Below are 114,542 nucleotides of genomic sequence, written 5' to 3'. Positions count from 1 at the left end.
TGCCGTCCTGCGTGCGTCCCGCCTCCGCCCCCATGCCCAGCATGGGCGTGCCCCGCGCCACCATCAGCGTGGCGATCAGGGCCCGCATGTCACGGCGGCGGGCGGCGGTCACGGCCGGATCGTCGCTGGGCCCCTCCACCCCATGGTTCCAGCTGGCGTTGTCGTCCGTGCCGTCGCGGTTGTGCTCACCATTCGCCTCATTGTGCTTGCCTTGGTAGCTCACCAAATCGGCCAGGCTGAAGCCGTCATGGGCGACGATGAAGTTGACGCTGCGCGAGGGGCGGCGCTTGGCCCCGAACAGGTCGGCGGACCCCGCCAGCCGCGTGGCCAGTGCCCCCAGCTTGTGGCCGTCGCCCCGCCAGAAGTGGCGCATGTCGTCGCGGAAGCGGTCGTTCCATTCGCCCCAGCCGGCGGGGAAGCCGCCGGGATGGTAGCCGCCGGGGCCGATGTCCCACGGCTCCGCGATCAGCTTCAGGTCGCGTAGCAGCGGATCCTGGGACAGGGCGGATAGGAAGGCGCCATCGGGGTCGAATCCGCTGTCGGTCCGCCCCAGGGTGGCGGCCAGGTCGAAGCGGAAGCCGTCCAGCCCAGCGCGGGTCGCCCAGGTGCGCAGCGCGTCCAGCGCCAGGCGCATCAGGACCGGCCGCTCGACGGGCAGGGTGTTGCCGCAGCCGGTGTCGTTCACGTAATAGCGGCGATCATCGGGGCGCAGGCGATAGTAGCTGGCGTTGTCCAGGCCGCGCAGGCTGAGGGTGGGACCCAGTTCGTCGGATTCGGCGGAGTGGTTCAGCACCACGTCCAGGATGACCTCGATGCCGGCTGCATGCAATGCTGCCACGGCGGCGCGCACCTCCGCCCAGCCGCCCGGCGCCAGGCGGGGATCGGGGGCACAAAAGGCGATGGGGTTGTAGCCCCAGGCGTTGCGGAGACCCAGGGGCGCCAGGTGGCGCTCATCCGCCCAGGCCATGGCCGGCAGGATTTCCAGCGTGGTGACGCCCAGCCGCTTCAGGTAATCGACCGCCGCCGGATGGCCCAGCCCGGCGAAGGTGCCGCGCAGTTCCTCCGGCACCTCGGGGTGCAGGGCGGTGTAGCCCTTCAGGTGGCATTCGTAGATCACGGTGCGGCCCCAGGGCACGCGGGGGCGCGTCACCGGGCCGGGATCGAACGGCCCCTCCACCACCGCCTTGGGCACGAAGGGGGCGCTGTCCACCGTGTCGGCGGCCAAGTCGGCGTCCGGCTCCCCCGGCTTGTGGCCGAACTGGGCGGGGTGGGGCAGGAAAGGCCCGTCCAGCCGGGTGGCGTGCGGGTCCAGCAGCAGCTTGGCCGGGTTGAAGCGGTGGCCGGCGCGCGGATCGAAGGGGCCATGGGCCCGCAGGCCATAGCGCTGCCCCGCGCGGACGCCGCGCACGAAGCCGTGGAAGACGTCGCCGGTCCGCTCCATCAGGGCGACGCGGACGGACTCGGTCGGCGCCTCGCCTGCGGTCCCCGCGTCGAACAGGCACAGCTCGATGGCGGTGGCGTGGGCGGAATGGACGGCGACATTGATGCCATGCGCCGTCAGGGTGACGCCCAGCGGTTCGGGGGTGCCGGGGCCATCGGCGAGGCGGCGGACGCTCACGGTGTGCGATTCCCCACCAGATCGCGATACAGGGCGGCGTAGCGGCGGGCCGGGTTGGTCCAGGACACGTCGGTGGCCATGGCGTTGCGGCGCAGGCGCTTCCACACAGTCTGGTCGGCATGCAGGGCGGCCGCGCGCTGGATGGCCCCCTCCAGCGCCAGGGTGGTGGTCGGCTGGAAGCGCAGGCCCGTGCCCACGCCGCTGGCGAGCGCCATCTCGTTGGCATCGATGACGGTGTCGGCCAGGCCGCCGACGCTGGAGACGACGGGGATGGCGCCATAACGCAGGGCGTACAACTGGGTCAGGCCGCAGGGCTCGAACCGCGAGGGCACGATCAGCGCCTCCGCCCCCGCCTGGATCAGATGGGCCAGCGGCTCGTCATAACCGATGACGCAGCCGATGCGGCCGGGGTGGGCCGCGGCGGCGTTGCGGTAGCCGCGCTCCAGCGCCGCTTCTCCGGCGCCCAGCAGCACCAGCTGGCCGCCGGCGGCGATCAGGGTGGGGATGGCCTCCAGCAGCAGATCCAGGCCCTTCTGCCAGGACAGGCGGCTGACCACGCCGAACAGCAGGGCGTTGGGGTTGGTGGCGAGGCCGAACCGTTCCTGCAGGGCCGCCTTGGCGGTGGCACGGCCCTTCATCTGCCTGGGCGAGAAGGGGGCGGGCAGGAAGGGGTCGGCGGCCGGGTCCCAGATGGCGGTATCGACGCCGTTGATGATGCCGCTCAATTGCCCCGCCCGGGCGCGCAGCAGGCCGTCCAGCCCCATGCCGGCGTCGGGGCCGCGGATCTCCTGGGCGTAGGTGGGGGACACGGTGGTGATGCGGTCGGCCAGCTGCAGCCCAGCCTTCAAATAGCCCACCGCGCCGTAATACTCGACGCCCTCCATATTGAAGGCATGCGCCGGCAGGCCCAGGCGGGGCAGCAGCGTCGCCTCGAACTGGCCCTGGAAGGCCAAGTTGTGCACCGTCATCACCGTGGCCGGCCGCTGCCAGCCGTCATAGACCAGGTAGGCTGGGGTCAGGCCGGCCTGCCAGTCATGGGCGTGGACGACGTCGGGCTGGGGCACGCCGCCCCGGCCCAGGCCGACCTCCGCCGCGGCGCGGGCCAGTGCCGCGAAGCGCAGGGGGTTGTCCTGCCAATCGCGCCCGTCCGGGCCGATGTAGGGGTTGCCCGACCGGGCATACAGGTGCGGAGCGTCCACCACGATCAGGTCCAGGCCGTGGGCCGTGCCGGCCACCAGCCGTGCCGGCCCGCCGAACAGCTCGGCGAAGGCATGCACCTCCCGCCCGTCCTGCAAGGCCTCGGTCACGGCGGGGTAGCCCGGCACCAGGGTGGTGACGGCCACGTCCTCGGCCGCCAGCGCCCCGGGCAAGGCCCCCACCACATCCGCCAGCCCCCCGGTCTTGATCAGGGGAAACACCTCCGAGGCGACCGAGAGCACGGAAATCGGCATGGGGCATCAGTCCTTCAGGCGTTCAGGGCAGGCGTTCAGGGCAGGCGATCAGGGCAGCGATAAGGGCAGGCAAATCAGGCCAGGCGGTCGATCATGGCTTGGGTGATGAGGCAGGTGCCGCTGGCGCTGCGCCGGAAGCGGCGCGCGTCTTCCTCCGGATCCTCGCCCACCACCAGGCCGGTGGGGATGTGGACGCCGCGGTCGACGACGACATTGGTCAGCCGGGCCGACCGGGCGACATCGACATAGGGCAGCAGCACGGCGTTTTCCACGGAGGAGAAGGAATTGATGCGCACCCCGGTGAACAGCAGCGCCCGCTTCAGCGACGCGCCGGAGACGATGCAGCCACCCGACACCAGGGAGGAGATGGCTTGGCCGCGCCGGCCCTCCTCGTCATGGACGAACTTGGCGGGTGGCGTGATCTCGCTGTAGGTCCAGATGGGCCAGTCCTGGTCGTAGAGATCGAGGCCCGGCACCAGGTCGGTCAGGTCCAGATTGGCCTCGGCATAGGCATCCACCGTGCCGACGTCACGCCAGTAGGGCTGGGCCTCGGAGCTGGAGCGCACGCAGGAGCGGGAGAAGTGGTGGGCCACCGCCTTCCCGTGCTTCACGATGTAGGGAATGATGTCCTTGCCGAAATCGCGGCTGGATCCCGGCGTGGCGGCGTCGCGGCGCAACTGGTCGAACAGGAACTCGGTGTTGAAGACATAGATGCCCATGGAGGCCAGGCAGCGGTCCGTGGACCCCGGCATGGTGGGCGGATCCTTGGGCTTCTCCACGAAGGAGATGATGCGGTCTTCCGCATCCACATGCATGACGCCGAAGCCCTTGGCCTCTTCCTTGCTGACCTCAAGGCAGCCCACGGTGACGTCGGCGCCGGAGTCGACGTGCTGCTGCAGCATCAACTCGTAGTCCATCTTATAGATGTGGTCGCCGGCCAGGATGACCATGTAGCGGGGCTCATAGTCCTGGATGATGTCCAGGTTTTGGTAGACGGCGTCGGCCGTGCCCTCATACCAGTGCTCTTCCGACACGCGCTGGGACGCGGGCAAAATGTCGAAGCTCTCGTTCCGTTCCGGGCGGAAGAAGTTCCAGCCGTGCTGCAGATGCCGGATCAGGCTGTGCGCCTTGTACTGCGTGGCGACGCCGATGCGGCGGATGCCGGAGTTCAGGGCGTTGGACAGGGCGAAGTCGATGATGCGCGACTTGCCGCCGAAATAGACCGCCGGCTTGGCCCGTCGGTCGGTCAATTCCATCAGGCGCGACCCGCGCCCGCCCGCCAGCACATAGGCCATGGCGTGTCGGGCGAGGGGACCGCGGCCGGCGTGACGATCGCTGGTTGCCCTATTGAAACGCTTCGCGGGTCCTGTCACGTTCTTCCTCCCTGGGGCGGCTGTTCGCGCCGCCTGAAATTATCAAGTATTGCCCGTCACTTAGCTTTGATGCTCGTCAAGGGCCAGCCATAGGGTGGTCAAGGGCGGCAAGGTCACCACCGCCGAGGCCGGCAGGCCGTGCGCAGGCTGGTCCGTGGCCGTCACCGCCCCCAGGTTGCCCATCCCGGTGCCGCCATAGCCGCCGGCATCGGTATTGAGGATCTCCAGCCATCGGCCCGCCGCGGGCAGTCCCACCCGGTAGTTCGGCCGCGGCACGGGGGTGAAGTTGCACACCACGGCCACGGGCCGCGCCCCCTCGCCCCCGAGGCGCAGGAAGGCGAACACCGACTGGTCCTTGTCGTCGGCGACGATCCAGCGGAAGCCCTCGGGCACGCAATCGGTCTCATACAGCGCACGTTCGCGGCGGTAGCCGGCGTTCAGGTCGCGCACCAGGCGGCGCAGGCCCTCATGCGCCGGATAGGCGAGCAGGTGCCAGTCCAGGCTCTGCTGGAAATTCCATTCGGCACGCTGGCCGAACTCCTGGCCCATGAACAGCAGCTTCTTGCCAGGATGCCCCCACATGAAGGCGTAGTAAGCGCGGGCGGTGGCGAACTTCTGCCAGTCGTCGCCCGGCATCTTCTCGATGATGGAGCGCTTGCCGTAGACCACCTCGTCATGGCTGAGCGGCAGGACGAAGTTTTCCGAGAAGGCGTAGAGCAGGCCGAAGGTCAGCTTGTCATGGTGCCATTTGCGGTGGACCGGCTCCTTGGACACGTACTCCAGGGTGTCGTGCATCCAGCCCATGTTCCATTTGAAGCCGAAGCCCAGGCCGCCGGCGTAGGTGGGCTGCGACACGCCGGGCCAGGAGGTGGACTCCTCGGCCACGGTCATGGCGCCCGGATGCTCGCCATAGACCAGGGTGTTGACGGCCTGCAGGAAGGCCACCGCCTCCAGATTCTGGTTGCCGCCCTCGCGGTTGGGGATCCACTCCCCGTCCTTGCGGGAATAGTCGAGGTAGAGCATGGAGGCGACGGCGTCGACGCGCAGGCCGTCGACGTGGAAGCGGTCAATCCAGTAGAGTGCGTTGGCCGCCAGGTAATTCACCACCTCATGCCGGCCGAAATTGTAGATGGCGGTTTTCCAGTCGGGATGGAAGCCCTGGCGTGGGTCGGCATGCTCGTACAGCGCGGTGCCGTCGAACCGGGCCAGGCCGTGCACGTCGGTGGGGAAGTGGGCGGGCACCCAGTCCAGCAGCACGCCCAGGCCCGCCCGATGGGCCCGATCCACCAGCCGGGCGAAGCCGTCAGGCGTGCCGAAGCGGGCGGTGGGCGCGAACAGGCCGATGGGCTGGTACCCCCAGGACGGGTCGAAAGGGAATTCCGAGATGGGCAGGAATTCCAGGTGGGTGAAGCCCATGTCGGCGGCATAGGGCACCAGCTGGTCCGCCAGCTCGTCCCAGGTGAGATAGCGGTTGCCGTCGCCCCGCCGCCAGGAACCCAGGTGCACCTCATAGATGCTGACAGGTGAGCGGCGCGCGTCCATGGTCTTCAGGTGCGCCATGTGGGCGTCGTCAGCCCAGGTGAAATTGTCGGTGCGGGTGACGACGGAGGCGGTGGAGGGGCGCAGCTCGCTGGCGAAGCCGAAGGGGTCGGCCTTCAGCGGCAGTACGATGTCATCGGGTCCCACGATCTCGTACTTGTAGACGGCACCCTGGCCCAGGCCGGGGGCGAAGATCTCCCACACCCCGCTGTCCAGCCGCCGTCGCATCTGATGGCGCCGGCCGTCCCAGCCGTTGAAGTCGCCCACCACCGATACCCGGCGGGCGTTGGGGGCCCAGACGGCGAAGTGCACGCCGTCCACGCCCTCGTGGGTCTTGAGATGGGCGCCCAGCTTTTCATACAGCCGCTTGTGCGTGCCCTCGGCGAACAGATAGTCGTCCATGGGGCCCAACAGGGGGCCGAAGCTGTAGGGGTCGTCGAACTCCCAGGCGCCCCCGGCGTTGGCGCAGCGCAGGCGGTAGCGGAAGGGGCGCTTGCGCCGGCCGGCCCGGCCTTCGAAGAGGCCGGCGTCATGCACACGGGTCAGCGGCAGGACCAGGGTGCCGTCGGGGGTCGCCGCCTCCACCGTTTCCGCCCCGGGCACGAAGGCGCGTATGGTGACACCCCGCTCCGACACGTGGGGCCCCAGCACGCCGAAGGGATCGTCGTGCCGGGCGCCCAGCAAGGCGTCCATGTCCTCCTGCCGAGCGGTCCAGGATGCCTCGCCTTTGGTCCGCGCCATCAGGCCTCCCTCAACCCATGCGGGGGGCCGGCAGGCCCCAGATGTCTGTCGCGTATTCGGCGATGGCCCGGTCGGACGAGAAGAAGCCCATGTGCGCCGTGTTGATGATGGCCGAGCGCCACCACGCCGCCGTGTCCTGCCAGCGGGCATCGACGGCCCGCTGGGCGGCGTAATAGGCGTCGAAGTCGGCGGCCACCATGAAATAGTCGTGGTGGCGGACGCTGTTCACCAAGTCGCCGAAGCGGCCCGGCTCACCGGGGGAGTAGACACCCGCGCCGACGGCGTCCAGCACCTCCTCCAGCAGGGGGGAGGCGGCGATGACGTCGCTCATGTCGATGCCTTTGCGCCGGCGTTCCTCCACCTGCTCCGTCGTCAGGCCGAAGATGAAGATGTTGTCGTCGCCGACATGCTCCTTGATCTCGACATTGGCGCCGTCCAGCGTGCCGATGGTCAGCGCGCCGTTCAGCGCCAACTTCATGTTGCCGGTGCCCGACGCCTCCATGCCGGCGGTGGAAATCTGCTCCGACAGGTCGGCGGCGGGGATGATGGCCTCCGCCAGGCTGACGTTGTAGTTGGGCAGGAACACCACCTTCAGCAGGCGGCGCACCACCGGGTCGCGGTTGACCAGCCGGGCCACGTCGTTGGCCAGCTTGATGATCAGCTTGGCCTGGTGATAGCTGGCGGCGGCCTTGCCGGCGAAGATCTTCACCCGCGGCACCCAGTTGCCGCCGGGGTTGGCGCGGATGGCGTCGTACAGCGCCACGATCTCCAGGATGTTCAGCAGCTGGCGCTTGTACTCGTGAATGCGCTTGATCTGTACATCGAACAGGGCGTCGGGGCTGACCGACACGTCCAGCCGCCGGCGGATCAGTCCGGCCAGCTCGGCCTTCTTGGCTCGCCGGATGGCACGGAAGCGGTCCACCACGCCCGCGTCGCCGGCGTATTTCTCGAAGTCGATCAGGGCGGCCGGGTCGTCCATCACCCGCGAGCCGCAGCAATCGACCAGCAGCTCGGTCAGGCCGGGGTTGGCCTCGAACAGCCAGCGGCGGAAGGTGATGCCGTTGGTCTTGTTGACGATGCGGCCCGGATAAAAGCGGTTCAGCTGGTAGAACAGGGTGCGCTGCACCAGGTCGGAATGCAGGGCTGACACGCCGTTGATCTTGTGCGACCCGATGAAGGCCAGGTTGCCCATGCGCACGCGCCGGCCGTGGCTCTCATCGATCAGCGACAGTTCCGACAGCACGCCGCCGTCATGCTCGCCCTTCGACCGCACCAGGTCCAGGTGGCGGGCGTTGATCATGTAGATGATCTGCATGTGCCGGGGCAGCAACCGTTCCATCAGCGGAACGGGCCAGCTTTCCAGCGCCTCCGGCAGCAGGGTATGGTTGGTGTAGGAGAAGACGGCCTTGGTGATCTCCCACGCCTCGTCCCAGCCGAAATCCTCCAGGTCGATCAGCACGCGCATCAGCTCGGCGATGGCGATGGCCGGGTGAGTGTCGTTCAGCTGGATCGCCACCTTCTCGGGCAGCAGTTCCAGCTCGCCATGGTGCTGCTTGTGGCGGCGGATGATGTCCTGCATCGAGGCGGAGACGAAGAAGTACTCCTGCCGCAGGCGCAGCTCCAGGCCGGCCGGGGTGGCGTCGCTGGGGTACAGCACCTTGGAGATGGCCTCCAGCCGCACGCGGGCGGCCAGGGCGCCGACGTGGTCGCCCTGGTTGAAGGCGTCCAGCCGCAGGGCATCCGGCGCGCGGGCCGACCACAGGCGCAGGGTGTTGACGTGGCGCGCGCGCCAACCGGGCACGGGGGTGTCGAAGGCGATGGCGTCCACCGTCTCCTCCGGCCGCCAGTAATGCCGGGTGATCTCCTCGCTGACCTCCACCGTCTCCACGGTGCCGCCGAAGCCCACGGAATAGTCGACCTCGGGCCGTTCGAATTCCCAGGGGTTGCCGAAGGTCAGCCAGTTTTCCGGATATTCGCGCTGCCAGCCGTCCTTGATCACCTGGCGGAACAGGCCGTGGTCGTAGCGGATGCCGTAGCCGTGGGCCGCGATCTGCAGGGTCGCCATGCTTTCCATGAAGCAGGCGGCCAGGCGGCCCAGGCCGCCATTGCCCAAGGCCGCGTCCGGCTCGATCTTGCGCAGCTGATCCAGATCCACGCCCAGGTCGTCCAGCGCCTGGCGCACCGGCTCGGTCAGGCCGGTTTCCATCAGGGCGTCGACCAGCAGGCGGCCGATCAGGAATTCCAGCGACAGGTAATAGACCCGCTTGCGCTTGGATTCGTAGGTCGCGCGGGTGGAGGCCATCCACTGGTCGACGATGCGGTCGCGCACCGCCAGGGTGGTGGCGATGAACCAGTCGCGCTGGCTGGCGACTTCGGGATTCTTGCCGACCGCGTACATCAGCTTGGCGACGATGGCCGCGCGCATCGTGTCACGGTCCACGGGCGCCGGCGGCGGCGCCTCATCAGCTATAGGGACAGGGTCTGCCTGGACGGAGTCTTCTGGGGGGACGGACGGGACAGGCTGGTCGATCACGCTGTCATTCCTTTCGAAGCAAGACATCGCCGCATCAGCTTTGCATGTCTGTTGCACCGCGGCAATATTGACCGACACCATCAGATAGGCCGCCACCCGCCCACGTCACTTCTTTGATATGACAATATTTTGCGGGGACGCGCCGCCATGCGACGCCCTGTTGGAAAATCGGAAAAGGGGCCGCGGGCGGTGGTCTCGGCGGTGGCAACTGCGATCCCCGCCCGCTGGTTCCATCGCGGACACCGGGGGCGGGGCATGAGGCCAGGGACAGCGCGGCCGAATCACGATGGACGGCGCGCCTATGGCCGGGTGGCAAGAGGCATGCCGCTTTGCCGGTCTTCGGCCACCGCCCGATGGAGACGGCGGTAGGCGCTCACCAACTGTTCGACGGTGAAGGCCCGGTTCCGCCCACTGGGATTCGGTAGAACCCACACGATCGCCCCGCCAAAAAGTTGCTCCTGAGGGCCCCACGCGGGGGCGGCCTGGCCGGACAGAGCGGCATAGGCGGCCTTTCCCAGGAAGGCGACAAAGCGTGGCGCATAACGCGTGATCTTTCGTTCGAACCGTGCGCTTGCGGCCACGAACTCTCGCACCGCCACCTGTGCCCCCTGGGCCGTTGGGCGATCAACGACGGCCGTCAGTCCACACCGGTATTGCAAGATCGACCGGTCGTTCTCGGGCCTGATTTCCCCCGGTGTGAAGCCGGCGAGGTGGATCACACGCCAGAAACGGTTTCCCCGGCCGAGGAAATGGTGGCCGGCCGCCGCCGCGGCCAGGCCAGGATTGATGCCGCAGAAGACGACGTCCAGGTCGGGCGCCAGGACGTCCGGCAATGTCGGGGTCACCGTCATCCGCAAATGGCACGGACTGCCTTGCGGGCGAATTCCGCAAGATCGGCGCGAGGGGTGCCGGACCGGGCTCGGATGGCGATGGTGTGCATCACCGCGGTCGCGAGCGTCGCCAGCGTGGCCGGGTCCGCGCCCTCCCGCAGCTCGCGATTGTCCTGCGCCATCCGGAACCGCGCCTCGAAGTCCGCGTCGAATTCCAGGAAGCCCGTCATCAGGCTTTCTCTGATTTCGGCGTCCTCCATCGCTTCCGTGACCGCGGTGCCCACCACGAAACAGCCGCGTGGGCGATCGTCTCCCGAAAAATAGATCGATAGGGCCCCCTCATAGGCCCGCATCAGCGAATCCGCCAAGGGCCTGTCCTGGGCAAGATCGGCGCGCATGGTGCCCAGGGCGACCTGCCAATAATAAGCCAACGCCTTGAGATAGAGCGAGCGCTTGTCGCCGAACGCGGCATAGAGGCTGGGCCGGTTCATGCCTGTCGCGGCGGAAAGGTCATCGAGCGAGGTGCCGGAGTAGCCGCTTTTCCAGAATGCGTCCATCGCCCGCCGAAGGGCCTCCTCCGGGTCATAGGCGCGGGGGCGGCCGCGACGCTTCGCTTCGTCGCCATCTTTTTTTTGTACCATATCGCATAAAATCCTTTGACGCGGGTCTTGGGATGGATATATATACTGAGCAGTACAAAAACAAGGGCAGCGCAGTGCCGCCTTCCTGAAAGAGGTTCCATGATGAACGCGCAACGTGAAGGGCCGCCGACGCGCCATTCGGCGCCTCGGCATTCCGGCTCCAGTCCCCCCGGCTGAGGCGACTGCCCGTCGCCGTCATGGGCGACGCTGAAGATCATCCCACTGAAAATCCGACCCACTCGACCATGGAGTAAAGGCCATGAATACCCGGACTTTGTCTAATTCGATCAAATACATCACTGCCGCCGTGCTGGCGGGGGCGGCGGTTCTGGGCGCTCCGGCTGCCATCGCCGCGGCGGCCACCGCGCCGATGGCGGTTGGGGACGCCGCCGCCGTCCGGCACACCTGCCACCAGACGCTGGGCCTGACGATCAACGACGTGGACTATGCCGCCTGTGTTAGCACGCTGGAACAGGCATTGGCTGTGGCCTTGCCCGCAGAGCGGCATAGCGCACCGGGCGGCAGCTCCGCCTGCGCCGAGGTCGGCCTGCTGCCCGGCAGCGCGGGCTATGCCCGCTGTGCCACCAACCTGGAAGGCGCGCTGATCCAGGCCCGCCTGGCCCCCAATTGACCTGGTTCCGGCCCGCGTCCCCGTGGCAGGGGGCGCGGCTGCCGGATCAACCATCCTCGAACGAGAGGTCCCGCGATGGACGCGCAAATCGAAAGGCCGCTTGATGTTCACCCGCCCACGACGGGGGCGGCGAAGTCGGGGAAGAGCCTCAGGGAACGACTGCGCCTGCCCCTGTTTGTGGCGTTCCCTCTGGTGCTGGCCGCGGCGGGCGCCCGGCTGTACATCGCCGACGAACCCTATGTTTCGACCGACGACGCCTTCGTCCGCATGGCCAAGGAATCGGTCAACGCCCGTGTTGGTGGCCAGGCTGTCGACGTGGCCGTCAGGGACAATCAGCGCGTCCGCAAAGGGCAACTGCTGTTCCAGATCGATCCCCAGCCTTACCGCCTGGTGGTCGACCAAGCGGAGGCGCGGCTCGACACGGCGCGCCTTCAGATCGGCGCGTTGAAGGCGACCTACCGTCAACAGTTGGCGGAGCTGCAGTCTGCCCGGGACTCCGCCGAATTCTATGATCGCGACTATGCCCGTAAGAAGGCGCTCGTCGCGTCGGATTTCGCCTCGCGCGCCGTTTATGAGCGGGCGGAGACGGACCTCAAGGTCGCACGCCGGCGCATCTCATCCCTGGAGCAACAAATGGCGAGCACCGTGGTCGCCCTGGACGGGGATCCGGATGTCGCAATCGACCGCCACCCGTCCGTGCGTGCGGCCAGGGCCGAACTCGACCGGGCCCGGCTCGACCTCTCCTACACGGCCGTGACCGCGCCCGACGACGGCATCGTGACACGGGTCGATGAGCTGCAGGTCGGTGACTTCGTCACCCCCGGCGCGCCCGTGTTCACCCTGTTGTCCAGCCAGCATGTCTGGGTGGAAGCCAATTTCCGGGAAACCGACCTGACCCATATGAAGCCTGGCCAGTCCGCGACCATCCGCATCGATGCCTTTCCCGACAGCCGCTTCCGCGCCCATGTCGTCAGCATGAGCCCGGGCACGGGGTCGGATTTCGCGGTCCTGCCGCCTGAGAACGCGACCGGCAATTGGGTCAAGGTGGTGCAGCGCCTGCCGGTGCGCCTGGAACTTGATGGCCCGACACCAAACGGGTCGCTGTTCTCCGGCATCAGCGTCACGGCCCGGGTCGATACCGCGCACCGGCGTAACTGGTTCGCACCTTTTGAGCCCGCGTCCGGGACGGCGGGGGGCGCCAAATGACCGCTGGCCCCCCATCTGAAGGCCGCCGTGTGCTCACCATCGCGGCCTTCGCGGCGACCTTCATGCAGGGCGTCAACATATCCGTCCCCAATGCCGCCCTGCCGCACATGCAGGGCACACTGTCGATGGCGGATGATCAGATCGGCTGGATATTCACCTCCTATGTCACGGCCGGCATCGTTGTTCTGCCCATGACACGCTGGCTCGCCGGCCGCTTCGGGCGGAAGGCACTCTTCCAGTGGTCGATCGCTGTCTTTGCCGCCGGCCTCGTGTTCGATGTCGTGGCACAGACCTCCACCCAGTTCGTCCTGGCCCGCATCATCCAGGGGGCGGCGAGTGGCCCGCTCGGTCCCCTGGCGCTGGCGATCCTGCTTGATGTGCAGCCACCGGCGCGGCACGCCCAGGTCGGCGTGGCGCACACGGCATGCACGCTGCTCGGCATCAGCAGCGGCCCGCCCCTCGGCGGATGGCTCAGCGACTATCACGGCTGGCACTCCATCTTTTATGTCAGCTTGCCGCTGGCCGGGTTCGTTTTCCTGGCGATGGCGCTCTGGCTGCCGGAGAAGAAAGCCGAGCGGAACCCACACTTTGATTTCTTCGGTTGGGCGGCCTTTTCGCTGGGCATCGTCGGCCTGCAGATGCTTCTCGACCGGGGTGAGCGGCTGGAGTGGTTCGCCGCGCCGGAGATTTGGGTGGAGGCCATCGCCGCCGCGCTCGGTTTCTATCTTTTCGTCATCCATGTCCTGACGGCGCAGGCACACTTTCTGGACAAGGCGCTGTTCAGGGACCGCAATTTCGTCCTGTCGGTCATCATGGTCTTCGCCGCTGGTTTCGTCCTGCTGCCGACCCTGGCCTTGACGTCGCCGATGCTGGAGGAACTTTTCGGATATCCGGTCGACACCACCGGCTATATGGCCATCCCACGCGGCGTCGCGCTGGTGGGGGTGCTGATGCTGGCCGGGCGGCTGCCGGCGCGTGTGGATAACCGCGTCCCCCTCCTGATTGGCATGGCATTGGTGGCGTACGCCAACTGGCGCATGCTGGGCTATTCGCCGGCGATGGATTGGCGGCCGGTTGCCATCGCCGGCCTGCTGCAGGGCCTGGGCCTTGGCATCTTGCTGCCGGCACTGGGACGGGCAGCGTTCAGCACGCTCGATCGCAAGTTTCACCCGGACGGTGCCGCGCTTTTCAACCTGTCGCGCCTGTACGGCAGCACCATCGGCATCGCGGTGGTCCAGATTTTCTTCTACGGCAACACCCAGGCCATGCACCTGGCGCTGGCCAAGGACCTGACGCCTTATCGCGCCGCGGCCCACGGTCTGGCGCAGGCCGCCGGACCGACGCTGGCCCGGTTCAATGAGATGGTCACCGGCCAGGCGGCCACGGTCGCCATCATCGGCCAATTCAAGATCCTGATGCTTGCGGTGCTGGCCGTAAGCCCGCTCGTCGCGCTGCTCCGCGCGCCGCGCTCCGCCAACCGCTAATCCAGGAGGTCCATGAAATGGCGTCCCTTGCATCCCTGCCTGACGGGCGGCTTCCCCGGGCTGCGGTGGCGGCGGCCTTGTCTCTGGTTCTCCTGCCGGCCTGTACCGTCGGTCCCGATTACACGCCGCCGGCGCCGCCGGTATCGACGCATTATGATCGCGAGGCGGAAAGCCGGCTCGCCTCTGGCGGTGATCGGCCGGGCGACCAGCGCATCAAGCTTGGCGAAGCGTTGGACGGGGACTGGTGGACGGTGTTTCACTCGCCGCGGCTCAACCTCACCATGCGCGGGGCGATCGATGGGAATTTCGATCTCAAGATCGCTGACGCGCGGATAGCACAGGCGTCGGAGGCGGTCCGGGCCGCCGGGGGCGATCTCTATCCGCAAGTGGATTGGGGGGCCCAGATCGGCCGGGGCCGGTCGAACGCGCCAACACCGGCGACCGCCAACTTCTATGCCGTCGGCCCGCGGGTGAGCTTCGACCTTGATATTTTCGGCGGGACGAAGCGGCTTGTCGAGCAACAGGGCGCCTTGGCCGACGCGCAGAAACATCGTTTCGAAGCGGCCTATCTGACCTTGACCGGCGATGTCGCGAGCCAAGCCTTTCTGCTGGCATCCGCACGGGCCCAGAGCGCGGCGGTGCGGACCTTGCTGGCCGACGACGAGCGCACGCTGGCCCTTCTGCGCGGGGCGCACATGCAGGGCGGTATCGCCCAGCCCGACGTCGCACTGGCTGAAACGCAGCTGGCGCAGGACCAGACCCTGTTGCCGCCGCTGGCCCAGCAAGGGGACGCGGCGCGCCACGCGCTGGCCGTCCTGGCGGGGCAGGGGCCGGCGGAGGGGGTGGTGCCGGACTTCGACCTGGATGATTTCACCTTGCCGCTGGATCTGCCGCTCAGCCTGCCGTCCGAAATGGCTCACGACCGCCCCGACCTGCTTGAGGCCGAGGCCGACCTGCGGGCCGCCAGCGCGGCCGTGGGCGTGGCCACGGCCGACCTTTACCCCCACCTGACCTTGTCTGGCTCGCTGACCCAGGCCGGTGCCGATCCCGCATCGGTGTTCCAGGCCGGCAATTCGCTTTGGGGTGTCGCCGCCGGCCTGGCCGGCCCCCTTTTCCACGGCGGTGCCTTGGAAGCGAACCGCCGGGCCGCGGTTGACGGCTACATCGCAGCGCGCGCGACTTATCAGCGGACCGTGGTCCGGTCATTGGGACAGGTCGCCGATGTGCTTCAGGCGCTCGGCCACGACGGGGACGAGTATTCGGCCCAGGAGCGGGCTCTGGCCGCCGCGGCGACCAGCTTGCGCTTGAACCGGGACGGCTACCGGGCGGGTGAGACAGGTGTCCTGCAGGTGCTCGATGCCGAACGTGCCTATCAACGGGCGCTGTTGGGCCAGATCCGGGCGAAGACGGCCCGGTATCTGGACACGGTGCAATTCTTCATCGCGCTCGGCGGCAATGCCTCCGGCTCTTACGGGCGTGTGGCCAGCGCAAGCAAGGAACCATGATCATGACCACCAATGAGACGTTTTTCCGTACGACCTTCCCGTCCGACCATGGGGCGGAACAGATCCCGGTCATGGGCTTCGGCACCCTGATCCCCGATGCCGCGGCCACGAAACGGGCGGTCAAGGCCGCCTTGGAGGTGGGGTTCCGGCATTTCGATTGCGCGGAACGCTACCGCAACGAGGCGGCGGTGGGCGAGGCGCTGCAGGAGGCGTTTCGGCCGGGCGGGGTTCAGCGTGAAGATGTCTTCCTGACCACCAAATTATGGAACACGAACCATCGCCCGGAGCGCGTCCGCCCCGCTTTCGAGGCGAGCTGCCGGCGGTTGGGGGTCGATTACATCGACTGCTACATCATCCACACGCCCTTCGCCTTTCGCCCAGGTGAGGAGCAGGATCCGCGGGATGCGCAGGGGCAGGTGATCTATGATCCGGATGTCACGCTGGCGGACACCTGGCGCGCGATGGAAAGCCTGGTGGAGGAGGGACGGTGCCGCTCGATCGGCCTGTCGGACATTACGCTGGAGGCGCTGCAGGACATCGTCGCCATCGCCCGGATCAAGCCCGCCATGGTGCAGGTGGAATCCCATCCCTACCTGCAGGAGTGGGAATTGCTCGATTTCTGCCGGCAGCACGGCATCCTCATGCAGGCATTCGCGCCTTTGGGGCACGCCATGGAACCCCGCGTGCTGGACGACAAGGTGCTGGTCGCCATCGCGGCCCGTCTTGGCCGGATGCCCGCGCAGGTGGCGCTGGCCTGGGCCGTGCAGCGGGGCACCGCGTTTCTGACGACATCGATCAATCCCGACCATATACGGGAAAACTTCGAGATCACGGCACTGCCGGAAGCGGCCATGCAGGAGATCCGCTACGACATCGGGACGAACATCCGGTTCAATACGGTGGTCGAAACCGGGGTGCCCGGCTTCATCCCCCGGACGAGATAGTGCGGTCTTGCCCGTGCCGCCGGCTTCGTTCTGGACGCCGCGCGCCTTGGACTGGCCGGCTGTGCGCCGAATCGCGCAGGACTATGCGCTGTTTCGCGCAACCTTTGGGTCGCTTAGCAAACACTTATATAAAGAAGGAGTTGGAGGCACGGCCGGGAATCGAACCCGGATTCACGGATTTGCAGTCCGTTGCATCACCATTCTGCCACCGCGCCATCCACGAGAACTGACCGGAGGGGCCGTCCAGCGGCGCCTGAGGTCAGGGCAGGGCGCCTCTATAGCGTCGCCCGTCGGGGCGGTCAAGCATGCTGGCGTCGCTTTCTGACGTTTCGGTGACGGCGCGGGGCCAGGGCCGCGCCGAGGGCTTGGCGGGGGCGGCGGATGGACGCCCGGTGCAGGCATCAATTGTCTTCGGGCGGCGGGGGAGATATATACCGATCCTGGTTTTTCAAGCGTGTGCGGACCGAAAGGCCCCGTGGCGCGCATCTTCCTCCGCCTCGTTTCCATCAGATCGGTATATCCCATGGCCGCCGACTACACCGCCGCCCGCGTCAACATGATCGAGGGGCAGATTCGCCCCAACAAGGTCACCGACCCCTTCGTGGTTGAGGCTTTCCTGGCCATCCCGCGTGAGCGGTTCGTGCCCGAGGCGCTGGCCGGCGTCGCCTATGTCGACGAGGACGTGCCCGTGGCCCCCGGCCGCTACCTGATGGAGCCGATGGTCCTGGCCCGCCTGGTGCAGGAACTGTCCCTGACCCGCGCCGACAAGGTGCTGGCCGTGGGCGTGGCCACCGGCTACGCCGCCGCCATCATGGCCGAGATGGCTGGTTCGGTGGTGGCGCTGGAAAGCGACCCCGCCCTGGTCGAGGCCGCGCGCAAGGCGCTGGCCGGTGTCGCCGGCGTCGCCGTGGTACAGGGTGACCTGGCCGCCGGCCACGCCGCCAAGGCGCCCTACGGCGCTATCCTGATCGACGGCTCGGTGCCCGAGGTGCCGGCCAGCCTGCTGGACCAGTTGCCCGAGGGCGGCCGCCTGGTGGCCGTGGTCATCAACGCTGCCGGCCTGGGCGAGGCGCGCTATTACCGCAAGGTGGGTGGCGTGGTGTCGCACCGCATCCTGTTCGACGCCGCCGTCCGGCCCCTGCCGGGCTTCGAGCGCCGCGCCGAATTCGTGTTCTGATCCGAAGCCCTGCGGCCGGGTACCCGCTGTCCGCCGCGGGGCTTCGTTTCACCCTTTCGCGGCCAACCTGGGCCGGGGATGGGCGGATTTGGGGGCGACGGTCCCCCGAAACATGGCCTTAAGTGGACCTTTGCGGTTCCACCGATCATGTTACAGAGTGTTTTTTAAGGGGCGCATTGGCGCCGATGGGGATTCGGGGTGCGGTTCCGCTACGGTCGCGTGCGTCAGGGCGTGCCCCACCTATGATATTTATTTAAGGTGTTTGGGGAAAATGGCGATGCAAGTGAACACCGCTGGATGTGGGGCAGAGGGCATGGGAACCGGACATTGGGTGAAGCGGGCGCGCCGGCTGGCCGCCACCCTGCCGCTGACGGCGCTGGCCCTTACCGTGGCGACCGTGGCCCACGGGCAGTCGCTGGAAGACGCCTTGAGCCAGGCCTACCAGAACAATCCAACGCTGGAAGCCAGCCGCGCCGGCCAGCGGGCCACGGATGAAGGAGTGCCCCAGGCCCGCGCCAGCATGCTGCCCACCGTCACCGCCGACGGCAACCTGGGCAAGGAGCGGCTGAGCCAGGGCAACGCCATCCAGCACATGAACCCGGCGCAGACCGGCGTCACCATCAACCAGGCGATCTACGCCGGCGGCAGCATCCAGGCCGGCATCAGCCAGGCCGAGAACCAGGTGGAGGCCGGCCGGGCCAGCCTGCTGGACACCGAGCAGCAGGTGCTGCTGGCCGCTGCCACCGCCTATCTGGATGTGGTGCGCGACCAGGCCGTCCTGGACCTGAACATCAACAACGAACAGGTGCTGACCCGGCAGCTGGAGGCGTCGCGTGATCGCTTCCGCGTGGGTGAGCTGACCCGCACCGACGTCAGCCAGTCCGAGTCGCGCCTGGCCGGCGCCACGGCCGACCGCATTTCCGCCCAGGGCGCCCTGGCCGCCAGCCGCGCCACCTATGCCAAGCTGATGGGCCAGGTGCCCGGTACGCTGAAACAGCCGAGCCGCCTGGTGCACCTGCCGGTGAATCAGGAAGAGACCATGGCCGCGGCTGAAGTGTCGGCCCCGGTGGTCGTCGCCGCGCGCTACAACCACAAGGCGTCGCAGGACGCGGTCGATGGCGCCTTCGGCCAGATGCTGCCGCAGCTGTCGGCCAGTGCCCAGTACTACCGCAACTGGGACCAGTCGCTTCCGGGCGTGCAGTACGACACGGCCGTCATTTCCGCCCGCGTCACCATTCCGCTGTATGAGGGCGGCGGCACCTCGGCCAAGGTGCGCGGCGCCAAGCAGACGGAACAGCAGCGCCGCACCCAGGTGATGGAAGCCGTGCGTTCGGCCGATGAGACGGCGGTGAAGGCCTGGCAGGCCCTGGTGACGGCCCGCGCCGCCATCGAGGCCTACAAGAGCGCCGTCGCCTCCAACGAGATCGCGCTGGAAGGCGTGCGGCAGGAACAGTCGGTGGGTTCCCGCACCATCCTGGACGTGCTGAACGCCGAGCAGGAATTGGTGAATGCCAAGGTGCAACTGGTTCGCGCCCAACATGACGAGCAGGTGGCGTCCTACGAGGTGCTGTCGGCCGTGGGCGACCTGACCGCCGCGAAGCTGGGCCTGAACGTCCCGCTGTACGACGCCAAGGCCCACTATGAAGAGGTCAAGGACAAGCTCTGGGGTCCTTCGATCGAGAAGTGAGGCCATCGAGAAGTAAGCGGCGATCCGCCTGGTCGCACGCGTCAGACGGGGGCGGTTCCATGGCTTGGGGGCCGCCCTTTTCTTTTGTGGAAAGGCGGCGGCCCACCCTATTCTTGAGGGGAAGCAATAGCGGCGGCGAATAGGGGAGGGCGGGATGACGCAGGCCAGCATTGGCGACCGGCGCGGCCGTGATTAACCCAATGGCATTTTTACTGTTCTTGCCCTAGGCTGCCCCGAATGTCGGTGCCCATACGTCGGTGCGGGGCCGGCGCTTACAGGTCCACGCCGTTACAGGTCAGGTTAGGCAACAATGGCTGACAAGTCACAACAAGAACCTTCGATGGAGGAAATCCTCGCCTCCATCCGGCGGATCATTTCTGAAGACACCGACGCGCCGCCGCCCGAGCCGGAGGCGCCGCCACCGCCCCCGCCGCCGCCTCCCCCTCCGCCCCCGCCGGAGGATGACATTTTCGAGGCGGTGCCCATGCCGCCGCCCCCGCCTCCTCCGCCACCCCCGCCCCCTCCGCCGGAGGATGACGTGCTGGAGTTGACGGACATCATCCCGGACGAGCCCGAGCCTGAGCCCGAGCCCCTGCCGGATCCCTTCGCGTATGAGCCGCCGCCCCCGCCGCCGCGCCGCCCGCCGCCGCCCATGGACGACGATCGGCTGATGTCGCAGTTCACGGAAGACGCCGCCAGCCGCGCCTTCTCCGGACTGTCGGGCTTCCGCCGCGGCGGCCCCAGCCTGACGGGGGAGGGGCCCATTGGCCGCTCGGACGTTACGCTGGAGGAGATCGTGCACGTCCTGGTCCGCCCCATCCTGCGCGAATGGCTGGATGAGAACCTGCCCTCCCTGGTCGAGCGCCTGGTCAAGCGCGAGATCGAGAAGGTGGTACGGCGCGGACTCGACTGAGGCGCGCCGCTTCGATAAACCTTGCCAAGCCCCAGGTAATTTCATAGGGGGCGGCGCTCTACCCCGCGCCGCCCTTTTCTTTTGCCGCTTTAGTGCGATTTCAGGTGCCCGCCATGCTGGACAAGACCTTCTCCCCCGCCGATGTCGAAAGCAGCCGCTATGAGCGCTGGGAGCGCTCGGGCGCTTTCGCCGCCCATGTGGACAGCAACGCCCAGCCCTATACCATCATGATGCCGCCGCCCAACGTGACGGGCAGCCTGCACATGGGCCACGCGCTGACCTTCACGCTGCAGGACCTGCTGATCCGCTATCACCGTATGAGCGGCCGTGACGCCCTGTGGCAGCCCGGCACCGATCATGCCGGCATCGCCACCCAGATGGTGGTGGAGCGCAACCTGGCCAAGGAAGGCAAGACGCGGGCCGAGATGGGGCGCGAGGCCTTCCTGCAGAAGGTCTGGGAGTGGAAGGCCGAGTCCGGCGGCACCATCACCCGCCAGCTGCGCCGCCTGGGCGCCTCCCCCGACTGGTCACGTGAACGCTTCACCATGGATGAGGGCCTGAACGCCGCCGTCCGCAAGGTGTTCGTCGAGCTGTACCGCCAGGGCCTGATCTATCGCGACAAGCGCCTGGTGAACTGGGACCCCAAGCTGCACACCGCCATCTCCGACCTGGAGGTCGAGCAGAAAGAGGTGAAGGGCAGCCTGTGGTACTTCCGCTATCCGGTGGAAGGCATGGCGGACACCTTTATCACCGTTGCCACCACGCGGCCCGAGACCATGCTGGGTGACACCGGCGTCGCCGTGCATCCGGACGATGAGCGCTACAAGGATCTGGTGGGCCGCCATGTCATCCTGCCCATCACCGGCCGCCGCATCCCCATCGTCGCCGACGAGTATGCCGATCCGGAGACCGGCACCGGTGCGGTGAAGATCACCCCCGCCCATGACTTCAATGATTTCGAGGTCGGTAAGCGGCACAACCTGCCCATGATCAACCTGTTCGACCGCGACGCGAAGCTGAACGAGCATGCGCCGGCCGAGTATCAGGGGCTGGATCGCTTCGCCGCCCGCAAGAAGGTGGTGGAGGAGATCGAGGCCCTTGGCCTGCTGGAGAAGATCGACCCGCACACCCTGATGCAGCCGCACGGTGACCGCAGCGGCGTGGTCATTGAGCCCTGGCTGACCGACCAGTGGTATTGCGACGCCGTCACCCTGGCCAAGCCCGCGCTGGAGGCGGTGGAGCAGGGCAAGACCCAGTTCGTGCCCAAGCAGTGGGAAAACACCTATTACGAGTGGATGCGCAACATCCAGCCGTGGTGCATCAGCCGCCAGCTGTGGTGGGGCCACCAGATCCCGGCCTGGTTCGGGCCGGACGGCAAATTCTTCGTCGCTGAGACGGAGGCCGAGGCCCAGGCCGAGGCGGATGCCCATTACGGCGCCGCCACGCCCCTGACCCGCGACGCCGACGTGCTGGATACCTGGTTCTCGTCCGCCCTGTGGCCCTTCTCCACCCTGGGCTGGCCGGAGAAGACGCCGGAGTTGGCGCGCTATTACCCCGGCGATGTGCTGGTCACCGGCTTCGACATCATCTTCTTCTGGGTCGCCCGCATGATGATGATGGGCATCCACTTCATGGGCGACGTGCCCTTCCGCACCATCTACATCCACGCCCTGGTGCGGGATGAGAAGGGGCAGAAGATGTCGAAGTCCAAGGGCAACGTCATCGACCCGCTGGACCTGATCGACCAGTACGGCTGCGACGCCCTGCGCTTCACCCTAACCGCCATGGCAGCCCAGGGCCGCGACATCAAGCTGGCGACCTCGCGCGTCGAGGGCTACCGCAACTTCGCGACCAAGCTGTGGAACGCCGCCCGCTACGCCCAGATGAACCAGGTGGTGCCGGTGCCGGGCTTCGCCCCCACGCGCCTGACCCAGACGGTCAACCGCTGGATCGTGGGCGCGGTGGCCGATTGCGCGGCGCAGGTGACCGAGGCGCTGGAGGGCTATCGCTTCAACGATGCCGCCAACGCCCTGTACCACTTCGCCTGGGGCAGCTTCTGCGACTGGTACCTGGAATTCACCAAGCCCATCCTGCAGGGTGAGGATGAGGCTGCGAAGGCCGAGACTCGTGCCGTCACCGCCTGGGTGCTGGACCAGATCCTGCATCTGCTGCACCCCATCATGCCCTTCCTGACGGAAGAGCTGTGGGAGAAGCTGGGCGAGGGCCAGCAGCGCGGTGACCTGATCACCGCCGCCTGGCCGCAGTACCCGGCGGCCTACAAGGACGCCGGCGCCCAGGCCGAGATGGACTGGGTGGTGCGCTTCATCTCCACCATCCGCACCATCCGGTCGGAAATGAACGTGCCGCCGTCGGCCCAGCTGCCGCTGCTGGTGAAAGGGGCGGGGGCGGAGACGGCTGCGCGCCTGGGCACCCACCGCGACCTGATCCTGAAGCTGGCCCGCCTGTCCGACATCGCCCTGACCGAGGAGGTGCCGGCCACTGGTGCCGTGCAGGCGGTGGTGGATGAGGCAACGCTGGTCCTGCCCCTGGCCGACTTCATCGACATCGCCAAGGAGAAGGCCCGCCTGGCCAAGGAAATCCAGAAGCTTGAGGGTGAAATCGCCAAGGTCGACGCCAAGCTGGGCAATCCCAACTTCGTCGACAAGGCCCCGCCCGAGGTCATCGAGGAACAGCGGGAGCGCCGGGCCGAGGCCGATGGCACCCGCGCCAAGCTGGCCGAGGCGCTGTCCCGCCTGGGCTGATGCCGGGTGGGTTGACACGGGCTCCTCCGGGTCAAGATGACGTGATGCACGGCCGCTCCGGGGAAAAGCCTTTGGGGCGGCCGTTTGTCACATGGATGTATTCATTGGAATAATGCGACCTATGCGGGAGGTGTCGCGCGGGGCGGCATCCTGACTTCCCCCTTGAGGATGCGATGACCGCTGGGCGTTGGATGGTGATGATGGCTGCCGTGGCCCTTGTGGCGGGCTGCGCGGTGCAGCATGTGCAGGTCGTACCCGTCACCATGAACGGCGGCACGGCGCCCCGGCCGGCTGGTACGATCGGCACGCCGGAAAAGGTCATGCTGACCCGCACCGTTCCCGTGGGACAGGAGCGCGAGCTGAATTTCTATCAGGGCCTGCATGAGGATTGCGCCCCGATTTCTGGCATCACGGTGGAAATCCTCACCGCGCCAGCCCACGGCACCGCCAGCTTGCGCGATGGGACGGACTATCCGACCTTCCCTGCCGGCAATCCCCGCGCCGCCTGCAACAAGAAGGCCATGCCCGCCCAACAGCTGTGGTACCAGCCCGCCCCAGGCTATACCGGTGCGGACGTGCTGGAGGTGCAGGTTTTCTACCCCATGGGAACGGCCCAGAAGCAGACCTACACCATCAACGTGCAGGGCAACGCCACCCAGGGCAACGCCACCCGTCCCGCCGCGCCCACTGGCCAGTAACATCCGCATTCCGGCGGTGCGCCCGGTCCGGCCAGGCTGAAGCGGCCCCCGGCTTTTGCCACACCGTGTCCGCCTATGGTCAAGGGGCGGGCGCCTTGATGGCCTCCTCGTCCAGCCAGCGGGTCCGGTTCAACAGCAGGGGGGCGACCGCCAGGAACGGGACCAACTGCAGCAATACCCGGGTTTCCGCCAATTCGGCGGCGATGCAGAGGGCCGCCACCTGTGCCGCGACATAGACGGCAAGCCCGGCGGCCTTCAGGCGATAACGAGCCAGCAAGACCCCGACCACGGCGACGGCGCACAGCAGCAACAGAGGTATTAGAAACGGGAAGCTGTAGTCGAAGGTGATGAACCAATCGATGACGGAGCCCAGGTTGCGAAGCAGCTTGATATGCATGCCCCCGGTGTGGTCGCCGATCTGGCTCGCATCGGCGAACAGTTCTGGTCCGATCTCGCGGTTCAACAGCAGGGTGCGCAGCAGTTCGACCACTTCCAGGCCGACCACACCGCCGACCACACCCCCGCCCAGCAGGCGCCAATCCCACTGCCGCCAGGCCAGCCGCCACCGCATCCAGTTGTCGGCCAAGCCCTGCACCGCCATCCATATGGCGATGAACAGCGCGCTTTCATGGTTCAGGAAGGCCACGGCCATCAGCGCCAGGAAGGCCCACCAGGGGGCCCGCCGAACCACCAGCAATAGGAAGGTCGCGCCGATGACCAGGATGAAGAAGTCCCAGATATAGAGCCAGGGTCGGCTCAAGACCAGTGGGAAGAGGGCGAGTAGTCCCATCATCGCCGCCCAGCCGCCGGCCGGCCCCTCCAGCCGCCGGCCGACGCGGAAGGTGACCACGGCCGCGGCCGTCAGGGCGCCGATGCCGGTAATGAAATAAGCGTTGAGCAGGGATGGCCCCAGCCAGCTGACGGCGGCCATGACCAGGGGACCCAGCACCCGCGACTGGTAGACGCGCCAGTGCGGTAAACCGTCCAAGACGCCCTGCGCCGCCGCAACGTTTTGGACGATGTAATCGAGGAAATAGAAGCTGATCAGGCGGAATTCAGCGATGGCCAGCAGGAAGGCCGTAGCCCCCACGGCGACAATGCCTGAGCGACCCGTCTGGCCGATGGCGGGTACTTCATGCATGTCACCTCCCAGGTTCGTCATTTTATGGCCTGACCGTATGGTGCTTAGGGCCCGATCGTATGGTGCGGTCCCGCCCCATGCGATCAGGCGGCGAAGGGACCGGGATTTTCCGCCGTGGGCTTTTTCAGCCACACGGCGGCCAGGGCCACGAACGGCGCGAGATGCAGCAGCGTGCGTGTTTCGTTGGTCAGGCCCAGGGCCAGCACGGCCAGCACCTGGATCAGGACGAAGGCCGCCAGGGACAGGGCGCGGATACCATGTCGCTTTACCATAACCACCGTCAGTCCCAGTACCGTGGCCAGGTAGACAGGGATCAAGAGATCCAGCGACAGGCCGGGATCGGTGATCCAGTCGTAGAACTGGCCGAAATTCTCCCCCACCTGGATATGGAAATAGGCGTCGAAGGTGGTGGAGGATGACTTCTGGATATCACGGAAGATTTTGTAGCCGACCTCTTCCTTCAGCAGCGTCCGGCGCAGGAACTCGATTACGGCGAAGGCGGCGACGCTGCCCAGCAGGCCCGAGGCCAGCCAGCGCCAGTCCGGCCGGCGCTTTTCCACCCAGGCGTCAATGACGGCCTTGGCCATCATATAACCGCCGATGAACACGGCGGATTCATGATTGAAGCAAGCCACGCCCAGCAGGGCCAGGAAGGACCACCACGGCGCCCGGGTCAGGACCAGCAGGTAGAACACCGCCGTGGTCAGCAGCAGCACAAAATCCCAGATGTACAGCCAGGGCTTGGACATCAGGGCCATGAACAGGACATGCATGGCCAGCAAGGCCGTCCAGGCCTTCTGCCGTCCATCCGTTCCTTGGCCTGCCGCCGCCTGGGCGGCGTAGAACAGGGCCAGGCCGGCGCCGGTCAGGCCGAAGATGGCGACGACGGCGTGGGCGATGGTCAGGTTCACGCCCGTCAGTTCGATCAGATGTTCCAGGAAGGGCGCCAGCACGCGCGACTGGAAGAAGCGCCAGTGCGGATAGCCCTGCAGCACCCCCACCTCAGCCTGCAGGTTCTGCAGCAGGTATTGGTCGAAGAAGTGGACGATGTGGCGCCACTGCGCCACCGCCAGGATGAAGGCCGTGCCCGTCACCAGCAGGGCGTCCAGGTATTCCTCCCGATCGGCCCGCAAATCCAAACCACGCATATGCGACTTTCCCCAATAAGCCGGTGACGTCGGCCCGGCCGTCACCCCGCCGTCAAATCCGCCAGGGCGGACGGCAGGTCGCGGAAATGATCCACCAACCGGTCCGCCCCCAGTTGTTCCACGGGCATGCGCGGATAGCCATAGGTAACGCATACAACCTGGCAGCCGGCGGCGCGCCCGGCGGTCACGTCGTTGGCGCCGTCACCCACCATGATGGTCTTGCCGGGTGCGGCGGCCAGATGGGCCATGGCGTGCAGCAGCGGGCCGGGATGGGGCTTGCGCGTCGGCAGGCTGTCGCCCCCGACCACAGCCTTGAAGTAGGGGGCGAGGCCGATGGCCTCCAGCACCGCGTGGGTCGCCCGCTCCGGCTTGTTGGTCACCAGCGCCAGGGGGATGTCGGCGCTCAAGCTGGCCAGCGTTTCGGCCACGCCGGGGAAGACGCAAGACGGATCGGCCGGCAGGGCCTCGTAGATCGCCATGTAGCGGTCGGTCATGGCGGGGACCGAGTCGGGATCCAGCGGCCGGCCGACAGCGGCGAAGGTGCGGGTCACCAGCATCGGGGCGCCGTCGCCGATAAACTGGTGCACCTGCGCCAGGTCCAGGTTGGGCAGGTTCTCCTCATCCAGCAGACGATTGATGCCGGTCAGGATGTCGGGCGCGCTGTCGATCAGCGTTCCGTCGAAGTCGAACAGGACGGCGGCGGGCATGAGGCTCATGGGGCGGCATCCGGGCGATGGCGGTTTCGCGAGACACCATCGTTGTGGCAGTAAGGGGGCCTCGCTGGCAATGGCGTCGGCCATGGGTTCATCCCATCTGACGACGTGTCGCCCCCCAAACAGTGCCGTGAATCCAAACAGTGCCGTGAATAAGGTTATCGCCATGACCGCTCAGACGTCGACCGCCCTCGCCTGCATCGTCCTGGCCGCGGGCAAGGGCACCCGGATGAAGTCCGACCTGCCCAAGGTTCTGCACCCCATCGCCAATGAGCCCATGGTGGCCCACGTGCTGCGGGCGGCGTCGGCACTGAATCCCGACCGGATCATTGTCGTGGTGGGCCCCGGGCAAGAGGGGGTGACCAAGGCCGTCGCGCCGCATGCCACCGTGCTGCAGCCGCAGCAACTGGGCACGGCCGACGCGGTGAAGGCGGCGCGTGGGAGCCTGGGCGAGTTCGACGGCGACGTGCTGGTGCTGTTCGGCGACACGCCCCTGGTGCGGCCGGAGACGCTGTCCCTGCTGGTCCAGGCGCGGCGCGGCGCCGGCAACCCGGCCGTGGCGGTGCTGGGCATGCGCCCCGCCGATCCCGCCGCCTACGGCCGGCTGGTGCAGGATGAGGCCGGCGGCCTGACCAAGATCGTGGAATTCCTGGACGCCACGCCGGAGGAACGGGCGATCGGCCTGTGCAACGCCGGGCTGATGGCCTTCGATGGCCGCCGCCTGTGGGCCATCCTGGACGCCATCGGCAGCGCCAACGCCAAGGGCGAATACTACCTGACCGACGCCGTGGCTGTGGCCCGCGACCAGGGCCATGCCTGCGCCGTGGCCGAGGGGGACCCGGCGGATGTGGAAGGCGTCAATTCCCGTGTCGAGCTGGCCAAGCTGGAAAAGCTGATGCAGGCCCGCCTGCGCCGCCAGGCCATGCTGAACGGCGCCACCCTGGCCGACCCGGATACGGTGTGGTTCTCCGCCGACACGGTGCTGGGCCGCGATGTCACCGTGGGCCAGAACGTGGTGTTCGGCCCTGGCGTGGTGGTGGAGGATGGCGTGACCATCCGGCCCTTCTGCCACCTGGAAGGCGTGGTGGTACGGCGGGAGGCTATCATCGGCCCCTATTCCCGCCTGCGCCCGGGGTCCGACATCGGCACCGGCGCCCACGTCGGCAACTTCGTGGAGGTCAAGGCCTCCACCCTGGGCAACGGCGCTAAGGCCAACCACCTGGCCTATGTCGGCGACGCTGACATCGGGGAGGGGACCAACATCGGCGCCGGCGCCATCACCTGCAACTATGACGGCACCTTCAAGTACCGCACCCAGGTGGGCCGCAACGTCTTCGTCGGCACCAACGCCACGCTGGTGGCCCCGGTGCAGGTGGGCGACGGGGCCTTCATCGCCGGCGGCAGCACCATCACCGAGCCGGTACCCGCCGACGCCCTGGCCATCGGCCGTGGCCGCCAGGTGGTGAAGGAGGGCTGGGCCGCGGCCTTTGCCGCCATGCAAAAGGCACGCAAGGCGGCGCAGAAGAAGGGCTGAGCGCGAAAGGGTTAGGCCAGGGTGGCCCGGCTGGGTGATGATATGAGGCAAGGGATGGGTGCGGCGCATTAATGATAGGGGGCGTCATGCACAGGACGATGGCGGAGCCAGGCTGGCGGGAACTTTATAAGCCCAAGCTGGTCACGGTGCTGCGCGAGGGGTATGGCCTGCGCGACCTGCGGGCCGACCTGGTGGCCGGCCTGACCGTGGCCATCGTGGCCTTGCCGCTGTCCATGGCCATCGCCATCGCCTCGGGTGTTACGCCGGATCGGGGGCTGTACACCGCCATCGTCGGCGGCTTCCTGGTTTCGCTGCTGGGCGGCAGCCGGTTCCAGATCGGCGGCCCGGCCGGGGCCTTCATCGTGCTGGTCGCCGCGTCGGTGGAGCGGCTGGGGGTGGGGGGCATGGCGCTGGCTGTGATCCTGTCCGGCCTGATCCTCATGACCATCGGTGCCCTGCGCCTGGGTACCTTCATCAAATACATCCCCTATCCCGTCACAGTGGGCTTCACCGCCGGCATTGCCGTCATCATCGCGGCCAGCCAGGCGCGCGATCTGTTGGGCCTGACGCTGCCGGGCAAGGAGCCGGGGCCGTTCGTGCCCAAGCTGCTGGCTTTGGGGCAGGCCCTGCCCACGCTGAACCCCGCCGCCCTGGGCACGGCAGTGGCGACCATCGCCCTGATCGTGCTGCTGCGGCGCTGGCGCCCTCAATGGCCCGTCCTGCTGATTGCGGTGGCGGCCGCCAGCGTGGTCGCGGCGCTTGCCCACCTTCCCGTCGAGACCATCGGCACGCGCTTCGGCGGCATCCCGCGCAGCCTGCCGGCACCCCATCTGCCGCCCGTGTCACCGGACCTGGTGTTGGCGGTCCTGCCGGACGCGGTGGCCTTCGCATTGTTGGGCGCCATCGAAAGCCTGCTGTCCGCCGTGGTGGCCGATGGCATGACCGGCCGGCGCCACCGCGCCAATGCCGAGCTGGTGGCGCAGGGTGTCGCCAACATCGCCAGCGCGCTCTGCGGCGGCATCTGTGTCACCGGCACCATTGCCCGGACGGCCACCAATGTGCGGGCCGGCGCGCGCGGGCCGGTGTCCGGCATGGCGCACGCCGTGTTCCTGGCGCTGTTCATGGCCGTGGCTGCCCCGCTGGCCAGCTATATCCCCCTGCCGGCGCTGGCGGCGGTGCTGGCGATTGTCGCCTGGAACATGGCGGAGAAGCATGCCTTCGGCCTGTTGCTGCGGGCGTCCTGGGGGGATGCCGCGGTGTTGCTGTCCACCTTCCTGCTGACTGTCCTGCGGGACCTGACGCTGGGCATCGTCGTCGGCTTCGCCACCGGGTCGCTGCTGTTCATCCACCGCATGGCCGGGACCCTGCGGATAGAGGGGGGCATCCCCCTGGTGGCCCCTGACGTTGCCGATCGCGCCGGCCCGCTGCCGGACCAACCCCAGACGCGCGACGACGACATCCTGGTCTTCCGCCTGTCCGGTGCGTTCTTTTTCGGGGCGGCGGCCGGCGTGTCCGCCCTGTTCGACCGCATCGCCGCCCGGCCGCGGGCTTACGTGCTGGACCTGACGGCGGTGCCGCTGCTGGATTCGACGGCCGTCACCGTCATCGACGGGCTGGCCGCCAAGGCGCGCAAGCAGGGGGCGGTCGTGGCCATCGCCCTGGCCGACCCAGAGGCGCGGCGCCTGCTGCTGACCCAGGGCCTGAAGCCGCCGCGGGTTCATGTCGGCCGCACCCTGGACCAGGCACTGGTTCGCGCCCGCCGTGCCTTGGGCCGGCCGGGGGACCAGCCGGACACGGATCACGAAGCGGCCTGAGCCCCAAGGTCCAAGATCCGGATTTCAGCCCAGCCTGGGAACGCAGGCTGGGGGTGGGCGGTTGTGAGCTGCCTGGGCCGGGGCACCCCCCGCATTGCAACGCCCCCAGAACCCGCCTACGTAAGAACCATGCCCCCAGCGGTTGTTACAAGAGGTTTGCCATGGATACCCCCGTTCGCGCCCCCCACGGGCTCCTCATCCGCACGGCTCAGGCCCTTGGGCTGAAGGACCCCGGCCTGCTGCGGGACCAGGCCTACATCGGCGGGTCTTGGGTCGATGCCGACGGCGGTGGCACCATAGACGTCGACAACCCGGCGACCGGTGAGGTCATCGGCACCATTCCCGCCATGGGCGCCGCCGAGACGGCGTTGGCCATCAAGGCGGCCAACGCCGCCTGGGCCGGCTGGCGCGCCCGCACCGCCAAGGACCGTGCCGCCGTCATGCGCCGCTGGTTCGAGATGATCATGGCGGCGCAGGAGGATCTGGCCCGTGTCATGACGGCGGAGCAGGGCAAATCCCTGGCCGAATCGCGGGGCGAGGTCGCCTACGGCGCCAGCTTCATCGAATGGTTCGCGGAGGAGGGCAAACGCGCCTACGGCGACACCATCCCCAGCTTTGCCGGCGACAAGCGCATCGTGGTGGTGAAGGAGCCCATCGGCGTGGCCGCCGCCATCACCCCCTGGAACTTCCCCATCGCCATGATCACCCGCAAGGTGGGGCCGGCCCTGGCCGCCGGTTGCCCCATCGTGGTGCGCCCGTCGGAGGTGACGCCCTACAGCGCCCTGGCGCTGGCCGTGCTGGCGGAGCGGGCGGGCGTGCCGCCGGGCGTGCTGAGCGTCGTCACCGGCCATCCCAAGCCCATCGGTGGGGAGATGACCACCAACCCGCTGGTACGCAAGCTGTCCTTCACCGGCTCCACGCCGGTGGGCAAGCTGCTGATGAAGCAGAGCGCGGACACGCTGAAGAAGCTGTCGCTGGAGCTGGGCGGCAACGCGCCCTTCATCGTCTTCGACGACGCCGACCTGGACGCGGCGGTGGAGGGGGCCATGGCCTCCAAATACCGCAACGCCGGCCAGACTTGCGTCTGCGCCAACCGCATCCTGGTGCAGGATGGCGTCTATGAGGCCTTCGCCGCCCGTTTGGCCGAAGCGGTGGGCCGCCTGCGCGTGGGCAACGGCGCCGACAAGGACGTGACCACCGGCCCCCTGATCAATGCCGCCGCGGTGGAAAAGGCGGAGCGCCACATCGCCGATGCGGTGGCCAAGGGCGCGCGCGTCGCCATGGGCGGCCGGCGTCATGCCCTGGGCGGCAACTTCTTCGAACCCACCCTGCTGCTGGACGCCACGCCGGACATGATCCTGGCGCGCGAGGAAACCTTTGGCCCGGTGGCGCCGCTGTTCCGCTTCAAGGACGAGGCCGAGGCCATCCGCATGGCCAACGACACCGAGTTCGGCCTGGCCGCCTACTTCTACAGCCGCGACATCGGCCGCATCTGGCGGGTGGCGGAGGCGCTGGAATACGGCATGGTCGGCATCAACGAGGGCATCATCTCCACCGAGGTGGCTCCCTTCGGCGGCGTGAAGCAGAGCGGCCTGGGCCGTGAAGGCTCCAAGTACGGGATCGAGGATTACCTGGTGGTGAAATACCTGCTGATGGGCGGCCTGAAGGCCTGAGCCCCGCGCGTAGGTAGCAGACTGGAAAGCGAGGAAGCCAAGCGGCCGGATGGCCGCGCCCGTCGCATGAGGGGGCTTTCGATCGGTCCCGACCGAAAGCCGCACGGAATAGCTGTCATGTTACGGAATTACCGGAAAATCGGCCGCCTGATTACATAGGAGGTGATTTTCCGGTGGCGCTTCCAGGGAATTGTGGTAGTGAAATAACCGCATAATCGATAACGGGCGGATGGCCCTGCCATCCCTGGGAAACCAAGCCAAGGCGCCATCATGGCTGAAGTGCTGCAAGTCAATCCCTTCGATTTCGTCGTTTTCGGCGGTACCGGCGATCTTGCCATGCGCAAGCTGCTGCCCGGCCTCTACTACCGCGAGCGCGACCGGCAGATGACGGACGAGAGCCGCATCATCGCCGTCAGCCGCACCGACCAGACGGTGGAGGATTTCCGGGCCACGGTGTGGGCGGCGCTGCAGCGCCACGTGCCCGCCGCCGACCTGGAGACGGCGGTGTGGGAGCGTTTCTCCGCCCGCCTGGGCTATGTGTCGCTGGACGCGACCAAGCCGGCCGGCTGGGAACCCCTGCAGACCCTGCTGAAGGGGCATGAGGACAAGGCCCGCGTCTGCTACCTGGCGACGGCCCCCAGCCTGTTCGGCGCCATCTGCCGCAACCTGGCCAGCGCCGGCCTGGTGACCGATACCTGCCGCGTGGTGCTGGAGAAGCCCATCGGCCATGACGGCAAGTCCGCCAACGCCGTGAACGAGGAGGTGGGCGCCGTCTTCCCCGAAGATCGCATCTACCGCATCGACCATTACCTGGGTAAGGAGTCGGTGCAGAACCTGATGGTCCTGCGCTTTGGCAACGCCCTGTTCGAGCCGCTGTGGAACAGCAGCTGGATCGACCATATCCAGATCACCGTCGCCGAAAGCGTGGGTGTGGAAGGCCGGGCCGAGTACTACGACAAGGCCGGCGCCCTGCGCGACATGGTGCAGAACCACTTCCTGCAGTTGCTGTGCCTGGTGGCGATGGAGCCGCCGGCCCACCTGTCGGGTGACCAGATCCGCAATGAGAAGATCAAGGTGCTGCGGGCCCTGCGCCCCATCACCCAGGCGGATGTGAAGGTCAAGACCGTGCGCGGCCAGTATCGCGCCGGCTCCATCGACGGCCAGCCGGTCCCGGGATACGCCGATGAGCTGACGCGGTCCAGCAACACCGAGACCCTGGTCGCCATCAAGGCCGAGATCGAGAACTGGCGCTGGAGCGGCGTGCCCTTCTACCTGCGCACGGGCAAACGCCTGCCGGTCCGCTATTCCGAGATCGTCGTCCAGTTCAAGGACGTGCCGCATAGCGTCTTCCCCAAGGGCTCGGGCGAGCTGATGGCCAACCGCCTGGTCATCCGCCTGCAGCCGGACGAGGGCGTGCAGCTGAACATCATGACCAAGGTGCCTGGCCCCGGCGGCCTGCGCCTGCGCTCCGTGCCGCTGAACCTGTCCTACGCCGAGGCCTTCAAGGACCGCTATCCCGAGGCCTATGAACGGCTGCTGATGGACGTGGTGCGGGGCAATCCGTCGCTGTTCATGCGCCGTGACGAGGTGGACGCCGCCTGGTCGTGGATCGACACCATCCTGGCCGGCTGGGAACAGACGGACATGCGCCCGGATCCCTACGCCGCCGGCGGCTGGGGGCCCATCAGCGCCGCCCTGCTGCTGGACCGCGACGGCCGCCGCTGGCACGACCCCGAACTGTAACGGTTCGGCGGAGTTTATTCGACTTCTGCCCCGGGGCCGGCGCCGCATCGTCGGTCTCGACGGCGCACCCACGTTCATGGCTCATCAGCCAGGGAGGACCCCATGGCGCTACACGACACCCTGCGGCGGGTTACCGACCGCGTCATCCAGCGTAGCGCGGGCAGCCGCGCCCGGTACCTGCAGCGCCTGGATGCGCAGAAGGGCCAGAGCCCCCGGCGCGGCGCGCTGGGCTGCGGCAACCTGGCCCACGGTTTCGCCGGCTGCGCCGCCGATGATAAGGTCGCGCTGGCGGGCAACCGCAAATCCAACATCGCCATCGTGTCGGCCTACAACGACATGCTGTCGGCCCATCAGCCGTTCGAGCGCTTCCCCGCCATCATCAAGAAGGCGGCGCATGAGGCGGGCGTGGTGGCCCAGTTCGCCGGCGGCGTCCCCGCCATGTGCGACGGCGTGACCCAGGGCCGCGACGGCATGGAGCTGTCGCTGTTCTCCCGCGATGTCATCGCCCAGGCCACGGCCATCGCCCTGTCGCACGACATGTTCGACGCGGCGCTCTACCTGGGCATCTGCGACAAGATCGTTCCCGGCCTGCTGATCGGCGCCCTGTCCTTCGGCCACCTGCCGGCGATCTTCGTGCCGGGCGGCCCCATGCCGTCGGGCCTGTCGAATCCGGAGAAGGCGCGCATCCGCCAGCTGTACGCGGAGGGCAAGGCCACCCGCGACGACCTGCTGGAGGCGGAGTCCAAGTCCTACCACTCCCCCGGCACCTGCACCTTCTACGGCACGGCCAACTCCAACCAGATGCTGATGGAGATCATGGGCCTGCACCTGCCGGGCGCTTCCTTCATCAACCCGAACACGGAGCTGCGCGACGCCCTGACCGTGGCTGCCACCCAGCGCGCGGCCCAGTTGACGGAGCAGGCGGGCAACTACGCCCCCATCGGCCGCCTGGTGGATGAGCGGACCATCGTCAACGCCATCGTGGGCCTGCTGGCCACGGGCGGGTCGACGAACCACACCCTGCACCTGGTGGCCATTGCACGCGCCGCGGGCATCCATATCGACTGGCAGGATTTCAGCGATTTGTCGGGGGCCGTGCCCCTGCTGGCGCGGGTCTACCCCAACGGCGTCTCGGACGTGAACCATTTCCACGCCGCCGGCGGCCTGCAGTTCCTGATCGCCAGCCTGCTGGATGCCGGCCTGCTGCACGGCGACGTCGCCACCGTGGTGGACGGGACCGAGCAGGGCAGCGGCCTCGACGCCTATCGCCATGAAGCCTGGCTGAAGGACGGCAAGGCCGCCTGGCGCGCCGGCACGCCCACCAGCGCCGACACCAGCATCCTGCGCCCGGCCACCGACCCCTTCGACCCCTCAGGCGGCATCCGCCTGCTGACCGGCAACGCCGGCCGCGCCATCATCAAGGTGTCGGCCGTGAAGCCGCAGCACCGTATCGTCGAGGCGCCGGCCATCGTCTTCGAAAGCCAGGATGAGATGCTGGCCGCCTTCAAGCGCGGTGAGCTGGAGCGTGACTTCATCGCCGTTGTCCGCTTCCAGGGCCCCGCCGCCAACGGCATGCCGGAACTGCACAAGCTGACGCCGCCCCTGGGCGTGCTGCAGGACAAGGGCTTCAAGGTGGCGCTGGTCACCGACGGCCGCATGTCCGGCGCGTCGGGCAAGGTGCCCGCCGCCATCCATCTGACGCCGGAGGCGCTGAAGGGCGGGTCACTTGCCCGCATCCAGACCGGCGACGTCGTGCGCCTGGATGGTGAGGCGGGCACGCTGGACATCCTGGTGGACGCGACCGAGTTCGCCGCCCGCCCGGCCGCCACGCCCGACCTGACCGCCAACACCTGGGGGACCGGCCGCAACCTGTTCGGGGCCATGCGCGCCCATGTGACCGGTGCCGAGGACGGCGCCCATAGCTTCGGAGAGGATTTCGCATGAGTTCGCAGAGCAAGTACGGCGTGGGCGAAATCCTGGCGCTGGGCCCCGTCGTCCCCGTCCTGATCATCGAGAAGGTCGAGGACGCCCTGCCGCTGGCCGAGGCCCTGGTCGAGGGCGGCGTGCGGGTGCTGGAAGTCACCCTGCGGACCGAGGCCGCCCTGGCCGCCATCGAGATCATCGCCGCCAAGGTGCCGGACGCCGTGGTCGGCGCCGGCACGGTGGTGACGCCGGACCAGGTAGGCCGGGTCCAGGACGCCGGGTCGCAGTTCATCGTCAGCCCCGGCTGCTATCCCGCCCTGCTGGATGAGGTGCTGGCCAAAGGTGTGCCCTTCCTGCCCGGCACCGCCACCCCGTCCGAGGTCATGGCCCTGCAGGCCCGGGGCCTGCGCCATGTGAAGCTGTTCCCGGCCGAGGCCGTGGGCGGCCTGAAGCTGATCAAGTCGCTGGCCTCGCCCCTGCCGGGCGTCACCTTCTGCCCCACGGGCGGAATCACCGTGAAGACGGCGCCCGATTACCTGGCCCAGCCCAACGTCGCCTGCGTCGGCGGCTCCTGGCTGACCCCGGCGGACCTGGTGGCGGCCAAGGATTGGGCCGGCATCACCAAGCTGGCGCGCGAGGCCTCGGCCCTGCGCGGCTGAGTCAGGGCATCCCCGTGTTTTCCTGCGTGATCGCCCGGCCCTACGGCCGGGCGATTCAGACTGCTGACAAACCCCGTCGATTTTCGGCGGGGTTTTGTTTTGTGCGGTTTTCAGATGGCAGCAGGGTGGAAGAGGCGGAAGGCGGCCAGGAGTTCGCTGATTAAGCAGTTGAGCGCGTGGATGAAGCGCTTGCGGTTAGGTCCGAGGCCGTCTGTCCCACGCCAGCGGGCCAGGATGGTTGCAATCTTCTTGATGTTCTGGGCGGCGGCGGCAAGCAGGCACTGTTCGGTGACCTTGGCGAGGCCACGCAGGCGGGCGTAGCGGTGGCCATGAAGCTGCTTGGCGTCGGCAAAGCTGCGCTCGACCGTCTCCTTGCGCCTGGCATAGACCTTCTTGCCCCAGGATGTCTGGCGGTTCTCGTGGATGTGGTCCTTGGCGTCCTGCCAGACATGGCGGGTGACGACCTTGGTATGGTTGGCGCTGCTGGTGCAGGAGGCCAGCAAAGGGCATGTGCGGCAGAGGGCCGGGTCGCTCTTGTACTCGCGGTAGCCTTCCCGGTTGGTGGTGGCGTAGCGCAACTCCTGGCCTTCAGGGCAGCGGTAGACATCAACCTCCCGGTCGTACTTGAAGTCCCGCTTGCGTAGATACCCTTGGCGATGGGTGGGCCGGCTGTAGCCGATCACGCCCTCGATGCCCCTGTCCTCCAGGCCCTTGGCGATGCCGGCGGTGGAGTAACCCGCGTCCAGCCCGACGTACCGCACATCCAGATCGAAGCGTTGCCGCTGCCGGTCCAACCGGGCCAGGTAGGGAATGCTGTCATGCACGTTGCCAGGCGTCACGAAGCTGTCGGTGATGATGGCGTGGCGGCTGTCCACCGTCCGATGGTCCAGGTAGAAGAAGCCCTTGGGTTTGCCGTCCCGCACCATGTAGCCGGCATCCGGATCGGTACGGCTGATCTTGGTCTCCTTGACCTCCGGCTCCCGCTCCTTCGCCTTCAGCGGCCCCTTGCCGTGCGCCGCCCGATCCGCGTCGATCGCCTGGTCCAGCGCGTCCAGATAGTCTGCCCGCGACTTCGCCGCCATCGCCAGGTCGTACTTGTTCTTGTTGGCGTTGGCCTTCAGGTGCGTGCTGTCCGTGTACAGCACCATCCCGTCAACCAGCCCAGCCCGCACCGCCTGAAGCACGATCTCATCGAAGATGTCCTGATAGACCGTGCTGTCCCGGAACCGACGACGCCGGTTCTGGCTCAAGGTCGAGGCGTCCGCCACCTTGTCCGTCAGCCGAAGCCCCAGGAACCAGCGGTACGCAACGTTCACTTCAACTTCCCGCATCAGCTGACGCTCCGAGCGGATGCCGAACAGATAGCCGATGAACAGCGTCTTGAACAAAACCACCGGGTCCAGTGCTGGACGCCCGTTGTCTGGGCAATAAAGGGGCGCCACCCGATCCCGGATGAAGGTGAAGTCCAGCGCTGCGTCGATCTTCCGCAGCAGGTGGTCCGACGGAACCAGCGACGTGATCGTCACCATCTCCAGTTCCGTCTGTGAGGGCGTCGGTGGCTTCAGCATAAAGACATTGAATCAAAAGCCCCCGCCATAGGCGAGGGCTTTGTCAGCAGTCTGGATCGCCCGGCCCTACGGCCGGGCGATTGTCGTTTCAGGGCTGTGAAGCCCAATTCCTAAATTTTCATGACAGATGGCTAGGTTCACCGTCGGCGCGCATCTAATAGCGGAAGGTTAGATGGGCGGATCGATGTTGAAATCAGCAAAGCGGATAACGGATGAGCGGGCGCGCTGGCTGGCCGTCAACGTCGTCCCGCATGAGCCGGCGTTGCGATCCTGGTTGAAGCGCAAGGCGTCGCTGCAGTTCGACATCGATGACGTGGTGCAGGAGACCTATGCCATCCTGGCCACCAAGGCCACCGTCGACACCATCAACGATCCCAAGACCTACGCGTTTCAGGTGGCGTACTCCGTCATCCTGCAGCAATTGCGCCATTCCCGCGTGGTGCCCATCACCGCCGTGGCCGACATCGGCACCCTGGAAACGGTGATGGACGAACCGTCGCCCGAGGACACTGTGCTGGCCCGGTTCGAGCTGGAGCAGGTGCAGCGCGCCATCGAGGCCCTGCCGCGCAAGACCCGCGCGGCCTTCGTCATGCGCCGGGTGGAAGGCCTGTCGCAGCAGGAGATCGCGCGCCGCATGAACCTGTCGGAGCACACCATCCAAAAGCATGTGGCCCGGGGCATCAAGCTGCTGCTGGCCCAGTTCAGCCGTGACGGGTCGGATGGGGCGTCAAAGTCGTCGGCGAACAAGAAGAAGACAGGGTTGGAAGAGCGTGATCACGCACAGGCCAAGCGCAAAGTCCATTGATGAGGCGGCGGCCCGCTGGGTCGCTCGCCTGGACGCCGGCGCGCTGACACCGGCGGAAGAGACCGAACTGACCGACTGGCTGGACAGTGACATCCGCTGCGTCGGGGCGATGGCGCGCGCGCAGGCCTATTTCGTCAGCCCGCGTATGGAATTGGCCATGCGCATCCTGCGCCGTCCGCCGGCGCCGTCCGTGGCCCAATGGGGCACGCTGCCGCGCCGCGCTGTGCTGATGGGGGCGGCCGCCTCCGTCCTGGGCGCCGCCGTTCTGGTCCGCCGCCCGGCACCGGCCGCCGGCCGCCGCTATGCCTCCGAGGTGGGGGAGGTGCGGCGCATCCCGCTGCCCGACGGGTCCAGGATCACGCTGAACACCGACAGCGTGTTGGAGGTGGACTACCGCGAGGATAGCCGCACCATCCGCCTGCTGAAGGGTGAGGCCTATTTCGAGGTGGCCAAGAACCCGGACCGGCCCTTTGTCGTCGAGGGTCCCAAGGCGCAGGCGCGGGCCGTCGGCACCGCCTATGCCGTGCGGCTGGAGGATGACAAGGGCGGAATGCGCGTGCAGGTGACCAGTGGCCGGGTGGCGGTGGAACTGCCGCCGCCGGCCCCACCAGCCACGGCGTGGCAGGCGCTGGAACGGCTGTGGACGCCATCGGCCGGCGCCACCAACGGCACCCACGTCACCGCCAACCAGGAGGCGGAGGTGCGCATCGGCCTGAACGCCGCCGGCGTGGAGGAGGTGCAGGTCTCCCTGCGCGACGTGGCGCCGGGCGTCCTGGGCCGCAGCCTGATGTGGCGCGAGGGCCTGTTGTCCTTCGAGGGCGTCACCCTGGCCGAGGCGGCGGCCGAATTCGCCCGTTATTCCGTCCAGAAGATCGTGGTGAAGGGGCCGCCGGCGCACGAGCGCATCTCAGGCCTGTTCGCCGCCACCGACCCGGCCGGCTTCGCCCGCGCCATCGCCCTGGGCCTGCGCATCAAGAGCAAGCGGGAAGGGGATGTCATCACCCTTTATAAATAAGGCCGGCATACAGATGAACGGCTGTGACGCGAAGTCGAAATGTCCACGTCATCTAAACTAAACAATGAGAACTACAAAATATAAAAGTTTCATTACGGATGGCTTGGGTGGCTCCCCAAAATAATCTAAGGGGCGTGAGGGCGATGAACGCCCCGCGAATGGCAGTCAGACACTGATATTGCTGGGGGAGTCAGTGAGAATGTTCAAGTCTTTGCGCCCGATGCTGCTGTGCGGCGCGGCGTCCGCCGTCATCGCGTTCAGTGCGCCCGCCGTGGCCCAGACGCGCAGCTTCGACCTGCCGGCCCAGCCGGCGGTCAGCGCCATCCCGGCCTTCGCCAAGCAGGCCGGCATCCAGATCGTGGCGCCGGCGGGCCAGCTGGACGGCATCAGCACCCAGGCCATCCATGGCGAGCTGGACCGCAAGAAGGCCTTGGCCATGCTGTTGCAGGGCACGCCCCTGGTGGTGTCGTCCGACGACGGCGCCGTGGTGGTGCTGCAGGTGGGAACGCCCACCAAGGCCCCGGTCACCGCGCCCAAGCCGCAGGCGCGCGTCAATGACGACCCGCTGGAAGAGGTGGTGGTCACCAGCTTCCGGGAAAGCCTGGCGCAGGCCAAGGCCCTGAAGCGCGAGGCCGTGGGATCGGAGGAGGTGATTGTCGCGGAAGACATCGCCGCGTTTCCCGACCTGAACCTGGCGGAATCGCTGCAGCGCGTGCCCGGCGTCACCATCAACCGCGATTCCGGCGAAGGCCGGCAGATCACCCTGCGCGGCCTGGGCCCGGACTTCACCCGCACCCAGCTGAACGGCATGGAAGTGCTGGGCAACACGGCTTCGGGCATGGACAACCGCGGCGCCGTCAGCCGCACCCGCAGCTTCGATTACAGCCTGTTCGCCTCCGAGCTGTTCGACCGCGTGACCGTCGAGAAGTCCTACGCCGCCGAACAGGATGAGGGTGGCATCGGCGGCACGGTGGGCCTCAGCACCGCCAAGCCCTTCGACTATGACGGCTTCAAGGCCGTGTTTTCCGCCAAGGGCCAGAACAACAGTAACACCGACAGCGTGACGCCCCGCATGGTGGGCCTGCTGTCCAACCGCTGGGGCGACTTCGGCGCGCTGGTGTCGGTGGCCTACAGCACCAACGACAGCAATGAATACGGCTACCGCAACTGGGGCTGGAGCCAGATCAAGGTGAACCCGGCCAACATCGGCCCGGGCGTCAGCGCCGCCGACGCCGCCAAGATGGAATCCGGCACCATCTACGCCCCGCAGGCCGACACCTATTCCACCTGGTTCGACCACCGCACCCGCCTGGGCAGCACGCTGGCCCTGCAATATGAGCCGGAGAACGGCCTGAAGCTGGGCTTCGACGCCCTGTACAGCCGCCTGACCAACGACCGCAAGGACTACGCCATGGCGGCGGGCGGCACCAACGCCCTGACCGGCAATGTGTCGGGCACCCAGGTGCTGCAGTCGGCCGTCATCCGGGGCAACACCCTGGTGGCCGCCAACTACACGGGTGTGGACATGCGCAACGAGTACAACACCGAAAGCGACAGCACCGACTTCTACCAGACGGTGCTGCATGGGTCCGACCAGATCACGGACCGGCTGCTGGTGAAGGGGATGGTAGGCTACTCCCGCTCCGACTACGAGCTGCCGTACTTCGACAAGGTGTTCCTGGAGGCGAAGAACCAGGGCATCGGCTTCGACGACCGCACCACCATGCCGGTCAACACCTACAGCTTCAACACCACAGACCCGTCGCTGTGGAACCTCATGCGCCTGGACACCCAGGCCAACAAGATCGTCAATTCCTACAAGAACGCCAAGCTGGACTTCGAATACGCGCTGAGCGACAGCTCCACCATCAAGACCGGCTTCGAATACAAGCGCTTCGACGATGAAGGCGCGCAGTATAACAACAAGGTCTTCTACAACGTCCCGGCGGACAGGGCGATCCCGGCCAGCACCAAGTACACGGTGCCCTACGACACCCTGGTGCCCTACATCGTCGGCGACGTGGACGCCATCTACAAGCTGATCGGCCAGACGCGGGACATCGAAAACGCCAAGTTCTTGTCGCCAGGATCGGACTACCACGTCACGGAAGACACCAAGGGCGGCTATATCCAGTACGACCTGGACACGGACGTCATGGAGCGGCGGCTGAAGGCCAATGTCGGCCTGCGCTACTACTCCACCGACCTGACCTCCGCCGGCTCGGTCAATTCCGGCGGCGTGCTGACGCCGGTGACGGTGCCGCACACCTACAGCGGCGTGCTGCCGGCCGCCAACCTGGCCTATTTCGTGGAGCCCGATCTGGTGGCGCGCCTCAGCGCCAACCGCAACATCAGCCGCCCGGCCCTGTCCGACCTGCAGGCCGCCGGCACCATCACCACCGCCCCCTTCGGCGGCAGCCTGACCATCGGCAACCCCGACCTGAAGCCCTTCACGGCGGACGCGGTGGAAGGCGCGCTAGAGTACTACGACGGCAAGGTCGGCTTCGTATCCATCGGTGCCTTTTACAAGAAGCTGAACTCCTTCATCAGCGCCACCACGGTGACGGAGCCGTATTCCGCCACCGGCTATCCGCTGTCCTTCCTGCTGCCGGGGCAGACGGGCGCCACGCCCTATAATGTTTCCCAGCCGGTGAACGTCTCCGGCGCCAGCATCAAGGGCGTGGAAGTGGCGGTGCAGCGCGACTTCGACTTCCTGCCCGCCCCCTTTAACCACCTGGGCATGGTGGCCAACGGCACCTTCGCCGACGGCAGCTCCCCTGCCATCATCAACGGCAAATCTTATGATCTGCCGCTGGTCAACCTGTCGCGCTTCTCGGCCAACGCCACGCTGTACTACGAGACCGAAACCTGGGGCGTGCGCATCTCGGAGGCCTACCGCAGCCAGTACCTGGACAGCATCGGCGGCAACGGCAACGTGGGTGAGGCCTATGAGCCGACCAACAACGTCGACTTCTCCGCCCACTACAACGTCACCCCGCATATCAAGGTGACGCTGGAGGGCCTGAACCTGACCGATGAGCATATCGTGCAGTTCACCGACCTGACCGCCCATCGTATCGAGGTGAACACCTCCAGCGGCCGCACCTTCCTGTGGGGCGTGACCTGCGAGTTCTAAACTCTGGAACCAATCTGGCAGTTTGGTTCATGAGGGGCGTCGGCGGGTAACCGCCGGCGTCCTTTTCCCGTCGCGCAGGGTGGCTTTGCGGCGTCGCGGACACTTGCCGCCGCATCGGACGCCCGGCACAGTGCGGGCATGACCGACCATCCGTCCCCCTTGCACCTGACGCTCGACGACGACGGCATCGCCTATGCCACGCTGGACGCGCCCGGCCGCGCCAACCTGCTGGACGACGCCCTGATCGCGGCGCTGGACGAACTGGCCGCCATCCTGGAGGAGCGGGAGGAGGTGCGGGGCCTGGTCATCGCCTCGGCCAAGGGGCATTTCCTCCTGGGGCGGGAACCGCTGGGCCTGCTGGCCCTGGCAGATGCGGCCTCTGGCCTGTCCGACGACGCGCTGCTGGCTGCAGTTGCCCCCTATGGCGACGCGCTGCGCCGGCTGGAAGGGACGGCCAAGCCCATCGCGGCGGCGCTCAGCGGCTCCGCCCTGGGGCCGGGGCTGGAACTGGCGCTGGCCTGCGGCTACCGCGTGTCCACGGACCATCCCGCCGCACGATTCGGTTTTCCCGACCAGCGCCTGGGCCTGATGCCCATGGCCGGCGGCACCCAGCGCCTGCCCCGCCTGCTGGGCTGGGTGGGGGCGCACGACCTGCTGTCCGGCGGCCATATGGTGACGGCATCGGCGGCGTTGGAGCTGAAGCTGGTGAACGAGGTGGTTGCGGCCAGCCACGTGCGCAGTGCTGCCAAGGCGTGGGTGCGCGCCCGGCTGGGCAATGCGGTGGAGGCGCCTTTCATCGTCGGGCAGAAGCGCAAGCCCATCACAGTGGCCTCTGCCACCGCCGCCATCGAGACGGCGGTCAGCCAGGGCCTGGGCCTGTCGCTCGACGAGGGCCTGGCCCTGGAGCGGGCGCTGGCCGCCGGCCTGCTGCGCCGGGGGGAGGTGGCGGCCCTGGTCCGCACCCTGGTGGTGGCGAAGGGGGAGGCGGACAAGGCCGCTTGGCGGCCGGCCCTGCCGGCGGCGGAGTTGTCGCGCGTGGCCGTGCTGGGTCGGGGGCCGGCGGCCGACGCCGTGGCCCTCGCGGCCCGCCGCGCCGGGCTGAACGTGCATGCCGTGGCCGATGCCGAAGGCTTGGACGACCTGACGCCCGCCAGGCTGGGTGAGCGCAAGATCGAAATTCTGTTCGACGCCAGCCGTGAGGATGTGGCGGCCAAGCGCGCCCTGTTGGCCAAGGCCGAGGCGGCGCTGGGCGAGGACGCGTTGCTGGTGCTGACGGGGCCACGCCTGCGCGTCGGCGCGGTGGCGCAGGGCCTGGCCTGGCCCGACCGGCTGGTGGGCCTGTATCTGCCGGCCGATGGCGGGGTGGCGGAGGTGGTGGCGGGGCCTGCGACCTCGGCGCCTGCCCTGTCCATCGCCGTGGATGCCGCGCGGCGCCTGGGCCGCACGCCCTTCCGGGTGGAGGATGGCGAGGGCCGCTTCCTGGCCCGGCTGACCGCCGCCTATTTCCGCGCCGCGCTGGATCTGGGCCCCACCGTGGGTGCCGCCGACGTTGACGCCGCCGCCCGCGCCGCCGGCTTGGCGGAGGGCCCCTGGGCCTTGGCCCGCCGGCTGGGCTACGCCGCGGTGACGGATCTTGTGGGGGAGGAGGGGGCCGTGGCCGTGCTGGCGGCCCTGAAGCGCTTGCCGGACGACCCCGCGCCGGCCGATGCCGGCCCCCGCATGATGGCGGCCGTGCGGACCGCCATGGTGACGGCCTTGGCCGAGGGCCTGGTGAACGACGCCGTCGCCGCCGACCTGATGGCCGTGCTGGGCTTCGGCTGGCCCGCCGCCAGTGGCGGCCCGCTGGGCAGCTTCGCCCGGAGGTAGGGGCCCCAGCCGGGCGGCCATGATCCGGTCCCACGATCGCGGCTTACGGAACAAGAAGGGCCAGGCGAACGTGTCGCCCGGCCCCTTTTTTCACACTGGTCGCCGAGCCCATACCAGCGGCACGAGATGATGACTCGTGCCGCTGTAGGCCCCGACCGGGGCCGCCGGAGTGAGCACCGCCCAGTTAGTGTATAGGGGGCGCAGCGAGGACAAGCCTAGGCGGACGGATGTCCGCCGCCCGGCGCTTGAGGGAGCATTTGAACGGTACCGTTCAAATGCTGCGCGTGTCAGGCGGCGCGGCGGCGGCTGTAGCCGAAGTAGACGAAGAAGCCGATGATCATCCAGATGATCAGACGCAGCCAGGTATCGCCCGGCAAGCCCCACATCAGATAGCCGCAGACCAGCACGCCCAGGGGGCAGACGAGCCAGAACAGCGGCGTCTTGAACGGCCGTTGCATATGGGGCTGCGTGATGCGCAGCACCAGGACGCAACCGCAGACGATGGCGAAGGCCAGCAGCGTGCCGATGGAAACCAGCTCACCCAGGATGTCGATTGGGAACAGGCCGGCCAGCAGGGCGGCCAGGACGCCGGTGACCACCGTGGCCACGTGGGGGGTGCGGTAGGTGGGGTGCACCTTGCTCAGCACCGGCGGCAGCAGCTTGTCGCGCGACATGGCGTACAGCACGCGGCTCTGGCCCAGCATCATGACCAGCATGACGGTGGTCAGGCCGGCGACCGCGCCGATGTCCACCGGCAGGGCCAGCCAGTGCAGCTGCCGCACCGCCTCGATGGCGACCACCACCGGGTGGGGCACGTTCAGCTCGGTGTAGGAAACCAGGCCGGTCAGCACCAGCGACATCAGGATGTACAGCACGGTGCAGAACACCAGCGAGCCAAGGATGCCGATGGGCATGTCACGCTGGGGCTTCACCGCCTCCTGCGCGGTGGTGGAGACGGCGTCGAAACCAATGTAGGCGAAGAAGATGACGCCGGCGCCGCGCACCACGCCGCCCCAGCCGTAGTGAGAGCCCTTGTCGTCCACCACCTCGGCCGGGATCAGGGGCGACCAATGGGCCGGCACCACATAGAACAGGCCGAAGCCGATGACCAGGAACACCACCAGCAGCTTCAGCAGGACGATGATGCCGTTCACGCGGGCGGAATTGCGGATGCCGACGTAGAGCAGCAGGGTGATGAGGCCGACCATCAGCACGGCCGGCAGGTTCAGTACCGCGCCCGTGGTCTGGAAGTGGAAGCCGTCCTTCACCGTCAGCGGGGCTGAGGTCAGGGCGGCGGGAATGACGATGCCCACCTGTTTCAGCAGGTTGACGAAATAGCCCGACCAGCCCACGGCCACGGTGCCCGAGGCGAACAGGTATTCCAACGCCAGGTCCCAGCCGATGATCCAGGCCAGGAACTGGCCCACGGTGACGTAGGCATAGGTGTAGGCGCTGCCCGCCACCGGCACCATGGCCGAGAATTCAGCATAGCACAGGCCGGCGAACAGGCAGGCAGTGGCCGCCAGCACGAAGGAAAGGACGATGCCGGGGCCGGCGTACTGGGCGGCGGCCGAACCCGTCAGGACGAAGATGCCGGCACCGATGATCGCGCCGATGCCCAGCGCGGTCAGGTTCCAGGCGTTCAGGCTGCGTGCCAGGGTCGGGCGGCTGTCATCGCCGTCACCGTCGACGCTGGCCTCCTCGATAGTCTTTTTCGTCCAAAGGCTCAAAACCACCTCTCCCGTCAATTCCCGACCGGTCGGCGGGCGCTTGGGCGCCCAGGCACGACCGGCATGATGTGATGCCCCGCGTATTGCTTGGCGTTCGATGTACCTGCTGCCGGGGGCGCTGTCACCTTAAACGGCGACCAAAAATGTTGATGGGCTAAGCTTTTCCGGAACCGGCCCGGCGGCGACAGATTTATGCGCGCTCCCAGCCCCATCGGACCGGATCGGTATTGCCTGTCCAGGTGGCCTAGTCATTTCGTGCGCATCGGCGGCTCGCCAGGATGGGATCGGTTTCGAAACAATACCGGCGAATTGACACCCAGGGCCCCGCCACCGGAAGATCAACCCACGCCTGTACCGGTCCCGCGTCCTTGCCCGGTGGTTGCCCGCCCTCCCGTCGCTCGCCCTTCGAGTCCACCGCGGATGGGGCACACCCCTGACCCTATGCGGATGCGCGCCTTATAGGTTTGGGAAGGCCTGGGTACGCCTGATACCATCCCTGGTGCCGGACGGTGTTCCGGGCCCCGCCTTCTGGAGTTTCCCTGTCTTGCGTGCCGACGCGCCCAATCCTTGGAAGAAGCAGCCCGACAAGGGCCAGCTTTACACCCGTATCATCGGGGACATCCGCCAGCTGGAACAGTCGGTGGCGGCGCTGCAGCGCACCTGCCAGATGGTGGCGCAGACCAAGGAGCTGAACGCCTTCCGCAAGCTGTGGGTCGAGGTTGGCGACACCCTGTCCTTCATCACCGTGCTGGCCTCGCGCGGCGAAAGCCTGGATGAGAGCAAGCGCCCGGCCACCCTGATCCGCCTGTCCCAACTGCGCCAGACGGTGACGGAACTGCACATCCGGTCGGTCGAGCCGGTCCTGCAAGCCATGGTGGACAAGGCGGAGCCCATGGGCCTGGGTACCGGCTACGTCATGGAAAAGTGGGTCACCCACATGGACGTGACGGCGCAGGAGGTGGCGCAGTCCATAGCCGACCTGGAACGCCTGCACGTCGATGTCCGCCACGCCGCCGAACTGGCCGAGACCGTTCCGGCGGCGGAGGCGGCGGCCCCGTTGCTGAAACTGGACGCCGTCGAGGCCTCGTATGAGGCGGCCATGGCCGGCTATGGCCGCCTGACCGGCGCCGTCGCCCGGTCCCGCGCGCTGGCGCAGATCATCGTGCAGTCGGCCCCCGCCCTGCGCGACTTCACCAACGATCGGCAGGAACAGACGGTCAGGGCCTACCTGCGTGGCCCCGGTGATGTCGGCGCCTTGCCCGCGCCCGTGGGCGGGCCTGCCACCGGCACGCTGTACCTGACCCGCAAGGAAGGAAAGCTGTACGTCGATCCTGAGCTGTCGTCGGACGCGGTGAAGTCCCTGCGCGGCGGCGGCTACATGGAAGACCTGGCCAAGCGCATCGACCTGCCGCGCCACAAGCTGACCACCCTGCTGGCCGGCCGGGATGGCATCAATTTCACCTTCCTGTCCAAACTCAAGACGGGGGTGGAAGGCGTCACCGGCGCCAACGGCGTGAAGGTCGAGGTTCTGCAGACGTGAGTTCTTCCGGGTTGGGCCGCCGCGTCCCCCATTGCCATCGCCCTTAAGGTCTGCCCCTATTCCGGGATAGATTGAGGTCCCGATGGCAAAACCCGCGAACGTTCCGTCCCCCGCCCCTGATACCGAGTCCCCGGCCCAGCCCGTGGCCGTCCCCTTGGGTGTGGACAACCCGCTGGCGCTGGACCGGCAGCTGTGCTTCGCCCTCTACCAGGCGACCAACCGCATCACCCGCGCCTACCGGCCCCTGCTGGACGCGCTGGGCCTGACCTATCCGCAATACCTGGCGCTGATGGTGCTGTGGGAGGGGGCGCCCCTGACGGTGGGCGACCTGGGGAGCCGCCTGGACCTCGACTCCGGAACTCTGACGCCCCTGTTGAAGCGCATGGAGGCGGCGGGCCTGGTGGCGCGGCGGCGCGACCCGGCGGACGAGCGCCGCGTGCTGGTCGACCTGACCCCCGCCGCCTGGGCGCTGCGTGACAAGGCATTGGCCATCCCCGGCGCCATGCTGTGCCGTTTCCCCGTGCCGCTGGACGAGGTGGCGGACCTGCGTGACCGCCTGCACCAGCTGGCGGCGGCGTTGGGCGCGGGCTGAACGCCTACTTCACCGGCACCAGCTTGATCTCGAACAGCTTGGGCCAGCGCTTGCCGGTCACGAACAGCCGGTCGTCCTTGGCGTCGTAGGCGATGCCGTTCAGCACGTTGTCGATGTTCTGCGTCCGGCCCGACAGCGCCTCCAGCGGCGTCAGGTCGATCCAGCCGGTGACGGCACCGGTGGTGGGGTTGATGCGGGCGATCAGGTTGGTCTGCCAGATGTTGGCCAGGATCTCGCCCTTCACGAACTCCAGCTCATTCAGGTTGCGGATGGGATAGCCGCTGTCGGTGACGGTGATGCGTCCCGTCTCGGCCAGCGTCTCCGGGTCCAGGAAGCGCAGCTCCGGCGTGCCGTCGCTCATGATCAGGCGATGGCCGTCCTGGGTCAGGGCCCAGCCCTCGCCGCGATAGTGGAATTCCCGCCGTGCCTTGAAATCGCCCAGGCCGTAGACGAAGCCAACCTCGGTCCGGTAGGTCAGCTGCACCAGCCGGTCCTTCCAGTTGACGATGCCTTCGCCGAAATACCGGGGATCCAGCTCCCGGCTCTGCAGCACCGTGCCGGTCGTCAGATCCACCTTGCGGATGGTGGAGTGTTGCTCCAGCCCCGTGCTCTCGTACAGGAAGCCGTCCAGGTAGAAGAGGCCCTCGGTGAAGGCCTGGGGGTCGTGCGGGTAGGTGTGCACCACTTCCACGCCGTATTTCCGGGGCGCCTCCTGAGCGTGCGCGGTGAATGGCAGGATGGCCAGGGCGAGGGCCAGCAGCAGGGCGCGGACATGGGTGTGGGCAGGAGCGCGGACAGGGGGCATGGGCTCGGGCTCAGGCGGCGGGCGGGAGAGCTTTATACGCGGTCGGGCCGCGGGCAGGGGCGGTCACGGCGTCGCGGGCTCGCCGGATTGGGTCGACTCGGCCAGCGGATCCGGCGGCTCTTCCGACGCCGCCTCGCCCTCGGCCGGCATCTCGGCCTTCAGGCCTTGGCCCGTGACCTCGATGCCCCATTCCTCCACCAGCGCCTGGCGCTGTTCGTCCAGTTCCCTGATCTTGGCCTGGTCGCGGGCCACGGCCCAGCCGGCCACCAGGGGCGGGATGCCGAAGTAGAGCAGCCAGCCCACGCCGGCGGCGGAATACATGACCAGCCAAGTGACCGGCTGCACCAGCAGGCCGGCGGCATAGTCCATGGTATGGCCATGCTGCCAAAGCTGAATGCAGAAGGGCATGACGCCGCAGAGGTTCAGGCCGCCCACCGTCACGGCCGCCGGCTTGTCCGGATCGCGGTCGACTATCCAGGCCACCAGGGTCGGCACCATCCCGATGACGGTCAGCACCGAGGTGGGCATGACCAGCGCGCCCAAAGGCAGCAGCAGCACGGCGGCGGCCAGCAGGCCGCCATAGCTGCGGCGACGGGGGGATGAGGCGCTGTTCATGACACCACCCTGGCTCACTTCACGCCCGCCATCAAGGTAACGATCAAGGCCAGGCCGGCCAGGGAGATGCCGCTGGCCACCATGGCGGCCACCCGCTTGCCCCGCGTCACCGCCACATCACTGCGGTCGCCTAGCGATTCCTCGATCTTGTTGATGCGGGCCGTCAGGCTTTCATGGCGGCGCATGGCGTCCAAAAAACCATGGTGGTCCTGGGTCAGGGCCTTGGGGTCGTCGACGATGCTGAGCAAGGCGTCCAGCACGCCCTCGCGCGCCGCTTTCTGCGCCGCGGCCCGCACCTCCTCCCGCTTTTTCAGGTTGCGGAAACGCTTGAACGACGGATCCAGGATGCTGGTCATCCACAAGGCCAGGCCCGGCACCTTGGGCGGTCCCGCCCGGCGCTGGGTGTCGGCCAGGATGGCCAGTACGCCCACCGGCCGCCGTGCCGTTTCCGCCGCCAGCGTGGCCAGCAGGCGCTCGTTCAGCTTGGGATTGCGGGTGGCGATGAAGGCGGCGACATGACGGTCCATGGGGTCGCGGCCCGGCCCGGCGCCGGCACCGGCCGCATCCAGCGCCGCCATCAGGTCGCCCAGGGTCAGGGGATAATGGTCGGCCACCGCCGGGCTGAGGCAGGGCGCCACCGGGCTGAGGCCATAAAGCGCGCGTTCGATGCCGAATCCGGGGCTGGTGTTCTCCAGCACGGCGCGCACGGCGTCGAACTGCTGGATCATCAGCACCTGTTCGGCCTTGTATTCGGCCTGCACGCTGATCCAGAAGGCCGGCAACTGGCCCACGATCATCTCGGCCAGAGCCTGGCCGCCCTCACCGGTGGCCAGCGCCTCGGCCAGGGCGGTGCCGAAGCCGTCGGGCATGATGGCGCGGCCCTTGTAGCGCAGGGGGCCGGGGGGATCGAGGGCGGTGCAGACGCGGGCCACCAGCCGCTCCTCCACGTTGGAGGCGCGACCGCCAGCCGTGGCGCTGCGCACAGCGTTGGCCACCGCCTCCGCCCGGGGCTCATCATTCAAGGAGCGGCGCAGCCAGCGGTCCAGCTCCCCCCGTTCGATCACCTGGGCGGCGGCGATGGGCGACTTGGAAAAGGCCCAGGCGGCGCCGCGCACATGCCAGATCTCCCGGCCCTGGAACTCCATGGGCCGCGGCGCGCGCTTGGGCAGCTGCGCCTGCTTGGGGCTGAGGCGCCGGCCCTGCATCCACATGTCCAGGTCGTTCAGGGTCCAGCGCTGGCGGGCGTCGTCGGTGATCAGGCCGCGCAACGGTTCCACCAGCGACTGGGGGATGCGGGTACCGCTGGTCAGGGCGGAGTAGGTGCCCTTGTCCATGCGGGCCTGCAGCAAGGTCTGTTCGTCCAGCCCCCGGCCAGGCGTGCGACCCAGGTAGAGGGACAGCAGCGTGACGCCCAGGGCGTAAAGGTCGTCGGCGATGGTGCCGTTGCCCCGGCCCGAACGGTCGGCGAGAGCGCGGTCCAGCGGCTCGTACACCAGGGGCTGGGCATAGCCGGGCGGCAGGCTGACGCAATCGCCCAGCACCACGGCCGCGGCGGCTGATTCGCGGATGAACAGGTTGGTGGGGTTGAGAGCGCCACAGCTGAGGCTGCGCTGGGCGATGTCGCGCAGCACGGAGGTCAGCTGTGGCAGCACCACCCGCACCAGGGCGTCGTCGGCGACACCCTCGATGACGTCGTCCAGCCGTTCCATGATGCGGCGGCCGGCCGGGCGTTCGAAGATACAGACGAAGCGGCGGCGGTGCTCCGGCGACCAGTCGACCACCCCCCAGTCCATGAGGTGCAGCAGGTTGTTGTTCTCGATGGCGCGGAAGCTGCTCATCGCCTCGATGCGGGGCGGCACGGACTGTTCGCAGACGATGGCGAACAGCTCCGTCTTCTTCTCGCGCACACGGTGGGCCAGGTAGGCGCGGCCGCCTGGCATGTCGAAGGCGGGCAGCGGCGCGCTGGGCTGGATCTCCGCCCGGCCGCCCAGATCGATGGGGCCCAGGTCGGGAACCGGGAACTCTCTGTCTGCCGCCGCCATGATACCCCGTCCGGTCGGCGCCCCGCCGGCCCTCACGCCCCGGCCGCGTATACGGCCCCCTCATGGTGATCATGCCCGATCGGCACCGGCGGGAACAAGACGGCTGGCCGGAATAGACAATCGGATCAAGGCGATTGGCTGAACGGTTGCGTAATTCTAGGCGGAATGGCAATCCAGGGTGTCGGGGTGCAGCCGCTCCAATACACAAGGCCAGTGTATCAGGGATTGCGGTGGATCAATCCCCACCGCCCGCCGCCTGGCGCATGATGCTTGGCGCGTATCGTCCGGAGACAACATTGTTGCCCTAGCGAATCGTGACGTTGATTTCGGGCCGCGGACGCGCAGAATCGGGGCCTTACTGATCAGGATGCCTTATCCCATGTTGTTTCCAGGCGATGAGTCCACCGGCGACGTGCCGGCCCCACCGGGTTCGGGCACCTTCGCCGTGGAGCGTCGCTGGGGGCCGCTGGTGCTGGTGGTCGCCCTGGCCAGCCTGTCGTTCGCCGGCCTGTTCGCCGCCGGCCTCGGCCGGGAATCGGGCATGGGCATGCCCATAGTCATGGGGCTGGGCGCCCTGGGCATCGTCGCCGGCCTGACGCTGGCGGCTTTGGTGCATGGCCGTGTGCGCCGGCATGAGACCCTGCGCAGCCTGGTACGCCAGCGCACGTGGGAGCTGGAGCAGGCGCGCACCCTGGCGGAGGAGCAGGCGGCTGCCCTGGCGCTCAGCAACCGCGACCTGCGCGTGGCCGCCCGCGTGATCGAGCACAGCGTCGACGGCATCATGGTGACCGACGCCGACAATCGCATCGTGCTGGTGAACCGCGCCTTCACCGACATTTCCGGCTACAGCGCCGCCGAGGTGCTAGGCCAGGATCCGCGCCTGCTGAATTCTGGCCGCCAGGGCCCGGAATTCTATCGCGTGATGTGGCGGGCGCTGCGGGATGAGGGCGCCTGGGCGGGGGAGATCTGGAATCGCCGCAAGGACGGCATCGTCTATCCGGAATGGCTGCGCATCACCCTGCTGCGGGATGAGGACGGCGCCATCAGCCACCACATCGCCGTCTTCAGCGACCTGACCGCCAAGAAGGAGGCGGAGGAGCGCAACCGCCACCTGGCCTTCCACGACGCGCTGACGGGCCTGGCCAATCGCGCGCTGCTGATCGGCCGGGTGCGCCTGGCCCTGGCCAATGCCAAGCGGACGGGGGAGCCGGTGGCCCTGCTGCTGCTGGATCTCGATCATTTCAAGCTGCTGAACGATACCCGCGGCCATCCCACCGGCGATGCCGCCATCGTCGCGGCGGGGGAGCGCATCCGCCGCACGGTGCGGCCGGGCGACACCGTGGCCCGCCTGGGCGGGGACGAGTTCGCCGTGATTCTGACCGGCGCCTCCCTGGCCGGCCCGGCGCTCACCGGCGCCGATAAGCGCGAGGAGGCGCTGGCCGCCGTGGCCCAGGTGGCGGAGCGGCTGGTGACCGCCTTCCAGCACCCTCTGGCGCTGGAAGGGACGGGCGGGGGCGAGGTGCGCCTGGCCTGCTCCGTCGGCGTGGCCGTGGCCCCCGGCGATGGCGACACATGGGAGGCGCTGCTGCGTCATGCCGACGTGGCGCTCTATGCCGCCAAGCATGCCGGCCGCGACCGCTTTCATTTCTTCACGCCGGAGATCGGCGACCGGGTGCGCGACCGCACCTGGATCGAGGAGGGCTTGCGCGTCGGCCTGGGCGTGGCCACGGGTGCCGGGGGCGACGGCGTGGTGGACGGCTTCACCCTGGCCTACCAGCCGCAATACCGCCCGGCCGCCACCGGCGTGGGGGGCACCCTGATGGGGGCGGAGGCGCTGGTGCGCTGGAACCATCCGGAGGATCTCAGCCCCGTCTCGCCCGCCCGCTTCATCCCGGTGGCGGAGGAGACGGGCCTGATCGTGCCGCTGGGCGACTGGGTGTTCCGCACCGCCTGCCGCACGGCGCGCAAGGTGCGCGAACGGGGCGTGGCAGGCTTCAAGATGGCGGTCAACCTCTCGGCGGTGCAACTGCGCGACAAGGGCTGCGGCGACCGCCTGCTGCAGATCCTGACGGAGGAGGGCTGCACCCCCGGTGACATCGCGCTGGAGATCACGGAAAGCGCCCTGATGGGCGATGCCGAGGGCAACCTCCAGGCGGTGCACGACCTCCGCGCCAACGGCTTCCGCTTCGCCATCGACGACTTCGGCACGGGCTATTCCTCGCTGGCCTACTTGCGCAAGTTCGCGGCCGCCTATGTGAAGATCGACAAGTCCTTCGTCGATGGCCTGCCGGACGACGACGCCAGCCGCCAGATCGTAGCCGCCGTCATCGCCATGGCCCACCACCTGGGCCTGGAAACCATCGCCGAAGGCATCGAGACCGAGGCGCAACTGGATTGCCTGCGCGAGCTGGGCTGCGACATCATCCAGGGCTACTTGCTGGGCCGCCCCATGCCGGAGGCGCAGCTTATGGCCCTGCTGGAGCCAGCGGCCGTTCCCGCCTAATTCGCGAGATCCACGCCCGCCTTCCAGTCGGTGGCCGCCTTGTAGATCCCTAAGCGCTTCATCTCATTGGTGAAGCTGTCCCAGCGGGCGGCGGTCATGCGGCCGATGGCGTCGGGAGCCGCTGGGGTGCCCTCCACGATGCCGTCGTCCACCAGGGCCTTGCGGCCATACGCCAGGGTTTCGGTGTCCATGTCGGGGTTGGACTTGCGGATCAGGGCGTCGGCAGGCGCCGCGTCGCCGTGCAGGTAATGGCGCCAGCCTTCCGCCGTGGCGGCAATGAAGGCCTTCACCGCCGCCGGATGGGCCTGGATGTAGGCGTCGTTGAACATCACCAGGCCGCTGTAGCCGTCATAGCCCTGGTCGGCCAGCAGGAAGACCTTCACGTCCGCCCCGGCCTTCTTCGCGGTCAGCGGTTCGCTGGTGGCGTAGCCCTGGGCCGCCGCGGTGGGGGTGGTGAGGAAGGGCGCCAGGTTGCCGGTGTAGCGGCGAATCTGGCTGTCCTCGAACGGGTACTTGCTCTTCAGCCAGCGCCACACGGTGTTGATGCTGGGATCGCCCAGGAAGATCGGGCGGCCCTTCAGATCCGCCAGGCTGGTGGTGTTCCGGGCGTGGGCCATCAGGATGGTGGGATCCTTCTGGAACATGGACGCCACCGCCTTCACCTTGGCGCCCGCCTCCACCAGGTTCAGCACGTAGAAGGCGTTGGAGCCGATGGTGCCGTCGATCTTGCCGGCGGCCAGCAGCTGCTGCGCGCTCATCCCCGGGCCGCCGGGCACGATGGTCACGTCCAGCCCGGCCTTCTGGTACAGGCCCTCGGCCACCGCCTGGAAGTAGCCGCCGTGCTCCGCCTCCGCCTGCCAATCCAGCATGAACACCAGCTTTTCCGCGGCACGGGCCGGCTGGCTCAAGACCGGGGCGGACAGCAGGGCGGCCAGCGCCAGGCCGGCCTTCAGGAAAGCACGGCGGACGGGACGGGCAGGCATGGAGGTTCCCTCATCTTCTGCGGCTGGTTAACGGCTGCAGAGCATACCCACTGTGCCAGGGCGACGGAAGCGGGGCCGGCGGCGATGGATGTTGCGCGCGGGGAAGGCGGACCTATAAGACTCAAAGGAACCGTTTCAGCCCTCAGCCGGAAAGCCGTTCCCGCCCATGCCGTGCCGCCTGCCGTCGCCCTTGGTCGCCATCCTCCATGCCGGTGCCCGGCCATGAGCCGCTGGCTGCTGGTGACGGGCGGGGCCAAGCGCCTGGGGCGCCTGATCGCGCTGACGGCGGCCGGGGCGGGCTGGGATGTGGCCCTGCACTGCAACGCCTCTGTCGACGCCGCGACGGCCACGGCGGAGGAGGTGCGGGCGCTGGGTCGCCAGGCCCTGGTGGTGCGGGCCGACTTGGCCGACCCCGCCCAGGTGGAAACCCTGGTGGCGCGCACGGCCGCCGCCGCCGGCCAGCCGCTGGCGGGCCTGGTCAACTCCGCCTCCCTCTTCGAATGGGATGACGCCGCCAGCCTGACGGCGCAGGGCTTCCTGACCCACCAGACGGTCAACACCCTGGCGCCGGTGCTGCTGACCCGCGCCCTGCATCAGGGGCTGGCCCAAGGGGATGGGGCGGGGCAGCGGGGCGCGGTGGTCAACATCCTGGACTTCAAGCTGGCCAACCCCAACCCGGACCACCTGTCCTACACCCTGTCCAAGTACGCCCTGGCCGGCGCCTCGCGCCTGCTGGCCCGGTCCTTGGCGCCCACCGTGCGGGTCAACACCGTCTCCCCCGGCTATGTCCTGCCGGCCCCCGGCCAGGACGAGGCGGAGTTCCAGCGCCTGAGCCGCCGCAACCCCCTGGACCGCGCGCCCGACGCGCAGCAGGTGGCGGACGCGGTGGTCTTCCTGCTGAACCATGACACCATCACCGACCAGGACATCGCGGTCGACTGCGGCCTGCGCTTCCTGAACCTGGCGCGCGACGTGGGCATGGCCTGAGGGCCACCGACTGCTGAGCCGGTATGTCTGGGGGGCCAATATGTTTGGAGAAGGGGAACGGATGGTGGGCGCGGTAGGGATTGAACCTACGACCCCCGCCGTGTGAAGGCGATGCTCTCCCGCTGAGCTACGCGCCCATCCGTCCGGGCTGTGCCAGCCTCCGCTGGCGGCAACATGATCTAAGGCATTGATCATGTTGGTTTCGACGAATGGTGGGCGCGGTAGGGATTGAACCTACGACCCCCGCCGTGTGAAGGCGATGCTCTCCCGCTGAGCTACGCGCCCATCCGTCGTGGGGGCGGTTTGTAGAGGGACGGGGGGCCTGTGTCAATATGCTTGTTCGGGGCGGATGATAAATCCATTCTGGGGCCCGGCCGCCGCTCCGCCGGGCTGGCGGCGTTGGTTTCCGAGGGAAGGGATGGGTATGCGCGTCGCCTTGTGCCTGAGCGGCCAGCCGCGGACCTGGCGTCATTGCATCGACAGCCTGCGCCGCTTGGTGGCGGGCCATGAGGTGACCACCTTCCTGCATCTGTGGGACGAGGTGCCGGAGGCCGAACGGGCGGAGATGCTGGCCGCCTACCAGCCCGCCGCCCATCTGGTGACGGCGCGCCCCCCCTTCGCGGCGGAGAAGCGGCGCATGGCGGAGCGGTGGCACTACCGCCCGCCCTTTTCCATCTTCGACATGTTCCACGCGGTGCAGCTCTGCCTGAACCTGGCGCTGGGGCACAAGGGCCCGGACGGCAAGGCGGCGCCTTTCGACGCCATCGTGCGCGTACGCTACGACAGCCGCTTCGACGACACGCTGCCCGAGGACTGGTTCCGTACGCCGGGGCTGATCACGCCGGACAGCTGGACGCCGGGGGATGGCTACAACGACCAGTTCGCCTTTGGTCGCCCCGCCTTCATGCGCCTTTACGCCGCCTTCGCGACTTGGCTGCCCCGGGGGCTGGAGGGGCATGACCGGGCGGTGTTCCAGCCAGAGGCGGCGCTGAGGCAGTATCTGGACAAGGTGGCCATGGTGCCGGTGCGCCAGGCGGCCCTGCGCGTCACCCTGTTGCGCGAGGGCCAGGAGGACCTGCCCTTCGACAAGCTGACCGATCTGCCCATGATCCACGCCCGGAAGGCGGCGGCATGGAAGCAGTACGCGGAGGCCGGCTTGCCGGCCGACCTGGTGGGGAAGCTGGACTTCTCCCACTACGCCGAGGCGCCGCTGGTGGTGGACCAGCAGCTGTCGGATCTGCTGGAGCCTATGGACGAGGCGGCGCGCCACGCCCTGCTGCGGGCCCCCTGGGCGGAGCGCATCCTGGCGGTGGACGCCTTCCTGGCCGGCCTGGTTTCCCAGCGTTCCGGCAACGGCACCCTGACGGGGGAGGAGTATGAGCGGCTGCGCCTGCTGAGTGCCGGCCTGATCTTCCGCATGCCGCCGGAGAGCACGATGGACGCGGACAGCGCCATCCTGCACGTCCTGTCCTGCAACGTGGTGGATGCCACCCGGGTGGCCGATTGGCTGAAGGTGGTGGGCGACCCGGGGCGGGAGGCCCTTCAGCGGCGGCTGGGCCGCCTGACCATTCTGGCGGCGGCCATCGCCCATGCAGACCCCTTCGAGCAGGACTTCCGCCTGGGCTGGCGCCTGAACTGACCTTCAGGCCACCGGTTCCAGCGTGCGCAGGGCCGCCAGGGCGTCGGGCGTGTCCACGTCCAGGTGCACGCCGCCGTCGGACGGCACCTCCACCACCCGGTCGGCATGGATGGCCAGCAGGCTACGCGCACCCTGATCACCGGTGATGCTGGCCATGGCGGGGACCAGGTCGGCCGGCCACAGCACCGGGTTGCCCCGGCGTCCCTCCGCCACTGGCACGACGATGGCCCGGCCTGCCGCCGCCGTGAAACGGGCCAGCAGGCGGCGGTGCGTATCCGCCGTGACGCGCGGCATGTCGCCCAGGCAGACCAGCACGCCCGTGCCGCCGGCCACGCCCGCTAGCCCGGCCTTGAGCGAGGCGCTGAGACCCTGGGCATGGTCCACCGCCTCGATGAAGCGCACGTCCAGCCCGCGCAGGGCAGCGCGCACCTCCGTGGCCTGGTGGCCCAGCACCACGGTCACGCGGCCCGGGTTGGCGGCCAGCGCCGCCATCACCGCGTGGCGCACCAGGGGTTGGCCGGCATAGTCGGCCAGCAGCTTATTGGCGCCCATGCGCCGGGCCGATCCGGCCGCCAGCACCAGCGTGGTGACGGGAAACTCCGCCGCCGCCGGGACAGCGCGTTGACGAGGCATGGGGCGGCTGGGGATGTCGGTCAGCAGGCCGCCCACCCCCATGCCCATGATATCGGCGGGCGTGACCTCCAGCCCGGCGGCGACGCGTTGCAGGATCCAGTCGAACCCGTTGATGCGGGGCGACCGGGCGCAGCCCGGCAGGCCCAGCACCGGCACATCGCCCAACCGCGCCAGCAGCATGAGGTTGCCCGGATCCACCGGCATGCCGAAGTGCAGCACCGCGCCACCCGCCTGGCCGATGCCCGTGGGCAGCACGTCGCGCCGGTCGGTGATGGCCGAGGCGCCGATGACCAGCAGCAGATCCAGGTTCAGGGACGACAAGTCCGCCAGCGCCCCGGCCACGGCCGCGGCGTCATGGGCCAGGCGGCGCTCCGCCACCAGGGTGCCGCCCACCTGGGCCAGGCGCGCCTCGGTGACGGCCACTGTCTTGTCCAGGGTGACCGCCTTCAGGCCCGGCAGGCGGGTCTGCACCAGGCCGGCACGGATGCCGCGCCACGGGGCTAGGCGCAGGGCCGGCACCTCGCTCCTGGCCGCCTGTTCCACGCGGGTCGCCAGACCCTCGGGAATGGCGAAGGGAATGATCTTGATGGTGGCGGCCATGGCGCCTGGCGCCAGGGGGGCGAACGCCGCTGCGGTGGCGACGGTCACCGCCTCGTCCATCTGGTTCAGGCGGTTCAGGCGGGCGGCATCGACGAGCAGCAAGCCGCCGGCCTCCGCCATCACGTTCACCCGGCCGGTGGTGGCGGGCGTCAGGGCCAGGCCTGGCCCCGTGATGGCCTGAGCCACACGGCTCGCGGCGGCATCCTCCCCGACATCGTCGGGATCCAGCCGCACGGCAACCACCTCCATCACGCCAGCGGCAGCGAGATCGGCCAGGTCGGCGGCCGTGAGCCGGCGGCCCTTGGGGTAGCGCAGCGCGCCAGCCTTCAGGCTGTGGGCCAAAACGGCCCCCGCGGCATCGGCGACGGGCAGGGGGCCGAAGCGCATGGCGTCAGCGTCCCGGGGCCTGGGCCGCCTGGCATTGGCGCCGGGCGGTCTTGGCGCCGCGCAGGGCCAGGGTCATTTCGGCCAGGATGGCCACGGCGATCTCCGCCGGGGTCAGGGCGCCGATGTCCAGACCGACCGGGCCGTGGATGCGCTCCAGTGCGGTGGGGCCGAAATCGGCCATGCGTTCCAGGCGGCGCTGATGGGTCTTGCGGCTGCCCAGGGCGCCGATGAAAAAGGCGTCGCTTTCCAGGGCCGCGCGCAGGCCCGGCTCATCCAGCTTGGCGTCATGGGTCAGGGTGACGACGGCGGTGCGCCGGTCGGGCGCCAGCGCAGCCACGGCGTCGTCCGGCCATTCGCGCACCAGGGTGACGCCGTCGCCCGTGGGGAAGCGGGCGGCGCTGGCGAAGGCGGCGCGCGGATCGACCACAATCACCTCATAACCCGCCAGCCGGGCCATGGGGGTCAGCGCCTGGGCGATATGCACGGCGCCCACCAGGATCAGCCGCAGGGGCGGGTTCCACACCTGGGCGAACCATTCCCCCTCGACCTCCTCCGGCGCGATCAGGACGGACCGGTCCTGGGCCAGGGCCTCCAGCACCTGGGCACGCACGGCCTCGGGCAACGCGGTCTCGCCCTGCTGCCGCTCCGCGTCCACCAGGGTCTGCTGCCCGGTGGCGAGGTCGGTGACCAGGGCCGCCGGCCGCTTGGCGTCGGCCGCCGCCAGCAGGGCCGACAGCAGCCGCCGGCGCGAGGCGCCGTGGCCCGGGCCCATGGGGGCCACATAGATGCGCACGGTGCCGCCGCAGGCCAGCCCCACCTCCCACGCCCGTTCATCGGGCACGCCGAAGGTCAGCAGCCGCGGCTCCCCATCCTCCAGGGCGCGCAAGGCCTCTTCCACCACTGCCCCCTCGACGCAGCCGCCGGAGACGGAGCCGATCATGCCACCCCGGGCGTCCACGGCCAGCTTGCTGCCCACGGGACGGGGAGAGGATCCCCAGGTGGCGATGACCGTGGCGATGGCCGCCGCCTGGCCCTGGGCCAGCCAGCCCTCCACCGTGCGCAGGATGGAAAGCTCGTCCACCGGCGCGCTAACCCGCATGGTGTCCTGCGACGCATCCGGGGATGGAGGGGGGACGGAGGAATCGAGGGTCATGGATATACCGACGCGGTTTTGGGTGGGCGCCCAGGCCCCTTCCCAAATAGGGCGCGGGGTCGTGGATTGCCAGCCTGTGGGGCTGACAGTGGGAGTGTCGCCTGGGTGATGCCGGCTTAGCGGATCAGCACGATCAGCAACAGCAGGACCAGCACCAGAAGGGGGATCCAGATCATGGGCCGAAGGCCGGCGTGGGCGACTGGGTGGGCCATCGTCGGGGCGGGCTGCGCGGTATCCGCCGGGGGCTCGGGCGCCGCAGGCTCCGGCGGGAGGGAGATGCCGGCGGAACCCAGGGCTTCGGCCTCCGTCGGCCGCACCTGGTGCTCGATGGCGCGGGCGTGGGTCTCCGGTTCCAGCGGCAAGGTGGCGGGCTCAGGCGTTTGCGCCGCCAGCCCGTCGCGCGCGGCGCCATCCTGGGCCGCTGCGACCAGGGTCGGTGCCATGGCCTCAGTCAGGGGGGCCAACTCCACCAGGGGAATGGATTCGGCGGGCGCGGGCTGGTTGGCGGCCGGTGTTTCGGCGGGCGCCGGCTCCGCCTTGGGCTTGCGGGCGCGCCTGGGCGCCGCTTCAGGTCCGGTCGCCGGCCCGGCCGCGGGGACCTCGACCGCCTTCTTGGTGCGGGTGCGCTTGGGCTTGGCGTCCGCCGGCGTCTCCTCCGGCACCGCCTCGGCGATGGCGGCGGCGTCCACGGCGGGTTCGGCCAGGGCCACATCGGCCACCAGCGCGGGGTTGGTGGTGGCGGCCGTGGCCAGCAGGCTTGTCAGGTGGGCGAAAAAGGCGCGGGTGTCCGCTTCGGCGTCCGCATCGACGGCGGCGTTGAAGATCAACCGGGTCTGCCCGTCCCCCGTGTCAACCAGGCGGACGGCGGCCTGCTGGCCGTCGCCGTGCAGGACGCATCCATGCGGCGGGTCCAGGTCGGACAGGGTGATGGTGCTGTCGTAACCCGGCGGCACGCTCTGCCGCAGCACCTCGGCGTCGTTCAACGCCACCCACACCAGATCCTGCGGGGCCGCGACCAAATATTCGCCGGTAATGTCCATCCTGGACGTCCTTGTTCTGCCGTTTCCCGCGACCGTACTGGGCACCGGCCACCGGGGCAAGCCCCCGTCCGGTGCGGCGCAGCCCCTTGATGGAAAATGGCTATCATCATCGTTAGCGCCAATCCGCGTGGTTCCAACCTTCAGCCGATGCGACGGGTTCCCTGAGGGCCGTGACCCGGTCGCGGTGCGGCGGGGAACGCCATCTATGTTCCCCCAATGGACTTAGGCGTCGCTTGGTCCGCCTCCTGAAAAAGGATGAGGATGACTTCTGCGCCAAGGCCGATGTCTTTGGTGAAAGCCAGTAACCGTGCAGGCGGTGTTGACGGATTTTGGCCGCAATCATCGCCCTCTACTAACGATGGAATGGCCTTCTCTTGAGGGCATGCCCGATTCGCTGTACCGTGGAGGCATCATGATCGTCGCGCCCTTGCCCGTTCTGGATCTTGCACCCGCCCAGCCGCCGGCGGCGACCCTGCATGTCGACCGCGTGGGCGCGGTGCAGGAGCGGGAGGCGCGGCAGCGTGACCGGCGCCGTCGTCAGCCCCCGGAGGAGGGCGCGCGTCACGGCCGCTCCCTGTTTGACGATATCGTGGATGAGGTGGACCCCACCGGCGCGCTGGAACCGGACCATGAGGAACGCCTGCGCCAGAACCTGCGGGGGCTGGTGCGCAGCGGGGCACCGGTGGCATCGCCGGCCGCCGGCCGGGAGCTGGACCATGTGGTGGACCATCTGGCGCCCCAGCATGCCCACCTCAGCGACGCGGAACGGCTGGAGAATGCCCGCCTGGCCGATGCCCTGCGGCAATGCCTGGCGGTGCACAGCGACGGCGCCCGCAAGATTTCCACCTATCTGCAGGCCCTGATGGCCCAGAATGGTGAGATCCACCATGTGGAGCTCACCGTCTGAGCGGCGTTGTCAGCTTGCCTGCCGCCCACCCAGGCGCAGCAACGCCTCGCGCCGCTGCTCTTGATGGCGGCTGACGGTGCGGACCGCCAGCAGGTCGCGCCGTGCCACCAGCCCCACCAGCCGGTTGCTGTCGCGTGACAGCACCGGCAGGCGGCCGTGGTCGGTGGCGGCCATGCGGTCGGCCACACGGCCAACCAGCTCGTCATCATAGGCTACGGCCACCGAGCCGCCGGCACATTGGTCGCCCAGGGTCCAGCCGTCATCCGTTGCCTCCTCCGTGGCCCAGCGCAAGGCATCGGTCCGCGACGCCATGCCCAGCACCTGGCCGTTGGCGTCCACCACGGGATAGCTGCGGTGCTTGGCTTTGGGACCGTCGGCGGCCTGGTCCACGCCGCTGAAGAAGGCCAGCGCCTCCGCCAGCGGCATGCCGGCCGGCAGGGTGTCCACCGGCTGGGCCATCACCTGGGCCACGCGCATGGTCTCGAACGGGTCGACCGCGTATTCGCGCACGATGTGATGGCCGCGCCGCGCCACCTTCTCGGTCAGGATGGAACGCTTGAGCAGCAGCACGGTGGTGCCATGCGACAGGGCGCAGGCGATGGCCAACGGCAGCAGCGCCCCCACGTCGTGCGACAGCTCCAGCGCGAAGATCATCGCCGTCAGGGGCGCCCGCATGGTGCCGCCCATCATCGCCGCCATGCCGACCAGGGCCCACTCGCCGGTCGTACCCACGGGGACGGCGCCGGCGAACAGGACACCCAGCGCGCCGCCCATCATCAGCAGGGGCGCCAGCACGCCGCCCGACGTGCCGGAGCCCAGGGCCACGGCCCAGATCAGCGCCTTCACCGCCACCAGCAGCAGGGCGGAGGCGGGCGGTATCTCGCCGTGCAGCAATCCTGAGATGTTGTCGTAGCCCACGCCCAGGGCGCGGGGGTCGACCAGGCCGCCCAGCCCGATGACCGCGCCGCCGATCATGGGCCACCACATCCAATGCAGGGGCAGGCGGCCGAACAGATCCTCGAAGCCATAGACCAGGCTGGTCAGCACGCCGGATCCCAGGCCGGCCAGCACGCCCAGCAGGGCGCACAGGGCCAGGCCCGCCGCCGGCAGCGGGGCGCTGTCGGCCAGGGGGAACAGCGGGCCGGCGCCCAGCAGGGCCGGGCGGCAGGCGGCGGCCACGGCGGCGGCGATGGCCACAGGGATGAAGCTGCGCGGCTTCCATTCAAACAGCAGCAGTTCCACGGCCAGCAGCATGGCGGCCACCGGCGTGCCGAAGGTGGCGCTCATGCCCGCGGCGGCGCCGGCCACCAGCAGCGTCTTACGCTCCGCGTCCGTCAGGTGGAAGAACTGCGCGAAAAGGGAACCGATGGCCCCGCCCGTCATGATGATGGGGCCTTCCGCGCCGAAGGGGCCGCCGCTACCGATGGAAATGGCGGACGACAGGGGTTTCAGCAGCGCCACCTTGGGCTGGATGCGGCTGCGCCCCACCAGGATGGCCTCCATCGCCTCCGGAATGCCGTGGCCGCGGATCTTCTCGCTGCCATAGCGTGCCATCAGGCCGATGATCAGGCAGCCGACGACGGGCACCAGGGGCATGAAGGGCCCCCAAGGCCCCTGGGAGATGCTGTCGCCGATATGCGCTGGGGCGGCGCTGACGCGGCCGAAATAGAATAGGTTGGTGGCCAGGTCGATCAGGCGCAGCAGCACCCAGGCGGCGCCGGCGCCGGCGGCACCCACCACCACCGCCATGGCCATCAGCATCAGCAGCCGCCGGTCCGCGCTGAAATCACCCAGCACATGGTCTTGTGCCATCCGGGACGCCATCTGGGACGCCGTCATGGGCCGGCCCGCGCCGCCCGTCACCACATCATTCGCCATCGCATCAGCAACCGTTGGAAAGGAGGGGGCCGATCCCTGCCGGCCGCGGCCTTAATATATCGTAGTACGATATTTATGAAGAGGCCTTCCCTCAGCCCTGCCTTGCGTTCCGGGTCCAGGGGCGCTCTCTTGGTGTGTCACGGTTTGTAAGGAGTAACCGCCCCATGTCCACCCCGCCCCCCGCGCCCGAGCGGGTGGATCCGCTGGAGAAGGCGGATTACGAGCTGCTGGCGGAGTTCCGCCACGTGTTGCGCCGTTTCCTGTCGTTCAGCGAGGACGCAGCCGCCGTCGCCGGCCTGACGGCGCAGCAGCACCAGGCGCTGCTGGCCATCAAGGGGTATCCTGGCCGCGACCATGTCACGGTCGGGGAATTGGCGGAGCGGTTATGCGTGCGCCCGCACAGTGCCGTGGGCCTGATCGACCGGCTGGAGGGCAACGGCTGGGTGCGTCGCGCCCCGGGGCCGGAGGACCGGCGCCAGGTGGTCATCAGCTTGACCCCGGCGGCGGAGGAACTGCTGGCCGGCCTGTCGCGGGTGCACCGGGACGAGATCCGACGCCTCTCGCCCTTGCTGCGCACCCTGTTCGACCGGCTGGAGGGGTAGGGCTCCCGCCTCACGTGGCACGGGTCAGGGTAATGGCGTGTTCCGGGCAGGCGCTGACACACAGGCCGCAGGCGCGGCACTGGTCCGCCCGCACGGCGAAGGCTTGGCGGTAGCCGTGGAAGAAGCCCTTCACCCGGCCGCTCAGGCTGAGTTCCCCCCGCTCCGCTGCCGGCAGCACACCGATCTCGAACACGTCATAGGGGCAGACGCGCACGCAATCGTCCTTGCCCTCGCAGCGGTTGCGGTCGATGCGCGGGACGATGACGCCAGGGGCCTGCTTGCAGGACGCGTTGTCGGCCAAGGTATTCCTCCGTGACTACGAGTGATCGCTCGCGTCAGTGTACGGGGCCGTCCCATGCCCGGAAATTCGCGTCCCTGACGTGCCCCGCCGGGGCACCCGAGCCTAAGGAAACAGCCGCGCCAAGCCTGGTCGCACGCCTGGGTGGACGCGGCCCCGGATGGGACCGCTCGCGTTCGGGTACGGGAATGGCGACGCGGGCTTCGCCTTTGATAGCAATACATCAGGATATCTATGCCAAGGGTGGGGTGGCACCCACCATAACCCTGTAGTCCCGCAAGAAGGGCCCGGCCTGTGCCGGCGCCGGCGGGATAGGGGGAGGGGTCTGGTGTCTGGCATCCTGAAATCCGTACGCATCGCCGTTCTGCTGAACGCCGTGCTGGGTATCCTGTTGGCCGTGCTGGTGGTGGTGCTGGGAATCGCCACGGCAGGCGCTTATGCCGACCATCGCCGGGCGGCGCGCACGGCCCGCATGGGCGATGCTGTGGGCGACGTTTTCCGCGCCCTGCAGAACACCCGGCTGGAACGGGGCGCCTTCAAGCGCCTGATCCCGGATAAGACCACGGCCTCGCCCGCGGCCCTGGCCGAGGTGGCGGGCCTGCGGGCCAAGTCGAACCCGGCCATGGACAAGGTGCTGGCGGAGTGCGCGGATCTGGATTGCGGCGCCGGGGCCGGCGTGGCCGACCTGATGGCCGCGCGCCAGACCCTGAACGACGTGCGCGCCGTCGCGGACAAGGCGGTCCTGCAGCCGCAGGACCAGCGCCCCGCCGACCTGTTCAAGACCTGGAACGCGTCCAGCGATGGCCTGGTCGCCAAGCTGGAGGCGGTGGGCACCAACCTGGGCGCCCGCATCAGCCGGGAAAGCCCGGCCTTCGCCAGCCTGATCGCGTTGAAGGATGCCTCTTACGTCACCCGCGACGCGGCGGGGCTGGAGCGCAACATCCTGATGTTCGTGTTGCAGGGGCAGACCTACACCCCGGCCATGCAGGCCCAATCCGCCGGTCTGCGCGGCCAGCTGGAGGCCGGCTGGCGCCTGACCAAGGCGCTGAGCCTGCGCGAGGACGTGCCCGATGGCGTGCGCCAGGCCATGACGGCGGCCGAGGCGGCCTATTTCAAGGAGGTGATGGGGCTGCATGAGCAGATCGAGAAGGCGGTGCTGTCCGGCACGCCCTCACCGGTTTCGCTCGACCAGTGGATGGCGCGCAGCAACGCCTCGTTCGAGGTGCTGGCCGCCGTGCCCATGGCGGCACTGGATGCGGCCCGCGACCTGGCGCGGCAGGAGGGCGAGATGGCGCTGCGCCGCCTGATCGTGGATGGCGTGCTGCTGGTGCTGTGCCTGGGCCTGGGGGCTGGTGGCGTGGTCATGGTGGCGCGGCGGGTGACCCGTCCCATGACGGCCATGACCGGCGTCATGCTGCGCGTGGCGCGGGGTGATCTGGAGGCGGAAATTCCCTATGCCGACAACCAGGATGAGATCGGCGACCTGGCCGGCGCCCTGGGCACCTTCCGCGCCAACGCGCTGGAGCGCCAGCGGCTGGAGGACGCGCAGCGGGCGGAACAGGCGGGGCGTGAGCGCCGTGCCCGCGCCGTGGACGTCCTGGTGGGCGAGTTCGACGCCCAGGTGCGTGAAGTCCTGCGATCGGTGGAGGCCTCGTCCCACCAGCTGACGCAGATCGCCGGCGCCCTGGGCGGCATGGCGGACGCCACCTCCTCCCAGGTCGCGGCGGCGGCCGAGGCGGCGGAGCAGACCTCCGGCAATGTGCAGACCGTCTCGGCGGCGGCGGAACAGATGGAAAGCTCCGTCCGCGAGATCGGGCAGCAGGTGGCCCATTCCAGTTCCATGGCGTCCAAGGCGGTGGATGAGGCGGAGCAGACCAACGGCACCGTCGCCAGCCTGGCGGAGGCGGCGCAGCGCATCGGCGACGTGGTCAAGATGATCAACGACATCGCCAGCCAGACCAACCTGCTGGCCTTGAACGCCACCATCGAGGCTGCCCGGGCGGGGGAGGCCGGCAAGGGCTTCGCCGTGGTGGCGCACGAGGTGAAGCAGCTGGCCGGTCAGACGGCCAAGGCCACCGATGAGATCGGCGCCCAGATCAATGCCATCCAGAAGGCGACGGACCAGGCGGTGGGCGCCATCGGCACCATCGGCCATTCCATCCGCAACATGAGCGAGGTGTCGACCGCCATCGCCGCCGCGGTGGAGGAACAGGCGGCCGCGACGGGCGAGATCAGCCGCAACGTTCGCCAGGCGGCCGACGCTACCCGCGACGTTTCACGCAACGTGGCCGACGTCTCGGCCGCGGTGGGGGAGACGGGCCGCACCGTGGCCGACATGCACGGCGCGGCGCAGGGCCTGACCGGCGACGCCGACCGCCTGCGCGACGCGGTGGACCGCTTCCTGGCGGGTATTCGCGCAGCCTAAGGGGACAGGAGCACGCGGGGGTCCGGTCCGTCGGTGTAACGGGCCGCGCCCCCCATTTCCGACACGGCCGCCGCCCACAGGGCCCAGCGGCCACCTCCCGACCCCGTCAGCAGCAGGGACAGCGCCCGCAGGGCGGCGGGCACTCCGGCAACCGCCTGGCGCAGGCTGTCACCGGCGGTGGCGTTGTCGCGCGCCGCCATGTCGGCCCACAGCGCGAACAGCTTCCTGTCGTCACTTTCAGCGCCCCGCCGCAGTACCTTATCCACCAGCCAATGGGCGACGAAGCCGCAGGCGTAGGGCATCCGGTTGCGCGCCACCGTGGCCGGGCTGTCCAACGGGCGGTCGCCCAGGCTGGTGACGCACAAATCCAGCTGTATCTGCACTTCCGCCAGGGTGGGCAGGGCGCCGTGGCGAGTGACCAAGCCGGCGGCGTAGTCGGCCGCCCCCTCGTTCATCCAGTCGGGAAAGTCGGCGGCGTCATGGCGGCGCAGGAACAGGTGGAAGGTCTCGTGCGCCAGTAGGCGGTCCCGCTCAGGCTTCAGTTCCAGGCGGGGCACGCGCCAGACGCCGCCGATCTGCAGCAGCATCATGCCGCCGCCGGTGACGCTGCCCCGCAGGAAGGGGGCCGGCCGGTCCTGGTAGACGATAACGGGGGACACGGCGTCGCGCGGCGCCAAGCGCGCCCGGTAATAGGCCAGCGCGCGCGACAGGCCCGGCCCCACCTCCATCCGCCACGCGGCCGGCAGGTCGGGCCGGGCTATGAGGCGCCCCAGATCCGGCCGCGCGGCGTCGATGGGGGTCACATAATCGGCCGGACCGGCGAAGAAATAGCCACCCAGGGCCTGGCCGCCCTCCGGCAGGGTGGCGGCGGCGCCGTGCTTCAGGCCCGTGCCGATGCCGGTTGAGCGCGCCATCAGGAAAGGACCGTAAACCAGGAAGCCACGATCGCCCAGGCGCAGCAGCACGGGATAGGTGCGGTCGACGAAGCGCCGGTCCTCCCGGATGCGCAGGGTGAAGTCGCTGAAGGCGCGGCCGTCGGTGGCCCGTACCTCCGGACCCCGCATCTCCATCCCCGGCGTCTCGACCCGCCATACGGGATTCTGCCAGGCGACGGGGCCCCGGCCCAGGGACAGGTCGGTGACCGGACTGTCCAGGTGATAGGCGGCCTTAAGCCCGTCGCCCTCGGGGACCAGGGTGATGAAGGCGGCGTTGGGCGCGGCCCCAGCCCGGCCACTGAAAAGCAACGTCAGGGCCAGCAGGGCTAAATAGCAAAATCGAGGTCGGGGCATCGATGGCATCCCGTTCACGCCTGGAGGTGCAGAGCCTTAACCCAAGACGGGAATTTAAGAAATCGAAAGACGGCCTGCACCATTTCTAAAATTTCTCCCCGGCTGATCTGTCCTACACTCCCCTTTACGACATCCCTTCACCCCGATTTCCCATCGCCGGCGGCAGATCCATTGCCGCCGCCCAGCCGGAGGCATGACATGGGCGTGGTATCGTTGAAGCAAGCCGACAACACCCAGGCGAGCAACCTGGTCATCCGCCGCCTGCAGCCCAGCATCGGGGCGGAGATCAGCGGCGTGGACCTCTCCCGTCCCCTGGATGATGCCACCCGCGACGCCATCAAGGCGGCCGTGCTGCGCCATAAGGTGGTGTTCTTCCGCGACCAGGACATCACCCGCGACCAGCAGGTGGCCTTCGCCGCACGCTTCGGCCCCATCTACACCCACCCCACCGCCACCGGGGTGGACAAGAACCCGCAGGTGCACGGCATCACGGCGGCGGACTTCGCCAAGTATGAGCAGGCGCGGGCGGAAGCGGCGGCCAAGGCAGGCAAGCCCCTCGCCGCGCATGAGGACAAGTACCACACCGACACCAGCTGGCGCCTGGTGCCAGCCTGGGGGGCCGTCCTGCGCGGCGTCACCATTCCCGATGTGGGCGGCGACACCATCTGGGTGGATGCGGAGGCCGCCTACAACGGCCTGCCGGAAGACGTGAAGCGCCGGCTGGACGGCCTGCACGTCACCCACGACTTCCGCGAGGCGTTGAACCGCGCGGGCAAGGACTATCCCATCGTCGCGCACCCCGTGGCCCGCCGCCATCCCGAGACGGGCGCCACCATCCTGTGGGTCAACTTCTCGCAAAAGCCGCAGATCCTGGGCGTGGAGCTGGCGGAAAGCCGGGAGCTGCTGGACATCATCCTCGCCCAGTACAAGCGGCCGGAGTACCAGGTGCGCTTCTCCTGGTGGCCCAATTCCGTGGCCTTCTGGGACAACCGCGCCGCCGTGCATTACGCCGTGCGCAACTACGGCGACTTCCCCCGTGTGGTGGAGCGCGTGCTGATCGCCGATCAGGCCCGTTATGCGGACCTTTAAGGGCCTGGTCCTGGCGGCGCTGCTGGCCGCCTTCGCCTTGCCGGCGTCGGCGGCCGAACTGGCGCCCTTGCGGGTGGGCGACCAGCGCGGCGCCGTGCAGGTGCTGCTGAGGGCGGCGGGGGAGCTGGACCACGTGCCCTACCGCATCGAATGGGCGCTGTTCCCCGTAGGCGCGCCGCTGGTGGAGGCGCTGAACGCCGATGCCATCGACTTCGGCTATGTCGGCGACGCCACCACCACCTTCGCCCTGGCCGCCGGTGCCCGCCTGAAGACCATCAATGTCTGGGACTTCGGGCAAGGTGGCAGCGCCATCGTGGTGCCGGACAAGGCGCCCATCCATACGGTCGCCGACCTGCGCGGCCATCGCGTCGGCTTGGTGCGCGGTTCCCCCGGCCATCTGCTGGTGGTGGCGGCGCTGAAGCAGGCGGGCGTGCCCCTGGCCGAGGTCACCTTGGTCTATCTGTCGGCGGCGGACGCCAAGGCGGCGTTGGCCAGCGGCTCCATCGACGCCTGGGCCATCTGGGACCCCTACGTCGCCGCCGCCCAGCTGCAGGACCATATGCGCATCCTGGTCGGCAGCCAGGGCACCGTGCGCGAAGTGGAATGTGGCGTCGCCAGCGACAGCGCCATCGCCACCAAGCGCGCCCAGCTGACCGACTTCATCGCCCGCGTCCGCCGCGCCTATCAGTGGGCGCAGGCCCACCGCAAGGAACAGGCGGAGGCCTATGCCCGGGACACCGGCACGCCCATCGAGGTCGCTACCCTCACCTTTTCCCGCCAGCAGGTCACGGTGCTGCCGGCCGTGACGGACGACGCCGTTGCCGTGCACCAGGCCGTGGCCGACCTGTACTTCGAAGCCGGCGTCATTCCCCGTCCCGTGGACGTGGCACCCACCTACGACCGCAGCTTCTCGCTGAACCCCTAATTGTCACGGAGTCCGATCCCATGAGCGTTGTCACCCTTGTTCCGGCCTTCGCCCAGCGCCGGGAACGCACCCACCACCCGGTCGCCTACCTGCTGCGCCGCCGTTATCGCGATGAGGTCCCCCTGGATACGGAGGCGCTGGGCCCGGACCAGTGGAACGACCTGCTGACCGGCCTGCTGTCGCACAAGTCGGTGCGGGCCTACCGGCCCGACCCGTTGCCCCAGGGCACGCTGGAAACACTGGTGGCGGCGGCTCAGTCGGCCCCCACCTCGTCGAACCTGCAGGCGTGGAGCGTGGTGGCGGTGACCGACGCGGAGCGTAAAAGCCGCTTTGCCGCCTGGGCGGCCAACCAGGCGCATATCGAACAGGCGCCCCTGTTCCTGGTCTGGCTGGCCGACCTGTCGCGCCTGGACACCCTGGCCAAGGCCAAGGTGGGGGAGGCGGCGGGGCTGGACTATCTGGAAACCCTGATCGTGGCCATCACGGATGCCACCCTGGCGGCGCAGAACGCCGTGGTGGCGGCGGAATCGCTGGGCCTGGGCACCGTCTATATCGGGGCCTTGCGCAATGAGACGGAGGCGGTGGCGCGGGAGCTGAACCTGCCGCCCAAGGTGCTGCCTCTGTTCGGCCTGTGCGTGGGCTATGCCGACCCCGCCCGGCCCACGGGCGTCAAGCCTCGCCTGCCGCAGAGCGTGGTGCTGCATCATGAACGCTACGACGCCACCGGGGCCGAAGTTGCCATCGCCGCCTATGACGGCCAAGTGCGCGCCTATTACGCGGAGCAGGGCATCGCGGCCCCGGATTGGAGCGAGACGGTGACGAACCGCGTGCGCGGACCCGCCGCCCTGACCGGGCGTCACCGCCTGCGCCAGACCCTGCTGGACTTCGGCTTCCCCCTGCGTTGAGACCTGCCCCCATGTCGCTTCATCTGGAAACCGATGTCCTGATCATCGGCGGCGGCCTGGCCGGATGCTGGGCCGCCGTGGCCGCCGCGCGGGCCGGCGCCGAGGTCGTGTTGGCCGACAAGGGCTATTGCGGCACCAGCGGCGTCACCGCCACCGCCGGTCCCAATCACTGGTGGGTGCCGCCGGACCCGGAAAAGCGCGCCCAAGCGGTACGCGACCGGGACGCGCGCGCCTTCGGATTGGCCGACCCGCGCTGGATGGCGCGCATCATCGACACCACCTGGCGCGTCCTGCCCACGCTGGCGGACTACTACCGGCATTCCGTCACCGCCGGCGGCGTGCCGCACTACCAGTCCCTGCGCGGGCCGGAGTACCTGCGCGCCCTGCGCCGTTATGCCGAGACCTTGGGCGTGCGCATCCTGGACCACAGCCCGGCCCTGGAACTGCTGCTGCATGTCGATGGCTCCGTCGCCGGCGCGCGCGGGCTCCGCCGCCAAGGGGAGGGCGGGGACTGGACGGTGCGCGCCGCCGGCGTGGTGGTGGCCACCGGCGGCTGCGCCTTCCTGTCCAAGCTGCTGGGCAGCCGCACCAACACCGGCGACGGCCATCTGATGGCGGCGGAGGCGGGCGCCCGGCTGTCTGGCATGGAGTTCTCCACCTACCATACGGTGGCGGAGCGGCATTCCACCCAGACCCGTTCCGCCTCCTACGCCTTTGCCGACTATTTCGACGCCGACGGCCGGCAGATCGACACCGGCGGCAGCCCCGACGTGACGGTGCCGCTCGCCCGCGCCCTGCTGGCAGGCCCGGTCTATGCCACGCTGGCGCGCATGCCGGCGGATCTGCGGGCCATCCTGCCCCAGATCCAGCCCGCCATCCTGCTGCCCTTCCAGCGCCAGGGCATCGACCCCTTCACCCAGCGCTTCCCCATCACCCTGCATGGCGAGGGCACGGTACGCGGCACCGGCGGCCTGCGCCTGGTGGACGATGACTGCCAGACCGACGTGCCCGGCCTCTATGCCGCCGGCGACGCCGCTACGCGTGAGCTGATCGCGGGGGCGACCTCCGGCGGCGGGGCGCAGAATTCCGCCTGGGCGGTGTCGTCGGGCACCTGGTCCGGCCAGGCCGCCGCCCGCCTGGCCCGCGCCCAGGGGCGCCGCGCGCACCAGGGGGTGGAGGCCGCCGGCGGGGCGGGACTGCGCCCCGACGCTGGCGCGCTGAAGGATGCGGCGGCGCTGACCCGCCACCTGACGGACGGCGTGCGGGCGGAGATGCTGCCCTATGACAAGATCCTGTTCCGGCGCGGGCCCGTCCTGGCCCAGTCGCTGGCGACCTTGGACAGCCTATGGCGCGATGCCCGCGACCGCCTGGCGCCTGGTTCCGACCCTACCGCCCGGGTACGGGCGCGCGAGGCGGCGGCCCTGGTCGCCTGCGCCCGTTGGACCACGGCCACGGCCTTGGCGCGGGGGGAGACGCGCGGCCTGCACCGGCGTGAGGATGCGCCCAGCCTCAGTCCCGACCTTGCCCATCGCCTGCTGTCCGGCGGCCTGGACACCGTCTGGGTGCGTGCTGACGACCCCACCCAGCGCAGCCCGGCCCAGCGCAGCCCCACCCAGCGCAGCCCGGCCCAGCGCAGCCCGGCCCAGCGCAGCCCGGCCCAGCGCAGCCCGGCCCAGCGCAGCCCGGCCCAGCGCAGCAACGTGGCCTGAGAGGAACGACCATGATCGAACTGGTGGTCGACGACCGCTGCACCCGCTGCGACACCTGCATCCAGGTCTGTCCTACGAACGTCTTCGAGCGCGGCGCTGGTGGCCTGCCCCTCATCGCCCGGCAGGAGGATTGCCAAACCTGCTTCCTGTGTGAGCTGTATTGCCAGGCCGACGCCCTGTATGTGGCGCCCAACTGCGATGAGCCGGTGGCCGTGGATGCGGCATCCATCGTGGCGTCCGGCCTGCTGGGCCAGTTCCGCCGCCATTCCGGCTGGCATGAATGGGAAGGCGACCCCGCCCACGCCAACCTGCACTGGCGCATGGGTGAACTGTTCGCGCGGGCGCGGGCGGGCTGACGGGCGTTATGCCCGGACGCGTCACGCCCGCTTGCCGCCGAGGGTCAGGATCAGGAACAGGATCAGCGCCGCCAGGCCCGGCCAGAACAGCAGGTGGTTCAGACCCTCCCAATGCGCCATGTCACGCACGGAGGTGTAGGGGTTTACGAACAGGTCGATCTTGTCGCCGAGGCTGAGGTCACCAGCCTTGAAGCGGTCGGGCGACTGGCCGAAGATCTGGCCGATGGCGCCGGCCATATCGGCCAGGGCGCGGGAGGGGGCGCGGATGCGGTCCACCGCCTGCTGGTAGGCCAGCACGTGGTTGCCCGCCAAGCCGATGATGGCCACCCACTTGGCCGCCTGGCGCAATCCACCCGCTTCCGTTGCCATGATCCCGCATCCCCCAATAGAATTCAGCGCAGGCTAGACGGCGCCTCGCGGAAGCGCAAAAGCAAAACGGCGCGGTCCCGAAGAACCGCGCCGTCCTGTTAACTCAGACGATCCGGAGAAGGATCAGGCCTCGGTCTCTTCCGTGGCCTCGTCGGCGGCTTCCACCACCTCTTCCTCGTCCTCGTCATCACGCCGGCCGGCGACCATGCCACCGCGGGCGGCCTGCAGGCCGGCCTCTTCGGTGGTGCGGGCGACGTTCACGGTGATGCTCACCGACACTTCCGGATGCAGGACCAGGCGGACCTTGAACAGGCCCAGGGTCTTGATCGGGGTGTCGATGGCGACCTGGCTGCGCTCCACGGCGGTGCCGGCGGCGGTGACCGCCTCGGCAACGTCACGGGCGCTCACCGAACCGTACAGAATGCCGGTTTCGGCAGACTGGCGGATGATGATGACCGACAGGTCGTTGATCTTGGACGCGACCTTCTCGGCCTCGACCTTGCGCTCGGCGTTCTGCGCTTCCAGCTTGGCCTTCTGGCTCTCGAAGAAAGCCAGGTTGTCCTTGGAGGCGCGCAGCGCCTTCTTCTGGGGCAGCAGGTAGTTGCGGGCGAAGCCAGGCTTCACCGTGACCACTTCGCCCATGCGGCCGAGCTTCTCGACGCGCTCCAGCAGAATAACTTCCATCGTTCCTACTCCTTACTTCACGATGTAAGGCAGCAGGGCGAGGAAGCGGGCGCGCTTAATGGCGCGGGCCAGCTCACGCTGCTTCTTGGCCGAAACCGCGGTGATGCGGCTCGGGACGATCTTGCCGCGCTCGGAGATGAAGCGCGACAGCAGCTTCACGTCCTTGTAGTCGATCGCCGGGGCGTTCGGACCGGAGAAGGGGCAAGTCTTGCGACGACGGAAGAACGGACGACGGCCACCGCCGCCACCGGCCGGACGCGGGGCGCCGGCGTTACCCTGGGTGCCGAAGCTCATGCCCGGTCTCCTTCAGAAGAGGCTTCCATGCGGCGGGGCGGACGGGGGCCGCGATCGCCGCGGTCACCACGATCGCCGCGGTCGTCGAAGCGGCGCGGACCGCGCTCGCCACGCTCGCCGCGTTCACCACGCTCGCCGCGATCGCCCTTGTTGGACAGCATCGCGGTCTGACCTTCCTCGATCTTCTCGATGCGGGTGGTCATGAAGCGCAGGACGTCTTCGTTCAGGCCCATGTTACGCTCCATCTCGGCGACGGCGGCCGGGGCGGAATCGTGGGCGAAGTAGACGTAGTGGCCCTTGCGGTTCTTCTTGATCTTGTAGGTGAGGGTCTTCAGACCCCACTGCTCGACCTTGGCAACCTGGCCACCGTTCTCCTTCAGGATACCGGTGAAGGTTTCGGTCAGGCCTTCCACCTGGGCGGACGTGATGTCCTGCCGTGCGATCAGCACGGTCTCATACAAAGCCATTTGATACTCCTCATGGCTGTTACGTGGTCCGCCGCTGTTCCCGCCCGGGGCGCCGGATCATTCCGGGGACCAGGGGGTGGGTCAGCCGCACGGACCTAGCCGGCGCCATGGCAAAGGCACCGGCAAGGAGCGGTTGAAGCGCGGGCTTATATAGGAACGCCCCCCGAGGGGCAAGGGAAAAGGTGGTCTGCCCGCGCCCCCGTCAGCGCCAGCAGACGTTGCGCCGCCAGGGCGACGCGGCCGGCCGCCGCCGGCCCGTGCGGCGCCGCCGGGATGACGGCCATGGTGTTTAACCACGGCCGCGCGCCGGTGCCCAGCATGGACCAGTCATGGTCGATGCCCAGGCGCCAGCAGGGCACGCCCAGCGCCCCCGCCAGCTCTCCCACCGCCGAGGGGGGGGTGATCACCAGATCCAGCGCGGCGATCAGGGCGGCCACCCCCTCGATATCCTCGCGCAAATCCAGATCGGGCCAGCGGTGGAGGGGCCGGCCCAGGGCTTGTTCCACCGGCCGCAACTCCTCCTCCGGCGCGCTGTATTGCAAGGTGACGGGAATGACGCCGGGCAGGGTCAGCACCGGGGCGTAGTCGGCCAGGGTGGTATAGGCGCCGTCGCGGTCGCCGCGCCGGATGCCGCTGCGCCAGCTGATGCCCACGCGCAGGCCGGGGCCCAGGTGGTCCAGCCGGTCCCGCCACAGCGCGGCCAGATCCGCGCGCGGCGTCAGGAAGGGGGCGCCCCCGTACCAGTCCGCCAGGCGGGGGCGCAGCAATCCGGCCAGGCTGCCCATGGGCAGGTGCAGGTCCATGTCCGTCAGCGTGGGCGCGCCGGGGGCGGAGGTCGGGGCCCGCACCACCACGCCCGGCAGGGCGCGGCCGATCAGGCCCACAAGGCGGGGCGCGCACTCCACCACCAGCTGCCCGCCCTCCGCCGTCACCCGCCGGTGCAGGTCGGGCAGCAGGCTGGCGAACAGGATCTCATCGCCCAGGCCCTGTTCCCCCCACACCAGCAGGCGCTTGCCCGCCAGGCTCTCGCCCCGCCATTGCGGCACGGGGAAGGGGCGCCAGAAAGGCGTCAGCTGCCGGCCCCGCCAGCGCGCCTCATAATCCGGCCAGCCGCTGGCCAGATCCCCGGCGGCCAGCCGCGTGGTACCCAGGCAATAGCGGGCGTCGGCATGGTCGGGGTTGAGGGCCAGTGCCTGGCGGTACAGCGCCTCCGCTTCATCCTGGCGAGCCAGGGTCTGCACGGTGGTGGCCAGGTTGTGGACGATCTCCGCGTCACCGGGCGTCGCGGCCAGCGCTGCGCGGAAATGGCGTTCGGCCTCCGTCAGGCGGCCTAGGCGCTGCAGGATGGTGCCCAGCGCGTCCAGCGTGGCGCCATGGCCGGGACGCAGCGCCAGCGCCCGCTCGGCATGCGACAGCGCCTGACGCAGCAGGCTGGGGTCGCGCACCAGCAGGTCGCTGGCCAGCACGCGGGCCAGGTTCAGCTGGGCGTCGGCGTCGTCAGGCGCCAGGGTCACTGCCTGGCGCAGGTAGGCCGTGGCCTCATCCGTGCGGCCTTGCGCTTGCAGCACGGCGCCCAGATTGTTCAACGCGTCGGCGTGGGCCGCGTCCAGCGCCAGGGCCTGGCGCAGCGCCGCCTCCGCCCCCGCCAGGTCGCCCAACGCCATCAGCGTCTTGCCCAGATTGACTTGCGCGAGGATCTGGCGCGGGTTCAGCGCCAGGGCGCGGCGGTAATGGCCGGCGGCCTCATCCAGCCGGCCCTGCGCCTGGCGGGCGTATCCCAGGCTGTTGTGGGCGTTGGCGTAGTCCGGCTTCAGCGCGATGGCGCTCTCATAATGGGTGATGGCCTCGTCAAGGCGGCCCAGGTCCTTCAGCGCGTTGCCCAGGGTGGTGTGCGCCTCCGCCTGGTCGGGCTTCAGGGCCAGGGCGCGCTGCAGCGCCGCCACGGCATCGGCCGGCCGGTTGAGGGCCAGCAGCACGGTGCCCAGGGCGGCATGCATGTGCGGGGCGTCGCTTTTGGCGGCCACGGCTTGGCTCAGCAGGTCGGCCGCACCTGAGTGGCGGCCGGTCTGGTGATGGATCACGCCCAGCAGGTACAGGGCGTCGGCATGGCGGGGGGCCTGGGCCAGCACCTGGCGGTAGGCCGCCTCGGCCTCCCCAAGGCGGCCGGCTTGGTGCTGCTGCGTCGCCTGACCGAACAGCAGCTGCGCCGCCGCCGGCACGGCCGGCGCGCCCGGCTTCTTGTCCAGGCGGCGCTGGTTGCGGTTCATGTCTTTTCCCTACGCGGTGGCAGGCCACAGACTAGCCTGCCGACGGCCCTCGCGTCGATGGTGCCGCGGTCTCCAGATTCCAATCCCCTGGCTCCAACCAAGGAGGTACATCGACAGGTATGCACGCTACGGTCGCAACCGTCATATCCCGGGCGCACCATGACCTCTCCCGTCGTGATGGAGGTCGCCCATGTCTCAGGTCCCCGCGCGCGCCTGGTGCAACAACGAAGTGGCCTATCTGGCGTGGCGCCCCACGGCCCGCATCGACGGCCTGCTGGGCTTCATGGTCACGCGCGTGCACGAGGAGGGGGAGCGTCGGCTGCTGCCCACCTGGGTGGCGTTCACGGACCAGTCCAACCCGAAATGGCAACAGCAGGACACCAGCGTCTGGCCCATTCAGAAATTCTCCTGGCGCGACCTGACCCTGCGGCGCAGCCGCGACAGCCTGTCGGTACGCCAGCCCTTCACCTGCCACTACGAGATCATTCCCGTCGGCTTTGAGGCGCCGGGACGTGAGCCGGTGGCCGGCTGGATCAAGCGGACGGAGACGTTCAGCAGCGCGCAACCCGGCGCCTACACCGGTACGCCGCGGCCGCTGTTCATCTGCGGCGACGCGGTGATGACCAATCCCATCACCGTCACCTGGATCTATGGCGCTTTCACCGCTGTCTTCACCAACGGCATCCTGTCGACGCAGAACCTGCGCCAGCAATTGCACACCCCTGCCGGCCAGGCGCCCAGCAAGGGCTATGTGCTGGACCAGGTGAAACAGCCGGGCAACGCCATTCGCACCTTCCTGACCGGCGACGTGCTGCCCACCCTGACCGATTTCCTGGGACAGGTGGGGCCGAACGACAAGGTCTACGCTGCCCTCTATGAGCTGTCGGATCCGGAACTGGTGGCCGGCCTGACGGGGCTTGGCGACCGCCTGCACCTGATCCTGTCGACAGCGGGCGAGGCGACGAAGACCAACCCTGCCTGGGACCGCACCAACCAGGCGGCGCGCCGGACCCTGCACGGCACGGCGGGGGAGGTGATCGACCGGCTGTTCAACAACAGCGCCCATATCGGCCATAACAAGTTCCTGGTGTGCACGGACGCGAACGACACGCCGCTGGCCCTGCTGACGGGCAGCACCAACTGGACGCCCACGGGCCTATGCACCCAATCCAACAACACCATCCTCACCCAGGATACCGTCCTGGCGCAGGCCTACCTGGAGTATTGGAACCGGCTGAAGGTGGACACGGCCAGCTTCCCGGTGCAGACGGACACCGGCGCGCCCAACCACAACGTCCAGCAAAAGCCCCTGCGCCGGGCCGATGGCCACGCCTATCCGGATTCCGCCGGCAACCCCCGCGTCTGGTGCGCGCCAACCACCCTGGCCACTACCAAGACGTCGGCCACGCCGCCGGACCTGGCCGACGTGTTTCAGCTGATGGACCAGGCGCAGCACGCCATCTATTTCCTGACCTTCTACCCCTCCGTCGAAGGCAAGCAGAGCATCATCGAGGCGGCGGTGGACCTGGGCAAGCAGCGCCCCGACCTGATGGTCATGGGCGCCGTCAGCAGCCCGCAAGCGCTGCCGATCGAGGGGGATGCCAACGGCGGCGATGACACGGGCGACGACACGGATGCCCCGGGCGCCAAGATCCCCAAGCCCTCCGTCTACGCGCCCAAGGACGCGCCGCAGGTGCTGGTGGTGCGCGCCGCCGCCATCGACATGCCCACGGGCGACCTGCAGCCCGAGCTGCTGACCGCCGGTGCCGCCATCATCCACGACAAGATCGTGGTGATCGACCCCTTCTCCCCCGACTGCGTCGTCATCACCGGCAGCCACAACCTGGGCTACAAGGCCTCCTACGCCAACGACGACAACCTGCTGATCATCCAAGGCAACCAGCCGCTGGCCCAGGCCTATGCCGTCCATGTCCTGGACGTCTATGAACACTACCGCCAGCGCGCCATCCTGGAAGAGCGGGAGCGGGACGCCCTGCTGAAGGGCCAGCCGGCCCCCAGCACCCCGCAAGGTGGCTTTCTCTCCGCCAACGATCATTGGCAGGACGCCTACCTGTCCGGGGACAAGGGCAAGGAACTGGACTACTTCCTCAGCTGACAGGAGGCCGCCGGCGGCGGACCAGCAGCAGGGCGGTTCCGGCCACCAACACGGCCAGCACCGCCGCGCCGCCGATCAGCGCCTTGTGGTGGTTCCGTGCTATCCAGCGGTGCGCCTGCCGGGCCGGCGCCTGCCACCATTCCTTGGCGGCGGCGTCGAAGTCCGGCGCCGGGCAGGCGCGGCCGAAATGGGCCGCCCAGGGCTGGTAGGGGCCGGTCTTGAGATAGCGCTGATACAGGGCCGCCACCCGGCCCTGCGCCTGCTTGTCCCGCTCGATGATGCGGCGGACGACGGATTGCCAGTAGGGGTCCTCGATGGTGGCGGGATCGTTGGTCCAGGTGGCGATCCTCTGATCCTGCGCATAAGTCACCGCCCAGCACAGGGTGGCGGCATAGGCCTGGCTGGTGTGCGGCAACTGGTCGGCCGCGTGCTCGGCGGCGTCGGTCGCGATGAAACGGTAGTGGAAGCGCTGGTCCGGCTGCGGCGCGCTGTCGGCGAAACGCTTGCGTTCCCCGTCCGTCACGTATGCCACCCCGGCGGGCGGCAGCATGGCCTGGCCGATGCCGACGTCGTAGGCGCCTTGCAGGGCGGCTTCGTCCGGCGCGCCCTCCGTTCCCATGATCTCCATGCCCTTGGTCCGGGCCAGTTGCGCCGCCTGAAACCAGGCGCGGGCGCGGCTGGCAGCCCACCAGGCGCTGCCGGCATCGTCCCGCGCATCGAGGTAGGCGCGGGCGTCCTTGGCCACCGCCGGATTGTGATAATAGGCCAGCGCCTCCTTGCCCCGTCCCGCCCGCATCAGGCGGCGGGCCAGCAGGCTGCGCAACGCCAGGGGCGCGCCCTGGTAGCGCAGCCGGTCCGCCTCCTCATCGTATTTGTAGCCCACGCCCAGGGTGTCCAGCAGGGTGTTGGGCCATTGCTTGTTGTCGACCGTCTGCGTCCAGCCGGCGACGACGCTGGCCGGCACCTTGGCATCGACATAGGCCTTCAGCTCATCGACGGTCAGCACGCGCTCCGCGATGTGCACCACGTCGCCCCAATAGGTGTCGGCCATGGGCATCAGCTGGTCCAGCGCCGCCACGTACTCGCCCCGCGCCAAGGCCACGGTGCCGCCTTCACCGGCAAGACGGCTGCGCTCGGCCGCCGACAGGGCGCTCCCTTGGGGGCCGTCGCCGGTGGCGGGGAAGGCGGCGGATGCCTGGGCGTAGAACTTGGCCGCCTGCGCCAGGTCGCCCTTCTGCAGGGCCAGCTTGGCCTGGACCCAGCTGGCCAGCGGCCCCGGCTTCATCGCCGCCAGGCGGCCGGCCAGTTCATAGTCACCCTTGCGGTAGGCCAGGGCCGCTAGCTGGTCGGCGGCGGCCGGCGCCGGCCCACCGGCATCCCCGATGTGGGCCTCCGTCAAGGCGGTGGTCAGCGCCGCCAGATGCGGGGTCGATGGGGCCTGGTACGTCTCGCCGGAATCATGCCGGCTGGCGACCCACGCCTTGGTCTGACGCGGCAAATCCTCCTCGAACGCCAGCACATGGGCGGCCAGCAGGCGCTGCACCAGCGGGTCGGTGATGGCGGCCTTCAGGGGCTCGGCATGCTCAAGCAGGTGCAGGGCGATGATGTGGAGGGAGGACACGCCATTGTAGGAATCATGCGCCGCCTGCTGGGCGTAGAGGCCGATGGCCTGGGACAGGGCGGCCACGTCCAGCGGCCGGGTCGCCTCCAGCCGCAGGGTGGCCGGTAGGCTGCCCGCCACCGTGTCGTCGTCCGTCTCCGCCGTCGTTGCCAGGGACAGCCCCGCCTGCGCCAGGCGCACGCGCGCCTCCTCTCCCAGGCTGGCCACAGACAAGCCCAGCGGGTCGGGGGCGCCGCCTTGGGCCAGGGCGCGCGCCTTGGCGTAGGCGGCCACCGCCGCGTCCGCCTGGTCACGCTTCGCCGCCACCCGGCCCAGCATGTAGGCGGCCCAGACGGCGCGAGGGGCGCCGTCGGCCGCCGGCAGGTCCAGCACCGCCTGGAAGCGGGTGGCGGCCTGGTCCAATCGGCCGGCCTCATAATCCACGGCGGCGGCGGTGTAGAGCCGCACGGCGGCCGGCAGCTTTTCCCCAAGGGCATAGGCCTTGTCGCCGTCCCCGGCCGCGCGCAGGGCGCTGATCAGGGCCGCCGTATCGGCCGGCAAGCCAGCCGTTTCGGCATCGGTGCGCAGCTTGGCGCGCGTGTCGTCGGTCGCCCAGCGGTTCTCCACTGCCTTCATCGTGTCGGTGGGGGCGGGCACCAGATGCGCCGCCTCCCAGGCGAAGGGGTTGGCGGGCGTCTCCGCCAGCGTCACCTCGCGGCGGTCCAGCAACTGCCAGGGAAAGTCCGGGCCGCAGGCGATGGCGATGCCGGCAGCGCCGGTCAGCAACAGGACGGACAGGGTAAGGACGCGATGGCTAGGGGCGGACATGGATCACCAGCGGTGAGGGGGAATCGGGGCAGCGCAGCCAGCCCACCGCCCGGCGCTCCCCGGGCGGCAGCAGGCCGGGGGACAGGCGCACCAGGCGGGGTTGGGGGGCCAGGGGATCGCGGGCATAGCCGTTGGCGCCGTCGCCCAGGGGGCACGCAGCCGGCAGGTCCAGGCTGGCGGGCACCTCGGCATCGGCGGCACCGTCATTGACCAGCACCAGCGACGACAGGCCGGGCGTCGCCGTGGCCTCGGCCCGCGCGACGATATGGCCGATGGGTGTCTGTCCCCGCGCCACGGCGGCCCAAGTGGCCAGGGACCAGGCACGGCGATCCTCGGCGGTGGGCAGGCGGAACCAGGCAATGCCTTTGAGGTTGGGCGGCGCCTTGGCGCGCAGGTCGTTCAGGAAGGTCGCCACATCGGCGGGCCGGGCCATTAGCTCCGCGGCATGTGCACCGCCGCCCAGCAGGGGCGTTTCGCCCTCCACCGTCGCCAGGCTGTCATCGGCGTTCCAGCTGACCCGCGCGCCATAGTCGGGCAGCGCCACGCGGAAGGGCGTGCCGAAGCGCTGGCCGTAGGCCGCGACCCAACGGGCGGCCTGGGCCGGGTTGAACAGCCCGTCGGTGGGGGCGGCCACGGCGTGGACCTGCAGCACCACCTCATCCGGCACCGCCACCACGTCGGCCAGGGCGGGGGCCGGCAGCCAGGTGGGCAGGGCGGTGATGGACAGGCGCGTGCCGTCCAACCCGCCGCCGCCCAGCCGCGCGCGCAGGTCCGTCAGGAAGCGGGCATAGAAGGGCAGGCGCGACGTCGGGCAATCATGGTCGATCTCCAGCCCCGCCACCGCGACTCCGGCCTCACGCCAACGCTCCAGCGGTGCCAGGGCCGCCGCCACCAGGGGGGCGGGATCGGTATCGCTCAACCGGCCGTCGATGCGCACCACCAGGATGACCGGCCGCCCGGCCAGATGCGCGCGCAGGGCCTCCAACCGTGCATCGTTCAGCAGCACGGGGGCCACCCGCCCCTCCGCCGAGACCTCCGACGCCAGCACACGCCAGGCGGCGACGTCGGGCGCCGCCTGGTCCATCGCCTGGCCCAGGGCCGGCGTCCAGGCGCGCTGCCAGACATAGATGTCGTTGGGCAAGGGGGGAGACAACGGACCCAAATGGGAATTGGCGCGGGACGGCATCAGGCTCGCCGCCGCGGCGCCGGCACACATCAGGGTCAGGGCGGCCAGAAGGATCCGGGGCCTGGGCAGGGGCATGGCATGGGGGCGGGCGGCAGGGTAGGCGGGACGGACGCATTCTACCGTCGCGCCGGTCCCGCCGAAACGGAATTCCCCCTTACCTTAAGGGGATAGCCTCAACGCTTGAGGTTCACGATGGCGACACCGCCCAGGGCCATCAGGCCGCCGATGATGCCCATCACGGTCGGCACCTCGCCCAGCCAGACATAGCCCAGCAGCATGGCCAGGGGCGGCGCGCAGTAGAGGAAGTTGCTGGCCCGGGCGGCGGGCATGCGCGACAGCACGATGGTCCAGGTGGCGTAGGCGACCAGGCTGGGCATGACGCCCAGGTACAGGGCGGCCATCAGGCCGGGCAGGGGGGCGGCCTGGGCCTGGGCATAGGCGCCGGGCAGCCAGGGCGACAGGGCCAGGGCGCCGATCACCATGTTGCTGGCCGACACGGTCAGGGGCTTGTGCCGGGCGAACAGCGGCTTCTGCACCACGGTGGTGATGGAGTTGCACAGGGCGGCCCCCAGCACCAATAGGGCGCCCCAGCCCAGCTGCAGGCCGGTGCCGCTGCCCACCGCTTCATTAAGGGCGATCAGGCCGATACCGCTGAAAGACACGGCGGTGCCGATCCAGCCCCAGCGGCCGAATCGCTCCCCCAGCAGGAAGGAGGCGAAGACGGCGGTGATGATGGGGTTGATGTTGATGATGAAGGCGGCCGCACCGGAGGACACCGTGCGCTCCCCCATGTTCAGCAGCGCCGTGTACAGCGCCACGAACAGCAGGCCGCCGGTGGCGAAGCGCCACACCTCGCCCAGGCGCGGCAGGGAAGGCCGGCTGATGAGCAGGTACAGGCCCGCCGGCACCGCTGCTATGGAGAACCGCGCCGCCCCCAGTTCCAGCGGACCGAAGGCCTTGAGGCCCGCCCGGATGGCGGCGAAAGCGGACGCCCAGATGACGATGGTGACCACCACGATGGCCAGGGTGCCCCCGTCCAGCCGGGTCCCCTTGGAGGGCGCAAGGCCGACGGTTGCGGCGGAGTCACAGGTGGGGGCGAGCGGGGTGGCGGACATGGGGGCGAATCCAAGAGGGGAAGGTGACACGGCATCAGTACGCCCCGGGCGCAGCTGATTGACAATCGATGAAATCGGCAGCCAACTGTGAGTATGGATCACAGCTCCCACCCCTTGCCGCCCCTGGACGCGCTGCGCGCGTTCGAGGCTGCGGCCCGCACGGGCAGTTTCTCCGCCGCGGCGGAGTCCCTGAACGTTACCCATGGCGCCGTCAGCCGGCAGATCGCCAAGCTGGAGCAATGGCTGGGCCTGCGCCTGTTTCACCGCCAGGCGCGGGGCGTGGTGGCGACGCCGGACGGCCAGCGTCTGTTCCAACGCACCAGTGAGGCCTTCGCCCTCATCGCCGACACCTCCAACCGCTGGACGGAACCCCGGGGGACGGCGGTGGTGCGGCTGACCTCGCTGCCCTCGATCTGCGGGCTGTGGCTCATGCCCCGGCTCGCAGATCTGGAGGGTAGGGAGGCGGACCCCGGCGGCGCACTCCGAATCTTGCTGTCGGTGGACCACCGCGCGCTGGATTTGGCGGATGAGGGCATGGACTTGGCCATCCGCTGCGGCTGGGGCGCCATGCCGGCCCGTGTCTCACTGAAGCTGTTCGAGGAATGGTGCTATCCCCTGGCGGCTCCCGGTTTGGCGGCCCAGATTGGCGAAGGGGATCCGGAACGCCTGCTGGCCTTCCCCTTGATCCACGACTCCGACGCATCGGGCTGGCGCACGTGGTTCGCCGCCCATGGGCTGGATTACAAGCCGCGCCCGCAGGACAGGCGGTTCGAGGATTACAACCTGGTGCTGGACGCCTGTGTCTGCGGTCTGGGCATCGCCCTGGCCCGGCCGCCGCTGGTGCGGTCCAAGCTGCGCAGCGGCCGGGTGGTGCCGGTGGACCCGCGCACGGCGCTGAACCCCACCAGCTATTGGCTAGACCGCCCGCCGGGACGCATGCGCAATGCTGCCGTGGAACTGGCGCGGCGTATCGCGGCGGAGGCCGAGGTGTCGGCGGAGGCATTGGAGACGTTCCTCAATCCCGAGACACCGGAGGGGTATGGCAGGCCTTTCATACCCTGGACGGCGGCCTGAATGCTGTCTGGACAGGCCAAAACCCCAGGCGCAGCCCACGTAAACCCGGGGCAGCCTCCTGCAATGATGATTGACAGATTGATTGCAGGCGGTATGCATGGCGCGACTTGCGGTGCCGGCGTCAGGCTGCGGCGGGGTTTTCCGCCGTGGCCCGTGTATGGGGCACAGGGCATCGCACCGGAATTGAGCTTCCAGGGTATTCGCACATGATTCGCGCTTTCGTGTTTCCCGGCCAGGGCAGCCAGGCCGTGGGTATGGGCCGGGACTTGGCCGACGCCTTCGCCACCGCCCGCGACGTGTTCGGCGAGGTGGACGAGGCGCTGAAGCAGAAGCTGTCCGCCCTGATGTTCGAGGGGCCGCTGGATGAGCTGACCCTGACCGAGAACGCCCAGCCGGCCCTGATGGCCGTGTCCGTGGCCGTGGCCCGGGTGCTGGAGAAGGACGGCGGGCTGGACCTGGCCAAGGCCGCCCGCTTCGTCGCCGGCCACTCGCTGGGTGAATACTCCGCCCTGTGCGCCGCCGGGGCCCTGACGCTGGCCGACACCGCCCGCCTGCTGAAGCTGCGCGGGCAGAGCATGCAGCGCGCCGTGCCGGTGGGCGTGGGCGCCATGGCCGCCATCATCGGCGCCGATTTCGAGGCTGCCCGCGCCATCGCCCAGGATGCCGCCCAGGGTGAGGTTTGCACCGCCGCCAACGACAACGCCCCCGGCCAGGTGGTCATCAGCGGCCACAAGTCGGCCGTGGAGCGCGCCATCGCCATCGCGGCCGAGCGCGGGTTCAAGCGCGCCGTGCTGCTGCCGGTATCCGCCCCCTTCCATTGCCCGCTGATGCAGCCGGCGGCCGACGCCATGGCCGAGGCCCTGGCCGGCACCGCCATCCAGGCGCCGCGCGTGCCGCTGGTGGCCAACGTCATCGCCAGCACCGTCACCGATCCCGCCGAGATCCGCCGCCTGCTGGTGGAACAGGTCACCGGTTCCGTGCGCTGGCGCGAGAGCGTGCTGTTCATGAAGGAACAGGGCGTGGAGCAGCTGGTGGAGCTGGGCGCCGGCAAAGTGCTGGCCGGCATGGCCAAGCGCATCGACAAGGACATGACGGCCGTATCGCTGGGCCTGCCCGCCGACATCGACGCCTTCCTCAAGGCCTGAGCCTGAACCCCTCCTGAGAGAACGATAGGGACCATCCCATGTTCGATTTGACCGGCAAGACCGCGCTCGTCACCGGCGCCTCGGGCGGCATCGGCGCCGCCATCGCCCGCACCCTGCACCAGGCCGGCGCCACCGTCGCCCTGTCCGGCACCAAGGTCGAGGCCCTGGAGGCCCTGGCCGCCGAGCTGGGCAGCCGCGCCGTGGTCGTGCCCGCCAACCTGTCCGATCCGGAAGCCGTGGAGGCCCTGGCCAAGGACGCGGAGGCCAAGCTGGGCCAGGTGGACATCCTGGTGAACAACGCCGGCCTGACCCGCGACGGCCTGATCCTGCGCATGAAGGATGAGGACTGGGCGTCGGTCATCGACGTGAACCTGACCGCGGCCTTCCGCCTGTCGCGCGCGCTGGTGAAGGGCATGATGAAGCGCCGCTGGGGCCGCATCATCGGCATCACCTCCATCGTCGGCGTCACCGGCAACCCCGGCCAGGTCAACTATGCCGCCAGCAAGGCCGGCATGATCGGCATGACCAAGGCGCTGGCCGCCGAGGTCGCCTCGCGCAACATCACCGCCAACTGCGTGGCGCCCGGCTTCATCGCCACCGCGATGACCGATGTGTTGCCCGACGCGCAGAAGGAAAAGCTGACCGCCGGCGTGCCGGCCGGTCGCCTGGGCACGCCGGATGAAATCGCGTCCGCCGTGCTCTACCTGGCCTCCACCGAGGCCGGCTACGTCACCGGCCAGACGCTGCACGTCAACGGCGGCATGGCCATGATCTGATCGGGTTCCCGTGGGGCTTGGGGGCTTGTCCTTTCGCGGGATGCCCCTAAGTATCGGCGGGGCCCAGCCTTAACAAGGTGTCCCAGTGCCTGCGGGCGCTAGGCAAGATACGCCTAGCTGTGGTATCTGACGGCACTTTTCCAAAGGATGGGCGCTCGAATTCGTCCTGCCGGACGTGCCCACGCCGATCAGAACAAGTCAGTCAAACAACCCCAACTTTGAAATTCGGGAAGGTATAGGAAATGAGCGACATCGCCGAACGGGTGAAGAAGATCGTCGTCGAGCACCTGGGTGTGGAAGAGGGCAAGGTCACCGACACCGCCAGCTTCATCGACGATCTGGGTGCCGACAGCCTCGACACCGTTGAACTCGTCATGGCCTTCGAGGAAGAGTTCGGGATCGAGATCCCGGACGATGCGGCGGAGAAGATCCTGACCGTGAAGGACGCCATCGACTTCATTTCCAGCAAGCAGGGCTGATCCCCTACTTTCCCGGGATTCAGACGCCGCGCCGCCGATACCGCGCTGGCGTGGCGTCTGGAACCGGAAAAGCCTTTGCTGGTTTTTGCGGGGCCTAGGCGAACACCGGACGTTCGGGTTTCTCCTCGAGTCCGATTCCAGGCCCAATATTCTTCTGGAACTAGGTACAGGTCTGACCCATGCGTCGCGTCGTCATCACCGGTCTCGGGTTGGTTACCCCTCTGGGAACGGGCGTTGAGCACTCGTGGAAACAGCTGCTCGACGGCAAGTCGGGTATCCGCGCCATCGACACCTTCGACGTGTCCGACCTGCCGGCCAAGATCGGCGGCATGGTTCCCCGGGGCGACGGCACCAACGGCACCTTCAACCCCGATCTGACGGTCCCGACCAAGGACCAGAAGAAGATGGACGACTTCATCATCTACGGCGTCGCCGCGGCGGCCGAGGCGGTGAAGGACAGCGGTTGGGAGCCGCAGACCGAAGAAGATCGTGAGCGCACCGGCGTCATGATCGGCTCCGGCATCGGCGGCCTGTCTTCCATTTACGAAACATCGCTGCTGCTGGCCGAAAAGGGCCCGCGCCGCATCTCCCCCTTCTTCATCCCGTCGGCCCTGATCAACCTGGTCTCCGGCCACGTGTCGATCATCCACGGCTTCAAGGGCCCCAACCATTCGGCCGTCACCGCCTGCTCCACCGGCGCGCACGCCATCGGCGACGCCGCTCGCCTGATCATGTGGGACGACTGCGACGTGATGGTCGCCGGCGGCGCCGAGGCCGCGATCAACCGCCTTGGTGTGGCCGGCTTCGCCGCCGCCCGCGCGCTGTCCACCGGCTTCAACGAGACGCCGGAGAAGGCCTCGCGCCCCTATGACAAGGACCGTGACGGCTTCGTCATGGGCGAGGGCGCCGGCGTCGTCGTCCTGGAGGAGCTGGAGCACGCCAAGGCCCGCGGCGCCAAGATTTACGCCGAGGTCGTGGGCTACGGCCTGTCGGGCGACGCCCACCACATCACCGCCCCGGCGGATGACGGCAACGGCGGCTACCGCTCCATGGCCATGGCGCTGAAGCGCGCCGGCATGACCCCGGCCGACATCGACTACGTCAACGCCCACGGCACCTCTACCCCCCTTGGCGACCTGATCGAGCTGGGCGCCGTGAAGCGGCTGTTCGGCGAGGCGCTGAACACCGCCTCCATGTCTTCCACCAAGTCGGCCACCGGCCACCTGCTGGGGGCGGCGGGCGCCATCGAGGCCATCTTCTCGGTGCTCGCCATCCGTGACCAGCAAGTGCCGCCCACGCTGAACCTGGACAACCCGTCCGACGAGTGCGCCGGTGTCGACCTGGTGCCGCACAAGTCCAAGAAGCGCCGCGTGCGGGCCGCCCTGTCGAACTCCTTCGGGTTCGGCGGCACCAACGCCTCGCTGATCGTCAAGGAATACACCGGCTCGTGACCGACAAGGTTCCGGCCCCGGGATCCAAATCCCGGCCTGCATCTTCCCTGGGCCGCCGTCTGTTTCAGGCGGCGGCCCTGGTCGTTCTGGTGTTGGCCGCGCTGGCCTGGGTCGGCTATCACCGCTATGTCGATCCCGGCCCGCTGACGCAGGATCGCATCGTCGTCGTGTCCTCGCGCGGCGGCTTGCCGGCCATGGGGCAAACGCTGGCAGAGGCTGGTGTGGTGCGGGGCGACATCGACTTCGTCGCGGCCGTGCGTATCACCAGCGCGCTGGGCGTGGGCAGCCAGGTGTTGAAGCCCGGCGAATACGCCTTTCCGGCCCATGTCTCGCTAAAGGACACGGTTGCCCTGCTGCGCAGCGGCAAGACCGTGGTCCATCGCCTGACCATACCCGAGGGCCTGACCTCCGCCCAGATCGTGGCGCTGATCGAGGCCGAGCCCGCCCTCTCCGGCACCATCACGGAAAAGCCGGCGGAAGGCAGCCTGTTGCCCGAAACCTATTTTTTCGGGCTGAACTACGGCCGCGCACAGATGGTGGAGCGCATGCAGGCCGCGATGCGCAAGATGGTGGACGAGATCTGGGCCGGCCGCGCGCCGGGCGTCGCTCTGAAGTCACCGGAGGAGATGGTCACCATGGCCTCGCTGGTGGAGAAGGAGACGGGCGTGCCGGCCGAGCGGCCGCATATCGCCGCCGTCTTCTACAACCGCTTGCGCTTGGGCATGCGCCTTCAGTCTGACCCCACGGTCATTTACATCCTGACCAACGGCGCCGGGCCCTTGGGCCGCCCGCTGACCCACGCCGATCTGGCGGTGGCGTCACCCTACAACACCTATGCCGTGGCCGGCCTGCCGCCCGGCCCCATCGCCAACCCGGGGCGTGAGGCCCTGCGCGCCGTGGCCAACCCGCTGGCCAGCGACGACCTCTATTTCGTTGCCAATGGCAGCGGCGGCCACGCCTTCGCCGCGTCCCTGGCCGAGCACAACCGCAACGTCGACAAATGGCGCGACTTGCGGGAAAAGGTGCAGCGGTAAGGGTTATCCCGCCAGCGCGATGGCCTCGTTGCCGTAAAGCGCCGACAGCAGGTCGGCCGTGGTGACCATGCCCACCAGGCGACCGACCTCGTCCACCACCATGGCTTCATGCGCGCCGGCGGTCATGGCGGGCAGGATGTTGACCACGGGCGTGGTGGCCAGCGCCGTCACGGCCGGTTGCACCAGATGGCGGATGCCCTGACGGCCGGGGACGGTGGCCGGCAGGGGCGGGATGACGCCCAGCAGGCGCCCGTCCTCATCCGTCACCGGCACACTGCGCATATGGTAATCCGCCATCAGGCCGCGCACGGTTGCCACCGTGTCCTCCGGCCCCACGGCCGCCGGCACGCGGGACCGGATGGCGCCGCAGCGGATGTCGCCATGCCGGCGCTGGTAGGCGCGCGCCTCCACTTGGCGGAACACGGCGTCCAGATCGTCGCGGTCCACGTCCAGTTGCTCCCCGTAATGCGCCAGCACCTGGTCCAAATCCTCGATGGTGTAGCCGGCGCTGTTGCGGGCGACCTGCGGCTGGGCGGGGGCGACGTGGGGATAGCGATGGCGGGTGAGGTTGTTGAAGGCCAGGCCCATGGCGATGAGGAGGAGCGTGTTCACCGCCACGGGGGCAGCGACGAAGCCGAAGCCCGCCGCCTGGATGGCCGGGCCGCCCAGCACGGCCGTCAGGGCCACGGCGCCTCCCGGCGGGTGCAGGCAGCGCAGGCAAGACATGCCCAGGATGGCCAGGGCCACAGCGCAGGCCCCTGCCAGCACCGGATCGGGGATCAGCCTGGCGCACAGCACGCCCGCCAAGCCTGACACCACGTTGCCGCCGAACACCGCCCAGGGCTGGGCCAGCGGGGTGGCGGGTGCCGCGAACACCAGCACGCTGGAGGCGCCGATGGGGGCCACCAAATAGGGCAGCCCGGCCGCGTTACCGCCCAGCCACCAGCGGCTGACCAGCGTGGTCAGCAGGATGCCCAGCAGCGCGCCGATGAAGATGCGGGCCCGACCCAACGCCGGCAGGGCCGGCTGGGCGGGGCGGAAAGAACGCAGGTAGGGATGCATGAAGGGACCGGAACGAAAGACGCGAATAAGATGCTTTAATTATTCATCTTATGAGCCGTCTGTACCACGCCCCAGTCCTGTTGTGAATGCCACCTTTACCCGGCCGCGCCTCATTCCAGACGGTTGAGCAGGGCGATGTCGGTGGAAACCTCGTCCATGTTGCGCTGCTGGTTGGCGACCATCGTGCCCAAGGACTCCAGGGTACGCTCGATGCGCGCGGTGTTGTCGAACACCTCGTTCATTTGCCCGAAGACGCCGCGATAGCGATCATGGGCGTTGGCGAACTGATCGCGCGCCTTCTGGATGTGCTCGCCCAATGTGGCCAGATTGGTTTCCATGCCCGCGATGTTGGCTTGCGTCTTGCCCAGGGTGGTCTTGGTATCGGTGGCCAGCTTCTTGACCTCAGTCGCCACGACGGCGAAGCCGCGCCCGGCCTCCCCGGCCCGCGCCGCCTCGATGGTGGCGTTCAACGCCAGCAGGTTGGTTTGGCCAGCTATGGTGTCGATGATCTTCAGCACGTCGCGCAGGCCCGTCATGGCCTGCGCCATGCGGCTGAACTCCGCCGCCAGGGTGCTGGTGTCGGCGTTGTCCTCTGCAGCCTTCTGGCTGGACATGACGACATCGCGGATGCGGTTGATGGTCTGCCGGATTTCATGCGTCTCCTTCAACACCTGGTCGAACGCGTCACCCAGGCCGGCGCTGGCGTTGAAGTGGTCGATCAGACGATGGATGATGCCCGACCGCAGGCTGTTCATCAGTTCCGCGCGTTTCAGCGTGGTGTAGGTGAAGTAATTGGCGAAGCTGGCGTAATGGATCGGAAAATTATCCACGATGGCGTCGTGGAAGGGCTGTCCCGCTTCCTGCTCGAAAAAGACCAGGGCGCTCAGGGTCTGGTTGATGTTGACGCCCAGCAACTCACCGAAGGTGGAGAAGCCCGCCGTTGGAGCCGTCCACAGCCCCGTCAGGCCGCCCAGCTGCTTGTCATTGTTCAACCGGCGCAGGATGCAGTCATTCAGCAGCACGGCGACGGGCGCCGGCTTGCCGCGCAGGAAGGCAGCCACGTCCCGCCGGGTCTGGTCGACGAAGTCGGTCGCGCGCAACAGCAGCAACTCATCGCCCATGTTGACGTCACAGAAGAAGCTGACGACGCCGCTGTCGGCATCGATGGCGGCGACGGAGCGCACGAACAGCTCGTCACCGATTTCGATGCCGAAGGTCTGGCGCCCCAGGGTGTCGAGCACGCGGGCCGGGGCGGTTTTCAGGGTGCGCGCCAGCACGTCGGCAAAGCGGTCCACCCGGCCGGTTGCCGGATCGATCACCGCGCTGACGGTGCGCCGGTCGGGGTCCGCCTCTGCCACGACAAACCGGGTGGGGGTGCGTTCGAAGTTCTGGCTCTTCAGCACGCCGTAATGCTTGCCCGGCGCCAGCTTCAGGAAGGCGACGACGGCTTGGTTTTCAAGAACCCGTCCATCGGCGTAGAGATAGGTGTTCTTGAAATCCAGCTTGCCGCCGGCCGATCCCCCGACGAACAGGCAGGGGAAGCGGCGGCTGGCATACACCGCCTCCATGAAATAGTTCTCGCTGTTGGATAGGCCGTCGATGAAGGTGAGGGCCAGCGTATCCCGATAATCCACGGCGAAGGCGGGCCTGATCCCGGCCAGGCCCTCACCGATGCGGGCCACGCGCTCTTCCCGGGTGCGCGACGGCTTCCCTTGCCGGATGTCCTCATTGCACAGCGGCGCTGTATGTATGCTGACGCCGGCGAACAGGTCGGGGGAGTAGACCTGGATGACGATGGTGGACCACCGGTCACCGGCCGCACAATAGAGGGGGCCCGGCTCTCCTGTACCGCCGCACAATTCTCCCGCCGTGGACATGGCCAGTAGTGGTGTGGTCCCGGCGAGGCGGCGCAGCGCTTCAGCCTGGCGCGCGAAATCCAGGTGCGGCGAAATGAAGGCCAGGGCCAGCGCCGCCGGCCTGTCGCCGAACCGGAAGGTTCCGGCGTCCACGCCGCCCAGACGGTCATCCGTGTTGGTCACCCGAACCAAAGGAGCCGGCGTGGATGGCGCACCGGGGAACGGAAGGGCGGTGGCGGAAATGGTCATCGGAAGGTTCCTCCAAGTTGGTCACGCCAAAGGCGGCCCCCTCTGCGGGGAGCTTCATTGGAATCGGGGTCCGGCGGAAATGATGGCGCCGCTCCGCTCAAGAGAGCCATGAAACAGGTAAATGAAACATTAAATGATGGGGCCGCCTCGGTTTGGCGCAATGGTCGGTAATAGAACGGTTTTGCTGGATAATTTCCTGGAACGACTACTGTTCAAGTCGAAAGAATGATCATGAACCAACAAAAAAGCCCATCCCCCGGGGAAGGGGGATGGGCACGGGCGGACGCTAGGGTAGGGACCGGGTGGATGGGAGCCGCACCCGGGCAGTCAAGGACGCCGCCCGATTTCAAGATTGAGATGAAGGGATGACGAGGACGCCGCTCAGTTCAGCGGCGTCTGGGCATGGCTGACCGCCGATGCCAGGTGGGCGACGCAGTGGCGGTGTTCGGTGCCGCCGGGGGTGTGGCCCATCTCGGCGCAGGCGCGGGCCTCCGGTACCGGCTGCTGAGCGGCGGCGGCCTGGGTCTTCAGGCTATCGACACAGGCGGCGAAGTCCACGTTGGCCGGGGCCAGGCCCAGCGTGTCGCGGCAGACGCGGCGCGCGGCGTCGGTCTGGGCGGCCGTGATGGTGATGGCGGGCACTTGGATGCCTGCTGTGGCGGTCCCTGTCGTGGCGGTGCCGGACGCCTGGGCAGTGCCCAGCGGAATGGCCAGGGCGGCCAGCACGGGGATCAGGGCCAGGGTCTTGGTGAAACGCATGTTTTCCTCCTTGTGATGAACCATGTCGGCTGGGGATCAGCCGTGGCTGACTTGCAGTTTGGCGGCGAATTCCTGGTGGCGGGCGACGTCGCCGTCGTCGATGATCACCCGTTCGCCCTGGCCCCGCCGGCGGTCCATCCAGCCGCTGATCAGCTCGGCGCAGGTATGGTCCATGAACCACAGGGAACGCAGGCGGAGGGTGACGCGCTGGGCGGGGGGCAGGCTTTCCAGCGCCTTGGCCAGGCGGGGAAGCTGCACCAGGCTGGCGGAACCGGACAGCACCACCTCCCACTCGCCCGCTTCCCTCTCGCGGGTGACGACCAGCAGGCGCAGGCGGCGCACCTGGGGGAGCAACTCGAGGAGGCTGAGGCCCAGGCCCACCAGCACGCCGGTCAGCAGGTCGGTGGCGACCACGGTGACCAGGGTGGCGGCCCAGATGGCGGCCGGCAGGGCGCCATAGCGCTCGAACAGGTGGCGGGCATGGGCCACGCTGACCAGGCGATAACCGGTGACCACCAGCACGCCGGCCAGGGCCGACATGGGGATGGCCCGCAGCAGCCAGGGCAGCAGGGCGACGGCACCCAGGATCCACACGCCGTGCAGGATGGTGGAGGCGCGGGTGACGCCGCCGGCTTGCACATTGGCGGAACTGCGCACGATGACGCCGGTCATGGGCAGGGCGCCGGCCAGGCCGCAGAGCAGGTTGCCCACGCCCTGGGCCGTCAGTTCGCGGTTGTAATTGGTGCGCACGCCGTCGTGCATGCGGTCCACTGCCGCCGCCGACAGCAGGGTTTCGGCACTGGCGATGAAGGCGATGGCCACCGCCATGACGATCAGCTTGGGCTCGAACAGGCCGAAGCCGTTGGCGAAGTCGGGCGGCTGGATGGCGGCCCACAGGCTTTCCGGCACCGCCACTTTGGCCACAGGCAGGTTCAGCAGCGTGGCGGCCAGGGTGGCGGCGACGACGCCCACCAGGGCGCCCGGCACCAGGCGCAGGCGCTGGGGCCGCACCCATTCCCACACCAGCATGGTGGCGATGGTCAGCAGGCCGATGCCCAGCGCCGCCTCGGCCGCGTCGCCGCTGAAGGGGAACAGGCCGAAATAGGCGGCGGGCGCAGCCAGGATGTTGGCCAGGCCGCCAGCCTGCGGCTTGGCGTCCAGCATGACGTGCAACTGGCCCGCCACGATCAGCACGCCGATGCCGGCCAGCATGCCGTGCACCACGGCGGGGGAGATGGCGCGGAACCACTGTCCCAGCTTCAGCATGCCGGCCGCCATCTGGATCAGGCCGGCCATGATCAGCACGGGGCCCAGGGCGCCGATGCCGGCATCGCGGATCAGTTCGAAGACGATGACCGCCAAGCCGGCGGCAGGGCCGCTGACCTGCAGGGGCGACCCCGCCAGCAGGCCGACGACGATGCCGCCGATGATGCCGGTGATCAGCCCCTTTTCAGGCGGCGCGCCGGAGGCGATGGCGATGCCCATGCACAGCGGCATGGCCACCAGGAAGACCACGATGGACGCGGGGAGGTCCCGCGCCAGCGTGGCGGGAAAAAAACGCTGCATCATCACGCTCCCTTACTCGGCCGCGGTGACGTGATGGGCGTGCTGGGCGCAGCAGGGATCGGCCACCGCGCGGCGCGTGCCGCGCACGGCCACCTGAAGGGTCTGGTTCCTGTCGCCCACGGGCAGGAACGTCCCCGTCTCGCCGTCCAGGGCCAGGATGTGACCGTTCTCCAGGTCGAAGAACCAGCCGTGCAGGTTCAACTGACCGGCTGCCAGCTTGGCGGCGACGGAGGGGTGGCTGCGCAGGTGGTTCAGCTGCGCCACCACGTTCTCCATGGCCAGCACGCGCGCGGCCTCCGCCTCCGGCAGCAGGCTGTAGGCCTCGCGCAGCACATGGCGGGCGCTTTCGGCATGACGTAGCCAGGCGGCCACGTTGGGCATGTCCGTCAGCGCCTCGGGCTTCAGCAGGGCCTTCATGGCGCCGCAGTCGGAATGGCCACAGACGACGATGTCGTTCACGCCCAGGCCCACCACCGCGTATTCGATGGCGGAGGAGACGCCGCCGTTCACCTGGCTGAAGGGCGGGACGATGTTGCCGGCGTTGCGGCAGACGAACATCTCGCCCGGGCCGCTCTGGGTGATGATCTCAGGCACCACGCGGCTGTCGGCGCAGGAAATCACCAGCGCCTTGGGCTGTTGCCCGTGGTGGGCCAGCTTGCGGTACAGCGACCGCTGTTCGGGGAAGACAACAGATCGGAAGTGCGACACGCCGTCGATGATGCTGTCCATGATGGGAAATCCTCGCGTTCAAGTCGATGATCCCGGCCGGACGGTGGGGCGAAGGGCGCCTGGAACCACCGTCCCCGTTGGGGGCCATCAAGACTTAAGGCCTGAGTTTTTCCCGGATACGTTTCGATTATGACAAAGTGTGTCTGCCGGCCTTTTGCGCCGGATCATCCCGTTTCGGAATCGTAATAATGACGGAAAGCCCGCCCTCCGCCCGGTTGCTCAGGGTGATGGTGCCGCCCTCGCGCGTCACCGCCTGGCGGGCGATGGTCAGGCCCAGGCCGGTGCCGCCGGTTCCCCGGTTGCGGGATTCCTCCAGCCGGTGAAAGGGCTCGAACACCGTCTCGAACTGCGCCTCGGGGATGCCCGGGCCATCATCGCTGATGGTGATGACGGCGCTTTTTCCCGTGTCGCGCACCGCGACCCGGGCCGTGCCGCCATAGGCGATGGCGTTGTTGATGATGTTGGAAAAGGCCCGGCGCATGCCCAGGGGCCGCAGGGCCAGGGCCAGGCGCTCCGGCCCCTCATAGCTGGCGACATGGCCGGCGTCGGTGGCGTTGTCCACCAGGGTGGACAGCAAGGCCGGCAGGTCCGTGCGGCGCGGCTTTTCGGGATCCTCCTCGCCGCCCAGATAGTCCAGCACGTCGTTGACCATGCCTTCCATCTCATCGAGATCGCTGTCGAAGGCGGCGCGGTCCTCGGCATTGGGCAGGAAGCCGGCGCGCAGGCGCAGGCGGCCGATGGGCGTGCGCAGGTCGTGGGAGACGGCGGCCAAGGCCTCCGTCCGGCTGGTGATCAGGCGGTCGATCCGCCGCTGCATGGCGTTGAAGGCCTGGGCGACGTGCCGGATCTCCTGCGGGCCTCGCGTGGGGATGAACACCGGCGGGCCGTTGCCCACCGCGTCCGCCGCCTTGACCAGCATCTTCAGAGGGGACGCCAGGGTCTGCACCAGGAACAGGGCCATCAGCAGCACACCGATGGACAGCAAGGCGATGGAGCCCAACTGGGCATAGATGACCGGCACGGTGGAAGGCAGGTCGGTGACGCCGAAGCGCAGCGTGCTGCCGTCCAGAAGGCGCACGTCGCCGTCAAACGCCTTCACCGGCGTCCCGGGCCCCGTGCGCAGGCGCAGGTCCATGCCGGCCAGGGCGGCCCGGTGCTCGATCATCTCATGGCGCAGCAGCCAGCTGGCGGGGTTGTCGCCTTGCGCCTCGCGCGCCTGGGCCGCATCCACCCAGGTGAAGGTCAGGTAGGGGGAGGAGAGGGAGGACGCGACATTCCCCCGCCGCACCGGATCGATGGCGGACAGGACATGGCCCGCCGTTTCCACCTGTTCCGCGATGTGCCAGGTCTGGGTCTCGTCGCCGTAATGCTGCTCCGCCTGGCCCAGCACGATGGCGTTGCCGATGACGGCCAGCAGCACCGCGCCGAAAAGCACCAGGCCCAGGCGGCCGATCAGGCTGCGCGGCCAGAGGTGGCCCCAGCGGTGAATGCCGAGCCGGGTCACAGCGTCGCCACGTCGGCGGTAAAGATGTAGCCGACGCCGCGTATGGTGCGGATCAGGCGGTTCTCATCGCCCAGCTTGCGCCGCAGGCGGCTGACCAGCACGTCGACGCTGCGGTCGTTCACCTCACCCAGGCGGGCGCGGGACAGTTCCAGCAGGCGCTCGCGCCCGATCACGCGCTGACGATTCTCCAGGAAGCTGACCAGCAAGTCATGCTCCGCCCCCGACAGGTCCACCGCCACACCGTCGGGGTCGGTCAACTCGCGCCGGCGCCGGTCCAGGCGCCAGCCGGCAAAGACCATGACGTCCTGCGGGGTCGAACCGATGGACCCGGCGCCGGGGCTGTTGTTCGCGGCGCGGCGCAGCAGGGCGCGGATGCGGGCCAGCAGTTCCTTGGCACGGAAGGGCTTGGGCACATAGTCGTCGGCGCCCATCTCCAGCCCCAGCACCATGTCGATCTCTTCGCCATGGGCGCTGACCATGATGATGGGTACCTGGCTGGCGCGCCGCAGATCCCGGCAGATGTCCAGACCGCTCTGGCCCGGCAGCATGACGTCCAGCAACACCAGGTCGAAGCTGCCCTGGCTCAGCGCGTCCGCCATCTCCCGGCCGTCGCGCACGCCGGTGGGCTCGAACCCGTTTTCCTTGAGCACGCGCAGGATCAGGGTGCGCATGGCCGGATCGTCCTCGACCAGCAGGATGCGCGCGATGGATAGGCTGTTCATCGGCCTTTAGATAAGGGCCGTGCGCCACCTTTCCAGGGGCTCGACGTCCATCCATGCTGCATATGCACAGAAGGTGCGGGTAAAGACCGTCTCAGGCCTTCTTCTCCCAGCCCTTGTCGGTCTGCTGCCAGTAGGTGAGGTCCAGCCCCGCTTCCTTGGCGGCCTTCCAGCGCTGGCGGGCTGCGGCCACCGCGTCGGGGTCGATGCCGTCGAAGATGTCGCAGACGCGGACGTAGTCGGCCATGTGGGCGCTGGTGGCGCCATCGGTCAGGAACAGCACCTGGGCATCGTTGGGCCGCTCATCCACCGCCGTCAGCCAGATGGGCTGGTCGGCAGCGTGGCCGTCCTTGGCCGTGCCGTGGGGCAAGAAGCTGTCCGGCCGCCAAGTCCACAGGTGCTGGGCCAACTGCTCCGCCCGCTCCTCCACCGTCGACAGCACCACCGCCCGCCAGCCGCGCGCCAGCGACCGTTCCAGCAGGTCGGGCAGGGTCTGCTCCAGGCTGCTGCGCTGCAGGTGGTAGAAGTTGACCTCGGTCATGCATGTGTCCGGCGGCAAAAGAAAAGGGGCGGCCCGTAACCCGAGCCGCCCCGATCTTACCCTGACTGCGAAGGCTTTTGTCAGTCTTCGTAATAGTCGGCCACCAGCCGGTCCAGCAGGCGGACGCCGTAGCCCGAGGCGCCCTTGGGCACGGTGGCGCCGTCCTTCTTGGTCCAGGCGGTGCCGGCGATGTCCAGGTGGGCCCACGGCACGTCGTTGACGAAGCGCTGCAGGAACACGGCACCGATGATGCTGCCGGCCTTGCCCGGGCTGCCGATGTTCTTCATGTCGGCGACGTCGCAGTCGATGTCCTTGTCGTAGGCGGCCCCCAGGGGCAGGCGCCACAGAGTCTCGCCCGTCTTCAGGCCGGCATCGGTGAGGCGCTGCGACAGCTCGTCGTTATTGGAGAACAGGCCGGCGTGCTCATTACCCAGCGAGACGATGATGGCGCCGGTCAACGTCGCCAGGTCGACCATGAAGCGCGGCTTGAACGTCGCCTGGGTGTACCACAGGGCGTCGGCCAGGATCAGGCGGCCCTCGGCGTCAGTGTTCAGCACCTCGATCGTCTGCCCGGACATGCTGGTGACGACGTCGCCCGGACGCTGGGCGTTGCCGTCGGGCATGTTCTCCACCAGGGCGACCACGCCGACGACGTTGGCCTTGGCCTTGCGTCCGGCCAGGGCGGCCATCAGGCCGATGACGGCGCCGGAGCCCGCCATGTCCCACTTCATGTCCTCCATCCCGGCGGCCGGCTTGATGGAGATGCCGCCGGTGTCGAAGGTGACGCCCTTGCCCACGAAGGCCAGGGGAGCGGCACCCTTCTCACCGCCGTCCCAGCGCATGATGACCAGGCGCGGCGGCTTGGCCGAGCCCTGGCCCACGCCCAGCAGCGCGCCCATGCCCAGCTTCTTCATCTGCTTCTCGTCCAACACCTCGACCTTCACGCCCAGCTCGGTCAGGGCCAGGCAGCGCTCGGACAGGGTCTCGGGGTAGATGACGTTCGGCGGCTCCGACACCACGTCGCGGGTGAGGAAGACGCCGTCGGCGATCTTCTCCAGCTTGCCGTAGGCCTTCTTGGCGGCGGAATGCTCGGTCGTGGCCAGGGTCAGCTTCTTCAACGTCGGCTTCTGGTCCTTTGGCTCCTTGGTCCGGTACTTGTCGAAGCGGTAGGAACGCAGGCGGGCGCCGTAGCCGACGTTGGCGGCGAAGGTGGCCGGCGCCAGAACCAGGCCGTCATGGCCGTCCAGCACCAGGGTGGCGTCGGGATCGCCGGCGCGGGCAAGGCTGGCGGCGACGGTGCCGCCCAGCGACTGGGCCGTCAGGTCCGTCACCTTCTCGGCGGCGCCGATGCCCACCAGCAGGATGCGCGCGTACTCGGTGCCGCCGGGGGCCAGCAGGGTCAGCGTCTCATCCGCCTTGCCGGTGTAGCGGCCGGCTTCCATGGCGCGGGCCAGGGCGCCGCCGCTCTTCTGGTCCAACTCGGCGCCCAGGCTGCCCAGGCCGCGGCCCTGCGACACCGTGATGGCCAGGACGCCGGATTGCGGCAGGGCGTTCTGGGCGTAAGCGATCTTCATCTTGCCTCTCTTGGTCGGTCCCTTGGGATCCTTGGAACGGGGGGCGTCTTGGCGCCTGGACCCGTCCGGATGGCTTCGCCTTATGGCGTTGGAAGTCCTATACAGGATTTCTGAATGTTGTACGTCAACGCTCGAAATCCAGACCTTTTGTCCCAGGCGGTTGTTTCCGGCGACGGGAGGCGATAAGAACTGCGTGCCAAGCCTAGTCGGGCGGGGTTCCATGCCGGCTGTCGTCGGCTTGGCGGCGGGGTGTCGCGCCCTGGTTTCGCCAAATTGTGGGGTCCTATAGTGGCCGGGCCGCCGGTGCCTCATGTGGGGTGTCGCGGTGGTCGGATCGGCGGGATGCGCGGGCGCCGTTGTGGCGGGCACCGGTCCCGCCTTGTGTGTTGTGGAGCACGATGAAGCTGATCGGCCGGTATTTGTCGCGCAACCTTGTCGTGGCGATGGTTTTCATCACGGCCGGGTTGTCCTCGACCATCTGGATGACGCAGTCCCTGCGCCTGATCCAGCTGGTGGTCGAGGGCGGGGCGCCGATCAGCATGTTCCTGCGCTTGGCGTTTTCCACCCTGCCGACCTTCCTGGCGCTGGTCATGCCCTGGGGCGTGCTGATCGCCACGCTGTTCACCTACAACCGCCTGACGCTGGACAGCGAGCTGGTGGTCATGCGCGCGGCCGGCATGGGGCCGCTGACGCTGGCCCGGCCCGCGCTGCAGTTGTCGGCCATTGTCCTGTTCCTCTGCCTGCTGCTGAACTTGTTCCTGGCGCCGGCGGCGCAGCGCGAGTTCGTGCGCCTGCGCGAGGAGATCCGCACCGACTATTCCTCTGTCCTGCTCCGCGAAGGCACGTTCAACGACGTGGGCGAGGGCAAAACCGTCTATGTCCGCCAGCGCGGGGCGGAGGGCATGCTGAACGGCCTGATCATCTACGACAACAGCAAGCCGCAGCGACCGGTGATGACTATCGCCGACCATGGCATCCTGGTGACGGCCGAGGCCGGCCCCCGCGTCATCGTCTATGACGGCGTGCGCCAGGAATACGACCGGGACACGGGCCACGCCTCCAACCTGGAATTCAAGCGCTACACGGTGGACCTGAAGGTGCTGAACGCTGGGGAGGCGCAGCGCTGGCCTGACCCGCGCGAACGGACGCTGAGCGACCTGCTATTCGACACCGGCAACCCGACCGACACCCAGCTGCGCCCGCGCCTTAACCAGGAGCTGCACCAGCGTTTCGCGACACCGCTGCTGGCGCCCGCCTTCGCCATGATCGCGCTGACGGCGCTGATGTCCGGTGAATTCTCGCGCCGCGGGCAGGCCCGCCGCATCGCCTTGGCCGTGGTCTTCGGCATGCTGCTGCAGGCCATGATGCTGGGCATCTCCAACTTGGCGGTGAAGACACAGGCCTTCAATGCCGTGCTGTATGTCGTGGGCATCCTGCCAGTGGCCATGGGGTATTGGTATCTGGAGAACTGGCGGCGTCTGAGCCGCGGAGGGGCGGGCCGGTCCGGCACCCCGCCGGCGGGGCCACCCGCCACGGGACCTTTGGGCGGAAAGGCGGCCTGAAATCATGCGCATCTCGCCCACGCTGTCCGTCTACATCACCCGCCAGTTCGTGTTCTGGTTCCTGATCATCCTCGGGGGCATGCTGGCGCTCGTCCTGCTGCTGGACACGGTGGAGCTGCTGCGCCGGGCCGCCGCCAAGACGGACGCCACCTTCCAGATCGTGCTGAGCATGGCGCTGCTGAAGCTGCCGGAAATCGGCCAGCAGATCTTCCCCTTCGGCGTGCTGTTCGGTGCCATGTACACCTTCTTCCGCATGACCCGCAGCGCGGAGCTGGTGGTGGTGCGCGCCGCCGGCATTTCCGTGTGGCAGTTCATGACGCCGGTGCTGCTGACATCCCTGGTGGCCGGCATCCTGAACATCACCCTGCTCAGCCCCGTCTTCGCCACCATGCTGGCGCGGTATGAGCAGCTGGAAAGCCGCTATCTGCGCGGCCAGCAGAGTTCGCTGGACGTCGCACGCTCCGGTGTCTGGCTGCGCCAGGTGCAGGAGGGGGATAACGGGAACTACCTGATCCACGCCGAATCCGTGGGGCCGGGCAAGCCCGTGAACCTGCGCACCGTCACCATCCTGCTGTTCAATGGCAGCGACCAGATCCCGGTGGGCCGCCTCGATTCCGAAACGGCGGAGCTGCAGAAGGGCCAGTGGGTGCTGCGCAACGCCTGGCTGAACCGGCCGGGCCGCCCGACCCAGCATGTCGACGGCATGGCCCTGCCGACCGACCTGACGGAAGCCCGCATCCAGGAAAGCTTCGCCCCGCCGGACACGCTGTCGTTCTGGGAACTGCCGAGCTTCATCCAGACGCTGGAGCAGGCGGGCCTGTCGTCGGTGCGGCACCGCATGTACTACGAGTCGATGCTGGCCGTGCCGGCCTTCTTCTGCGCCATGGTCTTTCTGGCCGGCACCTTCTCCCTGCGCCATGCCCGCCGGGGCGGCACCTTGCAGATGCTGGGCACCGGCCTGGTGACGGCGCTGGTGCTGTTCGTCAGCCAGAACATCATCCAGGCGCTGGGCCGCAGCGGCGTGCTGCCGGTCTTCCTGGCCGCCTGGGCGCCGGCCGGCGTCTGCCTGATGCTGGGAACCGCCGCCCTGCTGCACCTGGAGGATGGCTGAACGCCCACTCCGCGCCGCACCCATGGTTGCGGGGGCCGTTTGCCTTCGCCCCCCCTTGGCTCTATAAGTTCCGTTCTCCGTTTTTCCCCGGTTCCCGTTTTCCCGGTCCCCGCTTTTCCGGTAAGGTCAGATGATCCAACTTTCCCGCCGTTCCGCCGCTGCCGTGCTCGCCTTCGGCCTGACCCTGGGCACGAGCTTGGCCACGCCCGCGCTGGCGCAGCTGGCCGGCCCCCGGACGGCCGCCGCCACCAACGGCATGGCCTTGGGCCCGCGCGTCGCGGCCCAGCAGGGCCAGCAGGAAGAGCGCATCGTCGCCGTGGTGAATGACGAGGCCATCTCGCAGACCGACCTGGCCGGCCGCATGCGCCTGGCCATCGTCAACACCGGCCTGCCCGACACGCCGGACGTGGAACAGAAGCTGAAGCCCCAGGTGCTGCGCCTGTTGATCGACGAGAAGCTGGAGCTGCAGGAAGCCAAGAAGCAGAACCTGGTGGTGACGGACGAGGAGGTGGACCGTGAGTTCGCCCGCCTGGCCAAGCAGAACAAGGCTCCCTCGCCGGAAAGCTTCGCCGCCAACCTGGAACGCGAAGGCGTGCCCGTCTCCTCCCTGAAGGAGCAGATGCGCGCCAACATCGCCTGGAACAAGGTGGTGCAGCGCCGCATCCGCCCCACCATCCAGGTGAGCGACGAGGAGATCGATAGCCGGACCCAGCGCATCATCGCCAACGCGGGCAAGCCCGAGTACCTGCTGACGGAAATCTTCATCTCCGTCGATAATCCCAAGCTGGACCAGGACGCCCATCAGCTGGCGGACAAGCTGGTCGGTGAGATCACCCATGGCGCCAACTTCGCGGCCGTGGCCCAGCAGTTCTCGCAGAGCGCCACGGCCGCGGCCGGCGGCGACATGGGCTGGGTGCAGCAGGGGCAGCTGGAACCGGCGCTGGATCGCGCGCTGCAGCGCCTGCCCACGGGCCAGGTTTCGGTGCCGCTGCGCGGCGCCGGTGGCTATTACATCTTCCTGGTCCGGGACGAACGCACGGTGACCGGTGGCGATCCCGCCGACATCGAGGTGTCCGTGGGCCAGGTGGTGGTGCCCGTTCCGCCCGGCGCGGACGTCCAGGCCCTGGGCCAGACCGTGAAGAAGATCGGTGACACCTCGCACAGCTGTGAGGCGTTGGCCGCCGCCGCCAAGGCCAACCTGCCGGGCTCAACCACCCGTGCCCAGCCCATGACCCGCCTGGGCGACATCCCGGGCGAGCTGTCCAAGCTGATCGGCCGCCTGGGCGTGGGCCAGGCCACCGACCCGCTGGAAACCCAGGCCGGCCTGATGCTGTTGATGGTCTGCGACCGCAAGGTGCCGGAGGGCAGTGCCCCGCCGCGCGACCAGGTGGCCAACATGATCGGCGGCGAGCGTATGGACATGCTGCAGCGGCGCAACCTGCGCGACCTGCGGCGTGCCGCCACCATCGACATCCGTAGCTGAGGGGCGGGGGGCGACAGCCCCCCCGATCCGTTTCATGACCGCGCCGCTTTCTTCGTCCCTCTTGCCCCTGGCCCTGACCATGGGCGAACCGGCCGGCATCGGCGGCGAGATCGCCTTGATGGCCTGGCGGCTGCGGCGTGACCGGGGCCTGCCGCCCTTTTTCCTGATCGACAGTCCGGACCGCCTAGCGGCCCTGGCCCACGCCACCGGCCTCGATGCCGCGGTGCGGGAGATCGCCGATCCGGCGGAAACCGTCACTGTCTTCGATGAGGCCCTGCCGGTGCTGCGCCAGGACCTGGCCGCCCCTGTGGTCCCGGGCCAGCCGGATCCGGCCAACGGCGCCGCCGTCATCGCCAGCATAGACCGGGCTGTGGCCCTGGTGCGGGCGGGCCAGGCGGCGGCCGTGGTGACCAACCCCATCCAGAAAAGCAGCCTCTACGCCGCCGGCTTCCGCCACCCGGGCCACACCGAATATCTGGCCCACCTGGCGGGGATGAGTGAGGAGCCTGTCATGCTGCTGGAGGGAGGCGGCCTGCGGGTGGCCCTGGCCACCATCCATGTGGCGCTGAAGGATGTGGCCGGTCAGCTGACGCGCGAGGTGCTGCTGCACACCGCGCGGGTTACCCACCAGGCGCTGCGCCGGGACTTCGGCCTCAGTCAGCCGCGCCTGGCCGTGGCCGCCCTGAACCCGCATGCCGGTGAGGGCGGTGCCATGGGGCGGGAGGAGATCGAGATCATCGCCCCCGCCGTGGCGACCTTGCGGGAAGAGGGGATGAACGTCGCCGGCCCGCTGCCGGCCGATACCCTGTTCCATGCCGGCGCGCGCGCGACCTATGACGCCGTCATCTGCCAGTATCATGACCAGGGGCTGATCCCGCTGAAGACCCTGGATTTCGACACGGGCGTCAACATCACCCTGGGCCTGCCCTTCATCCGCACCTCCCCCGACCACGGCACCGCCCTGTCCCTGGCCGGCACGGCCCAGGCCAGCCCGTCCAGCCTGGTCGCGGCCCTGCTGTCGGCCGACCGCCTGGCGCGGCAGCGCGCCGCCGCCTGATTCTCTCGTATCAAGATCGCTTCATGACCAGCCTCGCCCATTTGCCGCCCTTGCGCGACGTCATCGCCCGTTTCGACCTGGGCGCCCGCAAGGCGCTGGGCCAGCATTTCCTGCTGGATTTGAACCTGACGGCGCGGGTGGCCGCGGCGGCCGGCGACCTGGCCGGCGTCACCGCCATCGAGGTCGGGCCCGGCCCCGGCGGCCTGACCCGCGCCCTGGTGGAGAGCGACGCCAAGGCCGTGGTGGCGGTGGAGCGGGACAGCCGTTTCGTCGCGGCCCTGGCCGATGTGGTGGCCGCCGCCGCCGGCCGTCTGACCATCGTGGAGGGCGACGCGCTGGAGGTCGACATGACCGCCATCGCCCCGGCGCCGCGCGCCATCGTCGCCAACCTGCCCTACAATGTGGGCACGCCCATGCTGGTGGGCTGGCTGCGCCAGATCCAGGAATTCCGCAGCCTGACGCTGATGTTCCAGAAGGAAGTGGTGGACCGCATCGTCGCCAAGCCACGCACCAAGGATTACGGCCGCCTGGCGGTCATGAGCCAGTGGCTGGCCGACGCGCGGCTGGTGTTCGACATCCCGCCGCAGGCCTTTTCCCCGCCGCCCAAGGTCATGTCGGCGGTGGTGCACATCACCCCGCGCATCCTGCCGGCCGACGCCCCGTCGTTCAAGGATATGGAGCGGGTGGTGGCGGCCGCCTTCAACCAGCGGCGCAAGATGCTGCGTGCCGGGCTGAAGGGCCTGGTGGCCCAGCCCGAACCCCTGCTGGAAGCCGCCGGCATCCTCCCCACGTCCCGGGCGGAGGAGGTGGACGTGGCAGGCTTCGTGCGCCTGGCCCACGCCTGGCGGGCGCACCAGGACACGCAGGGTTAATAAACTTTCCACGGTTAGGTTGTTTTCCGGTTCTGCCTGTTATGCGGCGCACGCAGGCGGTCCATGCCTGAGTAATGACGCGTTTATGACGCCCGTCACTCCCGCTCGCGTCTCGCTTCGCTAGCTTTGCGATACGGAACGACGCTGAAATTTGGGGATGACGTCATGACCAAGCAGATCAATCACTGGGTGCGCCGCCTGCTACCCGCCCGCCTGCTGCCCACCCTGGGCGTGCTGCTGCCCATCGCCGCCTGCAGTGGCGCCCCGGACCATGACTACGTCCAGGTGGCCGACGAGAACCCCGCCTTTTCCAGTTGCTCCCAGTCGGCCTTCGACCTCTATCCGGGGGTTGAGCAGGGCGCCCTGCGTGCCGATCACCTGAACGCCTGCCTGGCCACCCGCCAGGCCTACGCCAACGATCAAGTGGCCGTGGCCCGTATTCACAGCTTCTAAGATCGGTGTCCGTCGTTCCGGTGTTGAATTAGGCGTTCCCCAATCCCCGCGCCGCCTTGGGCGACGTGGGGTGATACACCCGCCAGACGCGCCGCATCTGGCGGGTGGACGCGAAGCCCGCCCGCTCCGCCACGCTTTCCATGTCCAGCCGCGTATGGCTCAGCAACTGGGCCGCCAGCGCTACCCGCAGCCGGTTCACATAGTCCGGCAGGGTCATTCCCGTATGATCATTGAACAACCGCGACAGGTGGCGGGGGCTGGCGCCCGCCACATCGGCCAGGGACTCTTGCGTCCAGGGATGGGCCGGGTCGGCAGCGATGGCGTCCTGCACGCGGTGGACCGCCGGGTGCACGTGGTTGCGTCCCTCCAGCCACGCCGACAGTTGCGGATCGCCGCCCGCCCGCCGCAAATAGACCACCAGGGCGCGCGCCGCCGCCAGGGCCACGGCCGGCCCCACCATCTCCGCCACCAGATGCAGCATCAGATCGATGCCGGCAGTGACGCCGGCGCTGGTCGCCACCAGGCCATCCTCGACATACAGCCGATTCTCCAGGACCCGTGCCAGGGGCGCCAGGCGCGCCAGGGTCTCACAATCGCTGTAGTGGGTGGTGCAGGGCCGGCCGTCCAGCAGGCCGGCGCGGCCTGCCAGCAAGGCGCCGGCGCAGATGCTGACCAGCCGGTGGCCTGGTCCGACGCTGCGCCGCAGCCAGTCGACGATGGCCTGATTGCCGCCTTCCGTTTCCGCCGCGTCCGGCCCCCCATCGCCCAGCATCTGTTCCCCCAACATCTGTTCCACCGAGCCCACGACCATGACCATGGCCTCGTCCGGCAGTGCCTGGGGCAGGGGCTCGATGCCCGTCACTGTCAGTCCGATGGACGTGAGCAGCGATGCCGCCGGGCCGACATAGCGGACGACGAAGCGCAGCCCGTCCTGTTCCACATTGGCCCGGCGCAACACCTCCACCGGCCCCGCCACGTCCAGCAGCAGCGTCCGGGGCGGCAGCACCACATAGACAGGCAGGACGCGGGGACCGGCCTTCGTCATGCGTCGAACGCCGTGGCGACGGTGGCGATGCGGGCGAAGCGGCCGTCCAGCACCAACTCGGTGGCGGCCTTGATCTCCGCCGTGGACCAAATGCGCCCCTGCGCGTCGGTCATGGGGAAGGTCAGCGTCGCCTCTGTCACGTAGGTGACGTCGAAGCCCAGGTCGGAGGCATGGCGGGTCGTCGTCTCACAGCACTGCTCTGTCCGCACGCCGGAGATGACGACGCGGCGGATGCCATGACTGATCAGCCAGACATCCAGCCCGCTGCCCACCAGCGCGCTATGCCGCGCCTTGTGGAAGGTGGCGTCCGGCGTGATGTCCAGCCCCTCTAGCGTGCGGATGGTGCCGGACTCGTGGGTGAACGGCGCGTCGCCGTCCACATGGAAGATCTGGATGACGGGAATGCCGCGCGCCCGGGCCTGGTTCACCAGCGCCTGCTGCCCCGGGCGATAGGCATCATATTCCGCCTGCACCCAATAGGGCCGGTGGCGGAAGGACTCCTGCGCGTCGATGACGATCAGGGCGGTGGTCTGGGTGCCGGCGGTCACGGTGCTCATGGGGGCTATCTCCTGCCATCAGTGTGGAGTGATGGCGTCGATGCTAGCCCGCAGCGTAGCACGGGATAATGGGCCTGGCGGACAAAGATGGGACGTTTTACGCCATTGGTAGATTAACCGCGGCGGAGGGGAGACCCGCCGTTTACACCATGACGGTTGCGGCCCGACCTCATTCTTGATTGATTTGTGACATACGGTTCCACCGCCGCAGGAGGGGGTATGGCCCCGGTGAACAGTCAGGCCACGGACATGAACAATTCCGCCGCGTCGGCGCCCGGCCTCTGGCACCGGCTGATGTCCAGCCAGGCGGCTGGCACCATCTCCCTGGCCATCGGCCTGCTCAGCATCGGCGCGGTGCTGTGCCTGCGCTATCCCGCCTGGCTGACGACGCCGGAGTTGCGGCCGCACTACGACATGGATCTGCTGCGCCTGATCCTGGCGCTGTCCATGGGCGTGGGCGTGTTTCTGGGGTTGGCGGCGTGCGTCCTGAACCGGCGCCGGCGGGCGGGCGTCATCGGCATCAGTGGCGTGGTGCTGGCCCTGTTGCTGGGCGGGCCCTATGTGCCGTATGAGGATTTCGACCAGGCCCGGACCTGGGTGGGGCTGGACTGGCTGGTGCTGGACCTGTTCTTCACTGGCAGCGCCTTCATCCTGTTGGAACGCCTGCTGCCCCGCGTGGCTCCGGGCCAGCCCGTGCTGCGCGAGGGCTGGCGGCTGGATCTCAGCTACTTCACCGTGAACCATTTGCTGATTGGCGCCTTTCTGCTGACCTCCAACCATTTCGCCCATGATGTCTTCGGTTGGGCTGTCAATGGCTGGCTGCAGGCGCAGGTCGCGGCGCTGCCCGGATTTGTGCGCTTCCTGCTGGTCATCCTGGCGGCCGACGCCGTGGAGTATGCCAGCCACCGCGCCTATCACGAGATCCCCTGGCTGTGGCGCCTTCATGCCGTCCACCACTCGCCCCAGCATATGGATTGGCTGTCCGGCTCCCGCCTGCATGTGCTGGAGGTGCTGATCACCCGGTCGCTGATCCTGGTGCCCATCTTCCTGCTGGGCTTTCCGCAGGACACGGTGTTCGCCTATCTGATCTTCGTGTCCATCCAGGCGGTGCTGATCCATTCCAACATCGCCATGGACCTGGGCTGGCTGCGCTACGTCATCGTGACGCCGCAGTTCCACCATTGGCACCATGCCTCGGACGTGGAGGCGCTGGACCGCAACTACTGCGCCCACACCCCTTTCTGGGACTTGGTGTTCCGCACCTATCATCAGCCCAAGGACCGCTGGCCGGAGAAGTACGGCACGGTGAAGCCCATCCCCGGCGGCTTCGTCCAGCAATTCCTTTACCCTTTCAGCGGCCCCGTGGAACTATTGACCGGCAAGCGGGAAGGGTAATGCCAGGGACACTCATGCCCTTGTAGGCCGCGACTGCGGCCGCCGGAGCGTTTCGGGGAGCGTCAGCGGACTGAAACGTGAGGATGAGCCAAGGCCACGGATGTGGCCGCCCGGCGTTTGAGGATGTGCTTGAAGACTCAGGCCACCAGTTCCAGCACCACCGGCGTATGGTCAGACGCCTTTTCCTTGCCGCGCGGGCCCTTGTCGATGGCGCAGCCCACCAGGCGGTCGGCGGCCTGGGGCGACAGCAGGAAATGGTCGATGCGCAGGCCGTTGTCGCGCGGCCAGGCGCCGGCCTGGTAGTCCCAGAAGGTGAAGGCGCGATCGGCGTCGGGATGCACCGCGCGGAAGGCCTCGACCAAGCCCAGGTGGGTGATCTCGCGGAACTTGGCGCGGGTCTCGGGCCGGAACAGGGCATCGGTGATCCAGGCGGCGGGGTCGTAGACGTCGCGCGCCTCGGGGATGACGTTGTAGTCGCCGCCCAGCACGAAAGGGATTTCCTGGGCCAGCAGGCTGGCGGCATGGGCCTTCAGCCGGTCCATCCAGCGCAGTTTGTAGGGATATTTCTCCGTGCCCACCGGGTTGCCGTTGGGCAGGTACAGGCTGGCGATGCGGATACCGCCGACCGTGGCCTCGACATAACGGGCCTGCTCATCCTCCGGCTCGCCCGGCAAGCGGGTGATGATGTCCGTCGGCTCTTCCCGCGACAGCAGCGCCACGCCGTTGTAGGCCTTCTGCCCGACCACGGCGCAGTGGTAGCCCAGATCCTGGAAGGCCTGCAGGGGGAAGGCGGCCGTCTCGCACTTGATTTCCTGGAACAGCACGACGTCCGGCTTGGCGCTGTCCAGCCACTCGGTAACGTTCCCCAAGCGGGCTTTGACCGAGTTCACGTTCCAGGTGGCGATGCGCATGGGAAGGCTCTCATCAGGCGGCGGTTCCGGCGCACCTTAGAGGGAAGCCAAGCCCAAGGCGAGGGGCTTGCGCCGAGGCTTTCTCCGCATCCTTTCTTTCCTAGGACGCGACTGCGTCCGCCGGAGCGAGCACGAGGATAGCCAAGCGGCCGGATGGCCGCGCCCGGCGCCTGAGGGTTCACTCAGAGCGAAAAACTCTGCCCGCAGCCGCAGGAAGAGCTGGCGTTGGGATTGTTGACCTTGAAGTAGGATCCGGCCAATTCCTCGACGAAGTCCACCTCGGCGCCGGCCAGCAGGTCCAGCGAGGTGTCGTCCACCACCAGCCGGGCGCCGTCGCGCTCGAACACGTGGTCGTCATCATTGATGGTGGCGTCGAAGCTGAAGCCGTACTGGAAGCCGGAGCAGCCGCCGCCGGACACGGACAGGCGCATCATGATGTCAGGCCCGCCCTCCATTTCCGCCAGCTTGCGCACGCGCTTGGCGGCGCTGGCGCTCAGGCTCATGGCGCGCGGGGGAGGGGGGGCGGTATCGGCGGCGATGTCGGTGATGGTCATCGACGGATGTCTTTCCAGTTGCGGAACGCTGGGCCCGGCCCCACGTAGCGCTTGAAAAGGCGACTGGACAGGGGCGGCGTTCCTCTGTAACGCCCATAGTATGTAGGCGCTCCAAACGGTTCCGTCAAAGGACCAGGAACCATTCGGCGCCCGCACGGATCTGGCATGAGGTATGCGGCGATGATGAACTGGAACAGTCTGCTGTCGCGCAAGCGGCTGGCCAAGACGACGGCCGACGCGGAGCTGCCGCACCGCAGCGCCTATGAGATCGACATCGACCGCATCACCTTCACCACCAGCTTCCGCCGCCTGGCGGACAAGCAGCAGGTGCACGGCATCGGCGGGTCGGATTATGTCCGCTCCCGCCTGACGCACTCCATGGAGGCGGCGCGGGTGGGACGCTCGCTGGGCATGTGGGTGGGGCCGGCCATCCTGCGCAGCGTTGACTATGAGGTGAAGGCGACGCCGGCCGACTTCGGCCACGTGGTGGCCGCCGCCTCGCTGGCCCACGACGTCGGCACCCCTTGCTTCGCCCACACGGGCGAGGACGTGATCTCCGACTGGTTCGCCGACAGCGCCATCGGCCAGCGCATACGCACCGGCCTGAGCGATGTCGAGCAGGCGGAGCTGTGCAAGTTCGAGGCGAACGCCCAGGGCTTCCGCGTGCTGACCCGACTGCAGGGCTGGCGCGGCGTGGGCGGCCTGCAGCTGACGGCGGCCACGCTGGGCGCCGGGGCCAAATACCCCTGGGGGGTGGAGGTGCCGAACGGCCCCCTCAAGCGCCCGCATAAGCGCAAGTACGGCTTCTTCGGATGCGAGCAGGACGTATTCGCCGTGGTGGCGACAGAGGTGGGCCTGGTGGAAAAGGGTCCGGGCGCCTGGTGCCGCCACCCGCTGGCCTACCTGGTGGAGGCGGCGGACGACGCCTGCTACCACGTCGTGGATATCGAGGACGCGGCCAAGATGCGCATGCTGAGCTTTGAGCATGCCGAGGACCTGCTGCTGGCCTTCATCCGCGACGACAAGCCTGACACGGCCACGGGCAAGGACTGGGAGGCGGACTACAAGACGCTGGAGGATGAGGACCGCAAGCTGATCTTCCTGCGTGCCCAGGCCATCGACCGGCTGGTGCGCGACGCGGCGGAGATTTTCCTGGAGCGATTGCCGCAATTGATGGCCGGCGAGTTCTGCCACCCCCTGCTGACCCTGTCGGCGCGCGCGCCCGCCTTGCGCAGGATCGAGCAGGTGAGCCACGAGCGTATCTACCGCGGCCAGCAGCGCTGCGAGACCGACATCATCGCCGCCCGCACCATCACCACCCTGCTGGACGCTTATGGTGAGGCGCTGCTGGACCGGGAGAAGCTGGGCCCCGGTGCCAAGCTGCCCCGCCGCTGGGCCTCGCTATTGGAAACCATGCCGGAGTCGCGGCAACTGCCCTATGAGCGCGCGGGCTGGGTGCGCGGCCTGCTGGACTATGTCGCCGGCATGACCGACCGCTTCGCCATCCGCCAGGCGCAGCTGATCGCGGGGTGAGGCGCGCAGGCCGCTCCTGCCAACTCCACGGGTGACCTGCACCGCAGGAACCTTGTAAGGTGCGCCGCCGCCGGTCACCATGGACCGGCGAATGCGACTCTTTTGGATTGTGCCGGTTCTATCGCCATGAACGTTTACAAGGAATTCGAAGCCCTGGTTCGCCGCGCGCTGGAGGCCCTGGCGGCTGACGGCGGCATTCCCGCCGGGCTGGACCTCTCCCGCGTGACGGTGGAGCCGCCGCGCGAGGCGGCGCATGGCGACATCTCCACCAACGCCGCCATGGTGCTGGCCAAGCCGGCCGGCAAGCCGCCGCGCGCCATCGCCGAGGCGCTGGCCCCGCACCTGCGGGCCCTGCCGGACGTGACCGAGGTCTCCATCGCCGGTCCCGGCTTCGTCAACCTGCGCGTGGCGCCCAGCTATTGGCGTGCCCGCCTGGCCGACGTCCTGACCGCCGGCGTGGGC

General features: G+C 68.6%; 91 protein-coding genes, 3 tRNA genes and 1 pseudogene (2 of these 95 cut by a window edge). 49 read left to right on the top strand and 46 right to left on the bottom strand.

Going from position 1 to position 114,542, the window contains the following annotated elements:
- From glgX to Y958_RS18595, 7 genes and pseudogenes are all read right to left on the bottom strand, one after another.
- Positions 1–1,618: the 5' end (the start) of a glycogen debranching protein GlgX gene (gene glgX, locus Y958_RS18625; RefSeq protein ID WP_088873450.1), read on the bottom strand. 2,603 nt of this gene lie to the left of the window's left edge; the window shows 1,618 of its 4,221 coding nt (coding positions 1–1,618); its start codon is at positions 1,616–1,618; the stop codon falls past the left edge of the window.
- Positions 1,615–3,069, bottom strand: a complete 1,455-nt coding sequence (gene glgA / locus Y958_RS18620) for a glycogen synthase GlgA (RefSeq protein ID WP_088873449.1) — start codon at positions 3,067–3,069, stop codon at positions 1,615–1,617. The genes glgX and glgA overlap by 4 nt, the downstream gene beginning before the upstream one ends.
- A 74-nt stretch (positions 3,070–3,143) precedes the next feature.
- A pseudogene (gene glgC / locus Y958_RS18615) lies at positions 3,144–4,373 on the bottom strand (glucose-1-phosphate adenylyltransferase); the annotation flags it as partial.
- Positions 4,374–4,502: 129 nt separating this feature from the next.
- Positions 4,503–6,722: a 1,4-alpha-glucan branching protein GlgB gene (glgB, locus tag Y958_RS18610; protein ID WP_088873448.1), complete on the bottom strand. Its 2,220-nt coding sequence runs from the start codon at positions 6,720–6,722 to the stop codon at positions 4,503–4,505.
- A gap of 10 nt (positions 6,723–6,732) precedes the next feature.
- Positions 6,733–9,147 (bottom strand): glycogen/starch/alpha-glucan phosphorylase, encoded by a 2,415-nt coding sequence (locus tag Y958_RS18605; RefSeq protein ID WP_088873447.1) that lies wholly within the window; start codon positions 9,145–9,147, stop codon positions 6,733–6,735.
- Positions 9,148–9,554: 407 nt separating this feature from the next.
- Complete coding sequence (gene mug / locus Y958_RS18600) at positions 9,555–10,106, bottom strand: G/U mismatch-specific DNA glycosylase (RefSeq protein WP_088873446.1); 552 nt, start codon at positions 10,104–10,106, stop codon at positions 9,555–9,557.
- Entirely contained in the window at positions 10,103–10,726 is a 624-nt protein-coding gene (locus tag Y958_RS18595) for a TetR/AcrR family transcriptional regulator (RefSeq protein WP_088873445.1), read from the bottom strand. Before Y958_RS18595 ends, mug begins: the two co-directional genes overlap by 4 nt.
- Before the next feature lie 259 nt (positions 10,727–10,985).
- On the opposite strand from Y958_RS18595, the gene Y958_RS18590 reads away from it, so the two are divergent.
- The 5 genes from Y958_RS18590 to Y958_RS18570 all read left to right on the top strand — a co-directional run bounded on the left by Y958_RS18590 (position 10,986) and on the right by Y958_RS18570 (position 16,496).
- Entirely contained in the window at positions 10,986–11,357 is a 372-nt protein-coding gene (locus tag Y958_RS18590; protein ID WP_088873444.1) for a hypothetical protein, read from the top strand.
- 75 nt (positions 11,358–11,432) lie between these two features.
- Positions 11,433–12,563, top strand: a complete 1,131-nt coding sequence (locus Y958_RS18585) for an HlyD family secretion protein (protein WP_088873443.1) — start codon at positions 11,433–11,435, stop codon at positions 12,561–12,563.
- 29 nt (positions 12,564–12,592) lie between these two features.
- Positions 12,593–14,047, top strand: coding sequence for a DHA2 family efflux MFS transporter permease subunit (locus Y958_RS18580; protein WP_244909452.1), 1,455 nt, complete (start codon positions 12,593–12,595; stop codon positions 14,045–14,047).
- Between the two features lie 17 nt (positions 14,048–14,064).
- On the top strand, positions 14,065–15,552 hold the full coding sequence (locus Y958_RS18575) for an efflux transporter outer membrane subunit (protein WP_088873441.1): 1,488 nt from the start codon (positions 14,065–14,067) through the stop codon (positions 15,550–15,552).
- Between the two features lie 2 nt (positions 15,553–15,554).
- On the top strand, positions 15,555–16,496 hold the full coding sequence (locus Y958_RS18570; RefSeq protein ID WP_088874078.1) for an aldo/keto reductase: 942 nt from the start codon (positions 15,555–15,557) through the stop codon (positions 16,494–16,496).
- 141 nt (positions 16,497–16,637) lie between these two features.
- Here the strand turns inward: Y958_RS18570 and Y958_RS18565 are convergent.
- Positions 16,638–16,711: transfer RNA gene (locus Y958_RS18565), tRNA-Cys, on the bottom strand.
- 308 nt (positions 16,712–17,019) lie between these two features.
- On the opposite strand from Y958_RS18565, the gene Y958_RS18560 reads away from it, so the two are divergent.
- From Y958_RS18560 to Y958_RS18540, 5 genes are all read left to right on the top strand, one after another.
- Entirely contained in the window at positions 17,020–17,673 is a 654-nt protein-coding gene (locus tag Y958_RS18560) for a protein-L-isoaspartate O-methyltransferase family protein (protein WP_088873440.1), read from the top strand.
- A gap of 313 nt (positions 17,674–17,986) precedes the next feature.
- A complete protein-coding gene (locus tag Y958_RS18555; protein WP_244909451.1) occupies positions 17,987–19,360 on the top strand; it encodes a TolC family outer membrane protein in 1,374 nt (457 codons plus the stop codon).
- A 310-nt stretch (positions 19,361–19,670) separates the two neighbouring features.
- Positions 19,671–20,273, top strand: coding sequence for a DUF2497 domain-containing protein (locus tag Y958_RS33150; RefSeq protein WP_088873438.1), 603 nt, complete (start codon positions 19,671–19,673; stop codon positions 20,271–20,273).
- Between the two features lie 113 nt (positions 20,274–20,386).
- On the top strand, positions 20,387–23,035 hold the full coding sequence (locus Y958_RS18545; RefSeq protein ID WP_088873437.1) for a valine--tRNA ligase: 2,649 nt from the start codon (positions 20,387–20,389) through the stop codon (positions 23,033–23,035).
- Between the two features lie 173 nt (positions 23,036–23,208).
- Positions 23,209–23,733: a hypothetical protein gene (locus Y958_RS18540; RefSeq protein WP_145727909.1), complete on the top strand. Its 525-nt coding sequence runs from the start codon at positions 23,209–23,211 to the stop codon at positions 23,731–23,733.
- Between the two features lie 79 nt (positions 23,734–23,812).
- Here the strand turns inward: Y958_RS18540 and Y958_RS18535 are convergent, their stop codons facing one another.
- The 3 genes from Y958_RS18535 to gph all read right to left on the bottom strand — a co-directional run bounded on the left by Y958_RS18535 (position 23,813) and on the right by gph (position 26,738).
- The gene (locus tag Y958_RS18535) at positions 23,813–24,874 is read right to left on the bottom strand and encodes a hypothetical protein (RefSeq protein WP_088873435.1); all 1,062 of its coding nucleotides are present in this window, start codon (positions 24,872–24,874) and stop codon (positions 23,813–23,815) included.
- Positions 24,875–24,957: 83 nt separating this feature from the next.
- A complete protein-coding gene (locus Y958_RS18530) occupies positions 24,958–26,022 on the bottom strand; it encodes a hypothetical protein (protein WP_088873434.1) in 1,065 nt (354 codons plus the stop codon).
- A gap of 41 nt (positions 26,023–26,063) precedes the next feature.
- Positions 26,064–26,738, bottom strand: a complete 675-nt coding sequence (gene gph / locus Y958_RS18525; RefSeq protein ID WP_088873433.1) for a phosphoglycolate phosphatase — start codon at positions 26,736–26,738, stop codon at positions 26,064–26,066.
- A 163-nt stretch (positions 26,739–26,901) separates the two neighbouring features.
- Between gph and glmU the strand changes: the two genes are divergently transcribed.
- From glmU to eda, 6 genes are all read left to right on the top strand, one after another.
- The gene (gene glmU, locus Y958_RS18520; RefSeq protein ID WP_088873432.1) at positions 26,902–28,269 is read left to right on the top strand and encodes a bifunctional UDP-N-acetylglucosamine diphosphorylase/glucosamine-1-phosphate N-acetyltransferase GlmU; all 1,368 of its coding nucleotides are present in this window, start codon (positions 26,902–26,904) and stop codon (positions 28,267–28,269) included.
- An 86-nt stretch (positions 28,270–28,355) separates the two neighbouring features.
- Positions 28,356–30,083, top strand: coding sequence for a SulP family inorganic anion transporter (locus Y958_RS18515; protein WP_088873431.1), 1,728 nt, complete (start codon positions 28,356–28,358; stop codon positions 30,081–30,083).
- Positions 30,084–30,244: 161 nt separating this feature from the next.
- Complete coding sequence (locus Y958_RS18510) at positions 30,245–31,756, top strand: NAD-dependent succinate-semialdehyde dehydrogenase (protein WP_088873430.1); 1,512 nt, start codon at positions 30,245–30,247, stop codon at positions 31,754–31,756.
- Between the two features lie 270 nt (positions 31,757–32,026).
- On the top strand, positions 32,027–33,499 hold the full coding sequence (gene zwf / locus Y958_RS18505; protein ID WP_004274159.1) for a glucose-6-phosphate dehydrogenase: 1,473 nt from the start codon (positions 32,027–32,029) through the stop codon (positions 33,497–33,499).
- A 102-nt stretch (positions 33,500–33,601) separates the two neighbouring features.
- Entirely contained in the window at positions 33,602–35,443 is a 1,842-nt protein-coding gene (edd, locus tag Y958_RS18500) for a phosphogluconate dehydratase (RefSeq protein ID WP_088873429.1), read from the top strand.
- A complete protein-coding gene (gene eda, locus Y958_RS18495; RefSeq protein ID WP_088873428.1) occupies positions 35,440–36,081 on the top strand; it encodes a bifunctional 4-hydroxy-2-oxoglutarate aldolase/2-dehydro-3-deoxy-phosphogluconate aldolase in 642 nt (213 codons plus the stop codon). The genes edd and eda overlap by 4 nt, the downstream gene beginning before the upstream one ends.
- Before the next feature lie 110 nt (positions 36,082–36,191).
- Here the strand turns inward: eda and Y958_RS18490 are convergent, their stop codons facing one another.
- Positions 36,192–37,649: an IS1182 family transposase gene (locus Y958_RS18490; RefSeq protein ID WP_088873427.1), complete on the bottom strand. Its 1,458-nt coding sequence runs from the start codon at positions 37,647–37,649 to the stop codon at positions 36,192–36,194.
- 184 nt (positions 37,650–37,833) lie between these two features.
- Here Y958_RS18490 and Y958_RS18485 point away from each other — a divergent pair, with 184 nt between their 5' ends.
- The 4 genes from Y958_RS18485 (at position 37,834) to Y958_RS18470 (ending at position 44,471) form a co-directional block, all read left to right on the top strand.
- Entirely contained in the window at positions 37,834–38,454 is a 621-nt protein-coding gene (locus tag Y958_RS18485; RefSeq protein ID WP_088873426.1) for an RNA polymerase sigma factor, read from the top strand.
- Positions 38,420–39,469, top strand: coding sequence for a FecR family protein (locus Y958_RS18480; RefSeq protein WP_186291340.1), 1,050 nt, complete (start codon positions 38,420–38,422; stop codon positions 39,467–39,469). The genes Y958_RS18485 and Y958_RS18480 overlap by 35 nt, the downstream gene beginning before the upstream one ends.
- Positions 39,470–39,668: 199 nt before the next feature.
- Positions 39,669–42,605, top strand: a complete 2,937-nt coding sequence (locus Y958_RS18475; protein WP_244909449.1) for a TonB-dependent receptor — start codon at positions 39,669–39,671, stop codon at positions 42,603–42,605.
- A gap of 138 nt (positions 42,606–42,743) precedes the next feature.
- Positions 42,744–44,471 carry an enoyl-CoA hydratase-related protein gene (locus Y958_RS18470; protein ID WP_088873424.1) on the top strand — a complete coding sequence of 576 codons (1,728 nt, stop codon included), beginning with the start codon at positions 42,744–42,746 and terminating at the stop codon, positions 44,469–44,471.
- A gap of 287 nt (positions 44,472–44,758) precedes the next feature.
- Here Y958_RS18470 and Y958_RS18465 read toward each other — a convergent pair whose 3' ends face one another.
- Positions 44,759–46,207: an amino acid permease gene (locus tag Y958_RS18465; RefSeq protein ID WP_088873423.1), complete on the bottom strand. Its 1,449-nt coding sequence runs from the start codon at positions 46,205–46,207 to the stop codon at positions 44,759–44,761.
- A 538-nt stretch (positions 46,208–46,745) separates the two neighbouring features.
- Between Y958_RS18465 and Y958_RS18460 the strand changes: the two genes are divergently transcribed.
- Together Y958_RS18460 and Y958_RS18455 are read left to right on the top strand one after the other, a co-directional pair.
- Positions 46,746–47,741 carry a hypothetical protein gene (locus Y958_RS18460; RefSeq protein ID WP_088873422.1) on the top strand — a complete coding sequence of 332 codons (996 nt, stop codon included), beginning with the start codon at positions 46,746–46,748 and terminating at the stop codon, positions 47,739–47,741.
- Positions 47,742–47,823: 82 nt separating this feature from the next.
- Positions 47,824–48,333, top strand: a complete 510-nt coding sequence (locus tag Y958_RS18455) for a MarR family winged helix-turn-helix transcriptional regulator (protein WP_088873421.1) — start codon at positions 47,824–47,826, stop codon at positions 48,331–48,333.
- 4 nt (positions 48,334–48,337) lie between these two features.
- Here the strand turns inward: Y958_RS18455 and Y958_RS18450 are convergent, their stop codons facing one another.
- The 3 genes from Y958_RS18450 to Y958_RS18440 all read right to left on the bottom strand — a co-directional run bounded on the left by Y958_RS18450 (position 48,338) and on the right by Y958_RS18440 (position 51,795).
- The gene (locus Y958_RS18450) at positions 48,338–49,138 is read right to left on the bottom strand and encodes a glutaminyl-peptide cyclotransferase (RefSeq protein WP_088873420.1); all 801 of its coding nucleotides are present in this window, start codon (positions 49,136–49,138) and stop codon (positions 48,338–48,340) included.
- A 63-nt stretch (positions 49,139–49,201) separates the two neighbouring features.
- On the bottom strand, positions 49,202–49,753 hold the full coding sequence (locus Y958_RS18445) for a hypothetical protein (RefSeq protein WP_186291339.1): 552 nt from the start codon (positions 49,751–49,753) through the stop codon (positions 49,202–49,204).
- A 14-nt stretch (positions 49,754–49,767) separates the two neighbouring features.
- Positions 49,768–51,795 (bottom strand): serine/threonine protein kinase, encoded by a 2,028-nt coding sequence (locus Y958_RS18440; RefSeq protein WP_088873419.1) that lies wholly within the window; start codon positions 51,793–51,795, stop codon positions 49,768–49,770.
- 379 nt (positions 51,796–52,174) lie between these two features.
- Between Y958_RS18440 and Y958_RS18435 the strand changes: the two genes are divergently transcribed.
- Positions 52,175–54,298, top strand: coding sequence for a putative bifunctional diguanylate cyclase/phosphodiesterase (locus tag Y958_RS18435; protein WP_186291338.1), 2,124 nt, complete (start codon positions 52,175–52,177; stop codon positions 54,296–54,298).
- On the opposite strand, the gene Y958_RS18430 is transcribed toward Y958_RS18435, so the two are convergent.
- Entirely contained in the window at positions 54,295–55,281 is a 987-nt protein-coding gene (locus Y958_RS18430) for an ABC transporter substrate-binding protein (protein ID WP_088873417.1), read from the bottom strand. The two genes, Y958_RS18435 and Y958_RS18430, sit on opposite strands and share 4 nt — an antisense overlap.
- 222 nt (positions 55,282–55,503) lie before the next feature.
- Here Y958_RS18430 and Y958_RS18425 point away from each other — a divergent pair, with 222 nt between their 5' ends.
- Positions 55,504–56,268: an SDR family oxidoreductase gene (locus Y958_RS18425; protein WP_088873416.1), complete on the top strand. Its 765-nt coding sequence runs from the start codon at positions 55,504–55,506 to the stop codon at positions 56,266–56,268.
- Positions 56,269–56,330: 62 nt separating this feature from the next.
- Here Y958_RS18425 and Y958_RS18420 read toward each other — a convergent pair.
- A tRNA-Val gene (locus Y958_RS18420) sits at positions 56,331–56,405 on the bottom strand.
- A gap of 73 nt (positions 56,406–56,478) precedes the next feature.
- Positions 56,479–56,553 (bottom strand) — tRNA-Val (locus Y958_RS18415).
- 139 nt (positions 56,554–56,692) lie between these two features.
- Between Y958_RS18415 and Y958_RS18410 the strand changes: the two genes are divergently transcribed.
- On the top strand, positions 56,693–57,907 hold the full coding sequence (locus Y958_RS18410; RefSeq protein ID WP_088873415.1) for a hypothetical protein: 1,215 nt from the start codon (positions 56,693–56,695) through the stop codon (positions 57,905–57,907).
- A gap of 3 nt (positions 57,908–57,910) precedes the next feature.
- Here Y958_RS18410 and Y958_RS18405 read toward each other — a convergent pair whose 3' ends face one another.
- From Y958_RS18405 to Y958_RS18395, 3 genes are all read right to left on the bottom strand, one after another.
- Positions 57,911–59,527: an NTP transferase domain-containing protein gene (locus tag Y958_RS18405; RefSeq protein WP_088873414.1), complete on the bottom strand. Its 1,617-nt coding sequence runs from the start codon at positions 59,525–59,527 to the stop codon at positions 57,911–57,913.
- A 4-nt stretch (positions 59,528–59,531) separates the two neighbouring features.
- Complete coding sequence (locus Y958_RS32830; RefSeq protein ID WP_088873413.1) at positions 59,532–60,626, bottom strand: XdhC family protein; 1,095 nt, start codon at positions 60,624–60,626, stop codon at positions 59,532–59,534.
- A gap of 170 nt (positions 60,627–60,796) precedes the next feature.
- Positions 60,797–61,720, bottom strand: coding sequence for a hypothetical protein (locus tag Y958_RS18395; protein ID WP_088873412.1), 924 nt, complete (start codon positions 61,718–61,720; stop codon positions 60,797–60,799).
- A gap of 412 nt (positions 61,721–62,132) precedes the next feature.
- Here Y958_RS18395 and Y958_RS18390 point away from each other — a divergent pair, with 412 nt between their 5' ends.
- Positions 62,133–62,627: a hypothetical protein gene (locus Y958_RS18390; protein WP_145727829.1), complete on the top strand. Its 495-nt coding sequence runs from the start codon at positions 62,133–62,135 to the stop codon at positions 62,625–62,627.
- Between the two features lie 9 nt (positions 62,628–62,636).
- Here Y958_RS18390 and Y958_RS18385 read toward each other — a convergent pair whose 3' ends face one another.
- Positions 62,637–64,439, bottom strand: a complete 1,803-nt coding sequence (locus Y958_RS18385; RefSeq protein ID WP_211098607.1) for a chloride channel protein — start codon at positions 64,437–64,439, stop codon at positions 62,637–62,639.
- Positions 64,440–64,669: 230 nt separating this feature from the next.
- Between Y958_RS18385 and Y958_RS18380 the strand changes: the two genes are divergently transcribed.
- Positions 64,670–65,107, top strand: a complete 438-nt coding sequence (locus Y958_RS18380; RefSeq protein ID WP_088873410.1) for a MarR family winged helix-turn-helix transcriptional regulator — start codon at positions 64,670–64,672, stop codon at positions 65,105–65,107.
- A gap of 10 nt (positions 65,108–65,117) precedes the next feature.
- On the opposite strand, the gene Y958_RS18375 is transcribed toward Y958_RS18380, so the two are convergent.
- Positions 65,118–65,408 carry a 4Fe-4S dicluster domain-containing protein gene (locus Y958_RS18375; RefSeq protein WP_088873409.1) on the bottom strand — a complete coding sequence of 97 codons (291 nt, stop codon included), beginning with the start codon at positions 65,406–65,408 and terminating at the stop codon, positions 65,118–65,120.
- A gap of 325 nt (positions 65,409–65,733) precedes the next feature.
- On the opposite strand from Y958_RS18375, the gene Y958_RS32825 reads away from it, so the two are divergent.
- The gene (locus Y958_RS32825; protein WP_186291337.1) at positions 65,734–67,830 is read left to right on the top strand and encodes a methyl-accepting chemotaxis protein; all 2,097 of its coding nucleotides are present in this window, start codon (positions 65,734–65,736) and stop codon (positions 67,828–67,830) included.
- On the opposite strand, the gene Y958_RS18365 is transcribed toward Y958_RS32825, so the two are convergent.
- Complete coding sequence (locus Y958_RS18365) at positions 67,827–69,119, bottom strand: hypothetical protein (RefSeq protein ID WP_145727830.1); 1,293 nt, start codon at positions 69,117–69,119, stop codon at positions 67,827–67,829. The genes Y958_RS32825 and Y958_RS18365 overlap by 4 nt on opposite strands.
- A gap of 198 nt (positions 69,120–69,317) precedes the next feature.
- On the opposite strand from Y958_RS18365, the gene Y958_RS18360 reads away from it, so the two are divergent.
- The 5 genes from Y958_RS18360 to Y958_RS18340 are packed head-to-tail and all read left to right on the top strand — an operon-like array spanning position 69,318 to position 74,103.
- A complete protein-coding gene (locus Y958_RS18360) occupies positions 69,318–70,208 on the top strand; it encodes a TauD/TfdA dioxygenase family protein (RefSeq protein ID WP_088873406.1) in 891 nt (296 codons plus the stop codon).
- The gene (locus Y958_RS18355) at positions 70,195–71,133 is read left to right on the top strand and encodes an ABC transporter substrate-binding protein (RefSeq protein WP_088873405.1); all 939 of its coding nucleotides are present in this window, start codon (positions 70,195–70,197) and stop codon (positions 71,131–71,133) included. The genes Y958_RS18360 and Y958_RS18355 overlap by 14 nt, the downstream gene beginning before the upstream one ends.
- A gap of 20 nt (positions 71,134–71,153) precedes the next feature.
- Complete coding sequence (locus tag Y958_RS18350; protein ID WP_088873404.1) at positions 71,154–72,038, top strand: NADPH-dependent oxidoreductase; 885 nt, start codon at positions 71,154–71,156, stop codon at positions 72,036–72,038.
- Between the two features lie 11 nt (positions 72,039–72,049).
- On the top strand, positions 72,050–73,747 hold the full coding sequence (locus Y958_RS18345) for an FAD-dependent oxidoreductase (protein ID WP_088873403.1): 1,698 nt from the start codon (positions 72,050–72,052) through the stop codon (positions 73,745–73,747).
- An 11-nt stretch (positions 73,748–73,758) separates the two neighbouring features.
- Entirely contained in the window at positions 73,759–74,103 is a 345-nt protein-coding gene (locus Y958_RS18340) for a 4Fe-4S dicluster domain-containing protein (RefSeq protein ID WP_088873402.1), read from the top strand.
- Positions 74,104–74,124: 21 nt separating this feature from the next.
- Here the strand turns inward: Y958_RS18340 and Y958_RS18335 are convergent, their stop codons facing one another.
- The 5 genes from Y958_RS18335 to Y958_RS18315 form a co-directional block, all read right to left on the bottom strand.
- The gene (locus Y958_RS18335) at positions 74,125–74,472 is read right to left on the bottom strand and encodes a hypothetical protein (RefSeq protein WP_145727831.1); all 348 of its coding nucleotides are present in this window, start codon (positions 74,470–74,472) and stop codon (positions 74,125–74,127) included.
- A 123-nt stretch (positions 74,473–74,595) separates the two neighbouring features.
- Positions 74,596–75,156, bottom strand: a complete 561-nt coding sequence (gene rplI, locus Y958_RS18330) for a 50S ribosomal protein L9 (protein ID WP_088873400.1) — start codon at positions 75,154–75,156, stop codon at positions 74,596–74,598.
- 12 nt (positions 75,157–75,168) lie between these two features.
- On the bottom strand, positions 75,169–75,450 hold the full coding sequence (gene rpsR, locus Y958_RS18325; RefSeq protein ID WP_044561423.1) for a 30S ribosomal protein S18: 282 nt from the start codon (positions 75,448–75,450) through the stop codon (positions 75,169–75,171).
- Positions 75,447–75,917 (bottom strand): 30S ribosomal protein S6, encoded by a 471-nt coding sequence (rpsF, locus tag Y958_RS18320; RefSeq protein WP_088873399.1) that lies wholly within the window; start codon positions 75,915–75,917, stop codon positions 75,447–75,449. Before rpsF ends, rpsR begins: the two co-directional genes overlap by 4 nt.
- Positions 75,918–76,063: 146 nt before the next feature.
- Positions 76,064–78,184, bottom strand: a complete 2,121-nt coding sequence (locus Y958_RS18315; RefSeq protein ID WP_088873398.1) for a tetratricopeptide repeat protein — start codon at positions 78,182–78,184, stop codon at positions 76,064–76,066.
- A 190-nt stretch (positions 78,185–78,374) separates the two neighbouring features.
- Between Y958_RS18315 and Y958_RS18310 the strand changes: the two genes are divergently transcribed.
- Positions 78,375–80,300, top strand: coding sequence for a phospholipase D-like domain-containing protein (locus tag Y958_RS18310; protein ID WP_088873397.1), 1,926 nt, complete (start codon positions 78,375–78,377; stop codon positions 80,298–80,300).
- Here the strand turns inward: Y958_RS18310 and Y958_RS18305 are convergent.
- The 3 genes from Y958_RS18305 to Y958_RS18295 form a co-directional block, all read right to left on the bottom strand.
- Positions 80,293–82,728 carry a hypothetical protein gene (locus tag Y958_RS18305; protein ID WP_088873396.1) on the bottom strand — a complete coding sequence of 812 codons (2,436 nt, stop codon included), beginning with the start codon at positions 82,726–82,728 and terminating at the stop codon, positions 80,293–80,295. The genes Y958_RS18310 and Y958_RS18305 overlap by 8 nt on opposite strands.
- Positions 82,715–83,914: a DUF3142 domain-containing protein gene (locus tag Y958_RS18300; RefSeq protein WP_186291336.1), complete on the bottom strand. Its 1,200-nt coding sequence runs from the start codon at positions 83,912–83,914 to the stop codon at positions 82,715–82,717. The genes Y958_RS18305 and Y958_RS18300 overlap by 14 nt, the downstream gene beginning before the upstream one ends.
- A gap of 173 nt (positions 83,915–84,087) precedes the next feature.
- Complete coding sequence (locus Y958_RS18295) at positions 84,088–85,029, bottom strand: DMT family transporter (protein ID WP_088873394.1); 942 nt, start codon at positions 85,027–85,029, stop codon at positions 84,088–84,090.
- A gap of 93 nt (positions 85,030–85,122) precedes the next feature.
- On the opposite strand from Y958_RS18295, the gene Y958_RS18290 reads away from it, so the two are divergent.
- The 6 genes from Y958_RS18290 to mltG all read left to right on the top strand — a co-directional run bounded on the left by Y958_RS18290 (position 85,123) and on the right by mltG (position 90,988).
- A complete protein-coding gene (locus Y958_RS18290; RefSeq protein WP_088873393.1) occupies positions 85,123–86,103 on the top strand; it encodes a LysR family transcriptional regulator in 981 nt (326 codons plus the stop codon).
- Positions 86,104–86,309: 206 nt separating this feature from the next.
- Entirely contained in the window at positions 86,310–87,248 is a 939-nt protein-coding gene (gene fabD / locus Y958_RS18285) for an ACP S-malonyltransferase (protein WP_088873392.1), read from the top strand.
- Positions 87,249–87,286: 38 nt separating this feature from the next.
- A complete protein-coding gene (gene fabG, locus Y958_RS18280; RefSeq protein WP_088873391.1) occupies positions 87,287–88,024 on the top strand; it encodes a 3-oxoacyl-[acyl-carrier-protein] reductase in 738 nt (245 codons plus the stop codon).
- 242 nt (positions 88,025–88,266) lie between these two features.
- Positions 88,267–88,503: an acyl carrier protein gene (locus Y958_RS18275; protein ID WP_004272228.1), complete on the top strand. Its 237-nt coding sequence runs from the start codon at positions 88,267–88,269 to the stop codon at positions 88,501–88,503.
- A 179-nt stretch (positions 88,504–88,682) separates the two neighbouring features.
- Positions 88,683–89,954 (top strand): beta-ketoacyl-ACP synthase II, encoded by a 1,272-nt coding sequence (gene fabF, locus Y958_RS18270; protein ID WP_088873390.1) that lies wholly within the window; start codon positions 88,683–88,685, stop codon positions 89,952–89,954.
- Positions 89,951–90,988, top strand: a complete 1,038-nt coding sequence (gene mltG, locus Y958_RS18265; RefSeq protein WP_088873389.1) for an endolytic transglycosylase MltG — start codon at positions 89,951–89,953, stop codon at positions 90,986–90,988. Before fabF ends, mltG begins: the two co-directional genes overlap by 4 nt.
- Positions 90,989–90,991: 3 nt before the next feature.
- Here the strand turns inward: mltG and Y958_RS18260 are convergent, their stop codons facing one another.
- The 9 genes from Y958_RS18260 to Y958_RS18220 all read right to left on the bottom strand — a co-directional run bounded on the left by Y958_RS18260 (position 90,992) and on the right by Y958_RS18220 (position 101,547).
- Positions 90,992–92,050, bottom strand: coding sequence for an HPP family protein (locus Y958_RS18260; protein ID WP_088873388.1), 1,059 nt, complete (start codon positions 92,048–92,050; stop codon positions 90,992–90,994).
- A gap of 110 nt (positions 92,051–92,160) precedes the next feature.
- Positions 92,161–94,155: a methyl-accepting chemotaxis protein gene (locus tag Y958_RS32820; RefSeq protein ID WP_088873387.1), complete on the bottom strand. Its 1,995-nt coding sequence runs from the start codon at positions 94,153–94,155 to the stop codon at positions 92,161–92,163.
- A gap of 381 nt (positions 94,156–94,536) precedes the next feature.
- Complete coding sequence (locus Y958_RS18250) at positions 94,537–94,914, bottom strand: hypothetical protein (RefSeq protein WP_145727832.1); 378 nt, start codon at positions 94,912–94,914, stop codon at positions 94,537–94,539.
- Between the two features lie 36 nt (positions 94,915–94,950).
- Positions 94,951–96,483 (bottom strand): SulP family inorganic anion transporter, encoded by a 1,533-nt coding sequence (locus Y958_RS18245; RefSeq protein ID WP_088873385.1) that lies wholly within the window; start codon positions 96,481–96,483, stop codon positions 94,951–94,953.
- A gap of 9 nt (positions 96,484–96,492) precedes the next feature.
- Positions 96,493–97,209, bottom strand: a complete 717-nt coding sequence (locus tag Y958_RS18240; protein WP_088873384.1) for a carbonic anhydrase — start codon at positions 97,207–97,209, stop codon at positions 96,493–96,495.
- Positions 97,210–97,336: 127 nt separating this feature from the next.
- The gene (locus tag Y958_RS18235) at positions 97,337–98,713 is read right to left on the bottom strand and encodes an ATP-binding protein (RefSeq protein WP_088873383.1); all 1,377 of its coding nucleotides are present in this window, start codon (positions 98,711–98,713) and stop codon (positions 97,337–97,339) included.
- Entirely contained in the window at positions 98,710–99,435 is a 726-nt protein-coding gene (locus tag Y958_RS18230; protein WP_088873382.1) for a response regulator, read from the bottom strand. The genes Y958_RS18235 and Y958_RS18230 overlap by 4 nt, the downstream gene beginning before the upstream one ends.
- Positions 99,436–99,526: 91 nt before the next feature.
- Positions 99,527–99,973: a DNA polymerase III subunit chi gene (locus tag Y958_RS18225; RefSeq protein WP_088873381.1), complete on the bottom strand. Its 447-nt coding sequence runs from the start codon at positions 99,971–99,973 to the stop codon at positions 99,527–99,529.
- Positions 99,974–100,053: 80 nt separating this feature from the next.
- A complete protein-coding gene (locus tag Y958_RS18220; protein ID WP_088873380.1) occupies positions 100,054–101,547 on the bottom strand; it encodes a leucyl aminopeptidase in 1,494 nt (497 codons plus the stop codon).
- 398 nt (positions 101,548–101,945) lie between these two features.
- Between Y958_RS18220 and lptF the strand changes: the two genes are divergently transcribed.
- The 6 genes from lptF to Y958_RS18190 all read left to right on the top strand — a co-directional run bounded on the left by lptF (position 101,946) and on the right by Y958_RS18190 (position 108,085).
- Positions 101,946–103,109 (top strand): LPS export ABC transporter permease LptF, encoded by a 1,164-nt coding sequence (gene lptF, locus Y958_RS18215; protein ID WP_088873379.1) that lies wholly within the window; start codon positions 101,946–101,948, stop codon positions 103,107–103,109.
- 4 nt (positions 103,110–103,113) lie between these two features.
- Positions 103,114–104,220 carry an LPS export ABC transporter permease LptG gene (gene lptG / locus Y958_RS18210; protein ID WP_004273258.1) on the top strand — a complete coding sequence of 369 codons (1,107 nt, stop codon included), beginning with the start codon at positions 103,114–103,116 and terminating at the stop codon, positions 104,218–104,220.
- A gap of 130 nt (positions 104,221–104,350) precedes the next feature.
- A complete protein-coding gene (locus Y958_RS18205) occupies positions 104,351–105,703 on the top strand; it encodes a peptidylprolyl isomerase (protein WP_088873378.1) in 1,353 nt (450 codons plus the stop codon).
- A gap of 34 nt (positions 105,704–105,737) precedes the next feature.
- Positions 105,738–106,760 (top strand): 4-hydroxythreonine-4-phosphate dehydrogenase PdxA, encoded by a 1,023-nt coding sequence (pdxA, locus tag Y958_RS18200; RefSeq protein WP_088873377.1) that lies wholly within the window; start codon positions 105,738–105,740, stop codon positions 106,758–106,760.
- A gap of 23 nt (positions 106,761–106,783) precedes the next feature.
- Positions 106,784–107,632: a 16S rRNA (adenine(1518)-N(6)/adenine(1519)-N(6))-dimethyltransferase RsmA gene (rsmA, locus tag Y958_RS18195; RefSeq protein ID WP_088873376.1), complete on the top strand. Its 849-nt coding sequence runs from the start codon at positions 106,784–106,786 to the stop codon at positions 107,630–107,632.
- Positions 107,633–107,797: 165 nt separating this feature from the next.
- Positions 107,798–108,085, top strand: coding sequence for a hypothetical protein (locus tag Y958_RS18190; RefSeq protein WP_088873375.1), 288 nt, complete (start codon positions 107,798–107,800; stop codon positions 108,083–108,085).
- Between the two features lie 28 nt (positions 108,086–108,113).
- Here the strand turns inward: Y958_RS18190 and Y958_RS18185 are convergent, their stop codons facing one another.
- Both Y958_RS18185 and Y958_RS18180 read right to left on the bottom strand, forming a co-directional pair.
- Positions 108,114–109,130, bottom strand: a complete 1,017-nt coding sequence (locus Y958_RS18185) for a GlxA family transcriptional regulator (protein ID WP_088873374.1) — start codon at positions 109,128–109,130, stop codon at positions 108,114–108,116.
- Complete coding sequence (locus Y958_RS18180; RefSeq protein ID WP_088873373.1) at positions 109,127–109,687, bottom strand: cysteine hydrolase family protein; 561 nt, start codon at positions 109,685–109,687, stop codon at positions 109,127–109,129. Before Y958_RS18180 ends, Y958_RS18185 begins: the two co-directional genes overlap by 4 nt.
- Positions 109,688–109,906: 219 nt before the next feature.
- Here Y958_RS18180 and Y958_RS18175 point away from each other — a divergent pair, with 219 nt between their 5' ends.
- A complete protein-coding gene (locus Y958_RS18175; protein WP_211098605.1) occupies positions 109,907–111,082 on the top strand; it encodes a sterol desaturase family protein in 1,176 nt (391 codons plus the stop codon).
- Between the two features lie 137 nt (positions 111,083–111,219).
- Here the strand turns inward: Y958_RS18175 and xth are convergent, their stop codons facing one another.
- Positions 111,220–111,993 (bottom strand): exodeoxyribonuclease III, encoded by a 774-nt coding sequence (xth, locus tag Y958_RS18170; RefSeq protein WP_088873372.1) that lies wholly within the window; start codon positions 111,991–111,993, stop codon positions 111,220–111,222.
- Positions 111,994–112,175: 182 nt separating this feature from the next.
- The gene (erpA, locus tag Y958_RS18165; protein ID WP_088873371.1) at positions 112,176–112,547 is read right to left on the bottom strand and encodes an iron-sulfur cluster insertion protein ErpA; all 372 of its coding nucleotides are present in this window, start codon (positions 112,545–112,547) and stop codon (positions 112,176–112,178) included.
- Positions 112,548–112,712: 165 nt separating this feature from the next.
- Between erpA and dgt the strand changes: the two genes are divergently transcribed.
- Positions 112,713–114,080 (top strand): dGTP triphosphohydrolase, encoded by a 1,368-nt coding sequence (gene dgt / locus Y958_RS18160; protein WP_088873370.1) that lies wholly within the window; start codon positions 112,713–112,715, stop codon positions 114,078–114,080.
- A gap of 126 nt (positions 114,081–114,206) precedes the next feature.
- On the top strand, positions 114,207–114,542 hold the beginning of the coding sequence (argS, locus tag Y958_RS18155; protein WP_088873369.1) for an arginine--tRNA ligase. Its footprint extends 1,419 nt past the window's final position; only the first 336 of its 1,755 coding nucleotides appear in the window; it begins with the start codon at positions 114,207–114,209; its stop codon lies beyond the right edge, outside the window.

The sequence above is a fragment of the Nitrospirillum viridazoti CBAmc genome (assembly GCF_000730165.1).
In the GTDB taxonomy this organism is placed as follows: Bacteria; Pseudomonadota; Alphaproteobacteria; order Azospirillales; family Azospirillaceae; genus Nitrospirillum; species Nitrospirillum viridazoti.
Note: the sequence above shows the minus strand (reverse complement) of the source record. Positions and strands in the feature narration are given on the sequence as shown.

What these genes read in the sequence shown, in the direction of transcription:
- Y958_RS18430 (WP_088873417.1), bottom strand. Translation starts at nt 55,281, where the DNA reads ATGCCTGCCCGTCCCGTCCGCCGTGCTTTCCTGAAGGCCGGCCTGGCG.
- Y958_RS18380 (WP_088873410.1), top strand. Translation starts at nt 64,670, where the DNA reads ATGTCCACCCCGCCCCCCGCGCCCGAGCGGGTGGATCCGCTGGAGAAG.
- Y958_RS18365 (WP_145727830.1), bottom strand. Translation starts at nt 69,119, where the DNA reads ATGCCCCGACCTCGATTTTGCTATTTAGCCCTGCTGGCCCTGACGTTG.
- Y958_RS18245 (WP_088873385.1), bottom strand. Translation starts at nt 96,483, where the DNA reads ATGATGCAGCGTTTTTTTCCCGCCACGCTGGCGCGGGACCTCCCCGCG.
- Y958_RS18315 (WP_088873398.1), bottom strand. Translation starts at nt 78,184, where the DNA reads ATGAACCGCAACCAGCGCCGCCTGGACAAGAAGCCGGGCGCGCCGGCC.
- zwf (WP_004274159.1), top strand. Translation starts at nt 32,027, where the DNA reads ATGGCTGAAGTGCTGCAAGTCAATCCCTTCGATTTCGTCGTTTTCGGC.
- rpsF (WP_088873399.1), bottom strand. Translation starts at nt 75,917, where the DNA reads ATGGCTTTGTATGAGACCGTGCTGATCGCACGGCAGGACATCACGTCC.
- Y958_RS18585 (WP_088873443.1), top strand. Translation starts at nt 11,433, where the DNA reads ATGGACGCGCAAATCGAAAGGCCGCTTGATGTTCACCCGCCCACGACG.
- Y958_RS18555 (WP_244909451.1), top strand. Translation starts at nt 17,987, where the DNA reads ATGGGAACCGGACATTGGGTGAAGCGGGCGCGCCGGCTGGCCGCCACC.
- Y958_RS18275 (WP_004272228.1), top strand. Translation starts at nt 88,267, where the DNA reads ATGAGCGACATCGCCGAACGGGTGAAGAAGATCGTCGTCGAGCACCTG.
- pdxA (WP_088873377.1), top strand. Translation starts at nt 105,738, where the DNA reads ATGACCGCGCCGCTTTCTTCGTCCCTCTTGCCCCTGGCCCTGACCATG.
- Y958_RS18360 (WP_088873406.1), top strand. Translation starts at nt 69,318, where the DNA reads ATGGGCGTGGTATCGTTGAAGCAAGCCGACAACACCCAGGCGAGCAAC.
- Y958_RS18440 (WP_088873419.1), bottom strand. Translation starts at nt 51,795, where the DNA reads ATGGCGGCGGCAGACAGAGAGTTCCCGGTTCCCGACCTGGGCCCCATC.
- Y958_RS18345 (WP_088873403.1), top strand. Translation starts at nt 72,050, where the DNA reads ATGTCGCTTCATCTGGAAACCGATGTCCTGATCATCGGCGGCGGCCTG.
- glgA (WP_088873449.1), bottom strand. Translation starts at nt 3,069, where the DNA reads ATGCCGATTTCCGTGCTCTCGGTCGCCTCGGAGGTGTTTCCCCTGATC.
- Y958_RS18575 (WP_088873441.1), top strand. Translation starts at nt 14,065, where the DNA reads ATGGCGTCCCTTGCATCCCTGCCTGACGGGCGGCTTCCCCGGGCTGCG.
- Y958_RS18455 (WP_088873421.1), top strand. Translation starts at nt 47,824, where the DNA reads ATGGCAAAACCCGCGAACGTTCCGTCCCCCGCCCCTGATACCGAGTCC.
- fabD (WP_088873392.1), top strand. Translation starts at nt 86,310, where the DNA reads ATGATTCGCGCTTTCGTGTTTCCCGGCCAGGGCAGCCAGGCCGTGGGT.
- dgt (WP_088873370.1), top strand. Translation starts at nt 112,713, where the DNA reads ATGAGGTATGCGGCGATGATGAACTGGAACAGTCTGCTGTCGCGCAAG.
- Y958_RS18435 (WP_186291338.1), top strand. Translation starts at nt 52,175, where the DNA reads ATGTTGTTTCCAGGCGATGAGTCCACCGGCGACGTGCCGGCCCCACCG.
- Y958_RS18220 (WP_088873380.1), bottom strand. Translation starts at nt 101,547, where the DNA reads ATGAAGATCGCTTACGCCCAGAACGCCCTGCCGCAATCCGGCGTCCTG.
- Y958_RS18410 (WP_088873415.1), top strand. Translation starts at nt 56,693, where the DNA reads ATGCGCGTCGCCTTGTGCCTGAGCGGCCAGCCGCGGACCTGGCGTCAT.
- Y958_RS18335 (WP_145727831.1), bottom strand. Translation starts at nt 74,472, where the DNA reads ATGGCAACGGAAGCGGGTGGATTGCGCCAGGCGGCCAAGTGGGTGGCC.
- Y958_RS18535 (WP_088873435.1), bottom strand. Translation starts at nt 24,874, where the DNA reads ATGCATGAAGTACCCGCCATCGGCCAGACGGGTCGCTCAGGCATTGTC.
- Y958_RS18490 (WP_088873427.1), bottom strand. Translation starts at nt 37,649, where the DNA reads ATGCTGAAGCCACCGACGCCCTCACAGACGGAACTGGAGATGGTGACG.
- Y958_RS18185 (WP_088873374.1), bottom strand. Translation starts at nt 109,130, where the DNA reads ATGACGAAGGCCGGTCCCCGCGTCCTGCCTGTCTATGTGGTGCTGCCG.
- Y958_RS18290 (WP_088873393.1), top strand. Translation starts at nt 85,123, where the DNA reads ATGGATCACAGCTCCCACCCCTTGCCGCCCCTGGACGCGCTGCGCGCG.
- Y958_RS18470 (WP_088873424.1), top strand. Translation starts at nt 42,744, where the DNA reads ATGACCGACCATCCGTCCCCCTTGCACCTGACGCTCGACGACGACGGC.
- fabG (WP_088873391.1), top strand. Translation starts at nt 87,287, where the DNA reads ATGTTCGATTTGACCGGCAAGACCGCGCTCGTCACCGGCGCCTCGGGC.
- Y958_RS18340 (WP_088873402.1), top strand. Translation starts at nt 73,759, where the DNA reads ATGATCGAACTGGTGGTCGACGACCGCTGCACCCGCTGCGACACCTGC.
- Y958_RS18355 (WP_088873405.1), top strand. Translation starts at nt 70,195, where the DNA reads ATGCGGACCTTTAAGGGCCTGGTCCTGGCGGCGCTGCTGGCCGCCTTC.
- Y958_RS32820 (WP_088873387.1), bottom strand. Translation starts at nt 94,155, where the DNA reads ATGACCATTTCCGCCACCGCCCTTCCGTTCCCCGGTGCGCCATCCACG.
- glmU (WP_088873432.1), top strand. Translation starts at nt 26,902, where the DNA reads ATGACCGCTCAGACGTCGACCGCCCTCGCCTGCATCGTCCTGGCCGCG.
- Y958_RS18175 (WP_211098605.1), top strand. Translation starts at nt 109,907, where the DNA reads ATGGCCCCGGTGAACAGTCAGGCCACGGACATGAACAATTCCGCCGCG.
- lptG (WP_004273258.1), top strand. Translation starts at nt 103,114, where the DNA reads ATGCGCATCTCGCCCACGCTGTCCGTCTACATCACCCGCCAGTTCGTG.
- Y958_RS18485 (WP_088873426.1), top strand. Translation starts at nt 37,834, where the DNA reads ATGTTGAAATCAGCAAAGCGGATAACGGATGAGCGGGCGCGCTGGCTG.
- fabF (WP_088873390.1), top strand. Translation starts at nt 88,683, where the DNA reads ATGCGTCGCGTCGTCATCACCGGTCTCGGGTTGGTTACCCCTCTGGGA.
- Y958_RS33150 (WP_088873438.1), top strand. Translation starts at nt 19,671, where the DNA reads ATGGCTGACAAGTCACAACAAGAACCTTCGATGGAGGAAATCCTCGCC.
- mug (WP_088873446.1), bottom strand. Translation starts at nt 10,106, where the DNA reads ATGACGGTGACCCCGACATTGCCGGACGTCCTGGCGCCCGACCTGGAC.
- Y958_RS18260 (WP_088873388.1), bottom strand. Translation starts at nt 92,050, where the DNA reads ATGCATCCCTACCTGCGTTCTTTCCGCCCCGCCCAGCCGGCCCTGCCG.
- glgB (WP_088873448.1), bottom strand. Translation starts at nt 6,722, where the DNA reads ATGGCGCGGACCAAAGGCGAGGCATCCTGGACCGCTCGGCAGGAGGAC.
- xth (WP_088873372.1), bottom strand. Translation starts at nt 111,993, where the DNA reads ATGCGCATCGCCACCTGGAACGTGAACTCGGTCAAAGCCCGCTTGGGG.
- Y958_RS18310 (WP_088873397.1), top strand. Translation starts at nt 78,375, where the DNA reads ATGTCTCAGGTCCCCGCGCGCGCCTGGTGCAACAACGAAGTGGCCTAT.
- edd (WP_088873429.1), top strand. Translation starts at nt 33,602, where the DNA reads ATGGCGCTACACGACACCCTGCGGCGGGTTACCGACCGCGTCATCCAG.
- Y958_RS18510 (WP_088873430.1), top strand. Translation starts at nt 30,245, where the DNA reads ATGGATACCCCCGTTCGCGCCCCCCACGGGCTCCTCATCCGCACGGCT.
- Y958_RS18305 (WP_088873396.1), bottom strand. Translation starts at nt 82,728, where the DNA reads ATGTCCGCCCCTAGCCATCGCGTCCTTACCCTGTCCGTCCTGTTGCTG.
- Y958_RS18180 (WP_088873373.1), bottom strand. Translation starts at nt 109,687, where the DNA reads ATGAGCACCGTGACCGCCGGCACCCAGACCACCGCCCTGATCGTCATC.
- Y958_RS18390 (WP_145727829.1), top strand. Translation starts at nt 62,133, where the DNA reads ATGATCGTCGCGCCCTTGCCCGTTCTGGATCTTGCACCCGCCCAGCCG.
- Y958_RS18350 (WP_088873404.1), top strand. Translation starts at nt 71,154, where the DNA reads ATGAGCGTTGTCACCCTTGTTCCGGCCTTCGCCCAGCGCCGGGAACGC.
- Y958_RS18205 (WP_088873378.1), top strand. Translation starts at nt 104,351, where the DNA reads ATGATCCAACTTTCCCGCCGTTCCGCCGCTGCCGTGCTCGCCTTCGGC.
- rplI (WP_088873400.1), bottom strand. Translation starts at nt 75,156, where the DNA reads ATGGAAGTTATTCTGCTGGAGCGCGTCGAGAAGCTCGGCCGCATGGGC.
- rsmA (WP_088873376.1), top strand. Translation starts at nt 106,784, where the DNA reads ATGACCAGCCTCGCCCATTTGCCGCCCTTGCGCGACGTCATCGCCCGT.
- Y958_RS18300 (WP_186291336.1), bottom strand. Translation starts at nt 83,914, where the DNA reads ATGCCGTCCCGCGCCAATTCCCATTTGGGTCCGTTGTCTCCCCCCTTG.
- eda (WP_088873428.1), top strand. Translation starts at nt 35,440, where the DNA reads ATGAGTTCGCAGAGCAAGTACGGCGTGGGCGAAATCCTGGCGCTGGGC.
- Y958_RS18595 (WP_088873445.1), bottom strand. Translation starts at nt 10,726, where the DNA reads ATGGTACAAAAAAAAGATGGCGACGAAGCGAAGCGTCGCGGCCGCCCC.
- gph (WP_088873433.1), bottom strand. Translation starts at nt 26,738, where the DNA reads ATGAGCCTCATGCCCGCCGCCGTCCTGTTCGACTTCGACGGAACGCTG.
- Y958_RS18605 (WP_088873447.1), bottom strand. Translation starts at nt 9,147, where the DNA reads ATGCGCGCGGCCATCGTCGCCAAGCTGATGTACGCGGTCGGCAAGAAT.
- Y958_RS18475 (WP_244909449.1), top strand. Translation starts at nt 39,669, where the DNA reads ATGTTCAAGTCTTTGCGCCCGATGCTGCTGTGCGGCGCGGCGTCCGCC.
- Y958_RS18405 (WP_088873414.1), bottom strand. Translation starts at nt 59,527, where the DNA reads ATGCGCTTCGGCCCCCTGCCCGTCGCCGATGCCGCGGGGGCCGTTTTG.
- erpA (WP_088873371.1), bottom strand. Translation starts at nt 112,547, where the DNA reads ATGACCATCACCGACATCGCCGCCGATACCGCCCCCCCTCCCCCGCGC.
- Y958_RS18225 (WP_088873381.1), bottom strand. Translation starts at nt 99,973, where the DNA reads ATGACCGAGGTCAACTTCTACCACCTGCAGCGCAGCAGCCTGGAGCAG.
- Y958_RS18230 (WP_088873382.1), bottom strand. Translation starts at nt 99,435, where the DNA reads ATGAACAGCCTATCCATCGCGCGCATCCTGCTGGTCGAGGACGATCCG.
- rpsR (WP_044561423.1), bottom strand. Translation starts at nt 75,450, where the DNA reads ATGAGCTTCGGCACCCAGGGTAACGCCGGCGCCCCGCGTCCGGCCGGT.
- Y958_RS18450 (WP_088873420.1), bottom strand. Translation starts at nt 49,138, where the DNA reads ATGCCCCCTGTCCGCGCTCCTGCCCACACCCATGTCCGCGCCCTGCTG.
- Y958_RS18540 (WP_145727909.1), top strand. Translation starts at nt 23,209, where the DNA reads ATGACCGCTGGGCGTTGGATGGTGATGATGGCTGCCGTGGCCCTTGTG.
- Y958_RS18250 (WP_145727832.1), bottom strand. Translation starts at nt 94,914, where the DNA reads ATGCGTTTCACCAAGACCCTGGCCCTGATCCCCGTGCTGGCCGCCCTG.
- Y958_RS18590 (WP_088873444.1), top strand. Translation starts at nt 10,986, where the DNA reads ATGAATACCCGGACTTTGTCTAATTCGATCAAATACATCACTGCCGCC.
- Y958_RS18295 (WP_088873394.1), bottom strand. Translation starts at nt 85,029, where the DNA reads ATGTCCGCCACCCCGCTCGCCCCCACCTGTGACTCCGCCGCAACCGTC.
- Y958_RS18385 (WP_211098607.1), bottom strand. Translation starts at nt 64,439, where the DNA reads ATGGCACAAGACCATGTGCTGGGTGATTTCAGCGCGGACCGGCGGCTG.
- Y958_RS18240 (WP_088873384.1), bottom strand. Translation starts at nt 97,209, where the DNA reads ATGGACAGCATCATCGACGGCGTGTCGCACTTCCGATCTGTTGTCTTC.
- Y958_RS18530 (WP_088873434.1), bottom strand. Translation starts at nt 26,022, where the DNA reads ATGCGTGGTTTGGATTTGCGGGCCGATCGGGAGGAATACCTGGACGCC.
- Y958_RS18545 (WP_088873437.1), top strand. Translation starts at nt 20,387, where the DNA reads ATGCTGGACAAGACCTTCTCCCCCGCCGATGTCGAAAGCAGCCGCTAT.
- Y958_RS18445 (WP_186291339.1), bottom strand. Translation starts at nt 49,753, where the DNA reads ATGAACAGCGCCTCATCCCCCCGTCGCCGCAGCTATGGCGGCCTGCTG.
- Y958_RS32830 (WP_088873413.1), bottom strand. Translation starts at nt 60,626, where the DNA reads ATGCGGGTTAGCGCGCCGGTGGACGAGCTTTCCATCCTGCGCACGGTG.
- Y958_RS18395 (WP_088873412.1), bottom strand. Translation starts at nt 61,720, where the DNA reads ATGGACATTACCGGCGAATATTTGGTCGCGGCCCCGCAGGATCTGGTG.
- Y958_RS18570 (WP_088874078.1), top strand. Translation starts at nt 15,555, where the DNA reads ATGACCACCAATGAGACGTTTTTCCGTACGACCTTCCCGTCCGACCAT.
- lptF (WP_088873379.1), top strand. Translation starts at nt 101,946, where the DNA reads ATGAAGCTGATCGGCCGGTATTTGTCGCGCAACCTTGTCGTGGCGATG.
- Y958_RS18515 (WP_088873431.1), top strand. Translation starts at nt 28,356, where the DNA reads ATGCACAGGACGATGGCGGAGCCAGGCTGGCGGGAACTTTATAAGCCC.
- Y958_RS18425 (WP_088873416.1), top strand. Translation starts at nt 55,504, where the DNA reads ATGAGCCGCTGGCTGCTGGTGACGGGCGGGGCCAAGCGCCTGGGGCGC.
- Y958_RS18190 (WP_088873375.1), top strand. Translation starts at nt 107,798, where the DNA reads ATGACCAAGCAGATCAATCACTGGGTGCGCCGCCTGCTACCCGCCCGC.
- Y958_RS18560 (WP_088873440.1), top strand. Translation starts at nt 17,020, where the DNA reads ATGGCCGCCGACTACACCGCCGCCCGCGTCAACATGATCGAGGGGCAG.